We start from the raw sequence: 115,343 nt of genomic DNA, 5'->3' as shown, positions 1-115,343 counted from the left end.
ATAGTCGCAATAGGGCCAAAGATTTCTTCGTGCGCGATATCCATCTCAGCACTGATATCGGTAATGACCGTTGGATTGTAAGTCAGCTCTGAGGCGTCATTGGTGCTGCCGCCAGCGATAAGCGTCGCGCCTTTGTCTAAAGCATCTTTAAGTAGCGCTTGCACTTTTTCTAGCGCCTTTTGATTAATCAAAGGACCAATATCTACGCCTTCATCCATACCGTTACCGACATTTAGCTCAGCGACTTTTTTCACAAACACATCTAAAAATTCATCTTTAATGCTGTCTTGCACATAGACACGGTTGGCACAAACACAAGTTTGACCAGCGTTACGATATTTAGAGGCGATTAAGCCTTCAGCTGCTTTTTCCAGATCAGCGTCATCAAAGACGATAAATGGCGCATTACCGCCCAGCTCTAATGACAGTTTTTTGATGGTTGTCGCACATTGAGCCATCAAGGTACGACCGACTTCGGTAGAGCCTGTGAATGAAAGCTTATGAATGCGTACATCGCCCGTTAGGATATCGCCGATGGTTGATGATTTGCCCGTCACTACTTGGATAACGCCTGCGGGAATACCTGCTTGTTCAGCCAAGGCAGCCAGTGCTAATGCAGAAAATGGCGTTTCAGTCGCAGGTTTGATAATCATCGTACAGCCTGCTGCCAATGCTGGCGCGGCTTTACGAGTAATCATTGCCGCTGGGAAATTCCAAGGCGTGATCGCCGCGCAAACGCCAACGGGCTGCTTTAAGACGACATGGCGCAGTTGTGACTGATTGGCAGGGATAACATCGCCATAAACACGCTTGCCTTCTTCGGCAAACCAGCGGATAAAGCTATTGGCATAGCCCACTTCACCGCGCGACTCGTTTAGAGGTTTGCCTTGCTCAGCGGTCATAATGATAGCCAAGTCTTCTTTATTGGCATCGATGAGGTCTGCCCACTTTTGTAGTAGCTCAGCACGCTCTTTCGGGGTTTTGGCTGCCCAAAGGATCTGGGCTTCATGAGAGGCGGTAACCGCGTCGTTCACATCGTCGGTCGTTAGGCTTGGTACCGTACCGATGATATCGCCGTTGAAAGGATTGCTCACATCAATAGTCGAGTCATCACTAGCGGCATGCCAGCCATCTTTGATGAAACACTGCTGTTTAAGTAGATCTGGGTTCGATAGCTGTAGCGTAGACTGTGACAGTTGTGACATTGTGACGCTCCTTGTCAATTGAGGTTTGCAAATAGGATTCGCAGATTTATAGCGATAAGTGAATAACAATCAATAGAAGGTTATGATTTAAATAATTATTGATAACTTGTTAAGTGTTCAATATACTGAACATCTATTCTATATATGAGACATCATTATAAGAATGATAGCCAGCCATTTGCAACCCCTATTCTCATTTTAATGATGATTTATCGCGTTATTTTTATATTGTCTCAATTCTACTGACTTTTATAGGTTCCTTATGAGCTCAACTGCCGTTCCTGCCTTGGACAAAACCTTTCAGATTTTAGATTTAATTACTGATAGCTCACAGCCTTTAACCGCAGCTCATATTGCTAAAGAGCTCAATCTACCACGTAGCTCAACCCACAATATTTTGCAAAGTCTTTTGACCAAGCATGTCATTTATAAAGACAGCGATAGCCGCTTTCATTTAGGCTCTTATTTGATGTATTGGGCAGGTAAGTATGAGCAGCAGCAAGGCGTCATCCAATTATTTAAAGACCTCATTGTCCAGTATGCGATTCTTCTTCAACATACAGTCACCTTATCTAAGCTTGATTTAGGTGAAGTGGTGTTTTTAGCCTGTCATGAAGCGCCTGCCCCGCTTGGCTTTACCTTTCGCGCTGGTGTTCGCGTACCAGCAGTATTCTCTGCCACGGGCAAAGCCATGCTCTCAACCTTTTCTATGGACAGTATAAAATCTATCTATGCCAGCGGGTTCCCTACGCCTATTACCCAACACGGTGTCGATAACTTTACCGATTTATCCACTGAGCTGGCGGCTATTCAAGACAGTCGTATCTCCCTCGACGATGGGCAACTGCGCGAGGGTATGTATTGCTTAGGCACTTATATTCGCAATGCATCCGGCAATGCCGTTGCCGGTATGGCGGTTAGCTTTTTACAAGGTGAGTATGAATCCAAGCGTGCTGAGGTCAGTGCTGTTCTGATTGAATTGGCCGAGCAAATTGAGCAGCGTTTGGGTTTTATCGATAATAAATCAAGTTAAAACGCTGCTAGTTTCTTGTTTACTTCAAACTCTTTCAGTTATTTTGATGATAACTGTTAATCTTCTGAAATAAGCCCTGATAAAAATGCTTGCAAATTGTCATTGAGCTTTTGCAAGTAATAACCGCCCTCGACTAAAACAATCAGTGGTTTGTTTAGCGCCTTTATCTTTTGTGCCAATATTTTAAATCCTTGCGTACTCACCGCACATCTCGCTTCTGGGTCGTTCTCGTAAACATCAAAACCTAAGACATGCACAATGACATCAGGGTCAAATAGCGTTATCGCTTCAATAGATTTGTCAACATACTCAAAAAACCCAGCTTCATCGGTGCCATGTGGCATCGGGAAGTTAATGTTATAGCCTTCGCCCACGCCTGTGCCCCTTTCAAACGCATGCCCTGTCACTGCGGGATAAAAGTTAACGGGGTCACCGTGAATCGAGGTATAAAGAATATCGCTGCGATCATAAAATATCTCTTGAATACCTTGTCCGTGATGCATATCCGTATCGATAATGGCGATTTTTTCGTATTTTTGCCGAAGATGTTCGGCGATGATGGCGGCGTTATTTAGATAGCAAAATCCGCCAGCGGCGCTTTTGCGAGCATGATGACCAGGCGGCCGTGAGAAGCAAAGCTGTATATGACTTTCGGCACGCTCGGTATCTGATAAATCATCGTTCAGCAATGCTTCAGCCGCATTGAGTGCAGTCTGTGCCGACCAATAAATGGACGTCCAAGAATGCTCGCTGATAGGTGCACTATCATCGGCTTGATACTTCGCCGCTTTTGCCATGATACCGATACCGGAATTGTCATACGGTACAAAAATCCCCGTCTGTACCTGCGCGCCTAGATCTTCTTCAACTGCCATCCATTGATCATAGCCATGCTTGAGAAACTCAACATAACCGAAATCATGAACCGCCAATATAGGCCCAATGCCAATATCTGTAGCTGTCGTCACCTCTAACCCTAAAGCTGCTGGTGCTTTTAAGAACTCAACCATACGCTCTGGTATCTCTAACGGCTCATGCATCTTTCCATAAGAGAAATAAGTTAGTGGTCTGTGCAGGCTTAGGTTTTCATGGCTGTATATCTTCATGCTTAACATTCCTTTGTTTAACATTTTTTCCAATGGCGCTTTTTTTGATGCCTAACTAAACAATCCCATCGGCTTTAAGCTTGTCTATCATGTCGCTGTCATAGCCCAAATCAGCAAGCGTACTATCGGTATGCTCGCTCAATTGTGGTGGTGGCGTACGATAAGTGACGGGTGATGCGGATAACTTGATAGGATTGCCAAGTGCTCTTACCGGACTGCCTTGCGTGGCAAAATCGACAATCATTTCGCGCGCTTTTGCTTGTGGCATCGCCAAGGCCTCAGCGATATTATGAATTGCTCCGCACGGAATACCTGCTTGATCTAAAACTTCTAACCAATAAGTACGAGGTTGCTCGGCAAACTTTTTGCTCAATTCGCCACACAGCAGCTCACGATGAGCAACGCGTTGTGGATTGGTCATAAAGCGCTCATCGGTATGCCAATCAACTGCAAGAACATCACAAAGTTTGGCAAACTGACTATCATTCCCACACGCTAAGATAAAGTGCGCATCCCCCTGACCAGCAAACACTTGATAAGGCACAATGTTTGGATGCTGATTGCCCAATCTGGGCGGGATTTTACCTGATGCCAAATGGTTCATACCCACATTGGCTAGCATTGCCAGCGCACTGTCGAATAGCGCTACGTCTACCTGTTGCCCTAACCTAGTAGTCTCACGAGCAATCAAAGCCGCTTGAATACCAATCGTCAGCTGCAACCCGGCAAACAAATCGACCACTGCGACGCCAACTTTATGCGGTTCACCATCACTCGGACCCGTGATACTCATCAGTCCTGACAACCCTTGAATAATATAATCGTAACCGGGGCGCGCGGCATCTGGCCCTGTCTGACCAAACCCTGTCAATGACGCATAAATCAGGCGCGGATTGTGTTGTTTTAGACTGTCATAATCCAAGCCGTATTTTTTTAAACCACCCACTTTGAAATTTTCTACCAAGATATCACTATCAATGGCCAGTTTCTTAATGATGGCCTGCCCTGCATCAGTGGTGATATCGACAGTGAGGGATTTTTTATTGCGGTTAATGGTGGCGTAATAAGCGGAGGTATCATCGCTGAATACTGGCGGTGCCCAATGGCGTGTTTCATCACCAATATGCGGACGCTCAACCTTGATGACTTCAGCACCCAAATCTGCAAGTACTTGTGTACAAGAAGGACCGGCCAATACTCTCGATAAGTCGAGCACCTTGATACCGTGTAATGCACCATTTGCCATATCCGTCATAACAATCCCTTATTGTGTGGCATATTCTTTGATTTTTTGACAATAAAATTGTCATTTATCATTTATTTTTTTGGCACATAAATGATGGATAACAACTGAAAAAGTACGCTACTGCTTATCACAAAACCAAACAGTAACGTACGTTGATAGCCTAAAAACTGACTCGCACTTATTCACCAGCATTAATTAATAAAACGCTTGAATGCCTGTCTGCGCACGACCTAAGATGAGCGCATGAATATCGTGCGTACCTTCATAGGTATTAACCGCTTCTAGGTTCATCACATGACGGATAATGTGGAACTCATCAGAGATACCGTTACCGCCATGCATATCACGAGCAATACGCGCGATATCCAGCGCCTTACCGCAGTTATTACGCTTAATCAGTGAAATCATCTCAGGTGCGGCATTGTCTTCATCCATCAGACGACCCACACGTAGCGCGGCTTGTAGACCTAACGTGATTTCTGTCTGCATATTAGCAAGCTTCAACTGTACCAGCTGCGTTGCGGCGAGCGGACGACCAAACTGCTTACGATCTAACGTGTATTGACGAGCCGCTTTCCAGCAGAACTCAGCCGCACCCATCGAACCCCATGCGATACCATAACGGGCTTTATTTAAGCAACCAAACGGCCCTTTTAGACCACGGATATCTGGGAAAGCATTGGCTTCAGGGACAAACACCTTGTCCATAACGATTTCACCCGTGACTGAGGCACGCAGTGAAAACTTACCTTCAATTTTCGGTGCTGATAAGCCTTTCATACCTTTGTCTAAAACAAAACCGCGAATTTCGCCAGCATCATCTTTGGCCCACACGACAAACACGTCAGCGATAGGACTGTTGGTAATCCACATTTTATTACCCGTCAACTCATAACCGCCATCCACTGCGCGCGCACGCGTCGACATTGATGAAGGATCTGACCCAGAGTCTGGCTCAGTCAAACCAAAGCATCCTACGTACTCACCCGAAGCAAGCTTAGGCAAATAACGCTCTCTCTGCTCTTCAGTACCGTACGCCCAAATAGGATGCATAACCAAGCTTGACTGTACGCTCATCGCTGAACGGTAGCCCGAATCAACGGCTTCCACTTCCTTGGCAATCAAACCATAGGCAACGCTCGATAAACCAGCACAGCCATAGCCTTCAATCGTGACACCCAGCAAACCCATTTCACCCATTTGACGCATGATATTACGGTCAAAATTCTCATGACGATTGGCTTCAACGATACCCGGCATCAGCTCTTTTTGAAAAAATTGACGAGCGCTGTCCGTGACCATGCGCTCTTCATCAGTCAACTGGTCACGTAATAAAAATGGGTCTTCCCAATCGAAACTTGGACGCGTAGATGTTGCCATGTGGATCTCCTTGATATCAGTCATCCTGACCGACGATTAGTAATTAATGAATAAATTAACTTAATAATTTATTGACTTACTATTTCCGCTGTGCGAAACTTAGTTTCATAATTTAAATCTATTAAAACAAAGTTTTACCGCGCTGTAAACCTTTATCAAGAAAAATGAGCATAAAATGACAAAAAATGTATCGGCAGCTCTGCCATTACTCGATCGAATGAGCACCATTCTTGAACAAAGTAAAGACAATAATGATCGTCAGTTTGTCACTGCATTAGGGCGCGGACTGACTCTGTTAGCGGCCTTTGAGCAGTACGAGCGGCTCAGTCATCAGCAGTTATGTCAGATGACTACCCTACCAAAAGCGACCATCACTCGCCTGATTCACACATTGATAACGCTTGGATTTTTACGCATGACCGAGCACGGGCAGTATCGACTAGGCAGTAGTGCTGTACGTCTAAGTGCTACCGCATGGAGTCGCCACGATATGGTCGCAGCGGCTGAGCCATTACTGCGGCAGTTCGCTAGTGAGAATGAAGTATCAGTGAATTTAGCAACCGAAGTCGAAGGAGAAATGCGCTATCACGCTTGTTGTCGTAGCCCTGCTCGCTTATCAGTCAATTTGCAAGTTGGCTCGGCAGTGCCCGTCGACCGTACTGCGATTGGACGCGCTTTTTATGCGGCTAGCTCGCCAGCAAGACAGGCAGTTATCATTAGCAATCTAAAAGAAAATTTGTCTGCTGAAGAATATCACCATGCGCAAACCGCCCTAGCCAGCGCTGCAGCGCACTATGCAGAGCATGGCTATACGGTATCAGATGGTGAGTTCTCTACTGATATATTGGCAGTGGCCGTTGGTGTCTTTGATGTTGCGACTGGGCAATATGCGTATTCGCTCAATGCCAGTGTGCCAAGTGCCAACTGGGAATCAGAAGAATATGCAGCGATGATTGTGCCAAAATTGCAGGCGTTGGCTGAGCGGATTGGTAGTGGTGTTTAAAAGAGAACAAATGATAAATCTATAGTACGAGCATCTTGGCTTAGTTGATAGGTTTTGTCTTATGAAAGATGCTTCATTTTAACCCATCAAACCTCAGCCCAAACTTCATTAGATACTTACGCAATCTATCGCTATCATTAGGGCTTTTTAGCTTATCGCGTGAGTTGGCATACAGATAGCGCCCCGCCGCCGCTTGGTTTTTGTGGTTAATACAAATCTCAATCACATACGCCAGTTGCACCACATCAAACGGATCAATAGTTGTCAGCATGTCTTCATCGAGATATCTTCTTAAAATATTATGGCTACCCTGCTCAACAGTTTCGCTATCTAAACTAGTATCAGGGTTATTATCGCTTGGGCTATTTTTATTGCCTTTATTGTCATTAATTAAACTATTCGAGCCACTCAAACTGTCAGGCAGCTCCCAAAGATGTGTTAAGCGATCAATCTCCGCTTGCACATCATCATTGCGAATGACTTTACTTTCAGCTAGCGTGGTCAGGCGAATCATACTGGCCGTCAAATCACGAAAGTTCCCTTGCCATGTCGCATCCTGACTCATCGCAAAGCTTTCATAACGCTGCCTTGCCTCTGGGGCAAATCGATAATGCTGCTGCTGTTCACTACCCAAGCGCGCTAGCTCGTAATCGATATTGGCAGGTAAATCTTCCAACCTATCTTTGAGTGATGGCAAAAAGAAAGTCCACGTATTGAGACGCGCAAATAAATCCGCTCGAAACTCACCATTAGCGACCGCTTGCCGCAAGTCTTTATTGGTGCCTGCCATTAGTTGAAACGACACGCTAATCGGTGCATCACTACCGAGCGGATAAAAACGCTGCTCCTCTAGTGCGGTCAATAGCATCGCTTGCTCATCAAGCCCCAGCTCACCGATTTCATCTAAGAATAATAATCCACCATCAGCTGATTTTAGTAGCCCATCACGACTTGTCGCAGCGCCCGTAAATGCGCCTTTGACATGACCGAATAGCACACTCATGGCAGTGTCACCACGCAACGTGGCGCAGTTTACCTCAACAAATTTTTCAAGCGTGTTTTTGCCTTGCGTGCTGTTAGCTTTGGCTTTTTTGAGCGCGTAGATTTGGCCTGCCAGTTGCGACTTTCCTGCCCCTGTTGCGCCCATTAGCAGTATGGGTGCAGTCGAGCGTGTGGCCACCTTTTCGATATCGGAGATGAGCTTTTGATAAGCAGCGTTTTGGGTAACTAGATTAGCTTGCAAGGTTTGCCAATGTTGCTGCTTTTCTGCTTCAAAGCGCGCGCGCAAGCCATCATAGCGTGAGACGTCTAGATCGATTACTTGATAGCGACCTTGCGGATCGGCTTGGTCAGGTCTTGGGCAAGGGGAAGTCTGAATCAAATCTGCGGGAATAAAGCCCGCCTCTACCAACAAAAACCAACAAATTTGCGCCACGTGCGTACCTGTGGTCAAATGCAATAAGTAATCGGTACTATCCTGAAAATCAAACCCTGCGGCAAAATCATACAGCTCAGCATAAACATCGGCAAAATCCCACGGGCTAATCAAAGCCACATGATGACCAATAACGGTAGTGTTCGGACTGACTTTCGCCATGTCATCTTTAATAATTTTAAACAGCCGCTTATCGCGCTTGCTATATAAGATATGCAGCTCATCGACGAGCAACTCATCATGCAGGCCTAAACTGACGGTTGGTCGCCAACGCTGCCAACGCTTGTCATTAAAGCCATTGTCTAAAGTAGTGCCGAGGAAGCCGATGACGGCAGTTTTGTTGTTCGAATCACTGTTCATAATATTACTTATCGCTGATTATCATTAATAAATAGTATATTATTTTCTATCTAGTTAGATATATTTCTATATATTTTTAGCCCATGGTTAAATAAATATTTTTATTCGAAAAAAATACAAAAATTAAACCATTTATTATCAATTACTTATGACTAAATACTGAATATCTTAAAAACTTGGCATGTCCTTAGCATTATATAAAGTAAGAATTATCTTCAATAATAAACAAACTTTGCAACGCTAAGGAATACAACATGCAACCAACCACTCATAACATCATTCAAGACGGTGGAACGCCGATTAGACTCTGGACTAAGGGCGTGCCTGTCGATCCAAAAGCGCACGACCAATTGATCAAAGCATCAAAAATGCCATTTGTATATAAATGGCTTGCGGTGATGCCCGATGTACACGTTGGGATTGGCGCGACTATCGGTACGGTATTGCCAACCAAAGAAGCGATCATTCCGGCTGCCGTTGGTGTCGATATTGGCTGCGGAATGATGGCCGTACAAACCACCCTAACCGCAAACGATTTGCCAGACAGTTTGCTTGGTCTGCGTACGGAGCTTGAAAAAGCCATTCCACATGGTCGTAGTAAAACGCGGGGTCGCGGATCACGCCGTGATGTTGGCGCGTGGGCGAACCCTGACGACACCGTCATGAACGGTTGGGGAACGCTGGTTGATGACTTTAACTATATAACCCAAAAGCATCCTCGCCTAAAAAACACCAATAACCTTAACCATTTGGGTACGCTGGGTACGGGTAACCATTTCGTCGAGGTGTGCCTTGATGAAACCAACCAAGTTTGGATCATGCTGCACTCAGGCTCACGCGGTGTGGGTAATGCCATTGGTCGCTACTTTATTGAGCTGGCACGTGAGGACATGCGCAAGTGGTTTATCAACTTGCCAGATAAAGATTTGGCTTACTTTGCCGAAGGTACAGAGCATTTCGATGATTATTGGTTTGCGGTTGGTTGGGCGCAGCGTTTTGCTTTTAAAAACCGCGAAATCATGATGGAAAAAGCCGTCAAAGCCCTACGCCATATCATACCTAAGCCGTTTGATGCAGCCGTAAAAGCGGTGAACTGTCATCATAACTATGTAGAAAAAGAGCAACATTACGGCGAAGAAGTATTTGTGACCCGCAAAGGTGCGGTACGTGCCCGCGTTGGTGAATACGGAATTATTCCAGGGTCAATGGGTGCCAAATCATTCATCGTGCGCGGTAAAGGGAACGAAGAATCGTTTTGCTCTTGCTCCCATGGTGCAGGTCGTATCATGTCACGTACCGAGGCGAAAAAGGTATTTACAGTCGCCGATCAAATTGCACAGACTGCGGGCGTAGAATGCCGAAAGGACGCGGATGTAATTGATGAGATTCCAGCGGCTTATAAAAATATTGATGACGTAATGCAAGCACAAAGCGATTTGGTAGAAGTGGTGCATACACTGCGTCAGGTGGTTTGTGTTAAGGGGTGAGATGCTTTAATAAAAGGTTTAGGGAATCTTTTTAGCTTCGCAAGAGCCAAGCTGTGCTTGGCTGGAATTAGAAAAAGCAAAAGCTTAAAAAGCATGGCCTCAACATTTGAGTTCTTTAAATACTGCTACATATGCTTTTCATAATTTTGTTTTCATTAAGAACTTAGCTCGGTGCTCGTCCCTCGCACAAAAGAAAATACCTTACGTATTAGTCGTAGGCTACAGCTTTAGCCCAACATCTTGAACTTGCAGATTTATAAAGCTGGGTTAAAACTCAGCCTACTTTCACTACTTATTACACATTCACGGCCAATAATTTTAACAGATAAGTTTACTGCACTATGTGCAACCAACCCATGAGCAAAGCTATAAAAGTTGGAGAGTTATTTATAGAAGTTCTTATTAAGTCTTCTGAAAGAGACTTAAGCATTTCTGCAGGCATTTCACGGATTGCTTCCTGAATCCGTTGTTTTTGATTGCTATCTATATCTTCAGAACTGTTGACTTCTCTTGATAATAGCGCTTTCAAAGTATCTTCCTTAAACTGTACATTGATAGTGTTTAATATTGCTGAAAGCCCACCGTCATTCTCTATAAAATCAATACCTTTATGAGTTATAACAATTAACCTTACATCATCAATTGAAATTGGACAATCTCCAAGCCCAGTTTTAGATTGTTTAAAATTAATAAGCCCATGCTCTCTAAGATAAAAAGTGTTTTTAACAATATCGGACTCTGTAAAAGCTTCAACAATTTCTTTGCCAATTATATCTATCTCCTTCGGATATGTTAAGGCAAGACTTTTAAGAATAATATTTTGAAGACTTCTATTTATCACTGTAGATTTCCAATCTATTAAATTTGTAGGATAGTTGAATTATAGCTAGTCATCAACAAAAGAAAATAGTTATTCAAATTAACAAATACGACAAAGGCAATTTTCTTTCATAGAACATATATATTACGATTATAAAAAATAAGAGAGAACCAAAATGAAACTCGCAGAAGCCCTACTTATCCGTAGCGATATGCAAAAGAAGCTAGCACAAATCAAAGGACGCATTCGTAGCAATGTCAAAGTCCAAGAAGGTGACACGCCAAATGAAGACCCAAACGCCCTAATGGTCGATGCCAGCCAAATCATCACCGAGCTGAGCGTGTTGATCGAGCGTATTCACCGCACCAATGCCATTGCTAAGAACAATGACGGTCAATCGATGCTGACGCTGTTGATTGAGCGCGACACCTTAGAGATGCGCCATAAACTATTGGTCGATGCAATAGCCGCCACGCATACCGAAACGGATCGTTATAGCCATCGTGAGATTAAATACAATGTCATGGTATCGGTGGCTAGTTTACAAAAGCAAGCCGACGATATCGCCATGAAACTGCGGCAAATCAATATTGTGATTCAGTCCAATAACTGGCAAATCGACTTAGTAGAATAGTTAATTTTAGATCACCAACTTTATAGAGAAATGACTATAAAACACCCTTTTGGAACCGACTGGGCGAGTGTTAAGACCCCGCACTCCACAACAGGGGGTTGAACAAATACTGCAGTGGCTACTTGACGTTGCGGGCAAACGTCTTTTTTACTTTTCATGCCCCGTACCTGTCACTTATCACACAGCACTATTTAGACCTTATCACCAGACACTGACAATCGGTTTCAATCTTATTTTTAATGCAACCCAAAATGCATCGGAAGCATTTCATTGAGTCTATTTTAAAAACATCACAAATCAATAGTCGTCCAAACTATAAAGACATTTATCATGACTAAAACAAAACCCAAAACCCTAAAAATCGACGGCAGCACTGGCGAAGGTGGCGGACAAATCATTCGTACCGCTCTATCATTATCGATGTTGACAGGTATACCCATTGAAATGTTTAATATCCGCGCTGGGCGAGCCAAATCAGGATTGATGCGTCAGCACTTGATGTGTGTACAAGCCTCGCAGCAAATATCAAATGCCACCGTGACAGGCGCACATTTGGGCAGTATGGCGTTCGCCTTTACGCCAAGCAAAGTGAAATCGGGCAATTATAATTTTGATATTGGATCAGCAGGCAGCACCAGTCTTGTGCTACAAACGCTTTTACCCGCCCTGCTTTTTTCCAATACTGGTTCAGCATCACCATCTACCGTAACAATAAAAGGGGGCACGCACAATCCACTCGCGCCAACCACGGACTTTTTGCAGCAAGCGTTCGTCCCTGCATTAGCGAAATTGGGTATGCACGTGGGTATCGAATTTGTACAAGCAGGCTTTGCGCCTATTGGTGGCGGCATGATTAAAGCGACGATAACGCCATTTATGCGCCATGCAAGCGCTTCACAATTTAACCTGACTAAACGCGGTAAGCTTATCGGTATAGAGCTGGTCGCGAGCGTGCTCAATCTAGAGTACGACATTTGCAAACGTGAGCTTGCCAGCGCAAAAGCATCATTGGTCGAATCGGGAATTGATGAAACGCTGATAACCACTCATAGTCATAAATTGCAAGGTATAGGTGAAGGCAATAGCTGCTATGCACAAGTCACTCATGAGGTTTCTGACACCCAAAATCATGAAGAATATCACGCCGAGGTGTTCACTTTACTAGGAGAAAAACGCAGCTCAGCGGAAAAGATAGGTTGTCGTTTATCAGGCTTAGTCAAACGTTATGTATTTAACACCGACTCACTGGTCGATGAATACTTAACCGATCAATTACTCTTACCGTTGGCGTTAGCAGGCGGTGGCGAGTTTACCTCGCGTGTCGTTAGTAAGCACACTGAAACCCAAGCATGGCTCATTCAGCAATTTTTGCCCGTTGAGATTCAGCTTACAGTGATCGACGAGCAGAAAACTTTGGTACAAGTTGTCTGTTAAAATCACGCCACTAGCAACATCACCAGTAGCACTCTGTTACCCAATTACTGCTATGCAGTGATATCATATGTGTATGATGTAGGCGATAAATCTGAGCGCTTTGTCAGTGTCTAACAATAATGGTCATAAGGGAGTGGTTTTTTCCCTACTCTCTCTTTAAATCATTGTCACCTTTTTAATATTTATGTATTACTGTTGAGTGTAGCCATGCCCCAATCTCGTACCAATCTAAATCCTGAACCTAAAACCAACTCTCCGTATTTGGTCGGCTTATTGCTGCGTTATAGTACCTTTGGCGCTGCCATCTTGATATTTTTAGCAGGTCTACTACTGCTAAATTGGTGGTTAATTATTCTCGGTGGGTTTGGGGTATGCTTGGGGATTTATGACGTCATACAATCAAAGCATGCTATTTTGAAAAACTATCCCGTTGCCGGACATATTCGTTATGTGCTTGAAGATTTTCGTCCTGAAATTCGTCAATATTTACTAGAAAATGACAAAGAGCAAGTACCGTTTTCACGCCAGCAGCGGGCGCTAATTTACCAACGTGCTAAGAACGTCAGCGACACCAATGCCTTTGGTACGTTAGATAATTTATACACCAATGGTAAAGAATGGTTTTTACAATCAGCGATTAGCCAACCTCTAGAAAACAAAGATTTTCGTATTATGGTTGGCGGTGAGCGTTGTCAACAGCCGCATGATATGTCGGTATTTAATATCTCGGCGATGAGCTTTGGCAGCTTATCGGCTAACGCGATTATGGCGCTCAATCAAGGCGCAAAAATGGGCGGCTTTACTCATGATACGGGTGAAGGGGCTATCAGCCCTTATCATCGCAAGTTCGGTGGTGATTTGATTTGGGAGCTAGGTACAGGGTATTTTGGTTGCCGTGATGATAGTGGCAATTTTGACCCGCAGTCTTTTGCCGAAAAAGCGGTTGATCCACAAGTAAAAATGATTGAAATCAAATTATCTCAAGGCGCAAAACCTGGTAAAGGTGGCGTGCTACCCGCGGAGAAAATCACCCAAGAAATCGCTGATACCCGTCAAGTACCGACAGGTCAAGATTGTGTGTCGCCCTCGTCGCATACCGCCTTTAGTACCCCGCGAGAATTGGTGGCTTTTTGGCAACAACTGCGTGAGTTGTCAGGCGGCAAACCTGTGGGCTTCAAACTTTGTGTTGGTCAGCCTTGGCAGTTTATGGCGATTGTGAAAGCCATGATTGAAACCGATAACTACCCTGATTTCATCGTCATAGATGGCGCAGAAGGCGGTACTGGTGCGGCTCCTGTCGAATTCATGGACAATGTCGGCATGCCAATGGTTGAAGGATTTTTATTAATACACAATACTTTGGTCGGCGCAGGCATTCGCGATAAAATCAAACTTGGAGTGAGCGGTAAAATCGTCTCTGGTTTCGATATTGCCCGTATGATTGCCTTGGGTGCAGACTGGTGTAATTCAGCGCGCGGCTTTATGTTTGCTGTTGGCTGTATTCAGTCACGCTCGTGCCATACCAATACTTGCCCGACGGGCGTTGCCACCCAAGACCCGTATCGTCAAAAAGCGCTGGATGTACCAAGCAAAGCTGAGCGCGTCGCAAGCTTCCATAAAAACACCCTAAAATCCCTAGCCAGTATCGTTGGCGCGGTCGGCTTACAACACCCAAGCCAATTACAACCGTATCATATCGCGCGCCGCCTCGATGATGGGCAGATAAAACTATTATCGAAGTTCTTTTATTTTACAGATAAGGGAGCGCTACTCAATAATAGCGCCCGCGCAGATGTGTTTAATCAGATGTGGGTCATGGCGAACCCGGATAGCTTTTTAGCCAATGATGACGCCCTCATTGCTTATAATAAAGACTCACGGGATAAAGGCAGAGAAACCACCACATCGGTGGAACAGAACCTTGGTAACTTTGCGAGTATCACTGGCGGTGGGCAGTTAATCGGCAACGTCAACAATACTTTTCGCGAATTTCCGCCTAGCAGCGATTAAGAAATAGCGATTAAAAATCCGTGAGCCCTGACTATTTATATCTCACTCCATACTATAAAAGATATATCATTGATGCCAAATTTCGCTCTTTCCTTACCTTTAGGAGCAGTCGCCCTACTCTTGCTAAGTGTCAGTGCTTGCCAACCGATAAGCACTGATGCTGCTGACAGCGAGATACAAAAATGGTCGTGTCAGACTCAGGATGCACCATTTTCTTATAGTGTTTGTAGCATTGATGCTCAAGCCTTAATGAATGGTCGCTACTCATTAAAATTATTTTGGCAGCAGCCTGATAGTACGAAATCGTTACTCACCTTTGATACGTTATTAGCGACATTGCCCTCCAATCAAGCACTTAACTTTGCTATGAATGCAGGTATGTATAACGAAAATTATGCACCGATTGGTTATACCATCATTGATGGTGAAGAGATCAAATCGCTAAATCTTAAAGAAGGCGGTGGCAATTTCCATTTATTGCCCAATGGTGTGCTGTGGTGGGATAAAGTTGGAAAAGTACATATCACAGAAAGCAACGCCTTAAACGAGCAGCTTAACAGCGGCGAAGCGAAGCCTTGGTATGCCACCCAATCAGGTCCTATGTTGGTTATCAATAACGAGATACATCCACAGTTTAATCCTGATAGCACCTCACTCAAGATTCGTAATGGCGCAGGTGTTTGCGATGACGGCCACATAAAATTTGTCAATAGCGATGAGCCAGTGACATTTTATCAATTTGCATCGTTGTTTAACGATGACTTAAACTGTCCGAATGCTCTGTTTTTAGATGGCGGGATTGCGTCGGCATTATATGCGCCCAGCATTGATAAGCATGATAAAAAAGAGATGGGTGTGATGGTTGGATTGGTTGAAAATAAAGATTAGGCGATGTATCCATTTTTAAAATAGTGATAAAAATAAGATAAATTGCACTGAATAAAAAGCACTTGAGACGACTTTGTCATCCAAGTGCTTTTTTATTATTAGCAACAGTTAATGGCTAACAATAGCTAAAATTAACCGCCCAAACTCATCTTGGGACCAAACGGTTCATAATGAACGCTATCAACACCGTGATCTAGCGTCACTAGCCCATCGATCATGCTTTCCATAAATGGCATCGAGCCACAGACATAAATATCAGCAGGCTTAGGTAATTGAGCAAGCCACGCTTCATCTAATAGTTGTCCAGACTCAAAATAGAAAATATGCTTCTCTACAGTCTCAGCCTTTTCTAACAGCGTCTCCACTTCAGTATTGAAAGCGTGATGCGCATCATTTTGGCAAGCATAAACCCAGATAATAGGTCGTTTTGGATTGGCTAATACTTGTGCTTCCAACATAGATAGCACAGGGGTTACACCAACACCCGCACTCATCAATACTAGCGGAATCTCATTTTGCTGTACCAAGTCTTGATTGAGCGCAAAGTCACCTGCTGGTGCTGATAATAAAACCGTGTCACCCACTTCTAATTGGTCGTGCATATAGTTAGAGACCAAACCATGATGCTCATTGCGGTTATCGCGTCTGACCGCAAACTGAATGCCTGCATCGGTACTAGCAGAGTACAAAGAGTAATGACGTAGCGCAACATGGTCACTGTCTTTTGGATCTGTTTTCACTGTGATGTACTGACCTGCGGTTAAAGTCAATTTGCTCAGATCGATCTGTTGATGACTTTCTGCATTATCATTGGCTGGTACAACTGTAAAAGCCGCAATATCCGTAGCAGCTGCTACCTTTTTAGTCACTACAAAAGGCGCAAAACCCTGCCACATCGCCTCCTCATACATGCCATGTTCAATCTGGATAAATACTGAGGCAATCTCATCATAAGCTTCAGTCCAAGCATCGATGATATCGTCATTGGCAGCCTCGCCAAGCACTTCCTTGATTGCACCGATTAAATGCTTACCAACGATAGGATAATGCTCAGGCAAAATCTGTAGAGCACGATGCTTATGGCTGATTTGCGTGACCTGTGGCAATAACGTCGCCAATTTATCCAAGTGTTTAGCAGCAGCTAACACGGTCGTTGCTAGAGCCGTCTGTTGACGACCCAATTTTTGATTGGTTTCGTTAAAGATGTCCAACAGCTCGGGATGCTCTTCAAACATATTTTTATAAAACACCGTGGTGATTGCCGTTCCATGCTCTTCAAGGACGGGAACAGTTGCGGTGACGATTTCTAAAGTCTTTGGTGAAGCCATACTGTCTCTCTTATTAGTACCAATTCCAAAACATATGAGGAGCACCGTCAAACTCGTCTAGTCTACTGAATGTAGTACTTGCACGCGCTTTCTTGCTACTAAAATGGTTGAAGATGGCATAAGTTCATTACATTGATTGGTTGATTAACATATGAAAAATGAAGTGCTTAAATAAGCAACGACGACTGATTTTTACAAACGATTATCAAATTCTTGTCATCAAATTTTTCGCCGAACCAGTCAAAACGCTTCTATAAGATTCATTTAAAATGAATGTTATCATATTTTGCTGCTTATACCAATGCCGTATGACTGCAAAACTGATTATTTTCGATAAAAAAGCAGCCGCTATGCTGTCATAACGGCTGCTTCTATAAAAAAATATGGGGATTAACAGGTTTCTTAAGTTAGGGCGTATCTTTATCCAAACGTCAAAATTAACGTGCTAGATAATTGGTCATCTCTTCTACCCCATGTAAGGTCATCGGATACATTTTATTGTCGAATAGTTTCTTAATTTCAACGATAGTTTGGGTATATTGCCAGTACGCTGGATCTTCAGGATTGAGCCAAGCGACTTTATCGAAATGCGCGAGCACCCGCTTGAGCCAAACAATACCCGCCTCATTGTTCATATATTCAACGCTGCCACCAACTGTCATCAGCTCATATGGCGACATTGACGCATCGCCGACGAAGATAACGCGATATTCACGACCGTATTTATTGAGCAGCTCATACGTTGGCATCGGCGCACTATGGCGACGGTTATTATCCTTCCAAACATAGTCATATAAACAGTTATGAAAGTAAAAAAACTCTAAGGTTTTAAATTCATTTCTAGCCGCTGAAAATAGCTTTTCTAAGGCTTCAACATGGACATCCATACTGCCGCCCACATCGAACAGCATTAGTACTTTGACGCGATTACGGCGCTCAGCTTGCATATGGATATCGAGCACGCCTTTTTTTGCCGTGCGTTTAATAGTCTCATGAATGTCTAGCTCATCGGCGCTACCGGTACGGGCAAACTGGCGCAAGTTTCGTAGTGCCATTTGAATTTGACGGGTACCAAGCTGACTGTCATCATCAAGGTTGCGGTATTTACGCTGCTCCCAGACTTTAGCCGCGCTACGTTTACGCGATTCACCGCCAACGCGCACGCCTTCTGGATGGTCACCATAGGCACCAAATGGCGATGTACCGCCTGTACCAACCCACTTACTACCGCCTTGATGACGCTCTTTTTGCTCTTTAAGTCGTTCTTCAAGCGCTTTCATTAGCTCCTCTAACGAGCCGTATTTTTTGAGCAGTCGGCGCTGCTCTTCGGTTAGGTTTTTTGGATCTAACTTTAAGTCAAGCCACTCTTTAGGAATGTCCGTCAATTTAGCCAATAGCTCATCCATATCCAGGCTGTCGACGCCTTCGAAATAATCTGCCATTGCTCGATCGAATTTATCAAAATGGCGTTCGTCTTTGACCATACAAAGCCGAATCAGCCGGTACATATCCTCACGACTGGCAAAGGTAGACAGCTCTGGATTTTCAAGATGCGGCTGCATCATCAGCCCTTGATCTAACGCGGCATTTAGGTCAAGCAGCTCACGCGTACTGACTGGCACACCATAAGTACGTAAGGTATAGAACAATTTGATAAACATAAGAGTCGCATCGCTTATTGGCTGATATGGTGACGAGTGAAGCCGCTTTATTAGGGCGTGTCGTCATTTTGAAAATAGTCTGTTGTTTAACGGCGCATTATATTAGCAAAGCGTTGCAACAAGCTCACATCGGCTTCATTTTTGAGCAGCGCGCCATATAACGGTGGAATAGACTTCTCACCACGTAAGTTTTCTTCCAACTCTGCTTGCGCCATATCATCAGCCAGTAGCAACGTTAACCAATCGACAAGCTCAGACGTTGATGGTGGCTTTTTAAGCCCTTGGACATTACGCAGCTTATAAAAAATATCCAGCGCATCATTGACCAGTTTTTCTTGGATATTAGGGAAATGAACGTCGATGATTTGACGCATGGTTTCTTCTTCTGGGAAGTCAATATAATGGAAGAAGCAACGACGCAAGAAAGCATCGGGCAACTCTTTTTCATTGTTTGAGGTGATAATAACCACAGGACGCTGTGCAGCAGTGATGGTCTCGCCTGTCTCATAGACATAAAAAGACATTTTATCAAGCTCATGTAGCAAGTCATTTGGGAACTCGATATCGGCTTTATCAATTTCATCAATTAATAATACACTGCGCTCGTTACTGGTAAATGCCTCCCATAGCTTACCGGGCTTGATATAGTTGCCAATCTCATAAACCTTATCATCACCCAGTTGCGAGTCACGCAAGCGCGATACGGCATCGTACTCATACAACCCTTGCTCGGCTTTGGTGGTTGACTTGATGTGCCACGTAATCAGCGGCATCCCTAAGCTTTCAGCGACCTCCTCCGCCAATAATGTCTTACCGGTGCCCGGCTCGCCTTTAATCAATAGTGGTTTTTGTAGCGTCATCGCTGCATTGACTGCCAATTGCAAATCATCAGTGGCAATATAGTTTTGCGTACCAGTAAAGCTTTTTTTCGTTTTATCAGTCGTGGTCATAATCAAGTCTCAGTTATTGTTATAGATTAGGGCTGTCAAGAGCCAGAAAAGGCTTAGAGGCAATTGATGGCAAATAAATAATCATTTAGATTAGCACAGCATGATTGATTGCCAAAATACTCATGCGTTCGCAGTTGTTGAAAAATAATAGATGCCTTGAACGCCTATTGACGGTTGGTCGGCACAGTTATAAAACGTTTTTTCATAAAAAAAGACACGCATGGTGTCTTTTTTTATGGTGCTTTTCATTCACAGTATTTTTATTGATAGCGTCTTTTATGTAGCCACCATAAACCTAAAGCACAGAGCCAGTCATCGCTAGCAAAAATTTAATATCACTTTACTGACGTCACTTTACTGATGGCACTTTATTGATGTTGCTTTACTACTTATCGAGCTTTTCCATATTAGGATTTTTAGCTAAACTGCTGTCTTTTTTTAAGCTAACGTCTGCTTTAGGGTTAGCCGCTAAAGGCGTTTTATTAGACGGTTCAGCAACAGTGGCTTGATCGGTTAAAGTCGTGCCTTCTGTCAAATAATTGCCAGTCGTCAGCTGCATGGTCGCTTGTGTATCTTCTGCAGTACGACTGCGCGCTTTGTCTAGACTTGACTCAAAAGCACCGCGAATAAGCTGCCAAACGAAGCCCACAAACAAGCCGACCACTAACACCACGAGTATCGGCAGCATATTGGTAATCGCGCCAGCCGTGTCCTTCATCATAATCGCATAAACCACGGCGATACTAGCGGGGGCAATTACACTTGGATCGCCAAGGGCAGTACCTGGTGCCAATAACACAGCAAACAATATCATCCAACTCATACCGCCCAACGGCCGCGGCAGCATACGAGCGACCAGCAACCACAATACCAACACAATAACGACACCACCCAGATACGCGTACATCGGTAAGTCTGCGGGTGGCACGTCTTTTACCAGCTGTCCCCACCAAATAGCAATTTCGCCGAGAATATCACTAATGGCTTCCAGCGGTAAGCTGTTTATAATACCTTTTAACCAGTCCATGCGTGTGTAGTTACCTGCGTTTATAAATTGTGCAGCGCGTTTACGCGCTTAACGATAGACAGTGTGCTATTTCAACGAACCATAATATCGAATATATTATCGCCAAAAGCCCTTAAGACATAAGCACTTGAAACATGACCTTTTGTCTTGTCACTCATTTTGTCTTGTCACTCATTTTGTCTTGTCACTCATTTTGTCTTGTCACTCATTTTGTCTTGTCACTCATTTTGTCTTGTCACTCATTTTGTCTTGTCACTCATATAGCCTGCTAGTTTATCACGACTTTCTACCAAAATGCATGAGCGCAAATGTGTCGTAAACTTTTTCTTGCTGGCTGTCATGCAACATAGCCAAAAGAAGCTGATTAAAAACTCGCTTCAAAAATACCCATTAATCATAAATATTGTCTTGTGCTTCACGTGCACGTAATTCCGCTTGGCGGCGCATCACATCTTGCGGAGGCATTTGTACAAAATACCCTTGCGACTGTAATTTTGCCAGTACTTCTGCTTTATCAACGCGCGCAAGCGTCGGCGTATTGGCTAAGTCCAAGTGCATCACAAATTTACTGCGCCCTAAACTGGCACGGAAATCTTTTGGTAATACGCCAAGCCAATCTTTAATCTCGTCGGTATCATCAGGATAATCAGGACGGGCAATATAGACATACATATCGTTATGTTTGGGGAATTTATAAATATCACAATGCATAATAATGACCTATCAGAAACTATCGCCATAGATTAGCATATTTTGGGTGAATATCAGTAGTCGCTTTACGTTTTGCAATAGGCATTCATGCTAAATTGACTACTGCCTACCAACCGTAAAACGCTTTACTTATCGATACGGTATTGATTATTCTCACAAAAAATAATTTTTGCCAAAATTATTCACTTTAATCGCCTAGATGACTTGTAAAAGCGCGGTGAACCTTTCATAATAAAAGCGTTTTTCAGGAGAGAGTCTTGAGCAAAATATCAAGTGCGTTCATATTAATGAGCTGGCGCTGATAATTGCTACTTGACCACCGAAGGCGCATCCACCCTGCCAATCGCTCAGGTAAAAGGACTGAAAAAACACATGTCACGACTGTTTCGCTGTCTACCGTCAATTGCGTAGCACACCCAAACATAAGGCATAACAAATCTGGAGAGCGGTAAGGACGGACGACGCCTTACCCACCGAAGGGGAGAAAATGCGACATCATTTAATTTGGTTTTTTAAGGCTAGTGCTTTTAAAAACGTGCAATGATGGTTCGTGTTGAAAATCTCAGGTTACAGGACAGATAGGGCTTTTGCTTAAACCGACGTTCAGCGTCTGTTTGGCGGATTGCGCTATTTTTCTGTGCTACCCTTGGTTGCAATGTTTGCACCTTGCAATATTGCTTCTCGCTACTATGATAAGGCACATCAGCCCTCATACTTTGATACTTGTTTTTACGACTGGTTATCGAATGCAGCTGATGTCCACATAAGGATTTGTTATGACCACTACTCAAGATAACACTGCTCAAAGCGCCAACACTTCAGCCCCTAAACGCACCCCTCTTTATCAGTCTCACGTTGATAGTGACGGCAAGCTGGTGGATTTTTCTGGTTGGGAATTACCAATCCATTATGGTTCGCAAATCGAAGAGCACGAAGCGGTGCGTACTGATGCTGGTATGTTTGATGTCTCACATATGGTCGTCGCTGATGTCACAGGTAGCGATACCAAAGCATGGCTACAAAAGCTACTGGCCAATGATGTCAATAAACTCAAAACTGTCGGTAAAGCGTTATATTCTGGCATGCTCAACGAGCAAGGTGGCGTCATCGATGACTTAATCGTTTACCTAATGAACGAAGACGCTACTGAATATCGTATCGTCTCAAACGCTGCTACTCGTGATAAAGACATGGCGCAATTTGATAAAGTCGCCGAAGGTTTTGACATCAGCATCACTGAGCGTCCAGAGCTTGCCATGATTGCGGTGCAAGGACCAAACGCTGTTGAAAAACTCGCGCAAACCAAACCTAGCTGGGCAGATACTTTAGCTGGTCTTAAGCCTTTCGTTGGTGCTGATTTAACAGACATCGAAGGCACAGATTGGTTCGTTGCTCGGACTGGCTATACCGGTGAAGATGGCGTCGAAGTCATCATGCATGGTGATGATGCACCAGCGTTTTTTGAGCAATTAAAAGCCAATGGCATAAAACCTGCCGGTCTTGGCGCGCGTGATACCTTGCGTATGGAAGCTGGCATGAACCTCTATGGTCATGACATGGACGACAACGTCAGTCCTTACGAGTGCAACATGGGCTGGACACTTGCGTTAAAAGACGATCGTGATTTTGTCGGTCGTGATGCTTTAGTCAGTAAACGCCAACAGTCAAAAGACAATAGCTCTGCCATGAAGCAAGTTGGCTTGTTGCTAACGACACGCGGCGTATTGCGTGAAGGCATGACAGTCACCATCAATCAAGGCACGGACAATGAGCAAACTGGCATTATCACCAGTGGTACATTCTCCCCTAGTCTAAAAAATTCAATTGCGATTGCCCGTGTGCCTGCCAGCGTATCAGGTGATGATAGCGTTCAGGTCGATCTGCGCGGCAAAGGCAAGTTCGTTGATGTGCGTGTTCTGAAGCTACCGTTTGTCCGTAATGGCAAACAGCAGTTTGACTCGTAGGCATTATAAACCCTATTATTAACGTCCACTATTTTTGTTAACCATCCTCTATCATTTAGGAGAGAGACCATGAGCAATATCCCAGCAGAACTAAAATACATCGCCAGCCACGAGTGGTTACGCTTAGAAGACGACGGTACTATCACTGTTGGTATCACTGACCATGCTCAAGACCTATTGGGTGACGTGGTATTCGTTGAATTGCCAGACGTGGGCGACATCATCGCTGTTGATGACGAAATCTCTGTCGTTGAATCAGTAAAAGCGGCTTCTGATGTTTATGCACCTATCTCAGGTGAAGTCGTTGCGATCAACGAAGCCCTAGAAGACGATCCAGAAATCATCAACTCTGACCCATATGGCGAAGGTTGGTTCTTTAGAATGAAGCCTGACAACATCGCTGACTACGAAGCATTGCTAACCGCTGATGAGTACGAAAACGAGCTGTAATAGCAGCTTCACTCTCTCGCTTAAAAGCGGTATTTTATTTAAATGCCGCTACTTATAACCTTAAAAAACACAACTTGTTATGACAGATATTGGCGTCAGCTGATATCTGTACGTTTTTTCTTAGAATGCTTATCGCTCAATTTATTGCTTCCAATCGCTATCTGATTTATTCATATCAATTACTTGTCAGGCGCTATTAAAGAGACGTACTCAATACTGCCCCAAGTTGATCACTTAATCTCCAGCATGGATTCTCATATGAACCCTGACACTGATAATGAAGCAAACGCTCAAGAAAAATTTGCCACGCCTGATAATACACCGCAGCTGCAAGCGTTTCGCGAAGTGGTTGAATCACGTCGTTCAGTGCGCCGCTTTACCGACACACCGATACCTGATGATGTGTTAGCAGACTGTTTGCGTTTGGCCATGCTTGCGCCAAACTCTAGCAATCTACAGCCGTGGGAATTTTATGTGATTGATGATGCGGACAAGCGCAAACGCGCGGTGAAAAACTGCATGAATCAAAATGCAGCGAAAACCGCCGCTCGTTTAATCGCAGTCGTTGCTCGCACCGATGTGTGGCATGACCATGCCAAGCAAATATTGCGCGAATACCCTGATAAGCCAGTACCCAAAAAGGTCAAAGACTACTATACCAAAGTCGTTGCCATGGACTTCTTACGAGGACCTGCCAATGTGGTATCAGCGGCTAAATGGGGTGCGACTCAAGTGGTCAGACGGGTAAAAGGTCCGATTAAATCACCTTACTATACTTTTGAAGACACCAAAAACTGGGCAACCAACAATACCGCCCTTGCGGCTGAAAACCTAATGCTTGCAATACGCGCGCATGGCTTTGATAGCTGTCCGATGGGTGGCTTTGATGAGCCTGCCATGAAGCGCTTATTAAATTTAAGCGACAATCAACATATCATTATGATGATTGGTGCTGGTGAGCGCGCTGATAATGGCGTTTACAACAGCCAGTTCCGCTTTGACCAAAAGCAATTTGTTCATTACGTATAAAATCTTAAACCGTCATTAGTTACTATTACTAGTTATTTTAGCCATCCCTTTATTACTCCCTTAACCAAGGATTGTCATGACTATCTCGCAAAACCCAACGTTTAATACCTTTAAAGGTTTATTCAACGAAGCTGAATTTGTCTATCGTCATCTAGGCTCTAATGAGACCAAGCAAGCTGACCTGCTCAGTGCCGTTGGTTATCAAGACATGGCGAGCTTCATCAACGATACCGTGCCAGAGCCAGTGCGCTTGCATAAAGAGCTAGATTTGCCAGTGGCGATGAGTGAGCATGCCGCGCTTGCCAAATTGCGTACCATGGCAGATGACATTACTGTTAATAAGAGCTATATCGGACAAGGCTACTCGCCAGTACGTATGCCTGCAGTCATTCAGCGTAACGTCCTTGAAAATCCAGGCTGGTACACCGCTTATACGCCTTATCAGGCAGAGATTGCCCAAGGTCGTTTAGAAGCATTGCTTAACTTTCAACAAGTATGTATTGATTTGACTGGTCTTGAGCTCGCTGGCGCGTCATTGCTTGATGAAGCAACAGCCGCAGCAGAAGCCATGGCAATGTCAAAGCGTGTGAGCAAAAGCAAATCGACGCAGTTTTTTGTTGATGACCGTATCTATCCACAAACCTTAGATGTTATTAATACCCGTGCCAAGTACTTTGGTTGGGAAGTGGTGGTTGGTGATTTTGAACTGGCTAAATCAGGCGATTATTTTGGTGCTCTCTTCCAGTACGTCGGTGTTGAAGGCGATGTTGAAGACTTAACCGACGTCATCGCTGCCGTGAAGAAAAACAAAACTTATGTGAGTGTCGTCAGTGATATCATGAGTTTGGTGCTATTGAAATCACCAGCAGATATGGGCGCAGACGTCGCTTTAGGTAGCACGCAGCGTTTTGGTATTCCAATGGGCTTTGGTGGTCCACATGCCGCCTACTTTGCCTTCTCTGATAAAGCCAAACGCTCAGCACCTGGTCGTATCATCGGCGTCTCTAAAGATTCACAAGGCAATACTGCCCTACGCATGGCACTACAAACTCGTGAGCAGCATATCCGCCGCGAAAAAGCCAACTCAAACATCTGTACCTCGCAAGTATTGCTTGCCAACCTAGCCGGTATGTATGCCGTTTATCATGGTCCAGGTGGCGTGAAGCGTATTGCAACTCGTATTCACGCGTTTGCCACTGCCTTTGCTGATGTCATTAAAAATGCTAATGACAGCAATTTAAACGTGGTACATGATCAGTTCTTTGACAGCGTCGTCGTTGATTGTGGCTCAGAAAAACTGGCCACTCAAATTTTCGAAAATGCTGACAATGTAGGCTATAACTTATGGCGTCTTGGTGAAACCAAATTAAGCGTCGCGTTTAGTGAAACCAGCGATCAGCATGACTTTAATGTATTAACTCAACTGTTTGTCAGTAAAGCACATGACCTACCAGAAGACGCTCGCGTTTCTCTTGATAGTGCGCACTTGCGTACCGATGCTATTTTATCGCATCCAGTATTTAACTCGCATCATACTGAACACGAAATGCTGCGTTATTTAAAATCACTTGAAGACAAAGATTTGGCAATGAACCGCAGCATGATTTCATTGGGTAGCTGTACCATGAAACTGAATGCCACCAGTGAGATGCTACCGATTACTTGGCCCGAATTTGCTAACGTGCATCCTTTTGCACCACGTGACCAAGTCACAGGCTACGTTGCCATGATTGATAGCTTGCAAGACCAGCTGAAAGCCATTACTGGTTTTGATGATGTGTCTATGCAGCCAAACTCTGGCGCTTCAGGTGAGTATGCTGGTCTGCTAGCGATTCGCCGTTATCACGAATCATTGGGTGAAACTGACCGTGATGTTTGTTTAATCCCTCAGTCAGCGCACGGTACCAACCCTGCGACAGCTATGATGATGGGTATGAAAGTAATCGTGGTTAAAACTGATGACAATGGTAACGTTGACATCGATGATCTAACTGCTAAGTGTGAAGAAAACAGCGCCAATCTAGGTGCATTGATGATTACTTATCCATCGACGCATGGCGTGTTTGAAGAAGGCATCCGTAAAATCTGTGATCTTATCCATAAACATGGCGGTCAAGTTTATATGGATGGTGCCAATATGAATGCACAGGTTGGCATGATGCAACCGGCTGACGTTGGCGCTGATGTACTACACATGAACTTGCATAAAACCTTCTGCATCCCGCATGGCGGCGGTGGTCCAGGCATGGGCCCTATCGGTATGAAATCGCATTTAGCACCCTTTATGGCCAACCATACATTGAGCCCTGTGCATAATGCGCAAAAAGACTGCTCGGCCGTATCGGCAGCTCCTTATGGTTCAGCAAGCATTTTACCAATTTCATGGATGTACATTGCCATGATGGGTCGTGATGGTCTACTAAAAGCGACTGAGCTTGCGCTATTAAATGCTAACTATGTCGCTGCTCAATTAAAAGACCACTACCCTGTCCTTTATACGGGCAAAAACGGTCGCGTCGCACACGAATGTATCATCGATATTCGTCCGTTGAAAGAAGAGACTGGCATCAGTGAAAGCGATATCGCTAAGCGCTTGATGGATTACGGTTTCCACTCACCAACGATGAGCTTCCCAGTTGCGGGTACCTTGATGATTGAACCAACTGAGTCTGAATCTAAAGAAGAATTAGATCGTTTCATCAGTGCCCTAAAATCTATCAAAGCCGAAGCAATGAAAGCTAAAGCTGGCGAAGAGGGTTGGACGTTAGAAGACAACCCACTGGTCAACGCACCGCATACCGCTGCGATGGTCACCAACAGCGAATGGACGCACCCATACAGCCGTGACACAGCAGCATTCCCACTGCCTTATATCCGCGCCCATAAGTTCTGGCCGAGTGTAGCACGTGTCGATGACGCTTATGGTGATAAGAATCTCATGTGTTCTTGCCCAAGTATCGAAAACTATATGTAGTTTTCAAATAAGCATGAACAGTTGATATAAAAATAAACCTCCAAGTCAGCAGCTGATTTGGAGGTTTTTATTTTGTATGTACTTTATCTGACTTGTTATGCTCTTAGCATGGTTAACTCTAAATAAAACAAAAGATGATCAGAATAGCCTGCTACTAATACATATTTTCCTTGCTTGCTGTGCGACTTCGTCACTGTAGATGCTACGTAAAACTTATCTCAGCAACACTTAATTCTTTTTAAATTTAATCGACTATAGTTAGTTAAAATCATAATTGTGTCTATAAGCAAACGCTTTATAATGATCTTCTCATTTAATCTTATGTGGAATAGCTAAAATGACTCGTGCAAATAAAAATACGACAGTGTCTAATCACGAGCCCATTCAGCTTGAAGGTGTCATACTCATAGCAGGCATCATGTTTTTTGCTGCTCTAGCCACAGTTATCAGTATCTATTTTAATGACTATAAGTTAAACATCAGCTGTGAAAAAAAACGACCTGATGAAATAGCAATCTGCCAAATTGTTAAAGTAAACCTACTTGATCAGAAGACTGTATTATTTGATGACCAACCTATTACTACTGCTAATATATTAGGAGTAGTAGTTTTTAACAGAAGTCCTAGCGCAGTTAGTAACAACTTCCAAAAAAAGCTGTGCAAAGCTCAATTATATGGTAGTTATGGAGAAGTAATTTGGAAAACTCAGCATTCTAATGAATGGTGGAAACAAAACTGCTTTGGATATGATGATAGTGGCGCTTTTATAGATTACTTAGAAAATCAAGAAATTGCAGAAAACAGAAAGCTGAATCACAACTACCAACTTGTTATCTATAAACATTGGGATAAGTACTTACTAAGCTTTCTAGGTTGGGCAGTGGTTTGCTCAATTATCCTTATTATATATTGCCATATAAGGTTGGGAATAGAACTCCGTAAAATGAGTCAAACTTGAGCTAGATTTAATATACATAGATTATATGAGTTATAAAGACTGGTTCTTCATGTTTTTAGCATTCTTTTTCATATGTTACCAAAACTATTTTTACTTTGTTGGAAAATGCCATGCCACAAAAAAACTGCGTCATTCTCATCCATGGTCTGCACCAAACCGCTTGGATCATGCGACCACTGGCCAAACGCTTGCAAGCAACAGGATTTAACACTCATCAATTTGGCTATCGTAGTATGCGTGACGGTATCAAAACCAATAGTGCCCGCCTAAATAGCTGGCTAGAAAACCATCATCACCCTGACCAACCGATAGATTTGGTCGGTCATAGTTTGGGCGGCCTGATTATTCGTGATTTTGTCACTACATATCCGCAATGGCAGATAGGACGCTGCGTGACACTTGGGACACCGCATGTAGGGAGTGTATGTGCTGACTATATATGGCGCTTGACCCCATCTGTGGTAGGGCGCTCATACATCGATGCCTTAGATGGCACCGTAGCGCCACTACCAAAACATATTACTCTTGGTGTGATTGCGGGTAATCGCCCTTATGGCCTAGGGCAGTTGTTTTTGCAATATCATAATCGCAAACTGCGTAAGACAAATAATATGCCATCAGTAGAACATCTACTACACGATGGCACCGTATATATAGAAGAAACCAAAATAGAGGCTGCCACGGATCATATAGTTTTACCAGTTTCGCATACTGGGATGCTGGTCGATAAAACAGTAGCCGCGCAAACCAAATACTTTTTACAACATGGACAGTTCGAGCATAACAAGCTTACGTCTTGAGAAAAGCATCATCTTTTATCAATGATAGAATCTTATGGCTTATCGAACATTGATACCCATACCCTGCTGCAACTCAGTTTTATGTTTTTTGATGACTGGAATCAGTGTGTTCATGACCCAGTCATTCCGCCAGCCTTTTAAGCCCTCTGGCAGCTCACTTAATTCCTTATCAAAAGCAATTACTTCATACAATTGCCCGAGCCACTTCTTACGCATCAATACATTGTCAGGTACGCCGGTTTTTTCTGCTTGGTCGTCTATTGCTTGTTGCACCGCTTTTGACAGCACTTTGTTTTTTGAGCGATACGGCGGTAATAGGCAATCAGGATATTCAGCAGGGTGCAGGTTTTTTGCTTGATTTATCACTTTTAGCAGCTCTTCGCCGTATAAGCGCAACATACTGCGATGCATCGTGGTTTTGTGCGCAAGCTCTCGCATATTGCTTGGTTTTTCAGTGATGATCTCGCGTACTGCTTGTTTTTTAATCACAAACGTACGTGGCTGATTGGTCGAACGCGCCAGCTCCTCGCGCCACGTCGCAACCGCTTGCAGTATCGCCATCTGCTGTGAAGTATAACGATAATCTGCCATTGTTAGGTACATTGCATTGTCTTCAACATGCTGAGCATCATACAAATCACTGGCATAAAGCTGGCAATCTGCCCATACATAATCGTACAAACCTTGCTTTTTTAACGCATATTCAAGACTTAAATAAAGCGCTGGCAAAAAGCGTACGTCATCAATCGCATACTGCTCTTGCTCGTCTGATAATGGACGTTGTAGCCAGTCCGACTGGCTTTGTTCTTTATCAATGTGCATGTCTAGCTGGTCGTCAAGCGCTTGCTGATAGCCCATTTGCAATTGACCCGTTAAGTAAGACAACGCAATTTGCGTATCAAATATATTGGTCAATGGCGGACAACCAGAGAGTAGATAAAAAATCCCTAAATCCTCACCACAGGCATGCCAAATCGCCACATCAACTTTGGCCAGTGCCTGCCACAGTTCGGTCAGTTGCAACTGAGGGGCATCTAATAAATAAATATGATTGCCAGTATTCAGCTGCACCAATGCCAAGCGCGGATAATAAGTATCACGTTTGATAAACTCAGTATCTAACGCCACCCGACCACAAGTTGCCAATGCATCGATCACTTCAGCCAAACCATTTTGCTCACGCACCCACGTGACAGCAGCTTCGTCGGCACTATCTAGCAGCGCATCAATATCTGGCTCTGACGGTAGATCTGCTGACTCTATTTTAGAACTGATTGATGGTGCTAATAAATCATCAGAAGCAGCAACGTTAATGTTGTCTACAAGGTTTGATTGGATGGCAGCAGTTGAAGCTGTTGGAGCATGGTTGGACACGGGCAGATACCTGCATAAATAGGAAAAAATAAAACGCTAAAAAGCGTCTCAATAAAAGTAGATAACAAGATACTAGTGAATCAATTATAACAATTTCATGAAATAAAATGGACAAGACTTGGTTTTTATAAAGAAGTTATAGAAAAAATGTCAGTGTGCTATAAAAATGAACGATTTTGTATCGCTTGTCCAAGGGTAATGCTATCAAGATATTCAAGCTCGCCGCCCATTGGCACACCTTGTGCCAAACGTGTGACCTTATTAACATGACGACTAACCGCTGCACTGATAAAGTGCGCGGTGGTCTGCCCTTCGACAGTCGTACCAGTCGCCAATATCAACTCTTCAACAGGCTCTTGCTTGACCCGCCAGACCAGTTGTTCAATATTCAAATCATCAGCGCTAATGCCATCAATCGGTGATAAATGACCACCTAACACAAAGTAGCGGCCACGGTAGCCTGCGGTTTGTTCGATAGCCATCACGTCTGCTGCCGTTTCGACCACACATAGCAAGGCATCATCACGGCGCGGATCTTGGCACAGCGGACAGATGTGATCATCACTGAAGCTGTGACAACGCTGGCATTCGACGATATCGCGCATCGCCTCATCAAGTGCTTGGGCGAGTGCCATGCCTTGTGGGCGTTTTTTGGTAAGCAAATGCAGTGCCATACGTTGGGCACTTTTTTGACCCACACCCGGCAAAATACGCAGCTGTTTAACCAGCTGATCAAATTTGGCTGTCAGCAAAGCATCTTCCTTTATTTAACTTAATTTAATTTAATTTATAAATCGTAGCTATAAAAATGGGGTCGTATCGTGTCGATAACAACCCCATTTTTGCCTTCAGTATGAAGTATTTAATGCTTAGAACATACCTTGCATACCAGGTGGTAGACCCATACCTGAGGTCGCGCCAGCCATGGTTTCTTCGTATAGCGCATCTGCTTGACGAACGGCGTCATTGATAGCAGCAGCGATAAGATCTTCAATCATATCTGGCTCATCTTCAAGCAAGCTTGGATCGATGGTTAAACGCTTAACCACATGGCGACCCGTCATGGTAACTTTTACCAGACCACTGCCCGCTTCAGCTTGCACTTCTTTATTCGCCAGCTCTTTTTTAGCGTTTTCAACGTTTGCTTCGACTTTCTTTTGCATCGTTTGTGCTTGTTGCATTAATGCTTGAATATTCATAGTTGCCTCTTTTGTTTTTTAATCATAAATGATTGATATTTTACTAGGGCGTGTCCTCAATTCAATTGATCATATCTAAACGGGCTAAAAATGGCTAAATGTTGCCAAACATCGTTAAATAGCTGGTTAATATCCCGATATTATCTGCGCTATTTTCCTCGTTTGACGGCAATTTATCGCATTTTTATCACCATTTTTGAAATAAGGACACGCCCTAATATAAAGTGCTAACCGCGATTATACCGTTATCTTTACAAACTGTCTAAACCACGCGCCAAATCTTTGATGATATCTTCTACATCTTCTAAACCGACCGACAAACGAATAAGGCCATCTTTGACGCCCGCTTCTGCGCGCTCTTTTGCACTCAAGCGAAAATGGGTCGTTGTTGCAGGATGAGTAATGGTGGTTTTAGCATCACCTAAATTATTAGTAATAGAAACCATTTGAGTGGAATCAATGACATGCCAAGCAGCAGCTCTTGAATCAGTGCTGTCAGAAGCCTTTACCTCAAAACCCATGATAGCACCATAGCCACCTGTCATATGATGTTGACGCGTCGCCAGTTCATGAGCAGGATGATCATTCAAACCTGAGAAATGTACGGCACTAACATTGGGATGATTGACCAAAAACTCTGCCACTTGATTGGCATTTTGACAATGCGCTTGCATACGCAGTTTCAGCGTCTCTAACCCTTTGGTAAAGACCCATGCGTTAAATGGACTCATACTGATACCGCCTGAGCGTACCACGGTAAATGCCTCTTGCATGAGCTTATCGCTGCCGACCAATGCGCCGCCAAGTACTCGACCCTGACCGTCTAAATATTTAGTTGCAGAATGAATCACCACATCGGCACCCAAATCAAGCGGACGCTGCAAAGCTGGAGTGGCAAAGCAATTATCAACGACCAATAAGATATCATTGGCTTTACACAGCTGGCTTAAAAATCCAATATCACAAATCTGTGCCAATGGATTACTAGGGCTTTCGCAATAAATGACTTTGGTGTTTGGTTGAACGGCGTTTGCCCATGCCTCATTATCGAAGCAATCAACGTAGCTGACTTCCACACCGAACTTTGCCATATAATTATTAAATAGACCAATCGATGAGCCAAATAATTGATTGGCAGCAAGCAAATGATCGCCTGCTTTCAGATATGCCAAGCACATAGTCAAAATTGCGCCCATGCCAGAGGCTGTCGCCACTGCACGCTCTCCGTTTTCAAGCGCTGCCAAACGACGCTCAAAGGTACGCACACTCGGATTGGTATGGCGTGAGTACACGTTGCCCGTCTTGTCTCCATTAAAATGTGCCGCGGCATCTGCCGCTGAGGTATAAACGTATGAGCTGGTGGTAAAAATAGCCTCTGAGTGCTCACCCTCATCGGTACGATGTTGCCCTGCCCGTACAGCAATGGTTTGCATACCATAATTGAGATCTAAGTTGAGCGCGTCACTGCGCCAGTTTGGATCTAATTTATCTACATTTTTATCATCATGGGCTTGCGACTGACTCATAAATATTCCGTTGCTTTGATTGGTATTTTGATTGATATAAAATGACTGCTTATTCTTCTGATTATCGACCGAATGCATCAGCGTTATCATATCATGTCAACTTATTCCACACAGCTGGTTTCAAGCGATGGCTAAATATTATTTTTGAATACACATCTATCTCTTTCTTAACAACAGATGAAAGAGAGACGATAAGTAAATAATGACTGGATAAGTCGCTAAATCTAACAAAAATAACGTATTTATAATAGGCATAGATGACGACAGCTGATAAGCTTAGCGGCGATTTAATTTTTGCCTTGGGCGATATTGTTATACGCTTCGTAATCAGTGCTATCATCGGTAAAATAAACGATGCACTAGCGCATGTCCTTCATTCAATTGATAGTCTTTTTAATGGGCTAAAAATGAGGACATGCCCTCTCGCTTACTTTCTAACAAATACTTCTTTATGTAAGGCTCACTAAGGTAATTCATTTATGTCGATGTTCAGTATAGAACCAAGCAACTTATCGTTGAGTCTAACACTCGGACTAACCTTAGGTCTTAGTGGATGTCAGGTTTTGCCAAAACAGCCGCACTTACCTGAAAGCCAAGCATTATCAGCACGAGTACATGACTTATATCAACAAGAAGACAATCAAGAAACTGGACAAAGTGACACAGTAGCAACCAATGACATTGATTTGGTAGCATCGATTAGCGAGCAGAATGATATTCACCCAGATTTATCCGGCTATCACCCCATTGTAACTGGTGCCAATGCTTTTGCTTCTCGCAGTATATTAACGGACATGTCCACACGTAATATCGATGCGCAGTATTATATTTGGCATAATGACCAAGCTGGTCAGCTACTATTGAAAGATCTGTGGGAAGCGGCTGAACGCGGCATCATTGTACGCTTATTATTAGATGATTTTAATAACGATGCCACCTTCGATCAGCATTTATTACGTTTTTCCAGTCATCCGAACATTGCGGTACGAATCATCAATCCGCTGATGCACCGTAAGTTTCAAACATTAAACTACGTCACAGGTCTGCCACGTATCAATCGCCGCATGCACAATAAAAGCATGACTTTTGATAAGCAGATTACCATCATTGGGGGACGTAATATTGGCAATGAATACTTAAGCAATGACCAAAATAGTCAATTTGCGGATTTGGATGTTTTACTCATCGGTAAAGTCGTCGCAGATATTGACAACAGTTTTTCAAGCTATTGGTCGTCGCCTTTGTCATTTGACATTGAAACGCTAGTGAAGCCTGACAACAATACAGCGCCTGATTTCCTAGCGGCACTGGACAAGCTCGGTCAGGATGAAAAAGATAGCGACAATCATTTGACGGTGTATAAAGAAGCGCTAGAAGAGTCAACGATAGACAGTGACTTGGTCAACAAACGCGTGCCTTTTCGCTGGACAGACATGCAGTTTTTGAGTGATGATGTGGGCAAGCTGACCAAAACAGTACCAGCGGATACCAATTTGGTGCATCAATTGCGTACCTTATTAGGCAGTCCAACCAAAAAGCTAACCATCATTTCCTCTTATTTTGTACCCACCAAAGATGGTGTCAATACTTTAGTGCAATTGGCTGAAGCTGGTATCGAGATTAAGATTTTGACCAATTCATTTGATGCGACCGACGTGACTGCTGTGCATTCTGGCTATAGTCAATGGCGACCTAACTTGCTGCGCGCTGGTGTCAAAATCTACGAGCTAAAATCCACCGCCTCTGAGGAAAAACGCGAAAACAAGCTTTGGAAAGCTCGTAGTCAATCCTCAACCAGTTTACATGCAAAAACGTTTGCCGTTGATGACTATCAAGTATTCATTGGCTCCTATAATGTCGACCCTCGCTCTGCCAATATCAATACAGAAATGGGTGTGATCATCAATGATGATGAGCTGGCAAAACAATTGCATGGTGCGCTGAGCGATGACCTGCTAAACCAAGCTTATGAAGTCAAACTATCAGATAATGGTAAGCTACAGTGGCATACTATGGAAGACGATAAAAAAGTAGTTTACGATTCAGAGCCACGCGTCGATATCAGCGATCATGTCTGGCTGACTATCATGTCATGGCTACCTATTGATTGGTTGCTATAGCTGCCATCATCAAAAACACTCTAAAACTTGGTCATATTTACATAATAACAGCGCTATTGAGTGATTCTTTGACCCAATTTTTTTTAGTTTGAATACTTTTTAGTTGGAGTGCTTTTCATTTAAGCACTATTCATTCAAGTGCTCTTAACTCCGATGCTTATTGCTCAATAACTGTTAGCTCAAACGTCTTTATTTTTTCGGCAAATCATTATTTTTCATATTGATTTGTCGTTTTTTATTATAGCCGGTTATCCAGATAATAATCGGCTTAACGAATACTATTATATGTGGATGCGCGACCTATTATGCCTTCTCGTTCTCAATATGCAATGATGTCTTCTAAAGACAGAAACACCGTACTGTTTATCTGCTTTAGCAGCGCAGTCGCGTTTTTTGATTTTTTGATTTATTTATATCTAGCAGATATCATGGCGACCGCTTTTTTCCCTGCTAATATCGACCCAGCTATTACAAAGGTGCAAGGGCTTGGTCTATTTGCAATTGGCTATTTGGCACGCCCACTTGGCGGTATTATCTTTGGTCGTTATGGTGATATCAAAGGCCGAAAACCCATACTATTGATCAGTATATTAGTGACGGCGGTCAGCTTGTTGGCGATGGCATGCTTACCGACCTATGGGCAATGGGGGTTGATTGCACCAACCTTATTTATAGTCTTGAGGCTGATACAAGGCATGGCATTTGGTCTTTATGTGCCACTCGCTTGGGTTTTTGTGGCAGAGCATGTACCGCGCCAATATTCGTCAGTATCTTGTAGCTATGTCACCGCCAGTTTTTATGTAGGCGTGCTGTTTTCTAATGCCTTTTTTCTTTGGTTAACCAATTCTATGACGACTGAGCAATTGGCTAATTACGGCTGGCGCTTGCCATTTTTCATCGCGGCTATTCTGAGTTTATTACCATTACTGGCGTGGCGATGGATAGATGAGTCACCCTTTTTTCTGGAAATGAAAAACTCAAAACCAAGCGATTATGTTGCCAAACCCTTCAATTTACTCTTTAAGCATTGCAAGCATTCGCTATTTATCGGCATGGTTCTCACGCTTATTATTTCTAGCATCACGACCGTTGTTGTGCTATTGCTACCTGATTTGATTGAATTACGTTTTACCTTAGACAGCGATTTATTTGGATTCTCACACAGTCTGGGTATTGTGTTCATGGTTTTTGGTTGTATTTTTTATGGGATAATATCCAACCACCAAAACTTCGGTAAAATTCTGACGGTTGGCTCTATTCTTTTGATCGCTCAGATGTTTGCCTTTTTTTACCATCTGCAAGCCAGCGGTGACTACATCCTTATTATGTATGCGCTTTTAGGCTTTTGTGCTGGCATCGTTGGGATGATACCTGCCATCCTTGTACAGTTATTTCCGACCAATGTACGATTAACAGGAATGGCTTTTTGTTATAATATCGCCTACGGTATTGTCGGAGTGCTTGTGCCTTTTGGACTGGGTTATGCCACTCTGTATGTGAGTTTCTCACCAGCGCTCTACATTGCATTTATCGGTTTTATCGGCATAATAATGGGTATTTATTTTTATAATTTGCCTGAATTCAAAAAAATCGACCACATTATTTAGCTAGTAGGTAGCTGCCTATTGTCTGCATAACAATTGAAATTACAAAATTAAGGTGCAATCGTATGTCTCATACATTGCACCTTGTTCATTTATTTAAGACACCAATATTATAAAATATTAAGGCTCAAAACCATGGTTGATATGACCAACAAACGTCTTTCCGTTGCACCCATGATTGATTGGACAACGACGGATTATCGTTATTTTGCTCGGCTTTTTAATCCACATGTTTATTTGTACACCGAGATGATCAGTACGGGCGCGCTGATACATGGCAATCGAGCACGGCATCTGCGCTTTGATACGCTTGAGCATCCGCTGGTACTACAGCTGGGCGGCGCAGATATTAGCGAGATGACGCAATGTGCTGAATTTGCGCAGCAGCATGGTTATGATGAGGTCAATATCAATGTTGGTTGTCCCTCTGATCGCGTCCAACATAATAAAATAGGTGCGTGTTTGATGGCGGAGCCTAATACGGTCGCTGATTTGGTCAAACACATGCAAGCGGCAGTCGATATCCCAGTAACCGTGAAGCATCGTATTGGTATCGATGATTTTGACAGTTATGAGTTTATGGTGGATTTTGTAGAAAAAGTGGCAGCAGCAGGTTGTACACGCTTTATTGTCCATGCACGTACTGCATGGCTACAAGGGCTTAGCCCCAAGCAAAATCGAGAAATACCACCGCTACGTTATGAGGATGTCTATCGTCTCAAACAAGATTTTCCACAGCTTGATATCGAGATTAATGGCGGCATCGATACCGTTAAAGACATCGAAGCACATTTGCAGCATGTGGATGGCGTGATGATTGGTCGCGCGTTTTATCACAACCCTTACCTATTAGCAGAAACCAATAGCTTATGGAACGAACCAGCACCTAAGCGTTCAGATATTCTAGCGCAGCTGTATCCGTATATGGAGGCGCAGATTGCTAAAGGTGAAGCACTGCCAACGATGACAAGACATTATTTAGGGCTGTTTCAAGGACTGACGGGTGCGCGCAAATGGCGACAAGCGTTAAGTGGCAAACCTCAGCTAACAATCGACGATATCAAACGGGCAGCGGATGAGGTGTTACTACTAAATCCTGATGCTTAAGAAAATTCATTATTATGACGATAGCTATAAAAGTGTAATAATAACGCCGAAATAGCCATTACTTATTTAAGCGGTTTGCGCAATATATTGCCACATCGCCGCCCCATTATTCACGATATGCAATAATATCGGCAGTAACAGCGAGCCTGACTTGATACGCGCGTAGCAAAATATCAATGCCAGTACCACAATGGTACTGATTTCATAAATACCATACTGCACATGGATCACCGCAAATATCAAGCTAGTCACGACACTTGCTACGATCGCCCCTCGATGCTTTGAATAAGTTGACGAGGTAAATTGCTCTGCGATCGCTGACCATAATAGACCACGAAATATCAGCTCTTCATAGATTGGCGCGACAATGACCATTGCAAATATCAACAGCCATACTGAGCTGACAGACTGATATAAAGGGTCGACGAAGAGCAATGGCGATTTATCAAGTAAATAAGTCAATGCCTGACTGCCAATCATAAATACCAATAGCAGCCCAAGCAATCCCATACCCACCGCAAATGAGAACGGCTTTAGCGCTAAATACTGCCGACTATCGCCGCCTCTTACACGGATCACTAAAAGGCTAATAGCAATCAATAGCACGCAGCCTATGATAATAGAGAGGCTAACCACAGTGCCATCGTTACTACCAAAAAAGAAGATATCAGCCATGGTTGAATTTTTAGAAGCCGGTAAGACCAGCTTGCCAGCGATATATACGCCTAGCAGCTGACTGATAAAAAATGCCATCAGCATACCAACAGTCAGTAGAAAGACACCCAACCTTGAAAATAGCGGCGTGCGCTTAGGCGGCGTATTAAGATTGTGCGAACCAGTAGCATTTTTTAGCATAAAGTCATTACTCAAACGGATATTTTGTCAGCTCGCATCTAGGGCGTGTCCTCAATTCAATCGATTATCCTCTAAATGAGTTAAAAATGGCTAAATTTTGCCAAACATCGTTAAATAGCTTATCAATATCTCGATATCTCGATATTATTTGCGCTACTTTCCTTGTTTGACGGCAATTTATCTCATTTTTATGACCATTTTTAAAATGAGGACACGCCCTAGCATAAGCAATAATGAGCAGAAATAGTCATCAGCGATTATGTTGGTAGTTGCTGCTCAATCAATGATAATACTTGCTGAGAGACCGACTCTGGATACTCAAGTGGAAACATATGACCACCGGCATGGGTCTCATAAGGAATATTCAAACGCGACTTTATTTGTTGCGGAAATCGGCGTTTTAAAAAGATACTGTCTTGACCGATAATCAAAGTAACAGGCGGCTTTGGTCCATGATTTGGTGCCAGCCAATACCAAGATGGATTGGTGCGAAAGACAGCGACCTCACTGGCTTTCGGAATCGCCAATGTCACTTTGCCATCCGCACGTTCGTGTAGCCCATGCTCGATATAGCCTTGAAAACTGCGTTCATCAAAGTTTTTAAAAAAGCCTTTGTGCCGCATCTTATCGTACGCATCTGCGCGGCTCTCCCAGACATCACGGCGATGCTTAGACACGCCAGCTGGTGACAATTTATCCATCAGGCGGTTATTCATCATCGGCAATCTATCCGCCGTCTTTGCCAAATGCCATAGCAAGCTCACTTTGCCATAAATCCAAGGTGGATCCATGAGTACCGCTTGGGCAAAGTACTGCGGCGCACGATACAATGCCTGCAAGGTACACATCGCACCCAGCGAATGACCCACTGCCACTACTTGTGTCACGCCATGCTTTTCACATGCATTTTTGACACTATCAATAATCTGCTGTGTAAGGCTACGCCAATGGTCATCGACTGGATAATCAGGCGTTGCACCCAGCATGGCAATATATTCAATGGTAAAAAATTCTGCTAACTTCTCAAAAAATGGTTGATAAACCGCACTTGGCATCCCATTTGCATGAGCAAAATGCAGGACAGGTTTGTTGGTTATTGTAGAGACAGGTAAAGCAGTAAAAGTTGGCAAATTAATTTTATCACTCATGACAAGCTCTCTTCGATTTAAGTCGCTATTTAGGGTATTTTCTATAATCATTGAATCTCATATACAATTAAGGCTGAGCATAATCATACGCTCAGCCTCAACAATCATACACAGTAAATCTCAAACATAAAACGCTTAACGCATCTGCGCATTACCTTCTTCTTGCGGTAAAACATCAAGGCTGACACTAGAGCCAATGCCCGCACCCAATTTAACAGCAAAGCGGTCCATGAATAATTGGAACGGATCTGTTGGGCTATAATTGATGACATTATCCAGCTCTAACTGCTTTTCTAAGCTAGCGATGCTGCCTTTCTTATCGGCTAAGCCAAGTTCAATAGACTGCTCGCCTGTCCAGAATAATCCTGAGAACAGCTTATTTTGTTCAGGATTTTTGAGACGATCGCCGCGACCTTCTTTCACTGCATTAATGAAATGCTTGTGGGTGTTGTCCAATACTTTTTCGACATGTTTTTCTTCATAATCCGTTAACGGACGTGACAAACTTAAGATGTCTTTGTATTCACCAGCAGTAATCGTACGATCTTCTACGCCGACTTTATCCATCAAACCTTTGATGTTATAGCTTGGCATAATCACGCCGATAGAGCCAACCAAACTTGATGGGTTCACATAAATCTCATCCGCCGCAGAAGCAATATAATACGCGCCAGAAGCACCCATATCACCAATCACTGCATAGAGTTTTTTGTCTGGATATTCTTTACGCAAATCCATCATAGTCTGCCAAATCTCATCAGACTGTACTGGTGAGCCACCAGGTGAATTGATATCCAATGCTACCGCCTTTGAATTGCTGTTTTCAAAAGCACGGGTCAATGCCTCATTGACATCATAAGCGTTGGCCACATCGCCACTACTAATGACACCTTGTAGCTCAACCACAGCTAAATGCGGCTTGCTCGTGTCGACACCATCTAAACCCGTTGGTGCGCTGCTGCTGCAACTACGACCAAGCGTTAGAAATATCAGTAAAATATAACCAAAGGTCAATAGTTTAAAAAAGATACTCCAGCGACGGGCGCGGCGTTGCTCGACCACACTAGCCAATAAAGTGTTTTCAAGCAATCGCCATTCTTGTCCACTCGGCTGGCTTGGCGGCGACATCGGTACTGGCTGATTTGCCGAATTGTCAGGACGTTTGTTAGGGTCTGGTGGCCAGTTGGGCATATAACTTCCTAAGTCAGAAACAGTCTAAAGCAATAAAAAGAGAAGATAGAAATACAGTCAGTAATAAGGAGCTGCTTCTCACTCCAAATACGTTCACAGTCATCTATATTCATAGGCTGCTAAGTATGGTGGTATTTCAATCATGGTTCAATAGTATAACTGTGAAATATCACTATATTGTAACATTGATTAGATAAGCGATATTTTTACGGCGTCATATTAGTAGTATCTACTGCCGCATTGAGAGACAACGTTGCTTCTAGCATTTTGTCATCATAAGTGATCATTTCATTGATGATTTGACGATTTATCACATCGGTAGTTATCTGTGATGTGCTATGTCCTAGCCATGTCACATTACGAAAAGTGCGTGGTTGCTCAGGTGGCCCGACTGAACATAACAATGTCCACATTTGCCAAATACGCTGATGAGTATCTGCATTTAATATCAGACGTGCCTGAGGCATATTGGCTTGATGAGTCGATGGATGGCTACTTGATGTGAGTATCTGCGCAGTGGCAGGTGTTGATTTGAGTGGATCAGCCGCATTATACTTTAACACCCTTATGGGCAAGTTGGCATCTATAGCCACCGTACAATCCCAAACACTCGGACTGTCTATTTTGCTCCATCCTGTCAATGCTTGTATGGACAAATCACCATTGCCCAACTGCCACGTTTTGCCTTGTTCACAACGTTGCACACTGATATTCGTCATGTCCTTGGGTTGACTGCTGACTTTATAGGCTTGCTGAAATGCAGACCAACGATCAGAGCGTCCTGCTTGCCAATACTGGCTAATAGGTAAACGCTGATTAAGCTGAAAAACCGTCAAAGGCAACAGCGCAGAAGCATTAGAAGCTAAATACTTCTTATCAGTAGTAAGCGTATCCGTCAATCTAGCACTACTACTCTGCACGACTATACCCTCTAGTGTATCAACTGACAAGCTACCCAGCTGCTGCGCTAATGTCATCGACAGCTTATGCGCCGTTAGATTACTGGGCATCGTTCGTGCGACATTGGGTCTGTGGTCAGATAAAAATAGCCAGCTGATGTTGTTCTTATGCGTATCTGTTGTGGATGACTGCTTATTATTGGTAACAGGATACTGCAACAAAGCAGCGCTTATATAGGGGTCACCCGTTGGTAAGATATACAAGGTCGGTATTGTCGTTAGTGATTGCTGATTGGCATAGACCGTCATCATTAATAAGGTTAGTGGCGGCAGTGCCAGCAAACGACTGATAAATCCTCGTGGTAGTAGCCATGGCAACATACTTAATAGTACCATCAGCAATATGGCGACATTCACAGGGGTATAAAGCCACGCTTCTGACAATGCTGGTAATGAGGTTAACCACGTTATCAGTTCATGCAATTTCGCGACAATGGCGCTAACAAGCAGCCAAATACTATCAGCAATAGCAGGTGATAAAAGATAGCAAAGCCCTGCCAACAGATTAAGCGGCACAATCACCCAACCAAATAAGCCGATAGCAAACAGATTGATGACAAGACCCCAAAGCGACGCCTTGCCAAATAATAACAATGTAATAGGTAATAAAGTAATAAATAGCCAAAATTGTAATTTGAATACACGTTTGACTATTATCCAAACACGCTTGAACGCAGTCTCTACTACACTGGCACTATGAGCAGATGCCGTTTTTGATATGACAGCTGATTGCGTATATGACGTATCATCATATTTAAGGAGTAATGCCACTGCGATAAAAGATAGCCAGTACCCTGCCTGCCATAATACATAGGGATCAAGCCATGCCATCAACACTGCCAAGGCAAACAACACCCGCATCGTACTAACCGGCAATAATGTTAAACGTACCAAACCTATCGCGAATAACATCCATGCGGTACGAGCAGCAGGTACATCAAAACCAGTAAATAACGCATAAATAAAAGCAGCAGCGATCATCACCCACCAGCGCGCTTGCCAACGCGGTACATAACGATAAATCCTTGGCCATAACCGATCAAAAAGCAACACCGCCGCACCCGCCAGCATAATCGCTAAAAACAATACATGAGTGCCAGAGATAGCCAGCAAATGTGAAATACCAGCCAGTTGATATAGATCCTTGGTATCGCGATTGATTAAACTGCGATCACCTGTGAGCAAACTTAAAGTGACTGCTTTTGCCTGTTGCGCTGCTGTGGTCTGTGTTGACCAATCTTGATAAAAATGCTGGCGTAATTGCCAACGTCCTTGGTTGATATAAGTCTGAAAACGCTGCAGATATGAAGAAGAGGCAAACGCTGGCTTTGATAACTCAGTATTGGTGACATTTGATGTGCCAACGGTCAATATATTAGCGACTCCATCAATATGACGACCTCGCAGCCAGCGATAACTGTCAAAACCAGATGGATTGCTCAACGCTTGCTCAGAGGTCGCCAGTGGTGCAAGCGCTAAACTCATAAACAGCTGATCGCCAGGTTGTAAGTAATTTAAGCGGTCAAACGGATTGCTGTCCAAATTTTTCTTGGATGATTGTTTTGATGGTTTTTTTGGATAAGCGTTGAGCAATACACGGTACGTGACATTCTTACCGTTATTGTTATTTGAGTTATTTTCATACAATTTATTATTGCTTAGGCTATTATTTTCATCTATTAGAAAGTTACTGGTCATGGCATCTAAATCTTTAACCGCCAACGCCGACATCAAGGGTGATATATCACTAATGACAGCAACTTGTCGATAGCCACTGTCCGTGGCGACGTCATAAACGCTGTCACTTATTCCTTCGATGGTGACTAATGCTTGTACACGCATTGGCTCAGTGATTTCTGTTAGTTCTGCTTGCTGATGGCTAATCAGGGCTTGCAGCGCACTGCCAATGATTAATCCAATTGCCAATACAGCAACTAAAACATGATTCGAAATACGAAAGAAGAGTTTAGATTTATGTGAAATATTATATGAAGGATTACGTGAAGAGAGACCAGCATTATGTTGCGATAAATGGCTGGGTTTTGCAAAAGGTACATTAAACTGGGCAATAACAATCAGTATAATAGCAAAAATAATGAGCGACAAAGATAAGATAGGAGTATTCAATATATCCATTAACGATGAACTAGTGGGTATCGCCATACTATCTGCGACTGCCAAAACGCCCATCATGGCGATAATAATCAAGCTACCAATCAACCAGTACACCAGCGCTCCTTGCTTGATGAGGTGAATATTAGTTTTTGCCTAAATAAAGCCATTTATGATGATAAATAGCCACTTAATATGACGAAAATGTACCGAAACACCAAAACACAGATTGATACTTAAACCAGCAACAACAACTGATACGTCATGCAATAGCATTTATATAACTATTACCCTATACTAACTGACATATTGCGATGATGATAATCTGACATCATTATCCTATATATCCTCAGCTGTACACTTTATGAATAATATTACTTTATAGCAGACCATCAATGCGATTGAGCGGACTGTAGCTAACGATTACAAAAGGCGATCCTGTGCCCCAAAAACGTCTGAAAGACCTGCTTCCTACGCCAGAGAAAATCTTAGAAAGTCGCACCTTAAAACTGTTCGCACCGCATTTGGCTGATCCACGATTATGGCACTTTAATCGACATAGCTTAAATAAAGCGGTCTATATCGGGGTGCTTAGTGCATTTTTCCCATTGCCAGGGCAAATGCTACTGGCTCTAGTTGGCTCATTAATTTTCCGTGCCAATGTTCCCATGGCACTCGGTTTGACTTGGATTACCAATCCACTCACGAGCTTGCCCATCTTTTATGCAGGCTATTATATCGGTGCCAAAATCCTTGACGTACCGATGATTAGTCTGCGGCTTATCGGCAGGATGATTGCTGATTTTAGCTTATGGGCACTATCAGATGGTGCAAATCCATTTATTACTTATCGCGGCACGGTATCGATTGCTGCTTTTTGCATAGGCTTGACGATTTTAGCGATTGTGACCAGCATCGTTTGTGGACTGGCATTTAAGGCGGTTTGGCGCTACAAAACCGTCGTGAGCTGGCAAAAACGTCAGCAAGAACCTTCTAATAAACCGCCTAAAACCTAATATATGCTGCTGTTACCAAGTCATGGTAACCTTAACCTAGCGCACCACCTTTTACTGCTAACCATTCGCTAACGCCAGCAATCTAGGTTACCATCTACCCTCGATTATTCTATGCTATGTCTCGATATCACCTTCTGGCTATGACCTAAAAACAAAAGCCATTTTCTTTGTTGATACCCATCACTCTGCTTCTTTATTCTTTTCTATGGCAGCAAGGATGTTGTCCGTAAGGCTAGTGTCCATCTCGAAAACTCCAACCACGTTTTCATCTCTAAGCAATGTATAGCGTTTGCCCGTTGCACTGTCTTGAGCTTTTAGATCATAATCAACGCCAGCCAAAGTAATGGCATCAAAAACGGGTGTTAATAGATCTATTTGTGCCTGTTTATCAATTGTCTCGAATAACGTCACATCCATATAGGGTTTTAAAGGTTCATTGCCTTCTTCGGCACTGCCAAAAGCAGCGATTGGGTCGTCATCTCTATCCATAATAATAATCCTTCTTTAATCAATTGGCGGCATTTTTCAGCCCCATTTTGCGTTTATTTTTATTACAAACTTAGTGTCTGTTGAACATAAATCTTGTCGTTCTAGGGTATATCCTCATTTAATAATGATGATAAAAGCAAGACAAATTGCCGTTAAACAAGAGAAATAACACAGATCATAGTGATATTAATCAGCAGTTCAGTTCAACGACGTTTGACAAATTTTAGCCCATGTATAGTCAAGGAATTTTAGAATCGCTACAAGGCGACCGACCGCAGATAGTACACTGAGTACGTCTAGGGCGGGTAACACCGTAGCGGTTTAAAAGTGCTCTGACTATAGATATCCATTGACTTAAATCAGGACACACCCTACTACTTAATAACCATAACCATTTACGCTATTAAAAATAAAGCGTTAAAAAATGCAGTGTTAAAAAACAGTTAATACTGCTCCCAATGACCATTACGTAGCAATAACTGACGATCTGCCAGCGCCGCGAGATTGCGATCATGTGTCACCATTAATAAGGCTGTTTGCATGGTATTTTGCAGCTCTGATAATAATCCAAACACGCTTTGCGCATTGTCATAGTCCAAATTACCAGTTGGCTCGTCTGCCAAAATGAGCGATGGCTTCGTAACCAAAGCACGGGCAATAGCCACACGCTGGCGCTCACCGCCCGATAGCTCACCAGGTCTATGCGCCAGACGATGCTCAAGTCCGACACTTTCTAGTATCGCAATTGCTTGCTCTCTTGCTGAAGTCGTTGAGACTTCTGGTCGCATCAGTAACGGCATCGCAACGTTTTCAATGGCAGTAAATTCGGCTAATAAGTGATGAAACTGATAAATAAATCCCAGATGCTTGTTACGCATGGCACCGCGCTCAGTTTCATTCATGCTATTTAACAATTGACCATGTAGCCAGACCTCACCGCTGGTTGGCGTATCAAGACCACCAAGCAAGTGTAGCAAAGTGCTCTTGCCTGAACCACTGGTGCCAACGATGGCGATGCGCTCGCCAGCATGGACGGTCAAATCCAAGCCAGTCAGTACTTGCGTACTAACCGCCCCTTCATCATATATCTTGTTGATATTTTTCGCCTCTAAAATGGCAGACATGGCTTTTCCTTTATTCTATTTATACTGGTATTGATGCTGTATTCAGCGCTACAAACAATTTATCAGCCTAAACTTGCATTAAAATTAATTTTACCCAACAAGCATTGGTAATAACTTAAACTGTATATAAAAATTTAAGCGGCATATAAAATCATTTATTCATAACGCAACGTCTGTGCTGGCTGAATCTTAGCCGCTCGGCGTGCTGGATAAATGGTTGCCAAAAAGCTCAGTACGAAAGACGCACCTGTAATCAATACCACATCCAGTACACGCAACTCTGATGGCAAATAATTAACAAAATACGCATCAAACAAGTTCAAATTAAAGACTTGATTAATAAAGCCTAAAATATCACTCACTGTAAGCGCAAATATCACGCCCAGTATCGTACCAGCAATCGTACCAATCACACCGATGACCACGCCTTGCACCATAAACACTTGGGTAATCAAACGAGGAGACGCACCAAAAGTTTTTAGAATCGCAATATCCGCTTTTTTGTCGGTAACGAGCATCACTAGACTGGAAACAATATTAAAAGCTGCTACTAGGATAATTAAAAATAGCAGCAAGCCGACCATGGCTTTTTCCATTTGAATCGCACCAAATAGGTTGCCATGTGTTTGTGTCCAATCATTAGGATACAACTGCTGAGGGGCAATAGCGGCGGCTTTTTCTGCTACCATCGGCGCGGTAAAGATGTCATTAAGCTTCATACGCACACCCTGCGCGCCATCTGGCAGACGCAACAGTTTTGCCGCATCACCCATCGGGATAAATGCCATGAGGCTATCCACTTCTGGACTGATGGTAAAAATACCGGTCAAGGTAAAGCGCTTGAATCGTGGTATCACGCCAGCTGGTGAAGGCGATGCCTCTGGCAGCACTAGCGTCACTTTATCACCCAGTTGCAGCCCTAGAGAGTGTACCATCTCTTCACCCAGCACAATATTGAACTCACCACTTTGTAAAGTATCAATGCTGCCTTGAACCATATGTTCATTGATAATAGAGACATCTTTTTCGTATTCAGGATCGACACCAGTGACCATAATCCCTGCAACCTGACCGTTTGACGTCAACATCCCTTGCAGTTGAATAAAGGGCGCTACAGCTGCCACTTCAGGATCTTCTTTAATTTTATCAGCCAATTGCTTCCAATCACTGATAATCTCGGTGGAAACGACCGTTGCTTGCGGGACCATACCCAAAATACGGGTTTTTAACTCCCGATCAAAACCATTCATGACTGATAGCACCGTGATCAATACGGCAACCCCAAGAGTCAAACCAATCATCGAGATAAGCGAGATAAAGGAGATAAAACCATTACTACGCTCTGCTCGGGTGTATCGTAAGCCGATAAACAACGCTAAAGGACGAAACATATTCAAACTCTTTATCTTATCTACGTGCGACTTTATATATACTATAAAACGAGCAACAGCAAATGCATCTCACACCTGCACTTGCCATAGTCACATATAAATCGAACACAAAAACAGGGTTTCAGACGAGCCAAAGACAGCCGTCAAAAGGGAGCTAGTTTGACACAATTTGGCTGATATGTGCCAGTCATTAGCAAAAACTGGGCGTATTTTTTAATAAAAAACTGGCTTTTGTTACTATTTTTTATGAGGGGCTTGCTATTACTTGCGTCAATACCTATATATTGTATGCTAAGGACAATTGTCATTAACCATTCATTGTTGTTTGTTGACCCTTTACTGATGACAACGTTGCCAACTATCATAAATCTATCGTGTCAAATAGAGCCTTATGATAGCCAGCAATAGCCGTTTCAGGTCCAAACCTCACGCTGACTAATTTTGAGTATCTTCATGACCATTAATTATCAATATAAAAACGTCCAATCTCCCACCAAAATCACCATGACTGATGAACAATCTGCAGGTCACGCCGATCATTGGCGTATTCTGACCGATGACATGAGTCATGACGTGCCAGAATGGCTACAAAAAATGATCGAAAAGGCGGCCATGCCTAAAGGCCTCAATAGCAATGTCAGCGCTCAAGACAGCTGCCTATTGCTGTCTGAAAATCAGCCTTGTCATATCAATCAAGTATTGGCCATGAAAAATGGCAAGCCTGAATGCTTTATCAATGCTTATCCTTGTGTCGATAGCCCGTATGGACTCAATTGTAAGATTGAGCGCATCATTGCCAATGACAATTCACACGATGCTGTATTACGCTTGCGTACCGCTGATGGCAGTATTATTTACGCCTTTGACCAGCTCTACACCACCAATCGCCATTTATATCAGCGAGACACGTCTTACTTTGTGAACTTTAGCGCCTGGGCACATGAGATTAAGCTAAGTGAGCAAAACGAAGTTATCATGGTTGAAGATCAAGAAGCGATCCGCTACCACCGTGCATTTAACGACATCGTTGCCGCCAATGATGGAAAAATACCCGATGATCTGCAAGAGCAAATCAAAGAATGGAAACCAGAGACCAAAGCGCAAATGGCGCCAGTTGAGATCAACTTGGGTCACATGTGTGCCTATCTATTCGGTGATACTTTGGGACAAGAAGATGAAGCATGGTGCCAAGGTCAGGTGCTCGGCAAGCAAGAAACAGTGTTTAATGATAAATCCATTATCCTGTTTGATGTCGTGATACTACGCGAACAAGATGCCGATCCTTTCGTGATTCGTATCGGCGCGCTCAACACGCCAGAGACGGCTTCTATTAAAGTACATGACTACGTACAAGCGAACGTTTGGCTACAAGCTGCCATCTATAAAGAAAACCAGCAAAGTACAGCGCAGCAATCAAAAGCCAGTTAACTACTTTACGAGTCATCCGCTACTTTTAATAATGATCATTAAATGTATCATCAAATAAAAAGCCCCTAATAAGCATTAGGGGCTTTTTGTCTTCCTACAATCGTCAGTATAAAACCCTACGAATATAGAATTAAGCCATGGTCGTCATTGATTTGATACGAGTATATAGCTCTTTTTGTTCAGCACTTGGGCGTGCCGTTTGTACTGCCATCAGTTGTGACATATCGCCTTCAACGCGAATTTTACCACCCATAAAGGCACCCATAATTTCATTGGTATCGAAATCAGTGATAATTGATTGCAAGATACTGCGGTCAAGCAACAATGTGGTTGTCGCGGCGTCGTTCAAGCCGCGATGCAATAAACCGTTTGCAAAGTTTGCTTCGATGTCTTGCTCAGTGTCAGAGACTTTTAGATTGACGATCATATTCGCCAGTGCTGGCGGCAAATTTAGCTCGCCTGCCTCATTACCCATTTGCTCAACTTGCTCAAACCACTCATCTGTCAAAAAAACTGCCATGTTATTGTCCTTAATTGATGTTATTTCAGGCTACCGTTGTTTGGCTCACTCGCCTGACTGGATATCAAGTGATAAAATAGTTGCTCATAATAGCAGTACAAAAACTGCTATCATCACTTATATTTAGCCTCATTATAAGGGTCTACTTGATGATAAGTAAAACTTATTTAGAGTGCTCATGCGGCCATTGTTACAAAAATACTGCTGGTCATGATATCTAAGCGTAGTGATTACTGTCCCTCTATCACCAAAATGTATTTCTAGAATCGTGATAAAATTGAGTATAAAATAGACAAATTGCACAGCTATAATAAGTTGCTTGCTAAGATTTTTACCAAAGAGTTTGTATTTTGCCGCATAGTTCTGATGATATTTGATTAGGATTGCGTTACAATACCCTTAAACAGAGTCGGGAGTTTTAACTAAACATTACGCAAACATGTTTTTTTGTCAGCCGCCGCTAGCATACGTCTATGGTCAGTGCGTTTTTATGGCCCTATGGATATTGGTATCTATCTTCATTAGTACAGCATTTTTGGTAATAATTAAGATAAATACTTCACCTCTTTAGATGTTTGATGCTCAAAAACGGCGCATCTTCTTATCCACCTTAATGATTTATTAACAATCCTACTATCGACCAGCTGTGAGTGTCGTGCGGTTAAAACGCCTTTATGCCTCAATACCAGCGGATATAAAGCGAAAGCTTAGATTGATAGTTAATAATATTATGGTGATAAGCGAGACAAAAAACAGCATGTGCCGCGATTCTATTTTTATCTGACTATTACTTTTATGATGCAGATAGCGCGGAGAGTTAGTTAATTCTGTTGATAATTCGGGCTGTAAAGGAATCATCCAATGAGTTTACAAAACACAGCAGTCGCCCCAGTTGACCGTGAGTACGAAATTACTATCGTAAGATTCTTTACGATAATGGCCGTGGTATGGGGCATCGTCGGCATGAGTATTGGTGTGTTCATTGCTTCACAGTTAGCATGGCCATCACTTAACTTTGACATTCCATGGCTGACATTTAGTCGTTTAAGACCGCTACATACCAATGCGGTCATTTTTGCGTTCGGTGGCTCTGCCCTGTTCGCAACGTCTTACTATATTGTTCAGCGTACCTGTAAGACAAGGTTATTTGCGCCTTATTTAGCTTGGTTTACCTTTTGGGGTTGGCAAGCCGTTATCGTATCAGCGGTTATTACCCTACCTTTAGGTTTAACATCGACCAAGGAATACGCTGAGCTTGAGTGGCCAATCGATATTTTGATTGCCTTGGTATGGATCTCTTATGCCATTGTTTTCTTCGGTACGCTCATCAAACGTAAAACCTCACATATTTATGTGGCTAACTGGTTCTTTGCAGCCTTTATTATTACGATTGCATTACTGCATATCGTAAACAGTATGGCGATTCCTGTTAGCGCATTTAAGTCTTACTCGTTATTTGGCGGTGCGACTGATGCGATGGTGCAGTGGTGGTACGGACATAACGCGGTAGGTTTTTATCTAACGGCAGCTTTCTTAGGAATGATGTATTACTTCGTTCCAGTACAGATTGGTCGTCCTATTTATTCTTACCGTTTGTCTATCGTTCACTTTTGGGCATTGATTGCGTCATATATGTGGGCTGGTGGTCACCATTTGCATTATTCAGCGCTTCCAGATTGGACGCAGTCTCTAGCAATGGTATTCTCAATCATCCTATTTGCGCCATCTTGGGGTGGTATGATTAACGGCGTGCTAACACTATCGGGCAGCTGGGATAAATTACGTACCGATCCGATCATTCGCTTTATGATTGTGGCATTGTCGTTCTATGCGATGTCGACGTTCGAAGGCCCAATGATGTCGATTAAGACAGTGAATGCGTTATCTCATAACACAGATTGGACAGTCGGTCACGTACACTCAGGTGCACTTGGTTGGGTAGGTATGATTACCATTGGTTCGCTATATGTACTGTTACCACGTATTTATAACAAACCTAAGATGTATTCTATCAGCTTAATCACCACGCATTTTTGGTTGGCGACAGCGGGTACTATTTTCTATATCGTATCTATGTGGATTTCAGGTATTGGCCAAGGCATGATGTGGCTGGCTACTAATCCAGACGGTACGTTGGTATATAGCTTCGTTGATACAGTTGAGTTCTCACATTTCCCATATATTGGTCGTGCTTTTGGTGGCCTATTGTATGTATCGGGTATGTTTGTGATGGCATATAACGTTTATAAAACACTTAAAATGCCAGAAGGTAAGCCTGTCGATATCGCAGATCCTACTGATCATGAACCTAGTGTTGATAAACCTTCAGCAGCTAACGTATAAGGAGCGATCATGTCTGGTACACCGCATGAAATTATTGAAAAAAATACAGGCTTGTTGGTTATCGGTATCGTTATTGCTATTAGCTTTGCAACGCTAGTTGAAATCGTACCATTGATATATGACAACAAGGGTCCTGAAGAAGGTGGGGTGAATGCTCCCCTGCCCTCCATGGAGCCATGGACTGCACTAGAATTTGAGGGTCGTGACATCTATATTCGTGAAGGTTGTCACGTTTGTCATACTCAGATGATTCGTCCACTACGTGCTGAAGTTGAACGTTATGGACCTTACTCACGTGCTGCTGAATCTACGTGGGATCACCCTTTTCTTTGGGGTTCAAAACGTACTGGACCTGATCTGGCACGTGTTGGCGGTCGTTATTCTGAAGACTGGCAAAAGCAGCATTTAATTGCGCCACGTTCACTAGTACCTGAATCAGTAATGCCTGGTTTCCCGTGGCTTGCTACCAACGAAGTGAATGGTGAAAACGTTCAAACTAAAATGCGTCTATTCCGTGATCGCTTTGGTGTACCTTACACTGAAGAAGATATCGAAGGAGCACCAGATGCTGTACTTGGTGCCACTGAACTTGATGCTTTGGTTGCTTATCTACAGCAACTGGGCACCGCGATGGAAGGACAGCGCTAATGGGTATTGGTGAATTACAAACAATTGCGACCGTTTCTGCCTTTGTTGCCTTCGTAGGTGTTGCATGGTGGGCGTATTCGCCAAAAAACAAAAAACGCTTCGAAGAAGATGCACAACTTGCGCTTGATGACGAGGATATAAAATCTCTGTCTGAAGAGCAGCGCAATAAGGATAAACGATGACATTTTTTTGGAGTTCTTGGATTACCATACTAAGTATCATGTGTTGGGCTGCTATCCTCGGTGTCTTACTAATGGTATTGAAGTACAAGCCAGAACTAGAAGATGACGGTACGACAGGCCACGCTTATGATGGTATCAAAGAGTACGACAAGCCATTACCTAAGTGGTGGCTCGTAATATTTTTTGGCTCTATCGCTTGGGGTGTTGCCTATTGGGTATTTTTCCCAGGTATTTTCCCATCAAAATGGGAAGGTATTGCCACTGTAGAAGTCGATGGCGAAACGGTACCGTGGACCTCTAAGAACGAGCTATATAGCGAGCTTGAGAGTAATAACAAAGTATTTACGGATAACTTTGAGAAAAACATTTTAGCAAAAGCGGATGCTAGTGGTGCAACAGAGACCTTAGCGGCACTTGCTGAGTTACAGGCAACGATGCGCCGCAGTGAAACACCACCAGCAGATCTGCAAGCTCAAATTGATGAGAAAACTGCAGAACTATCACCTTATGTAGAAAAGCTTTCAGAAAACCCGAATGCTTTAAAAGTTGGTAGTCGTTTGTTCTTACAGAACTGTGCGGTCTGTCATGGCTCTAACGCCAAAGGGGCGGTAGGCTATCCAAATCTAACTGACAATGACTGGTTATATGGCGGAGAAGCGTCAAACATTTTGACCACGCTACATAAAGGTCGAGTTGGTGGTATGGCTGCATGGCGTGATCAAATCGGTGAAGATGGGGTACGTGCGGTATCTGAATACGTGCTGTCAATATCTGGCAACCAACCTGGTTACGAGCTTGATAAAGCTCAAGTCGCTCAAGGTGAGGCAATCTTTAATGAGCCAACTAACTGTGTACTTTGTCATGGTGCAGATGCAAAAGGTATGACTTCTACTGGCGCGCCAAACTTGACAGATAACATTTGGTTATATGGTGGTGATCGTGAGACCATCCGCGAAACCTTACGTTATGGTCGTGCTGGTGTGATGCCTGAGTGGGAAACCAAACTGGGTAATGAGCGTATTATGCTGCTTGCAGCTTATGTTTACTCATTATCAGACAAAACCCCTCAACCTGCTGCTAAAGCACCAACCGCTACTCAAGTAGCAACCACTGTAGAAACGACGGCTAATTAATATTTAAAGATGGTTGTCATAGCATCAGTGGATAAGATTTGATAAAGGGAGAACTGTTATTGCAGTTCTCCTTTTTTTATAAACTCTTTGATGAGAGTTTATTAACTGCTACCGCATTGTCAAAATTTGAGTAGCAAATGAAATGCAGTTTAATACTGCTTAGAGCACGACCAATATATCGATCATTATGCTGATATATTGATTGGTTTTTAAGATTATTATCCCATTTATGATAGGGAGAATGCTAAAATGACACTACCTAAAAACCACTTATTAGTGGCGAATTTAGAAGATAGTCACCCATTCTCATTAAGCTAATTGCAATCGATCATTTGGTAGATGGGTTAAAATATTTTTCTGTTCAATATTTTATCCGCTACTTACTGACATTGATAACATCACACACTCATACATCTGATGATTAAAGATGTTTGTTCATCATGCCAGCAAACTGATTCTTTTTTAAAAGAGGCACGTTTATGTCAGCACCACAACCCAATAAAATTCCTGTACAGCAAATTGACCTTGATGCGACCAAGCATCGAGTTCACCCTAGGTTTGTCACCGGTTTTTATCAAAACATTCGTGTCGTCACGATGTATGCGCTTTTAGCCGCTTTTCTGCTTTTGCCGTGGTTACGTTATAATGGTAGGCAAGCAATATGGCTTGATGTTCCGTCGCAGCATTACTATATTTTTGGCATGACTTTTTTGACCCAAGATTTTTACTTCATTGCCGCCTTTGCGATTATTGCCGCATTCACTTTATTCATGGTGACTGTGTATGCAGGGCGTGTTTGGTGTGGCTATGCCTGCCCTCAGACGATTTGGACACATCTTTATCAATATGTTGAAAAGTGGGTCATTGGTGATCGTAATAAGCGTATTAAGTTTGATAAAGAACCGATGAGTGCAAAAAAAGCCTTTAAACGTTCTTTGATATATTTTATTTGGTTAGTATTTTCAGTGATTACCGCGGCAACCTTTGTCAGTTACGTCGCTGGCACAGATTATTTATATCAAAGCTGGCAAACCATTGGTTTTATTCCTATTCCTGATTGGCCAACATGGGTATGGGTATCAATGTTTATCTTTACCTTTGCCACTTATGCCAATGCGGGCTACATGCGCGAGCAGATGTGCGTACAGATCTGTCCTTATGGTCGTTTTCAGAGCGTTATGTTTGATAAAGATACGTTGGTTGTGTCTTATGATTATGAACGTGGCGAACCTCGCGGGGCACGTAAAAAAGGCACCCATCCTGAACATTTAGGGGATTGTATCGAATGTACCATGTGCGTACAGGTTTGTCCGACTGGGATTGATATTCGAGATGGCTTGCAAGTTGGTTGCATCCAATGTGCTGCTTGTATTGACGCTTGTAATGAAATTATGGATAAAGTCGGCTATCCACGTGGGCTTATCCGCTATACAACAGAACGACAGTTGTCAGAAAAAGAAAATACCCGCGTCATCAGTCCACGTCTATTTGCTTATTTAGCCGTTATTACTATTTTATGTGGTGGCGTTATTTATGCATTGACGGACCGTGTACCGTTAGAGATTGATATTCGCCGTGACCGTAATCAGTTGTCTTCAGTGAATAATCAAGGCATGATTGAAAACAGCTATATTGTCAAGCTGACTAATAAGACACAAGAGCCGCATACCTATACAATAACCCTTGCTCCACAAGAAGGTTTGAGCTTGGCGCTGCGATTCAACGATGTACCATTAGAAGCAGGTGAAAGCTTTGATATGCCTGTGAGTATTTATGGCGATCCTAAGGTCATCGATTTTGAACAAACATCAGTGACCCTAAATGTGACCAGTGAAGATGGTCAGTATAAAGTCAGTAAACAAAACGTATTTACTACTCAAGGGCAGTAGGTTTTTATAAGTGCTTGATAGCTTAGCTAGGGCGCGTCCTCATTTTAAAAATGGTAATAGAAATGCAATAAATGGCAGCTAAACTGGGAAAATAGTGCAGATAACATCTGTATATTAACCAGTAGTTTGGCAAAATTTAACCATTTTTAATCCATTTAGGTGCTTTCATTCAGACTTAGGATGCGCCCTAGTATATAATTCTATATTTCACCTGTGAGTCAGTGGCTAGTAGGTGGACGATTTATCATTAAACTGGCAGCTGTTTCGTTGTCAGCTTATCCATTGATACAGTTTATAGATATCTGATAAACAGATATCTGATTAATAGGTATTTTATGTCTACTCCAGCATCAAATTTTAAGCATCAAGATACTCAGCCATGGTATAAGAATTACATGGTGGTTATTTTTGTTATTGGCATGCCAGCATTTGTCGTAGTGGCCTGTATCTTTTTTGTTTATTACTCTTATCAAATTCGGGATAGCGTGGTACGTGACGACTGGTATATGGATGGTAAGACGCTTTATCATGATGTGTCACGTGACAAACTGACTTATGACTTAGATTTGCACGGCGAAATGCAGTTTGCAGATAATGGTGATGTTGTATTCTATCTAAATTATCCTGAACAGAGTCTGCAATCAGGTAAACTGCTGAATGGCAATCCTCTGGCTTATCCTGAAAAACTAGATCTGTCTATCTCGCATGCAACCGACATTAAAAAAGATCATGATGTCGTACTTCAATATGTCGAAGGCAATAAATACAGTGCGCAGGTAGATATAGATCCTTTAAAAGCAAAATATTATCTACAAGTAAGTAGTGATGGTAAAGATGACTGGCGCATGCAAGATGTGGCGAAATTACCACGTTCAAAAGTTAGCTTTGACCCATTACCTGTTTTTGCAGAAAGTTGATTTTATAGAAACTACTTTTATAGACATTGTTAATATTCAATTTATTAACACATAAAAAACCAGCCATTTATCAATAATGAGCTGGTTTTTTATACTAACGGTTTACGCTATTTTTTATAAATGTCATTTAACGATATCGAATAAGCGAATCATTAAATAACAGGATTTATTGTTGGAATCTTCTGATTCGTATGCTTGTTTTCTGCTGAATTATCAGACTCTGTCGAAAGCAGCTTACTATCGAACTTCGGATTGAACGCTTGAGTTTTTGGCGATACAGGTAAGCCAATTTCAGCCAAGCTCTCGGTTTGCCCTGCTTGGATATTATCCCCTTCAAACAAACGCTCATTGTCATCACGATCAAGACTTAACTGCTCAAAATCAAACAATTCACGGTCTGCTAGTTGCGACGGTGCCACGTTTTGCATGGCTTTAAAAATAGAGGCCAAACGCTGCGGATGAGCATCATCCCATTCCCGCAACATATCGTTGATAATGGCCCTTTGTAAGTTGGTTTGGCTGCCACATAAGTTGCATGGAATAATTGGAAATTCTTTTAAGCGAGCATATTCAATGATGTCTTTTTCTTCGACATAAGCCAATGGACGAATAAGTAGGTTTTGCTTGTCATCACTGAGCAATTTCGGTGGCATCGATTTAAGAGTGCCGCCATGAAATAAATTCAAAAAGAAAGTCGCCAACATATCATCGCGATGATGACCCAGCGCAATTTTGGTTGCGCCAATCTGCTTAGCAAAACCGTATAACGAGCCGCGGCGCAGACGTGAACACGCCGAGCAATAAGTTTTGCCTTCTGGCACCACGCTCTTAACGATACTATAAGTGTCTTTTTCTAAGATATAGTGAGCAATGCCCTGCTCGTTCAAATACGCTGGCAAAATATCCTCAGGGTAACCGGGCTGCTTTTGATCGAGATTGACCGCGACGATATCAAAGTTAATCGGGGCGATACGCTTGAGTAATAGTAAAATATCCAGCAAGGTATAGCTGTCTTTACCACCTGAAACACAGACCATGACCAAATCGCCGTCTTCGATCATATTAAAATCACGAATCGCCCAAGAGACTTGTCTACGCAGCTTCTTTTGTAGTTTACGGAACTCTGCTGATTCAGTAGACGTTGACGGTGCAGCGGCGATACTGTTTTCATTTGTATGATCGTCAGCAACATCCTCATATTCCATGCTATCACCATCAGTGTCCCAAGCATGATTATCCAAACCTGTATCAGCTGACATATCATCGATTTCAGGCGTAATTTGTGGCGTAAACAAGGTTGCTGCGGTCATAAGTTACTCAATATCTTTACAAGGGAATTTTGCTAAAAAATGGAAGGATAAAGCCTTTAGCAAGGAAGTAATAGCACAGTGGCTCTAAAAGCAGCGATTATAACAAAATTTGCTAACAGATTGAAAAGATGAGATTAAACTATCAGATTAAATATTCAGTCTTTTTTATGGCTTAGCTTAGGGCATGATGAACATTCGACCATAGCACTGCTGATAGCTCCACACTTTTATGAATAAATTTCTCTTTTGAGCTGATTAAGGTTTCATATCGTATTTATAATGGCTCCGTGGTTCTGTAATGCGCGTATTTTTGCTAAAATAGGCATTTTTCGCAAACCAATAATAGATACCACTATGACTAATGTTACTTCGCAAAGCGCCTCTAATAATCAAGCCTTCGATACTGACTTAAATGCTCTGCATAAAAGCCAAAATGCCGTTGTGCTACTGTCAGGCGGGCTTGATTCGGTGACTTGTTTGTATTGGGCCAAGGCACGTTATGCGTCGGTGACTGCGGTCAGTTTTAATTATGGTCAACGCCACAATAGTGAGCTGGTCGCGGCAAAAGCCATCGCTGAGACTGCCGAGGTCAATCATAGAATCATTGATATTGATATCGCTCAGCTTGGTGGCTCTTCGCTGACAGATCACAGTATGATTGTTCCCGATGGCGATACGGATAAATTCCCTAATAAAAAGCGTGATGAGATCGATAACGACGCTATTCCTAACACCTATGTGCCTGCGCGTAATACGATATTTTTGTCTTATGCGCTAGCCGTTGCTGAAGTGACCGATGCCAATCATATCGTCATTGGCGTCAGCTCAGTCGATTACTCAGGCTACCCTGACTGTCGTCCAGAGTATATTGCCGCCTTCGAGCATATGGCCAATCTTGCCACCAAAGCGGGCGTTACCGGTCATCACTTATCCATTCAAACGCCCTTACAGCAACTGTCAAAAGCAAAAACTATTGAGCTTGGATTGTCATTGGGCGTCGATTATGGGCAAACCATATCTTGCTACCAAGCCGATGCACAAGGTCTTGCTTGCGGTGTATGTGACAGCTGTGCCCTACGCCGTCAAGGCTTTGCTCAGGCAGGCATCACTGACCCAACCCATTATCAATCTTAATGAATGATGGGATTGCACTTGCATGAAAGCGTGATAGCAATCAACATTAGCGAAACATTCGCTTGCATTAACACAGCACGCCGCCGTTGTATTTTAACTCACATACTTGTTATGGTATGAGCGATTGCATTTATCACAAGATATAAGTAACCACATTAATCAACGAACTATGAGTACTTTTGCTTGACTTTGAGTACAAAATTTAGAAAATTGATGTTACCCGTAAGAGGATATTTATGAAGTTGTTGCCATTATTACCCCTAGCTTTAGCTGCCATTTTTGTGATGCCACAAGCAAACGCTGCCGATATTAAGCAAAATAACATCAATACCTGCGTTAATGGTGCGGTCAAATATAAAGTCGCTGACAAAGGCGATGCGACCAAACTATGCAATTGCACTATTGGTGTGCGTAGCAACATGACCATCGGTCAGATGTGGGAAATTGAGAGCTATGCCCAAGACAAAAAAGATCCGTCTGGACTGCCTTACGTCAAAAAAATGCAAAAAGATTTGCAGCAATGCACCGTTGGCTTAGATTTAAAACAGCCACAAAAACCAGCGTAATACACATCTCGTTCGATATACAAAAGACTGGCTATTGCCAGTCTTTTGTATATACCTAAACCATTGTTTTTATTGCATATATATTAAATACTATATCTATTGGTAGCCATTTTTATAGTTACCTGTAGCTTTCTCTCCTTTTATAGCACTCCGAAAAACTCCCCTTATTTCATTCTCTTAACACTAGTAACCCCATCAAACTTAGTTAAGCAGCTCATATAATAATCTTCTATATCGTGATATTCAGTGAATAGCCGCTTGTAGGTTTCATAGTGCATGCCTTTAGGTTTTCGATAAGGGTTTTCATGCCACTTCAAACGCTTTCTTATTGCTTGCATACTTGCATCAGGTCGCTAGCACCGCTGCATAAGCTGTCGCTCAATGTGTTCTTAATTCCTTCAGCTCAATCCTCTTGAATGATACCTCCCTATCTGCTTTTGCTTCTGCACTGGACTGTGCCCAAGCTGCGTGTGCTTTTGCGTCCGCTTCTGCCCTAGCTGCTTCTACTTTTACCCTAGCTGCTTTTTCTTCTGTCCTAGCTATTTCTGCTTTTGCAATGGCTGCGTTTGCTTTTGCAATGGCTGCGTCTGCTTTCGCGTATGCTTCTGCCCTAGCTACTTTTCCTGCTGCTTGTGCTTTTGCGTATGCTTCTGCACTAGATGGTTCGGCTGCAACCATGGCATATTCATTATTGGCACTTGCTATTCCCAAAGAACAAACTGTTAAAACTATAATGCCTGATATGAATGTGAATAAGTGGTTTAATGCTTTCATTGTATTGTTTACTCTCAGCTTCATTCAAATAAATCTACAATACACGATATCTAAATCATTAGGCAAGTTTGCTTCTTCCTGCCTCCTCATTGCTTGCATCGTTATTATGAGAAAACTATCTTTCATTCGAGACATATACTCCTTTGCGCGTACTGTTCCATAAACTCCCCTTAACGTTCTTTACTTTCACTATGAGCGGCTCTAACTAGTAGCTCGCAATGGTTATTATGTATCTGTTGGTCGCTGATATCACGATTGATCCAGTCGTAGTAGCTTGACGGCTTAATACTTAGTACACGGCACATAGAGACGATACTAAAAACCTGTCTATTAGTTTTTATAAAGGCATACCTTACTAGCTGTGCTTGGCGAAGTACGCCGTCGCCTCATTCGAGCATAGCTCTCATCTTGCATCGGGGCGAAACAGTGCTTCGCTTTATCCTTCCTCATTTAGTATCTCTCGTTCCTCTTCAGCCACTTTAAGCTGTCGTTTGAGGCGCTTGTTCTCTTCCATCACGGCCATAAGCTGTGTATCGTACTGCTCAGTCCCTTCAAGCTTGCCTTGAGTGGCTTTGTTATGCCAGTTAGATAAAGTCTGCATGGCGATACCAAGCTGCTTTGCAGTCGCTGAAATATTCCCATCGTTGTCCGCTATCTTCTTGACGGCTTCAGCTTTGAATTCTGTGCTGTAAGTTCTGATTTTCTTAGTCATGGTAAACTCCTCATCGAGTCGTTAGTTTACCAAGTTTAGGTGTACGGTTTCTTCAGCATAGCTCAGAATAAATAGAAGTGAAAGATACTGGCTATTGCCAGTCTTTTTTGTTGTCAATACAGGCGCAAAGTGTAAAACTGATTATGAATCGCTGCTAATCTGCTTATAATAAGCACACAGCATAGATTACCAATCGACATAAGCACTGACATAAGTACTGATATAAACAAAAATGAATAAGGATTTTATAATGGCAAAACCAACCACAGAAAACCTAACCTTACCTGACTTTCCAGTGACGATAGTACGAAAGCTTGCCGGCAACTTTATCCATGATGAAATCAATCTCCAAGAGATGATTGCCAATACTGATAAAGGGCTTATTCTGTACTTTTATCCAAAAGACAGTACGCCAGGCTGTACCACTCAAGCAACCGAATTTACTGCTCATCTCCATGAGTTTGATGATTTAGGCTATGACATTATCGGCGTCTCACGTGATAGTGTTGAATCTCATGAGAAATTCATCACCAAATATGATTTAAACATTGCCCTTATCAGCGATACTGACGAAAAATTATGCCAATACTTTGATGTTATTAAAGAAAAAAATATGTATGGAAAAATCAGCTTAGGTCTTGTACGTTCAGCCTTTGTCTTTAACAAAGATAGCGAGCTGACTCATGCTCAGCGAAATTTACGTGCCAAAGGCTACACTGAACGTTTGCTTGAAACCTTAGCGCCTTAACCAATAAAGCCAAGAATCATAAAAAAGCATTTTAAAATAGACGCTAATAATCATTACGATAAACGCTGGATATCAGAGGCTGAAAGTCGTTTTTTAATAATTTTTTAGAGCAATCTCTTATCAGAGGAATCTCTTAAAAAAATCATCTAAAAAACAGCCCTGAATAACAAACATCTTATAACTTGAGAATCATATGAATAAACAATCCGATACTGCAGCGGATAACACAGCATCCAAAGCTACTCGCCAAGTATCTGTTGCCGTTATCGGTGCAGGTACTGCTGGGCAAAATGCTTTTCGTCAAGCCAGTAAAACCCATGATGATGTTGTTATTATTAACGACGGATTCTGGACGACCACTTGTATTGCGGTCGGCTGTATGCCAAGCAAACTATTGATTGCCGCCGCTGATCGCGCGTATGAAGCCAATCACTCTGCTGAATTTGGCGTCCATGCCACTGTCCAGATAGATGGCAAGCAAGTCATGCAACGCGTTCGGGACGAGCGTGCTCATTTTGCTAGCTACATCAAAGCTCAAGTAGATAGCTGGCCTGATCACAAAAAAATCTCAGGACGCGCTCATATCAATAACCGAGGATTCATTGAAGTCAATGATGAGCTGATTGCCGCTGACAAAATCATTATCGCCACGGGCAGCTCTCCATTTATCCCAGATGGCTGGGCAGATAAGCTTGGTGACACCATGCTCACCTCTGATACGATCTTTGAGCTCACAAATTTACCAAAAACAATGGCCGTCGTCGGTACAGGTGCTATCGGATTAGAGCTAGCGCAAGCCTTTAAACGCTTAGGCGTAGAAGTAACTTTGTTTAATCGTGTCAAACGTGTTGCAGGTCTCAAAGACGATGATATCAATAACAAAGCTATCGATTGCTTAAGCCGCGAATTGACCATGCATTTGGGCAGCAAAATCAGTGATGTCGGCGTGCAAACAGCCACGGATAATGACCATTCAGCCGCGTTCATTGATTATGAAGACAGTGCTGGAGAGTCGCAACAATGGCAAGGTGAGTATGTACTGGTTGCCACTGGTCGCCGCAATAATATCAAACCGCTGGGAGTCGAACACTTAGACGTTGAACTTGACGACAAAAATCGTCCAAAGCACTTGAATAAAAAAACAGGTCAGATTGGTGATTTAGATATCTATATCGTTGGTGATGCCAACGCCAACCTTCCACTATTGCATGTGGCCAGCGATGAAGGCTATAGCGCTGGAAGTATGGTCTGCGAGAATGAAGACGCCGCTCATATTCGCCCGCCCGCCACGCCCTTCTCGATTGTGTTTTGCTCACCACAAATCGTTAACGTCGGCATGTCTCTACCAGACATTCAACAGGATACAAGCTTAGAATATGTCATCGGTAGCGTCAGCTTCGACAATCAAGGACGTAGTCGCGTGATGGGCGTCAACTGTGGTCTACTACATATCTATGGCTGTAAAAAAACTGATAGAATCTTAGGCGCTAGTATGGTGGGTCCTGATGCCGAGTATATTGGACATATTTTAGCGGCAGCGATTACCAATGATTTGAGTGTTAAGGCCATGCTCGATACGCCTTTTTATCATCCTACGATATTAGAGGGCTTACGTACCGCGTTACGCAATGTTCAACACAAAATGGCAATACCTTATCAGTACCAAGACACACAGGAAGATAGCTTTTAAGCATCAGCTCAGCTACACTTTCAAAACAAGGATGTGCCGTATTAATCATCACTCATGTTGTGTTTGGTAGCACTAACGACTTGAGGTACTTTAAAAACTCTGCATGGACCAAAAAATGGCAATCGCTAGTATTACTGATTTTTTTAAAGAGATTGTTCGTGACCTGCATACTAGCCTCTACCTTGCGCTTGGCGGCTCTGTCGATGAAGAGTCACTTGATTGGTCGTCTCAAGCGGTAGAGCTCGCTAGTACTGCCATCAAAATCCTAATACTGCTGGCAGTGTTGGGATTTTTTTATTGGCTTGCCATTTATATCCTTAAGCAAAGTAGGACAAAAATCCGCCTGAATGAGCGCCGTACTAAGATTGTCCGTTCAGTCTTGCGTTATATCTGGATAGTTGCCAGCCTGATTGCCATTATGAGCCAGATTTATTTTGAACCAGAGACTATCAAAGCCACTGCAAAAGCCAGTACATGGGCGGGGATTTATTATGTACTTTGGGCGTCATCTGGACAGATTATCCATAAGGTTTTACAGCATTATGGTCTCAATGCCTCTATAGAACAGCTACTTCAAAACATCTTGTCAGTGCTGCTATTGGTACTCGGACTTGCCAGCGTCATGGCGCAATTTGGTTTCGATATCGTCTCATTGGTCGCAGGTTTAGGGATTGTGGGCTTAGCAGTCGGTTTTGCTGCCCAATCAACGCTTGCTAATTTCATTGCAGGTATTACCATTTTACTCGAACAATCTTTTCAGGTTGGCGACTGGATTCATATCAATGACAACGAGGGTCGCGTCGTACTCATTGCGTTACGCACCACCCATATTTTGACGCGAGACAACATCACCGTCATTATTCCCAACTCTAACGTTGCCTCCTCTGAGGTGACCAATTTAACCTCCAAGAACTTCATACGTTTCGATATTCGTGTGCGTATCGCCTTTGAAGATGATGTCGATACTGCTCGCAAGGAAATTTTGCAGGTGCTTACTGATACCGATGTAGTACTCAGCCGTCCTGAAACCTCGGCCACCGTGGATGAAATTGGTGAATACGGAGTGTTTTTTATTGTGCGTTTTTGGGTCAAGCCTGCTGCTGTCGCGCGCATGCCCAAAATTAAAGAAGGTCTAAAAGAAGACATCAAGCGTGCCTTTGATGCCGCTAATATTTCTACTCCTTATCCTCATATGCGTCTGCTTATGCCAAAGGATGTGGATTATCCTATTGCCACTAAACCTTTTGCAACTACAACGCAGGTCGTGTCAGAAACACCACCACTGAGCAAAGCAGATAAATAAGCTCATTATATTATTTATCCCTTGGACAATTTATCCCACAATTTTTAGTCTCAAGGTTGTCATCTTTAGTATGATAAGCATGATTTTGTGAAAGATGACATTGCTGAATCTCTCTTTGATAAACACCACCACTTTAAACCATCCTGCCCTGAATTATGGTAAAATTGGCGGTTAAACATCTTATTTTATGATGTGCATTACTTATCAATTTAGCCCACAGGTATCCGTATGATCGAAACAACCGCGCCCGCACCTCTAACAGCAGCTTCACCAGAATTGTCGCTTGACCTTATTATCACCTGTGCCGATGGGCTTGAGGCACCACTCCAAACTGAGCTGACAAGTTTTGGTATTGCAAGCGAAATCAAAAGTACAGGCCGTCTGGCAGTTACTGGTACTTTGCGTGACTTATATAGCATTTGTTTGTGGTCACGTGTCGCCTCGCGGGTACTAATGCTCATCAAACGCAAAAACATCAATGCTGAATACGATGTGGCTGAGCAACTTTATGGCTTGGCAAAATCGGTCAATTGGATTGAGCAGTTTAGTTTAGAGCAAACTTTTGCCATTCGTCTGTCGGTCGACAAGCGTGTCGCCGTCAGTCAACAGTTTGCGATGCTACGTATCAAAGATGCGATTGCAGATACGTTCAATGAAGTTTACGACAGCCGTCCTAACGTCGATAGTAAAAATCCAGACTTTTCTATATTTGCAACCGTGAATGATAAGCAAGCTGAGCTGTATTTAGATTTATCAGGTACCAGTTTGCATCGTCGTGGGTATCGTGTGGCAATGACTGAAGCGCCACTCAAAGAAAACTTGGCAGCGGCTCTACTATATAGTGCAGGCTGGCACAAGAAAAATGAAGCTGGTAATGCACCTTTTTATAATGCGCTAATTGACCCAATGTGTGGGTCTGGCACCTTTATTATTGAAGCACTACTCATGCATTGCGATTATGCTGTGGGTATCGATAAAGCCGCCAATCAATTTGGTTTTTACCAATGGCAGCATCATGACGATGCCTTATGGCAACAGATGATCGATGATGCCCAGACACGTTTTCGCGAAGCCTTAGCAATTGCTAATGAGCAACCAGATACATTACCGCTGATTTTGGGTTTTGATGCCGATAGCGGCGCGATTTTAGCGACAGAAAAAAACCTGATTGCCGCAGGTTTGCAAGATTTACTACCATTACTTGATCTTGAGACGCGTGCGCTTGACCAGCTGAGCACTATTTTGAAGCCATTGGTCGATGACGGTCGATTGAGCAATCCTCTAATCATCACCAATCCACCTTATGGTGAGCGTTTGGGTGACGAAGAGATGATTAAGCCATTGTACCAAGCGATTGGGCTTATTTTGCAAGACAGCTTTGCTGGTAGCGGCATTGATCCGATGCTTGGTATATTGGCATCTAATGTTGAGCAAGTTGATATCTTACCTATCAAAGAACCAAAAACCTTACGCTGTCATAATGGTGCTATCACCGTTTATTTCCGCTATGGCACGTTGATTGCGGGACAAACGGGCAATCTCGTTAGTCGCTTCGAAAAACGTGAGATTGAAGTGGAAGAGGGACAAGACTTTATCAACCGCTTGCAAAAAAACCTGTCCAAGCTGAAGAAGTTGGCTAAAAAAGATAAGGTTAGTAATTTGCGCGTTTACAATGCTGACTTGCCCGACTTCAAAGTCGCCGTCGACTTATATGGCGACTATGTACACGTGCAAGAATATGCACCACCAAAAACCATTCCACCTGAGACGGCTAAAAAACGCTTCAACTTGGCATTAATGGGTATTCGTGAAGTTTTTGGTATTAACCGTGAACAAATATTTATCAAGACCCGTGCACGCCAGTCTGGTAATGACCAATATAGCAAACAGAACACCACAGAAAAGCGTGGTAAATTTCATGTTGCACGTGAAGATGGTGCTTATTTTTACGTCAACTTTACGGACTATTTAGATACGGGTTTGTTCATTGATCACCGTAATATGCGTGCCCGTATCAAAGACAACAGTCGTAATAAATCCGTACTGAACTTATTTGCTTATACCTGTACGGCAAGTGTGCATGCGGCGCTTGCTGGCGCGAAAAAAGTCACCAGCGTTGACTTGTCACAGAACTATCTAGACTGGGGCAAGCAAAACTTTGTATTGAATGGTCTGGACGTTAGCCGCAATAAGTATCAATTCGTCGCAGCCGATATCTTTGAGTGGATTAAAGACAATACTGAACAATTTGATGTCATCTTTATCGATCCACCGACTTTTTCGAATTCGAAAAAGTTCCAAGGTACCTTTGATGTGCAGCGCGACCACTCTGCCCTCATTAATCGTGCGATGAATCGCTTGACCTCTGACGGGATTTTGTATTTTTCAAATAACTTTACCCGCTTTGAGCTCGATGAGCAGTTAACCGAGCGTTATGATATTGTCGATATCACGCAAAAAACCATTGGTTTTGATTTTGATATTAAAAAGCCCATTCATCAAAGTTTTGAGATTCGTCATCGTCAGGGATGATAATTTAGGTTTATGGATGGATATGAAGGTTGACCACCGCATTTAGACGCCATCTTTTATAGTCAGTCTGGTCGTACACATAACAATGACCCAATCAGCTTTGATTGGGTCATTTTTTGTTGCTATGATAGAGCGTCACTAAATACTAGCTAAGTAATAGCTAAGCAACCGTGAAGCGTATATTTACGAGCGCTTTAATCCCACTATTGCGATTGTTTTTATTTATATAACTTAACTATCAAACCCTTAATCACTCTAATAACAAGGATAACCCCATGGCATTATCACTTAATAAAGGCGGTAACTTATCGCTCACCAAGACTGACCCAAATTTAACGAAGTTACTTATCGGTCTAGGTTGGGATGAACGCGCAACTTCTGGTGCTGAGTTTGATCTTGATGCCAGTGTGTTTTTACTGAATACGGCAGGTAAAGTACGCGGCGACCATGACTTCATTTTCTATAACCAGCTTAAGTCTGATAATGGCGCGGTTGAGCATACTGGTGATAACCGCACTGGCGAAGGTGATGGCGATGATGAAGTCGTCAAAGTAAACCTCACCCAAGTCCCAGCTGATGTGGATAAAATTGTCGTCACTGTTACTATTCATGATGCGGCGGCTCGTAGTCAAAACTTTGGTCAAGTTGCCAATGCCTTTATTCGTGTCGTGAATGAAGAGACAGGTACTGAAGTGGTACGTTTTGATTTGGCAGAAGATTACTCTGTTGAAACAGCAATGGTATTCGGCGAAGTCTATCGTCACAACGGTGAATGGAAATTCCGCGCCGTTGGTCAAGGCTATTCAGGCGGCTTGCAAGCCATGTGTCAACAGTATGGCGTTGTTATCTAATGTGATAACTTATTCATGCTTAGACTACTATATGACCATTAAACTCAAAATATAAAGCAAGTATTAGCCCTCTATTTGTACTCACCATTAGCAATGATAATGGCTGTAAAATATGGTTGCAAAATAGTCACAATTATTCATAGCTAAATGACTAGTAATGCTTTATGTTTCGTTTAGAATTATGCAAAAAAAGTGGTTAGCGATAACCGCTTTTTTTGTGGTTTGCGCCTATAGTAGGCCGACCTTAGCTTTATGCAACCAGACAGGATGTGTCATGAGACATTTTTATTTAGACTTTATTTTCACAGCCATCGCCCTAGCGGTCGCGGCATGGTGGGGATATTCACATGGCGGTATGGGCGGTATGATAACCACCCTATCTATTACCGCTATTTTGGCCGTCATGGAGATTTCATTATCGTTTGATAATGCGGTGGTCAACGCCTCAGTCCTTAAGGGCTGGGACGAGTTTTGGAAAAAGATATTTTTAACGGTAGGTATTTTAATCGCCGTCTTTGGTATGCGTTTGGTATTCCCTATTGTCATCGTCGCGGTTACCGCTGATCTTGGTATGATGCAAGTTATAGATTTGGCATTGAACGATCCTAAAGAATACTCAGCCAGACTATTGGCGCATCATGCCGAAATCTCAGCATTTGGTGGTATTTTCTTGTTGCTCGTCTTCTTAAACTTCATCTTTGATGAAAAAGAAGTACACTGGTTCGATTGGCTTGAGAGCCGTCTGGCAAAATTAGGCAAAGTCGATGCCATGAGCGTGTTTGTCGCGCTTATCGTCTTGATGATTGCCGTATCATTTGCCAAGCCTGAGCAATCAGCTGCGGTTCTAATCGCTGGCGTATGGGGTATCTTAGTTTACCTTGGCGTACAAGTGGTCTCTGGTATGTTAGAGGGTGACCTTGAAGAAGAATTAGATGCTCAAGGTAATAGTACTGGTGCTGCAACTAGCGCGATTATGAAAGGTGGTATTATCGGTTTCTTATATCTAGAAGTCCTTGATGCCTCATTCAGTTTCGATGGCGTGATTGGCGCATTTGCGATTACTAATGACGTAATCGTAATCATGCTAGGTCTGGCTATTGGTGCGATGTTCGTACGTTCGATGACTATCTTCTTGGTCGACAAAGGCACCCTTGATGAATATGTCTATCTTGAGCATGGCGCGCATTATGCTATCGGTGCTTTAGCTATCATCATGTTGCTATCAGTGAAATTCCATGTGCCAGAGCTTATCACTGGTCTGATTGGTATTACCTTTATTGGTTGGGCGTTTGTCGCTTCACTCAATTATCGTAAGCGAGAAACTAAATCAATTACTTGATGCTCGTTCGATGTTAAAAACCCAAGCAAAAATTTTTAATATCAAACAGTATAAAGTGGATAGATAAAGTTAGTTTAAAAATAGACGGGTTGTACCAAAGCAGTTGGTATGACCCGTTTTTGCTTTAAAGCACTTATTTGACACCCGTTGAATAAGTGCTTTTTTATGTTGCACTGCCTGACGATCTAATTTACTTTTTGATAACAACACCTTAACGACTGTTGCTCGGACGGTTAAAAAGTATCAGACTTGCAGCATTGATATGTCCCTTAGTAATCATATCGTAATCACACAAAATACGCCTTGCTTAGTAAGCAATCGCTTAGTATAGTAAATCGTAATGATATGCAGGGCGTGGCATACGAGTAAATTTATTCATTGTTTGCATTTATATATCGACCACTGCACTATTTTAGTTTATTTTTTTTATCATTCAATCCACTCAATTATTAATCAAAAGGATATTTATATGGCTATTAGCTTAACAAAAGGCGGCAACGTAAACTTATCAAAAGAAGCGCCGGGTTTAACCAATATTACAGTCGGTCTTGGCTGGGATCCACGTGCTACTGACGGTCAAGAGTTTGACTTAGATGCGATTGGCTTTTTGGTCAATGAAGCAGGCAAAGTACGTAATGACCAAGATTTCATCTTTTTTAACAACTTAAAGTCAGACAATGGCGCGGTTGAGCACACAGGTGATAACCGTACTGGTGAAGGCGACGGCGATGATGAAAAAATCAAAATCAATCTTGCTAGCATTCCAGCTGACGTAAGCAAAGTCGCTATCTGTGCGATTATTTATGAAGGTCAAAGCCGCAATCAAAACTTTGGTCAAGTGGGTGACGCTTACATCCGTGTCATTAACGACAATGGCGATGCTGAAATCGCACGTTATGACTTATCAGAAGACGGTAGCACCGAAACCGCGATGATTTTTGGTGAATTATATCGCCATAGTGGCGACTGGAAATTCCGTGCCGTTGGTCAAGGCTTCAGCGGTGGTCTTGGACCATTAGCGGCTTCTTATGGCGTTAATGTTTAAGAGCTGACTAACATTTAGCGCTCATAATATAAGCCCGAAAAGCCATCAAGTGTGCCTTACTATCGCATTTGATGGCTTTAAAAGTAATAGGCTAGCGAAAATCTATGGTTGAGCCGACTTACAGACATAACTTACGAACATATAGAATACTGATATAAGGATTCGCACCCTATGACCGCCACGTTTAGCTTGATCGGTACCATTGAACCATTTCTTCATTGCAACCTCAAAAAAGGCGACTCCATCTATTGTGAAGCCAATGCAATGGTGATGATGGAATCAAACCTTGAGCTAAAAGGCAAGCTGCAAGGCGGTCTGATGCAATCACTTATGCGCCGTTTTGCCAACGACGAGTCACTATTTCAACAGCAAATCGAAGCAGTCAATGGTGAAGGCGATTGTTTACTTGCGCCAACGCTCGACGGTGATATGCAAATCATTGATTGCGGTGCACAGCAATATACGCTCAGTGACGGCGCATTTGTCGCGGCGCAAACGGGTGTCGATGTGAAGGCTAAGATTCAACGTAATCTAGGTGGCGCCGTCTTCGGTGATACTGGTGGCTTTATGGTGATGCAGACGCAAGGTCAAGGTCAGGTAGTGGTATCAGGTTTCGGCTCACTATTTGAGATTGATGTTGAACCTGGTAAAGACGTCATCATTGATAACGGTCATGTGGTCTGTTGGGACTCGCGTTTGGAATACAAACTCTCAGTCGCCACCAGTAAGAAAAAAGGCTTCATGGGCAATATTATCAATTCGGTCACCAGTGGCGAAGGTATGGTTTTAAACTTCTCAGGCTCAGGCAAAGTCATTATCTGCTCTCGTAATCGTGATAGTTACCAAGGCTGGCTACAAAGCGTCTTAGGGACTAGCTCCGGCGGTCGAGGCGGCAATAGCGGCTTACTTGGCAATATTTTATAGCGCTTTTAAAACAACTATGATTTTTACCCAACTATAATTTTCAAATAACTATTATAAGGATAATCAAATGGCAGTTAGCTTACAAAAAGGTCAGAAAATCTCCCTAAGCAAAGAAGCGGGCGGCGAGCTTACCCAAGTAAAACTGGGTCTAGGCTGGGACGTGGCGCAAGGACCACAAGAGAAAAAAGGTGGGTTCTTGGGTAAATTATTTGGTGGCGGTAGCGGCGGCGACTCGATTGACTTAGATGCCTCGTGCATCATGTTTGATACCAATAAACAAGCCATCGATGCGATTTGGTTCAGTCAGCTGAAATCAAAAGATGGCAGTATCGTCCATACTGGTGATAACCGCACTGGCGACGGCGATGGTGACGACGAAGTTATCAATGTCGATCTTTCAAAAATCCCTGCCAATGTCGTCTCTCTAGTATTTACGGTCAATAGTTTCACTGGTCAAACGTTTGAAACGGTAGAAAATGCATTTTGTCGTATCGTCAATGCCAATAACAATCAGGAAGTCGCGCGCTACAATTTATCAGCGCAAGGTGGTCATACCGCGATGATTATGGCAAAAGTATATCGTCATAATAATGAGTGGAAAATGCATGCGATTGGTGAAACGGCTTCTGGTCGCACCTTTCATGATTTGATGCCTGCCATCACGCCGCATGCGTAAAGGATTCAAAGCTTTAGTTGGATTAGTGTTCATCCGTTAAAATGAGCTCTTGAAGCAACGTTATTGATAAAAAACAGCCCATCTATAATTAGACGGGCTGTTTTTTTACGTGTGCTAAAGAATATTTTTAAAGCTGTTATTTACTACCACGCTTCCAACTAAAGCCCCAATTAAAGGCTTTATCCATCTCTTGATGTCCTTTAAAATATTGGTTAATACGTTCAACGTTGATACTACCTTGCTGATTGACCAGACGCGCAATCGCACACATTGGTAGATTACCTGTACCTTCCGTTAAACGCGTTTCAATTGGCGGCTGTTCTGGTACATGAATGGTCACGACGCCATCGGTTTGCGCCCAGTTTGGTGCGCCTTCATAAATAAAAGCAAAAATAAAGACCTCTTCAATCTGCGACCACTGTTGCCCATTGATATCGAGCCACTCACCGCCGCTGACTTGTCCAGTTCTATCATCGGCACGCAACAATACATAGGGCGCTGATTGTAAGTTACCAAAGCGATTGCCCAAGGCTTGAATCAGTGTTTTTTCACCATTTTTAAGATGAATCATCGCCCCAACATCAAGGTCAATACCGCCCGCTTTATGTTGTTTGAAAAGATCTCCTAGCAAGCCTTTTTTAGGAGCTTGCTGATTGGAAGTCGAATTTTGGTTCCAGTTTAAGTTAACAGAAATTTTACCAAAATCATCGCGTTTTTTTAGGTTGATACTAGATTGGTTTTTGGTTAAGGTGATTTTACTTAGGTTAATTGACGGATTTTGAGAAGCTGTAGGAATTGGCGGCGGCGTTGTTTGAGGCGCACTACCCGCTTTTTGCGTATTGATAGGTCTTTGCGTATTGATAGATTGAGATTGGCTTTGCGCTTGATTTTGTGACTGGCTTTGAGCTGGGGCTTCATCGGCAATTTCAACACCGAAATGTTCAGACAAAGGCTTTAAGCCACCTTCAAAACCTTGGGCGATAAAACGGAACTTCCAGCTACCTTGGCGGCGATAACATTCGGCTAAAATAATGGCTTTTTCATTACGTCCGGCAGCACTTAGTTGGCAAGTCATCAGCACTTGGCTGCCTTGCAATACTTGAATATCGACATCGCCAACTTGCGCAAGCGTCTGCGCACTAGAAAATGCTAATGCTATCTTCTCGATATTTGCAGGCTGCGCAGGTAAATTAATATCAAAAAATCCATCGCTATCATGACCACGGAAACTCACACTGCCATCATCGCTACGTGTCTGCCCATAAAATATCATGTCGCCATCGCCACGTACTTTACCGTCAGTTGTCAGGCGATATGCCGCGCAATCGACCGCACTTTGGCTTAAAATACGAATGCTAATATGATCTGTTGGCAGTGGCGCATTGGCACCAGCAATCAGTTGTTGAGGTTGGATTTGGCTCATCATACATCCTTTGAATTATTTATTATGTGCGTGTGTTTGTTATGCTAATAATTGTCATATAGTAGCATGGATGGCCGCTGATTTTTAAAGCGTACGACCGTTCAATAACATGCCAATGACCCTAAAAAATATTTTTACAAATCCTTCATGCTATTTTGTCAGCAGCATTTATAACGCTTAGCATTTGTATATAATAGCCCCTACTATTAGCAATATTACGGCTTGTTTTTTGATTGCTGTTTGAGGCTCGCTTATATTCCTGATGGTGTTGCGATGACGATAGTGAATTATTCAATTATATCTAAAACCTACGATAATGCTGAGAGAATTATGAAAACCCCTGCTAACGATAACGATCATAAAACATCAACTGCCGCGTCACCTGCCGTTTGGTTAGCTGAAGGTCAGTCAAGCCAGCGTGATATGTTAGCCAGCCTGCAAACCCTAAAAAATCACGCTGATACTCCGTTTAACATTATCGCTTCACACCGCGACAATAGACCTGAGATTTTTGAATTTGCTGACAGCGTTTACCGCGAGCCTTCTACTAGCACCGCAGATAACGATGAGCAAGTAGTGCTGGAATCTGTTGAGCCATTGATGCCGCGGTGGCAGTTTGTGTTAGAACAAGCGCAGAAAAACAATGTAAAAGTGTTGCTCACTGGACGCAATGGTATTGATTACGAAGACAAGCGTGAGGCGTTTAACGCGGCTGGCATTCGTTTATTGACGGGTGCAACGAGTGTGGCAGCGTTAGAAGTGATAGATGATAAGTTTGCCTTTATGCAACAGTGTCATGAGCATGATATTCCCGTTGCCGAGGCATGGCGCTTTGATAACGTCGCAGAGCTTGAGGCGTTACTTGACATATATGGTGATCAACCCTTATGTGTCAAACCGGTCACGGGTATCTTTGCACAAGGGTTTTGGCGATTAGGCAAAGTTAAAGAAATGGGCAAAGAAGTAGATGAGCAATATGATAGCTTTGAGCATTTATACTTTACCGAAGAGAAAAAAATCAATACCACGCAATTTATTAATGCCTATGCAAACAGTGTCATGGTGCAGGAACGCCCAATTCCCATGCTGCTAATGCCTTATTTGTCAGGGCAAGAGTACTCTATCGATGTCGTCTGTGAATATGGCGAAGTATTGGCTGCTGTCACCCGCTATAAAACAGGAAAAATCCAGCATATCGGCTACGAGCAAGCGGTCATGGATGTCGTCATTCCACTCATAAAAGCCTTTGGCTGCGATGGCATCGTCAGTGTCCAAACCAAAGCTGATGATGACGGTCAGCACCGTGTGCTTGAGATTAATAGCCGCCCTTCTGGTGGCATCGACTACACCACCCATAGCGGTGTGGATTTAACCCAAGTTGGATTTGCTTATTGGCTAGGCTTAACCGATAAACCGATATTGGCTGATATCGCGCAACAAATAACCCCCTGCCAAGTACGCTCTATTATGGTCGGTGTAAAGGTTGAAGAAGACATCACTAAATAAGTCAAAATAATAATATAAAAAGCTGACGGCAATGAATCGACAATAATAAATCCATGGCAACCGAATATATTCAATAAGAGGCAAACGATGACAGCACAAACCACGTTAGTGTTAGGGGCAAATACGGTCATCGCGACAGCGAATTGTTCGGTCGCCTTTGCAACGACAGATCAGTCAAAGTTTGGCGAGCAGCTTGGGCTACTATGGCTGCCTTTGGATGAGCATCGAAAAGCCGCTTGTAGTCCTGCTTATCTTCATGAACCGAAGGAATGGGCGCAGCTCAATAGCAAAGATGATCCAAATGCATGGCAATTGGATTTGCCTGCATTATTTGATAAACAAGGTGCAAGTTTTTTACAACTGATTGCTTATGTTTATCATGAGCCAAGCCTAAACTTACCTGCCGTTGAATTGAGCCAGGTAAACTTAACCCTCAATGAGGGCGATATTCGTTATGAATTTACCGCAAGCGAGCGCCATGTCAAGGCGGCGATCATATTAGAGATATACCGACGCAATGGAAAATTTAAATGCCGTGCCCTTGGTGAAAGCTCCACCCAAGGACTGGCAAGTCTTGAGCATCATGTACAAGTGAGCCTTGATATGCGTCCGCCAGATACGCATGCCCTTATCCAAGATGCCCAGCGCGCACAGCAGCAAGGTTATCCTAACAGTGACGCACGTCCGCCCAGACAAGTTCAGTCTGGTGAAACTTGGACAGGGACAGCGTTTGCTATCGATCCCTATCATTTACTGACTTGTTATCATGTCATTGAATCGGCGGCGATGATTGGTGTGCGTCAGCAAGGGCAGCCCGATCGTGAAGCGCAAGTGGTACTCAGCGATATCGGTAGTGATTCAGCAATTATTAGAGTAAGCGAGCCGCTGCCAAGTTATTTACCCTTAGCACAGCGTTGCAGTGATAATTTAGGTGAAACCATCACCACCTTGGGATTTCCATTATCAGGATTGAGTAGCCAATTACAAGTAACGCAAGGCTGCATCTCAGGACTGACAGGGTTTGGCGATGATATTCGCTATCTGCAATTTACTGCGCCTATTCAGCCAGGCTCTAGTGGCAGCCCTTTATTACTGCCGACTGGCGAAGTTATCGGCATGGTAACATCCAGCCTCGTCCATGAACATGCACAAAATATGAACTATGCGGTGAAATTTCAGTTATTATCCGCCCTACTCGCGAGCGCTGGAATCAGTCTAGACAACTTATCTGACTCATCTGGCATGTCACGCACGACAGCTACGCCGTTGACCACGCCGCAATTAAGCAAACAAAGTCGCGGTGCTTTGTGGTTAGTAGGTTGTCAGGGTTAATGATTCACTATAGTGTCGACAAACCTTAAATAAATACATCTAAACACTTGATTTATTTAGTAGTTGATTATTTCGATACGCGCTATCATAATAACCCGGCTTAGAAATAACAAGTGTTGAGCTACACCCTATTTTTAAGATTTTAACCTTGATGAAATCTAACTTAAATAATTAGAAAGTTATAATTACCCAACTCTTAAAAGCATACACTGCTACTCAAATGAGTTTTTAGCAATTTCTATCTGCGTAGGTACAGCAAGCACAGAGCATCAATTCTAGTAGCATGTGATAATACTTGCACCTTTTTTATTTCAAACTATATATACAAAGCAAAAATCTTAGTACAAATGTAAGAAAAAATTCCAATAAAAATTAATAACTAAAGTAAGCCAATAGATATGATTTATATAATAATTTTAGTTGCTGTTTTTTTCATAATAGGTGCTTTGTCAAATGATGATGAAAGTGTTTCAGATAATACTGCCACTAGAAACTATTCCTACACTACGAAGCTAGAGGGCAAGTATCTACACTTAAGTATGGATACTATTCCTTATGGAACAGAAGTTGTTATTCTTGAACTTGCTTATCAGGGACAAAATGTAAAAAGTTATTATGATATTTTTAATGATGAAGAAGGCAATTTTATAACTGGTGCTCGCAATAACGATAATAATGGTCCTTACTCAATAAGTGTGCCTATCAATGCTTTAATTTTGCCTAGAAATAAAGATATCACCTTAGAGTTTAATATTACGCTTTTAAAGGATGGCGTTATTCTCGATAAACTCAAATCTCAAGAGGAAATTCGTATAAGCTCTAGCTCTTTTTTACTTATGGAATGGTTCATTCCTACAATAAAAATTTTGGCTTACTACTCCATAAAAAAAGGTGATTCTAATGATTCAAAATCTTGGTCCAAAGACAATATCAAAGTTATCAAAAATGTTTTTTCAAATCACATAGAAAGCAATCCAGAAGAACGAGATTTTTTAAAAAATCAAATGAAAATCTTATCAGGTACTTCAATAGATTTGAGAGAATGTGTTAAGGATTTCAATAATAGAGCAAATACTACTAATGACAAGAATACTGTTTTCTATGCATCAGCTCGGATAATAATCAATAACCTAGAGTCAGGAAAATGGTTGCATATAGAAAAAGGTCTAGCAGAGATTAAAAATCTGAGCAAATTAATGGGCATTAGCAATGAAATATTAGAGGATGTTTACTCTGGTTTTGAAACCCTTGAAAACCAAGACAAACCTACAGAAGCTTCTGATAATCTAAAAGCATTAAAGGTTCTTGGTTTGTTAGAAGGAGCTACTATCGACGAAATGCGTAGAGCTTATAGGTTAAAGATCAAAGACTTTCATCCTGACAAATACACTCACTTACCTGAATCTGTAAAACTGGTACTTCAAGAAAAAGCTCAAGAACTAAACCTTGCAAAAGAAACACTACGATTTTAGCACTCAATAACGTTGAAACCTTTATATGACTACAAACAGTATTTCCATGAAAAAAAGCTATGTCTGCACCATTACCCTACCACGCGGCAATCTTGATTTAACCTATCAAACCAATTCAGCCACTACGAGAAATGGGGCAGAACCAAGTGACGATTATCAATTAGAAGACTTACTTGGCTTTGCACAACGCATTAACCCAAAACGTGCCTTTTTGTTTGTCTCAAAAGTATTAGGTCGCCATATTCCAGTGGCTCCTAGCATCATGCGTCATGCTTTTACTGACTTGGCGAATTTGGTTCCTAGCGATTTGCCTGAGCCGATTTTAGTCATCGGTATGGCAGAGACGGCGGTTGGCTTATCTGCCGGTGTGCACCAAGCGCTGCAAACGCGTTACCCCAATGCCTTACTATTGAACTCTACGCGGCATGCGCAACATGATGACATTCATGACAGTAGCAGCGACTCTTTATTAACCACTTTCAGCGAAGACCACAGTCATGCCAGCCAGCATCTCATTTATCAAAGTGCAGATACAGTGACCCAAGCGCAGCTGCTAGCCAGCAAGACCTTGATTATGGTGGATGATGAAGCATCGACGGGCAATACTTGCGTCAATGTCGTCACTGCCCTTCGTAACGCAGGACTTGACCAACTAGAGCAAGTACATCTTACCACTTTGGTTGATTGGTCTTTAAACCAGAATCAGAATGCAGCCGATGCAAATGAAGCTGTGTCTGACCAAATCGCAAAACGCCTGCCCAATATCCACTTTCAACGTCATCATCTACTGTCTGGTGCATGGACTTGGACAGATGCGCCCAATCCTGAACCGATAACGATGCCGTCGGTTGATACAACTGAAGCAGGCAGTCAAGCGCTAGGTAATACTGGCAATTGGGGGCGTTTCCCGACCCTAGATAGTACAGATGGTTTTGATGATTATCTTTTGAAGTTTCAAACTGCCTTTAACATTTTTAACAAGCAAGCGCAGTTTGAAACAGAGCAATTACCACAGCGAATTCTAGTATTGGGCAGTAATGAGTTTGTTTGGTTGCCGTTCTTATTGGCAGAATGGCTTGCGCAACATACGCATATAGAGAATAGTAAGAATACGGTTAATTTTAGTGCGTTAACCCGTTCACCGATTGCGCTTGGTGGCGCAATTACCTCGATGCTAAGTTTTAATGATAATTATGGGCTTGGTATGACCAACTTTGCGTATAACGTTACACCTAGCGATTGGGATTTGATTGTCTTGTGTGTGGAAACGTCCGCTGATAGCGTCGATGCTATGTGGCAAGGTTTGGAGAATGTATTAGTGGTGGGTCCGACGCTGTAAATTATTTTATAAGAACTGTCTTCTTACAACTATCCTCTAAATCCCGCTCTGCTTTTCACATTCAACCCTTACGGACACCTTTATGACCAGCCCATTCTTTCAAGCCAATCCTGATATCGTTAAGCCTTACGCGCTAATGGATTTGGACGATACGCTTTTTCAAACTCAGCGTAAAATTGACGCATGGGACTTACCCACCACTGAAGCTGAAAACTTAGTTTGCGCAACCGTTAACAAACAAGGCGAGCCATTAAGTTTTATGAGTCAGCGCCAAGCGGCGTTTTTTAACTGGCTACTTGCTAGCACTGATCTAATCGTAGTGACGGCACGTGACCGTAGTGAAATCCAGCGTGTTAAACTGCCTTTTGATAGCTGGCAAGTTTTGACTCATGGCGCGCTTATTCTTGACAAAGACGGTGCGTTACAAGCCCAGTGGCAACAGCATATGTATAGTAAGCTTGCGCCATTACAAGAAAAATTACAGCAGCTGAGCCAGCTATTCGCGAATCACAGCAAAAATGACAGTAGCCAGCTGGTCTTTACACCGCATATCGATAGCTTTAACAATGGCGCTAATGATAGAGAATTAACCATTTATCTGGCTATCAAACATGCGCAAAAAGACCATCAAGCATTAGTAGATCTCTCTGCAAAACTGCCAACGTTAATACGAGACTTTGAGCAGGATTTTTATGTGCACGTGAATGCGAATAATCTAGCGATATTGCCGCACCCAGTTCATAAGCGCCATGCGGTACAGTTCTTGTTAGATAATCATTTAGACAGTCAACGACCAAGCTTTGGCTTTGGTGACAGTCTGGCTGATTTACCATTTTTACAGCTGCTTGACTGGTATGGTATGCCCAATCATGGTCAGTTACATGAACGACTTAGCGCTCAATCATTCTAAACACTTAATCTCTCCTAAATAAAAACAATAATCGCCGCCGTTTATAGAAGTAGAAATTATTTTATGACCCATCATATAACAAACCCTAATATTCAAAAATTAGAAGCATATGGCTCAGGCAGCTATCTTGCCAGTGATGTGACCGTACTGCTCGATATCGTCGCTAAAAACGCGGTCGCCGATGTGCCAGTCAGTCAAAAAGAAGCGCTCATCCAAAGTGGGCAACGTCATTATTCTGATATGTTGACCTTGGAGCAAGCGCCTACTGCTATGCATGAGCAGCTATATACGCAAGCATTAGAGCAAGGAGCTGAGAGGACTGCCGCTGATATTGCTAATTTGGCTTATACGCTACATCATCTTTTTCAAAAATCTCGAAATGAGCATACCGTTAGTAATGAGCGCCCGCTAGTCTTAGTCAGTTTGGTGCGCGCAGGTTTGCCAGTTGGCGTTTTGTTGCAGCGTGCATTAGCAGACGTTAATAGCAGCTCTGCTTTGCCGAGCGTGCATTATGGTATCAGCATCATTCGCGACCGCGGACTTGATCCAGTTGCGTTACAAATGATATTGAATGCTCATCCAGACAGTCCTATCGTATTTGTTGACGGCTGGACGGGCAAAGGCGCGATTTATCAAGAGCTTGCTAATAGTTTAGAAAAATTTAGCGATCCTAACCATGCAAACTTTGCCAATATCTTTCATCAAGGCGTAGGTGTTATTCCCTTATTAACGCTGGCTGATCCAGCTGGTGTTGCTTGGCTCACAGCTAGCATCGATGACTGGCTAATTCCTTCTGGGCTATTAAATAGTACGGTATCAGGACTGATTTCGCGAAGCTTATATACCGAGCCAGCATTGGGGCTACACCGCAGCGTGTTTTATGATAACTTAATTGAGGTCGACCATAGCTTAGCTTTCATCGCTCATATCGATGCAGCGCGCCGTGCATTAGCCCCATCTTTGCAATGCTTGCCGACGTTTCAGCAGCCGCGCTATCAGACAGCTGCTTTAATCGACAAGCTGGCAGCAGACTACGCTATCACCAATCGTAACCGCATTAAGCCAACGATTGCAGAGGCAACACGGGCGATATTGCGCCGTGACCCTGAACGCATACTGTTAGCCAGCGCTGATCATCCTGATACCATACTGCTAAGACATTTATGTGCCCAGCGAAATATCATTGTTAGTGTATTAGGTGATAAAATATATCCCTATCAAGCCATCACGCTTATCAAGCAACGTAGCGAAGACCATTAATCATTGCTACACTCGCGGTTTTTATAAACCAGACCCATCTCAAAATCAAAGCAGCGAAAGAAAAAGGTAAAACTACTCCTTCTTGTCGGCTAAACGAATTTGACATTACCAAACGTATTTTTGGGTTTGCGGTCATTGCTGCTGAGCCATGCCACTTGATGATACTTCTTAGGTTTTATACCCATTCACTTATCACTATTGATGATGCCAATTATGTCAGATATGCAAAACAACGAGTCTACTCTTTATCAAAATACCCAGTCTTACGCTCACCTTATTACTGAGCGTCATGCGATGCTCAAACCACATGCGCATCACCCGTATCAGTTGGGGGCTAGCCTATACATGCCAGCAACTCGCCAAGATATTTGGCAAGTCATTAAGCGCGATAAATTACCAACGATTAATAGTATTATCATCTGCCTAGAAGATGCGGTCAGCCATAATGATGTTGAGCTGGCACTTGAGCGCTTGCAAACGTTGCTGCATACATGGGCGACACATGTCGATAGCATCAATGACCCATCAAAACATGCTGACATTCAGATTGAGCAACCAACACGCCCGCTGGTATTTATACGTCCGCGTCATCCAGCGATGTTAGAGCAGCTATCAGGTTTTGCCCATATCGATTTGATTGATGGCTTTGTCATGCCAAAAGTCGATATGTATAGTCTGTCTAATTGGCGTATGGCCTGTCAAAATCTGAGTACTGAGCAACTATTGATGCCGACGCTTGAAACCGCAGCGCTATTTAATCCGCATCATAATCAGGAATTGGCCATTGGTTTTAAAGAAGCCTTTAGCCAGCCAGTTTTTGCCTTGCGTATCGGTGGCAATGATTTATTTGCAGCATTGCGTTTGCGCCGTCCCAAAAACAGCATCGTTTATGATACTCCTATCGGCACCCTTGCCTATCAGCTGCTCGGCTGCTTTGTGCCGCATGGCTTTTATTTGACAGCGCCTGTCTTTGAATATTTGGATCAGCCAACGCTATTTATGCAAGAGCTAACCCGCGATGTTAGCTTAGGATTGGTCGGCAAAACGGTCATTCATCCAAGCCAAATTGCGCTGGTGCAACAAGCCTATTGTGTACCATTGAGCATTTTAGATGAGGCGCAAGCAATCTTGCATAGCGAGGCAAAAGCGGTGTTTAAATATAATAATACTATGCTAGAGCCTGCTACCCATCGCGCGTGGGCAACAGAAATCGTCAATCGTGCCGAGGCATGTGGCACCCTTGATGACGGTAATAATGACTATACGGCGCGGTTATAAATAGAAATTTTAATATTACCGCTCTTTAATTAATGTTTTAAATGCACTCTCTTACATGCGCTCAATAAAAAAGCCGTTATCACATTCAAGATAGCGGCTTTTTTAGCACAAAGGTTCCATCACTCTATTACTATTAAAACGATGCCTTATTTAAGGCTATTTCAAGACCAACTCAAAATTAGACGCAGTCCGCTAAAAAGGTGTTAATCACTCGATTGACCTGCTCAGGCTCTTCTACGGTGGCGGTATGACCAGCGCCCTTGATCACTGCCAATTTAGACCCTGCAATCGCGAAATGCATACGTTCAGCCTTTGAATAAGGGGTTGCTGTGTCCTCATCACCGACCACAATTAATGTCGGCACCGTAATACTCCCTAGCTGATCGTAGGTGCCTGACCGCTCAATGACGCCCATCGTTGCCTTAATGACTCCACCTTTGCGATTGCCTTGTAGCATCGTTAACCACTGCTTACGATCAGACTTACGTAACTTATCTGTCAAAAAAGTATTGCCAAACATAATAGGCATGACCTTGTTACTCACGCGTTTGAGACCCAGCCAACGAATGGCTTTGACCAGCTTACGATACTGCGGCACGTTTTTGGGATCTTCAGGATCAGCAGAAGTCTCTAACAGGGTAAGCGACAGCAATAGCTCAGGGCGTTTGAGTGCGACACGCTGGGCGACAAATCCGCCCATCGACAACCCTAACAAATGGCACTTATGAATATCTAGTGCCTCTAATAATGCCAATGTATCCTCGGTTAAGGTTTCCATATCATAGCCAGACTTGGTTATTTCAGACTGCCCTTGTCCCCGAAAATCAAACGTAATACAGCGATAACCGGCTTTAAAATACTCAACTTGCTTGTCAAATAGGTGTGTATTCCACAGCAGGCCATGGGCAAATACCATGACGGGTTTTTGCTTATCGTTTGGCGCGCTGTCTTCGTAATAAAGTTCAACATTATTGACATGAATAATTGGCATAACCACTTCCTTGTTGGTTTAATAAATAAAAAATCAGTCTTTTAAAACCTGCATTCTAGGGCGTGTCTTCATTTTAAAAATGGTGAAAAAAATGAGATAAATTGCCGCCAAACAAGGAAAATAGCACAAATAATATCGAGATATTCATCAGCTATTTGACACAGTTTGGCAAAATTTAGCCATTTTCAGCCCATTTAGAGAATGCTCGATTGAATTGAGGACATGCCTTAGCATAATTCAACCTTTCTACAGATAGTAGCCTTATTTTTGAATGGTAGGTTTAATAACTTTAGCAATATGATAGCAGAAAAAAACGCCATACCTGAATCATGTCTTAAGCGCGCACAGATCCTGCTTTTATAATAAGCTCAAACTGCTATAGTATTTGGCATTGCACTATTTGTCACATTTACTGCCAATAGCTAGTGTTACCAAAAACGTTTTATAGAAAACTCAATTAAGGATATCAACCATGTCACACCCTCTCGTCGAATATCAAGTAGAAAACCATATCGCAACCATCACGATGAACGATCCCAAAACACTGAATGCCTTTAGCACAGTGCTCAAAGATGCCATGATGAATGCATTGACGAACGCAGATGAAGATAAAGACGTCAGAGTCATCATCCTGCAAGGCGCAGGCAATAACTTTTCAAGTGGCGGGCATATCGGTGAGATGTTAGAAAACGGCATGGAAAGCGAGGCACTGTCGAATAAGCTAAACTTTATGGTTGGCGAAGTCGCTGAGATTAGCTTAAAGTTGCGTAATATTCATAAGCCTATTATCGCCAAATTAGAAGGCGCAGTGGCAGGTGCTGGCATGAACTTGGCACTGACTTGTGATTTTCGCATAGCCGCTGATAATGCCAAATTCGTGCAAGCCTTTGTCAATATCGGTCTAATACCAGATGCTGGCGGCATTTATTTACTGAATCAATTGATCGGTGTGGCAAAAACCACTGAGATGGTCATGCTTGGAGATAAACTCAAAGCGGAAGATATGGCACGCTTAAACTTGGTTAATGATGTGGTCAGTAGCGACGAGCTGGATGCTAGCGTATTGGCATTGGCAACGCGCCTGAGCAATCTGCCCGGAAAAGCATTGGCATCAATGAAGCATATGATTAATACGCACGCTTATATGGGTCTCAATGAAGCGCTCGATATGGAAGTGGATCAACAGACCATGCTTGCTAAAACGGATGATTTTAAAGAAGGTATTACCGCCTTTATGGAAAAACGTAAGCCGGTTTATCAAGGTAAATAATAACCTGATCACACTCTGTTTTGCGCTATCATCAAAAAGGCTGCCTAATGGCAGCCTTTTTTTTAGGTCATACGATATCAAGAAAATTCCGTATTAAACATATCTTTAACTGACACTTTTAACTCTTAAGAATCAGAGGCTGTCTTATAGTGATGCGGTAAGGTAAACATCTTGTCAAAACCCAAGGTAAAGATAAAGGTATAAACCAAAAAAAATAGCAGTAACGCTGCTTCCATCATAAAGGCTTTGATTAAACCAACATCATACCAAATCATATAAAGTGGTAAGCAAATCAATACCAATCCGCCTTCAAATCCTAAAGCATGCGCACTGCGAATGAGTAAGGTACGCTTTGCCACCTGCTTGCGACGTTCCCACGCTTCAAAAGCTGTATTGTATAAGAAGTTCCAAATCACCGCTGCCAATGACACCATCACAGCAACTGGTAAGGATTCTGCCGCGTCGCTACCGCTCAGCTTCATCAATACAAAAGTAGAAGAAATGATAGCGATAAGCTCGAAAATAGTCACATAGACGATACGACGTTTGAGTGGGGATAAAGTAATCAACCAAAACTCCAAAGCACTTAAGCGTAAATAAAAAAGTGCCTATCAAAGTATCGGTCCGTCCCGAGATAGAAAAGATAGATTCATTACAGAGCCACGGTTTCCGCCTGCCCTTATATTATACAGAAGATAGGTTAAAAAATCAGTTATCACATTTGTAAACAGGTATAAGCAATTCTATTAACGATTGGCACCTGTTTTCAAACGGATTATTTTGCTGGCGGGCCCCATTGATTGATTTCAGGCTTGGTATCACTTGCTAAAAATACCAGTAGTATAATGGAGCCTATCAGTGGGACAACGCCTATCAAAAACCACCATCCTGAGCGGCTCGTGTCATGTAAGCGGCGGATAGTCACGGCAAGCCCAGGCAGAAATAAACCCAGCGCTGCGACTATATAAAATAAACCTGTCTCTGAGCTGAATATGATGGCATCTAGTATCATAGCAATGATGACCACTCCCATCTGTACTAGAAAAAAATACCAATACTCTTTGCGCCTTGCGCGACCGGAGAAATTGGTATAATTTCTCAAGCCTTTTTTGAACCAGTCGATGATGCCATAGTTTGCTTCAGCGCTATGATTATTATTCATTACAGAGTTATTCAAAGGTGGCGGCGTCGCTTTATCAAGCATACTTCTACTTTCTATCGGATTTGTCATTTTTAGTCTCTAAAGGTGAAAGTCGCTGATTAAGAATTAATGAGCAGCTTACATTATAATTACTCAATAAAAGTTTGCAAAGACTTATTGATATTTTTGAACTTGTAACATAACAAAAAACCCCGCATCATGACGATACAGGGTTTTTCTTTAAAACTTAAAAACGTTTAACTTAAATTTGAACCAAGATTAGGTCAATTGAGCAACGTTAATTTTGTCGGCTTCTTCAGTATAAGAATCCATACGATCGAAGTTCATGTACTGATACACTTCCTCGCCCATGCTATCAAGCATACCAGCGTACTGCTGATATTCTTCGTTGGTTGGCAATTTACCAAGTACCGCTGCGACCGCTGCAAGCTCTGCAGAAGCTAGATATACGTTAGCGCCTTGACCTAGACGGTTCGGAAAGTTACGAGTTGAGGTTGATACCGCAGTAGATTTCGGTGCGATACGTGCTTGGTTACCCATACATAGTGAACAACCTGGCATCTCAGTACGAGCGCCGGCTTGAGCGTAGATGTTGTAGTAACCTTCTTCCATCAACTGACGCGCATCCATCTTAGTCGGCGGCGCAATCCATAGACGAGTTTTCAAACTACCTGCTGGTACGTCTTGTAGCAGTTTACCCGCAGCGCGGAAATGACCGATGTTAGTCATACATGAACCAATGAACACTTCATCAATGGTATCGCCGGCGACATCAGCCAACGTTTTTGCATCGTCTGGATCGTTCGGGCAGCAAAGGATAGGCTCTTTGATGGTGCTCATATCGATCGTCATATCGATGGCGTATTCAGCATCAGCATCAGCGCGCAATAGGCTTGGGTTCGCTAGCCATTCTTGCATCTGCTCGATACGACGGCTGATAGTACGCGCATCGCCATAGCCTTCTGAGATCATCCATTTTAGAAGGGTAATGTTTGAGTTTAAGTACTCAGTCACTGACGCTTCAGACAAAGTGATGGTACAACCAGCAGCACTACGCTCAGCTGAGGCATCAGATAGCTCAAATGCTTGCTCAGCGGTCAAGTCTTCTAGACCTTCGATCTCTAAGATACGACCGTTAAACTCGTTGATTTTGCCTTTCTTATCAACGGTCAATAGACCTTCTTTGATCGCCTGATAAGGAATCGCATGTACTAGGTCACGTAGCGTGATACCAGCCTGACGTTCGCCAACGAAGCGTACACGGACAGATTCAGGCATATCAAGTGGCATCACACCAGTTGCTGCTGCGAATGCTACTAGACCAGAACCTGCTGGGAATGAGATACCCATTGGGAAACGAGTATGCGAGTCACCACCAGTACCAACGGTATCTGGAAGTAGCATACGGTTCAACCAGCTATGAATGATACCATCGCCTGGACGTAAGCTTACGCCGCCACGGTTCATGATAAAGTCAGGTAGTGTGTGCTGAGTTTCAACGTCAACTGGCTTTGGATAAGCGGCAGTGTGACAGAATGACTGCATTACTAAGTCTGCTTGGAAACCTAGGCAAGCCAAATCTTTTAGCTCATCACGAGTCATCGGACCAGTCGTATCCTGCGATCCTACAGTCGTCATTTTAGGCTCACAGTACATGCCCGGACGTACGCCTTCTAGACCACAAGCTTTACCAACCATTTTCTGTGCAAGGGTAAAGCCTTTACCCGTATCAACTGGCTCTTCTGGCTTAGCAAAGATATCTGAATGTCCAAGACCCATGTAAGCGCGAGCACGATTGGTCAAACCACGACCAACGATCAGTGGGATACGACCACCAGCACGAACTTCGTCTAGCAACGTTGGTGAGTTTAGCTTGAACGTAGACAATACTTCATCAGAATCATGCTTAGTGATTTTGCCTTCATACGGATAGATGTCAAACACATCACCCATGTTTAGGTTATCAACCGCTACTTTTTCGATTGGTAATGCGCCAGAATCTTCCATAGTATTAAAGAAGATAGGAGCGATATTGTTACCTAATACGAGACCGCCGCCACGTTTGTTTGGCACGTTAGGGATATCATCGCCCATGAGCCACAATACAGAGTTGGTCGCAGATTTACGGCTAGAGCCTGTACCTACCACGTCACCAACATAAGCTAATGGATGGCCTTTTTCTTTTAGCGCTTCGATTTGCTTCATTGGACCAACAACGCCCTCTTCGTCAGCAGTAATGCCGTCGCGAGAGTTTTTGTGCATGGCTAATGAATGCAATGGGATATCAGGACGGCTCCACGCATCTTGCGCAGGCGACAAGTCATCGGTGTTGGTTTCGCCAGTCACTTTAAACGTCGTGTAAGTCGTCTTTTCTGGTACAGCAGCACGGTTCAAGAACCATTCAGCATCAGCCCAAGATTGAACCACTTCTTTAGCGATAGTATTGCCCGCTTCTGCTTTTTCAGTCACGTCATTGAACGCGTCAAACACCAGCAATGTCTTTTTCAATGCTTCAGCAGCGTCTTGTGCAACATCGGCGTCATCCAGTGCAGCAACCAATGGCTGAACGTTATAGCCACCTTGCATTGTGCCTAGTATTTGAACGGCTTTTTGCTTGCTGATAAGTGGTGAAGAGGTTTCACCCTTAAGGATCGCTGCTAAAAATGCCGCTTTAACATAAGCCGCTTGGTCAACGCCAGCAGGAATACGGTTTTCTAGCAGATTCATTAAGAATGCGTCTTCGCCTGCTGGTGGGTTCTTTAGTAATTCAACCAACTCTGCTACTTGTTTTTCATTCAATGGTAGCGGAACCGTTCCTAGCTCAGCACGTTCTTCGACATGTTTACGATAAGCTTCTAACACAATAGTCGTCCTCGTCAGTTGGGAGTATTAGTACATTACGTGGGTAGTCAGCATGACCGCCTGCGTCTATATACTAGATGGAATAATTATTGGTGCAATCATAGCTTAAAACGCCCTAAATGTTAATGGCTCAGCCTTTAAAAGGCTCATAAAGCGGTTATAAAGGGCTCATATTGAACATTTATTATATAAATAGTACCATCAACAATATGATTGAGCAGCCTTACACAATCGATATACAGCTTGTCATTTTAATCAAGCACCGCTCGATTTATGATTAAATAAATACGCTGTGACTGCTAGACGCTTTGTAGGATATTATTTGATAAAATATCATCTTGATACGATAGCTTAGAGAAAATATCACTTAGAAAAATAACGCTTGAAAAAACAGCTTTTATTAACCATATATTAAATGAATAAACATTAAGGATGATGATATGGATAGTAGTGCAATGGAAAACAAAAGTAGAGAAAACAGCGACATGGAAAACAGCGATATAAAGAGTAACGCTAATTATCAAAACGGTCTAAAAGTTCGCACCGAAGTAATGGGTAAGGCACATGTCAAACGCTCGCTTGACAGCACGACTGGATTTACCCAACCATTACAAGACTGGATTATCGAACACGCTTGGGGCAGCACATGGCAAGATGACTCAGTATTGCCACGCAAATACCGCTCATTAATCACCATTGCTTTTTTAATTGCACAAAAAAGCCCCACTGAGCTAAAAGGGCACATTCGAGGTGCCATCAATAATGGCGTAAGTGTCGCTGAGATTCGAGAAGTATTAATGCACAGCTTGCCTTATTGCGGGGCACCTGCCACCCAAGAAGCGTTTCGTGCTGCCATAGAAACCCTGAATGAGTTGAATATTGATATAGATATTTAAAACTATGGTTGCGAGACAAACCATAGTAGCCTTAATGATCCACCTCAAAATGATCAGTTAAACATTATTCATTGAAAATTAGCCCCTAAGTTTCTGCTATAATGTCCTCACTCACAACACATTCTAATAATTCCATAAACCCTTATACTATAAAGGGTTAAGAGATACTTTATTATGACAACTGCCGTACAAACACATGTGCCTGCTGCCAAGGTCAAACCTAAAAAAGCCATTCAAGGCGAAAAACTACGTGGCTATGATAAAGTTGCCCGTATCCCAATTAAAGTGATTCCGACCATCGAGGCCAAGAAAAAGCCAGATTGGATTCGGGTTAAAATGTCCTCGCCTGCTGAAGTGGCTCGTATCAAAGCCACCTTGCGTGAGCAAAAGCTCTATACCGTCTGTGAGGAAGCGGCCTGCCCTAACCTACCGCAGTGCTTCGCTGATGGCACCGCGACCTTTATGATTATGGGTGATATCTGTACCCGTCGCTGTCCGTTCTGTGACGTCGGTCATGGTCGTCCTAATGAGCTAGATGCAGATGAGCCGCGTCACACTGCCGAGACTATTTTAGGTTTGCAGCTTAAGTATGCGGTAATCACCTCTGTGGATCGTGACGATCTAAAAGATGGCGGCGCGATGCATTTCGTTGAAGTGCTCAATGAATCTCGCGCACTTAGCCCGAATTGCCTCATTGAAATATTGGTGCCTGATTTCCGTGGTCGTATGGATATCGCGCTAGACTTGTTAACTGAAACACCGCCAGATGTCTTTAACCATAACATCGAAACCGTGCCTCGTTTATATAAAGCCTTCCGCCCAGGTTCTGACTATCAGCATTCGTTAGATTTGCTCAAACTCTATAAAGAGCGTCGCCCTGATATCGCGACCAAGTGCGGTTTTATGGTTGGCCTTGGTGAAACTGAAGAAGAAATTTATGCATTGCTTGATGACCTAAAAGCACATAACGTGGATATGATTACGGTTGGTCAGTATCTGCAACCCAGTAAAAACCACGCGCCTGTCGATCGTTACGTCCATCCAGACGAGTTCCAGCGTTATATGGATTATGGTAAAAAAATTGGCTTCTTTAACATTTGGGCAGGCCCAATGGTACGCTCAAGCTACTTTGCCGATCGTCAATATTACGGTGAAGACTGCCCTGCACCGATTCGTAGCAAAAAAGCATTGGCAGCAGAAGGCAAACTTGGCTGCTAAGTGTCGGGGTTTAATGAGCTAATACTTAAAAATTAGGTTGAGCATGTAAAAAGGGTGAATAACAGTTTATGTTATTCACCCTTTTTTATGAATCTAATGAATTATTAAAACCTACAACCGCAACGTCTTAAATGGTTAAAGTGGGCGTTGGCTCGCCACTGTTTCTAGTATTAAGGATGGCGATAGCAATAACGATCACGCCACCCACTAGACCAGTCGTTATTCCAGGATAGATTAACAGCAAAGCTCCGATTGCCAAAATAACGCGTGTTACTGGGCTCATATCGCTTTTAAAATAACCCTCTAATGCTGCACTAAGTGCGAGAACACCTGTAATTGACGTCAATACTACCGTGATAATATCGATAATAGGTGGTAGCGGGAAGTCCTTAGCAGTTACCGCAAGCCCAGTAGGATCAATCATTAGCATCGCTGGACTATAGATAAACATAAACGGCACGATGAATCCGGCGAGTGCCAGTTTGAGCGATAAAAATCCTGTCTTCATCGGATCGCCACCAGATATACCCGCACCAGCAAAGGCGGCTAGACACACAGGCGGTGTAATATTGGCAAAAATACCAAAATAGAAAACAAACATATGCGCCGACAAAATTGGAATATCAAAACCGGCTAATGCTGGTGCTGCCATCGTTGCCGTAATAATATAGGCAGGAATAGACGGTAGTCCCATGCCCAATACCATCGAGGCAAGCATGGTCAAAATGAGCGTGAAAAATAACGACCCTGCACCAAGTGTGACAATTGATGAGGTCATCACCGTTCCAAAGCTGGTTAGACTCACGACTCCGATGATAATACCGACGACTGCACAGGCAGCCATTACCGCGAGCGACTGGCGTGCGCCATCTTCTAATGCCCCCAAAATATCAGAGAAACCCATTCTAGTTTCTTTACGCAGCATACTAACTACGACGGTAAAACCAATGGTATAAGCCGCTGCATATCCGACGGGCACGTTTCTGATTAATAAGAAAATCAAAAATACGATCGGTAGCAGCATATGACCGCGGGCTTTTAACACTTCTTTGACAGCTGGTAAGCTTTCTTTAGCGATACCTTTTAGATCACGACGACCAGCGCGAAAATGCACCTGCGCAATGACGCCCAGATAATACAATATCGCTGGCAATAAGGCCGCCAACGCAATTGTGCTATACGGCAAGCCTGTTGTCTCCGCCATGATAAAGGCACTCGCGCCCATAATTGGCGGTAATATTTGCCCGCCAACAGAGGCACTCGCTTCAACGGCACCGGCAAAATCTTTGTGGTAACCGACTTTTTTCATTAGCGGAATCGTAAATGCACCCGTACTGACCACGTTTGATAACGCGGAGCCATTGATACTGCCCATAAAGCCACTAGAGATGACCGCTACTTTTGCAGGGCCGCCTTTTTTGTGACCCGCGATAGCCAGTGCCAAATCATTGAACAGCTGCCCCATTCCCGAGCGTGCTAAGAACGCGCCAAAGAGAATAAATAGGAAAATGAACGTGACCGATGCGCCAATCGCAACAGAGTATAAGCCTTCGGTTTTTAGGAATAATTGACCAAAGATATCGCCCATGTCATAAGGACGCGTCAGTAATCTATCGGGCATAAATTCCAAGTGACTAACAAACGGATATGCCAAGAATATCCCTGCCAATATCGGCAAAATCCAACCCGTGATACGGCGGCTGCCCTCTAACACGCAGACAACCGTAATCAATGAAAATATCACATCGACTTGATTGGCCATACCGCCACGTGAGGTCACAATATCTTGATATTCATAGATCAGATAGCCCATGCCCGATAACGACAGCGCAAACCAAATCCAGTCATACCATGCCACGCGCTGACGGCTGCTTTTTTTACTTGCGGGGAAAATCAAAAAAATCAGCGCAAAACCAATGCCCACGTGTACAGAGCGCTGTAGCAGCGCTGGCATGGGATTAAAGGTGATATATAAATGAAACAGTGAATATAAAATGCAAAGTCCAGCGATAAAATACTTCACTGGTCCTTGCGTGATGTGCCTTGTGATGGATTCTCTATCATACTTCTCTAATATGGCTTTATTGTGGGCTTGCGCCTCAAGTTCAGCGTCGACCTGAGTATCAGCATCCGTGTTGGAATGTATAGGCAAGTCGTTATTGATATGGTTATCTGACATCGTTGTCACATTATTGTGATCCATCACTTGGGAGTTCATGACACAAATCCTTGTTAAATCTATCAATGAAACCATACGTTTTCGGCATGATCGTTACTTCAGAATAGTCTGGCACCCAGCGATGAATGAGCATCTGGTAGTTACCATAGTCAATCTCACCTTTGGTAAGCCGTGAGACCACCCAATTGAGATTAGGCAATTTCTCATTGATTTGATAACCCAGATAGCCAGGTTTTTGTATGGGAGCAAGCGCTTCAGTTGAGGGTGTACCCGCCCCAAAAGCTTCAAAATAAGTGGTGGTCAGCAGCAATTCAGCGTCTTCTGTACTGCTGCCGTCTATACGTTGGTATTGCTCTTCCCACCATTGTTTTTCTACAGAGTGTATCCAGCGCAGTTGAAAATTTGGCTCGACAAAGTAGCACACTTTATCGTTAGCACCGTCAACGCCTGCAACACGCACTTCCACCACAGGCTGACGAACAAAGAGATGCCATAGCGTAAAAAAAACCAGCGCGGCAATGCCTGCCACGCCAATTAATAACCCTAATCGCTTATTTAGCTGCTTGCTCATCATAGTACTTTTTAGCGCCAGGATGGATAGGTGCGACCATACCTTCACGAGCGGTTGCTAAGCCAATATCATTGGCCGCTTGGTGCGCTGTTTTTAGACCGTCTAAATTGTCAAATAACGCTTTGGTCAGCTTGTAACCATCTGCTTCAGACAGCTCAGAGCTAACCAATAGAGCATTCATGATTGCTGCGGTTGGAATCGCGGCGTCATTGCCATAAGTGCCAGCAGGAATCTCAAAGGTCTTAAAGTAAGGCTTAGTCGCAATGATTTCTTTTAGCTTGTCTTGATTGATGGTGATTAACTGTAAGTCTAGACCCTGCTCTAGCTCCATCAATGAAGAGTTTGGCAGGCCACTACTAAAGAAAGCCGCTTCAATTTTACCCGCTTTCATACCGTCCGCTGCTTCCGCAAAGCCTAAATAATCAACGGTAACATCATCATACGTGATACCAAACCCTTCTAATAGCGTCCGAGCATTTACTTCTGTGCCAGAGCCTTGATCGCCCACAGCGATGCGCTTACCACGTAAGTCTTCAATATTTTTGATGCCAGATTTTTTGGTGGTGACAATTTGCACCACATTAGGGTACAAAACCGCAATTTGTTGGATGTTGGTTATCGGCTTATCAAAGTTGTTTTTGCCTTCGATCGCGTCGGTGACGACATCACTAAGCGCCAACACCATATCGACCTTGCCTTGGGTCAATAGATTGACGTTTTCGACTGATGCGCCAGTGGTTTGCGTTTTTGAGTTGACCCCAAAGGTTTTGACATAGACTTCTGATAAGGAAGTGCCGATGATGTTATAAGGGCCAGATGCTCCGCCAGTAGCGATGGTAAGAAACTTGGTGTCAAGCTTGTCGGCGGCAGTGTCAGTAGCAGCGCTATCTGTTGCCGTACTGTCAGTACTTTCTGAACTTGGTGATGAGCATGCCGTCAGACCTAAAGTAGCGCTTAACATTGCTGATAAAAGTAACGGGGATTTTAGAGAGTTGAGCATTGAATTCATCCTTGAAATAATCGAGTTAATACACTTAACGACATCAATATGTCAATAGTGATGCGTTACAGACCTGTAATAATATAGCAATTCTTGCTATAAATAAACTGCCATCCAGATTCCCTCTACACTCACACTTTGTATGCGAAGCTATTTAAGTAAAGGAGCAGCAGTTCTTGTAATGAATCAATAGCCAAATAAAGTTTTGCTATGCGGAACAATGTTTCATAATACAATTCATTTAACCAAAGTCTGTGTCTATTGTAAACCTTTATAATCATCTAAATACAAACAAGACTATTTGTTATTTGACCAAAAAATACTGACACAAAATGACTAAACGGTCGTTCTTAATGCATTTTTATCATACTGTAGGCTTAATTATATTTAATATATAAACCCTAAGTGGTTGTCTTGTAAGGCAGCTGACTTAAAGTAGATCCCGTCTAAATTTATAAATTCGTCACCACATATCTTGGCAACGTTATCTGTTACTCTAAAAATAGGGAAAACCTTTATGACAATATCTAGTGTAGAAAAGTCAGCGGCAGTATCGGTATCCGCTGATATCGCCATCATTGGCGGTAGCGGTCTTTATCAGATGCAAGATTTAACCAATAAACGTAGTGTCAGCATATCGACGCCTTACGGCAAACCCTCTGATGATATTGTCTTAGGTGAATTAAATGGCGTGACGGTCGCCTTTCTAACTCGTCATGGTCAAGGTCACAAACTCACCCCTTCCAAAGTGCCTTATCGAGCTAATATTTATGCGCTAAAAACTTTGGGCGTACGCTACGTCATTTCGGTATCGGCAGTGGGGTCGCTAAGAGAAGCGCTTAAGCCTTTAGATATGGTCATTCCCGATCAAATGATCGACATGACTAAGCATCGAAACAGCAGTTTCTTTGGGGAAGGTGCAGTGGCACACGTCGCGATGGCTGATCCTTTATGTCCTAAAGTCGCGGATATTCTAACGCGTGCTTATACTCAGGCGCAGATAGCCGAAGGTCAATGTCATGCAAAAGCCACGTATGTCTGTATCGAAGGGCCGCAGTTTTCCACTCGTGCAGAGTCACACTGGTATCGGCAGATGCAAGCGGACATCATCGGTATGACCAATATGCCAGAGGCTAAGCTTGCTCGTGAAGCAAGTATGGCTTACGCAACGCTAGCATTGGTCACAGACTTTGATAGTTGGCATCCTACCGCAGAGGATGTCAGCGCCGATTATGCCATAAGAAATCTAATGAAAAATGCGGGTAATGCGCAGCAGGTCATCAAAGAAGCGGTTGCTTTGTTAGCTGCTGAACAACCTAAATCAATTGCCCATACAGCTTTAGCTCAAGCGTTAGTCACGCCAGTAGAGGCGATGAGTGAAGAGACTAAAACCAGACTTTCAGCATTATTGCCTTAGCCATACCAGTTTATGATTACCAAAAAGCCATCGAACTATAATCAACCTAATAGGGTCAACAAAATAGCTCGATGACTTTTTCATACCTAAAAACCCTAAATGATAAGGCGTTCTCAATTCTCAATAACCATCAAGCCAGCCTGCAGGTAAATACGGTAAATCTTTAGGCTCATCGATATCAGGCAAAGGCGCTAACAACACTACAGACCAGCTCAATTCTGCCAAGCGCTGTTGAGTAACCTTTGCTACGCTCGCCGTACTCCATTCGATATTACTAAATAAACCAGCAGCAACTTGCTTAAAACCAAAAAGCACATAACCACCATCAAAAGCGGGAATCATGACGCTATCTTGTGTTTCTAACTGCTGGGCAGCCTGTCGCATACAAATGGTTGTAAGACTCGGACAGTCCGTACCTATCAAGATAACGTGCTCGAAACATGTTAATGCTTGCTGACTGGCGGTTAACATACGCAAACCCAAATCACCATCTGCTTGTGCTGACCATTGCAGCGAGTCAGGCAAACCAAGCGCTTGCCAGCATGGATCTGTTGGCGCAGGACTGACGCATAACTCAACCGTGAAGCCAGTGGGCTTGTTCTATACTATGCAATAGTAGTTTATGCGCCATTTGCGCCGCACCTTCAATACCAAGAGCCGGCTGCAAGCGCGTTTTTGCCATACCCTGTGCGGGGAATTTGGCGAAAAGGATAATACAAGTTTGTTGGTTTTGATTCATGGTAAGAGCTTATTCTTTGTAAGAGCTTATTCTTTTATTTATAATAACGCGCTTTGATATTATCAGTTGATACGCCGCGCCAGTAATCAAAACGTAGATGCCACATCAAAATAATCGTCCGCCAAGTGCCATGCTGTTGCCAGCGTCTTGCTGATGTGATGACTTTACTTTTTAAACAAGCAGGTTTAGCAATACCTTTTAACTGTTTACAAAGCTCGACATCTTCCATCAACGCTTGGTTAGGATAGCCACCGATTTGCTTAAATAAAGACTGGCTAATAAAAATAGCTTGGTCGCCTGTCGCGATTCCGCTCAACCGTGAGCGCCAATTAATCATTTGACTGACCAATCGCAGTGTCGGTTGACGACTGGCTATTTGCACATCAAAACGTCCCCACTCTGCCCGTTTCATCGCTTTAGAAACGCTATCGATAGCGTGCAGTGGCAATTGCGTATCGGCATGCAAAAAAAGTAATACCTCACCAGTTGCTAACGCTGCACCTGTATTCATTTGCAGCGCGCGTCCTGCTTTAGACTCAGTCATTTGCCAATCAATTTTACGATCATTATCAGGCATTAACTCATTAATAAAACTTCGGATCATGGCAATAGAATCATCGTTTGAGCCACCATCAACCAATATTACTTGCTGCGGTTTTGGATTTAACCTATTGATATTATCAAACAATAAAGGCAAATTATCTGCTTCATTGAGTACTGGAATAATTATCGAAACCTTAGCCATCACAATTAGCAGCGCTCGCTTTTATTTTTTATTACCATTATTTCTTATTAAGGTTCCAATTATAATTGGTATAGCCAATCTTCGTTTTACCCGCTTTTAGATCAGTGGTTTGCGACTTATTAAGCCCTAAAGACGAGCTGTAACGAGCCAAAAACCCTTCTATATTATTCGTACCGCGCCAGTTGGTTTCAAAGTCTTCTTTATACCATTTAAAAATTGGCGATATCTCTAACGTATTACCTTTGAGACGGTTGCGACTGCTATCCGCAAGGAATTTACTCGTCACTTGCTCTAATTGTTTATCTAATTTACTCCCTGTAAAAGCATCATTTAATAGCGCAGGACAGCCGATGCTCGCACAGTTCACCGCAAAGTGAATACGCGGTTCGTTGTAGCGTTTGGAGCCACGGATTAGATTGTGCTCGATATCATCAAGCGAGCGCTTCTTGCCTAATAGCGTGATAAAATCTTGTTTCCATGGCGAACCAAATATTCCACCAATATCTTTAATCGACTTGATGTTAGGATATTTAGTCAAGACTAGCTCTACAGTGCCAGCGTTATAGACGTTGATCAAAAATGCCAATTGCTCATCTTTACTCCAAGCGTTAAATTCCGACTGGCTGATTTTACCAGTCGCCGCCATGTAGCTATCAAGCTTGCTCTTATCGGCTTTCATACCGTTATAATTAACGACTGAGGCTTTGCCACCATTGGTCATAGTAACGTTTTTATTCAGTAAACTATCCCAAGTGCTGTGATTAAAATCCGCATAACTTGCCATACTGGCTAACAGGATAGAAGTGGTCACTGCCGTTTTGATTAATAAACCACTACTTAAAAAAAGGCTTTTACTATTAAGTCTTGTACTATTAAATACTGACATGATTGACTCCGGTTAAATCGAGGATATTTCTTCTATCGTCTGATCTGTTGTCTCTTCTTCTAGCGCACCACCGCAGCTACTTCCTTGCCCTGCCGTACAGCCATAGCAATGATCTGCAATGGCAATGTCATCGCTAGCAGGATTTTGCGTTAACAAATCGCTTAGATGCCGACGGGACTTGTTGGGCACTGGAATCTCTAATTGCTGGTTAAAGTCACAATCAAACAACTCTCCTAACCAATTAACGCTGATAGTCGATCGGCACATGACTTCGGTTAAATTGGCGGCCACGTAATTGGCTTTGAGCAAATCCATATAGGGATGAAATTGGTTTTTAGCCAATAGCACCGCACCAAAACGCTGAATCGGCATATTAGTCAAGGCAAATAACTGATGAAATTCGATATCAAAATGCGCTTTTAACTCGCGCTTATAATCTGCTTCAAGCTGCTGTTGATTGGGCGGCAGCGTCGCACCTTGCGGGTTATAGACAAGGTTCAGCGTGAGTTCTGACCCTTTCTTGCCGTAGCCAAGCGCATTGAGTTTATGCAGTCCCAATATACTGTCATCAAATGCGCCCTTGCCGCGCTGCTTATCGACATTTTCTAATGAATAACAGGGCATTGAAGCCACCACTTCGACCGCATTGTCTGCCAAAAACTGCGCCATGTCCTCATACCCTTCTTCCATCAGGATAGTCAGATTACAGCGATCAATTACTTTTACACCCAAGGCGCGCGCGGCTGTGACCAAATACTTAAAGTCTTCGTGCATCTCAGGCGCACCGCCCGTTAAATCAAGCGTCTCGATATTTTGTGCTTGCAAGACTTCTAGAATCAACTCAACAAGCTCACGCGACATCATCTCTGTGCGGTAAGGACTGGCAGCCACATGACAATGCACACAAGACATATTGCATAAGTAACCCATATTGACCTGTAGCGTGGTTAACTCACGACGTTTGATCGCTGGGAAATCCGTATGCTCGAGTAATTCGATAGTTGATTTCATAATGGTATAAAATCCTGTTAGTAGCACCTCTAAAGCAAGAAGAATAACGCAAAAATAAAAGGTTAAAAAAGACAAATTCATACGCAAGCAATTGCTTCTTATGACTATTTAATAAAACGATCATCTCGTTTTTAGCCTTATCACTTTACGATTTATCTAATTAATCATACCTGATTGTGAAACAATATTGACAACTAATATCGTAATTTTCACCTTTTATGCCAAATGAGCATGACGTCTCGTAGGATGTCATACAGCACTTGTCAATTTGGCTTTTAAGATATTATATTCAGCAGATTTATAGATCGATCTTCTCCTCTAGTTGGCAATGCCACAGTTGTCAGTGCAAAACTCTTAAATAGCATTGACCGCACAAGGCTTTATCGCTAAATTGGTTGCAACATTCCTATCTTTTAAAACAATATTCACTGATAAAATATAAATACTTTTAGAATATAGAAAACCCACCATGTACCAATGCTTATGACACACGGATGTAAGCATCAAATCACCTTTAAGGATAACGTAATGAATATGAGCACATTACTAAAACCAACTGTACTGAGCATTGGATTAATGAGTGTCATAGGTTGCACTACCATGCAGACCGCGCCCAAGGATATGAGCAACTCAGCAACTGTCTATTACAATGGCAACATCATCACGATGGAGGGCGATCAGCCACAAATGGCTGAAGCCTTAGTCACCCAAGCGGGCAAGATTGCCTATGTGGGCAATTTACAAGAGGCGCAATCGAAATATAAAAATGCCGCGCAGATTAATCTACAAGATAAAACCTTATTACCCAGCTTTATCGATCCGCACAGTCATTTTGATATGGTGTCAAACACCATGGGTCAGGTCAATCTCAACCCGCCGCCCATCGGTCAAGTCGATAGTATTCCAAAAATGATGCAAACGCTAAAAGAGTATAAAGTGGACAATAACATTGCTGATGGCGACTGGATCTTTGGTTGGGGTTATGATGAAACTCAGCTCGCCGAGGGGCGTCATCCGACCAAAAGCGAGATTGATAAAGTACTGCCAAACAATCCAGTGTATTTACAACACACAAGTGGTCACATGGGCGTCGCAAACAGCAAGGCGCTTGCCATGATGAACATCACTGCTAACAGTAAAAATCCAGCAGGCGGTAATATTGCTCGAATTAAAGGCTCTAATGAACCAAACGGTCTCGTACAAGAAACGGCGATGTATCCGTTCGTGCGCAATATGCTAGAAGTGTTAGCGCCGAATCAAGGCAAATTCTTTGAGCAGACGCAAGAGTATTATGCAAAGAATGGCATAACGACGGCGCATAACGGTTCGACAGCTCGAAACACTATTCAGTTTTTTCAAAAACAAGCCGATGCAGGTAAACTTAAAATTGACTTGGTCGCACTGGCAGGAGTGAGTGACTTAGATGAGAATTTGGCTGATAAAAACTTCGTATGGAAAACCTATCAAAATGGTTTTAAAGTACAGGGTACCAAAATCGTCGCAGATGGCTCGCCACAAGGCAAGACCGCCTATTTTAGCCAACCTTATCTCACACCAGTTCCAGATTGTGAAAAGGACTGCCGTGGTCTACCAAGTGTCAGCCAAGATGAGCTGAACGAGATGTTTGTCAAAGCCTATGCTCGTGACAATCAGCTCTTTATTCATAATAATGGTGATGGCGCAACCGATATGCTCATCAAGGCACACGAGTATGCCGTCAAAAAGACTGGTCAAGCAGCTGATAAAGATCGCCGTACTGTGCCCATCCATGCTCAATTTGCCCGACCTGATCAGCTAGCAGCATTCAAAAAATACAATATGGTGCCGTCCTTCTTTACCAACCATACTTACTTTTGGGGAGATGTACACGTTAAAAACTTAGGTAAAAAACGTGCCGACTTTTCAAGCCCGATTGCCACTGCTGATAGAATGGGACTTAGATACACCAATCACTCTGATGACACAGTGACACCTGTTGACCCATTATTTTCAGTCTGGTCAGCAGTCAATCGCACTTCGCGCTCAGGTAAAATCATTGGTAAAAATGAGCGAGCGACGCCGTATCAAGCGTTAAAAGCCATTACCAGCAATGCCGCTTATGAGTATTTTGAAGAAGACAGCAAAGGCACCTTGACGCCAGGAAAACTGGCTGATTTGGTTATCTTGGATGCCAACCCATTAACCATAGAGGCAAGCAAGCTCAAAGACATCAAAGTCATCACAACCATTAAAGAAGGTCAAACAATTTACCAACGTCCAGTACAATAGTTCATGGTAAGCGCCGTATAATAAGCCAAATTTTAGCAGGCGATTTCAAATCATCATGCCTGCTATTCATTAAGATGATGAACCATTAAAGCTATTTATTAAAAACATTCATTAAAACTGTTTAAGGAACCCTATATGAGTACCAACACCGATACAGGTAACGACCACATTCTCTCCTCCGATAATATTCATTACTTGCATCATAATTTTTTTGAACCAAGCCATGAAAACACAGCGGTAAAAGCCACGTTACTGATTGTCCACGGTATGGCAGAGCATAGCGGACGTTACGCAGACTTCGCTCAGTTTTTAGCGGATCATGGTATCGCAGTGGCAACTTATGACCATTTGGGACATGGAAAGACCGTCAAAACATCAGCAGATTTAGGTTTTTTTGGTGAAGAGCATCCAGTACAGTCCCTGTTAAAAGACGTCATTGTCATGGCAGATAGCTTAAAAAACCGCCATCCTGACGTGCCACACTTTGTAATGGGTCACTCTATGGGCTCGTTTATTGTGCGTAATGTCCTAAAGCACCATGCACACAATTTTACAGGTGCTATTTTGATGGGTACAGCAGATGCCAACCCCTTGACTAAAGTACTACTCCCAGTCAATAAAATACTGGCAAAAGTAGCACCCAAAAAACCAAATGCAATGTTTGCCAAGGTGATGAATAAAGTCTTGAATAGTAAGCTTGAAGATCGCATCTCTTCATCAGAATTTGCATGGTTAACTGAAAATCCTGCCGCCATTGAAGCCTATGAAGCAGATCCCTTAACGGGCTTTGATTTCACCAATAATGGCTTTATGACATTATTCTTTCTGATGGAAACTGGCTTGAACAAAGGCTGGGCAATGACTATTCCAAAAAACTTCCCGATGCTATTTATCAGCGGCGAAGATGATCCTATCGGAGATATGGGCAACGGCATCCGCAAAATTGTCACGCGCTTAAACAAGCAAAACTTCAGTCAAGTAGATATCCAACTCTACCCAAACATGCGTCATGAGCCTTTGCATGAAAAAGACCACCAAACCGTTTATGAAGATATCTTAGAATGGATAGAAAGCCATAGCTCAGACAATTAACCGCAGCGCTCATCTTGGCGGTTAACTCGTTTGCTAAAAGTCGCCAAATTAGCGACAATACGGCAAGCAAGTTTTTACGCCAAGTCATGCGAGTTATTTAACGATAATATATGCTTTACCTTCCACTAACTTTAGGAACCTTTATGTCATTACAACAAACCATCGAACAAGCCTTTGAAAAACGCAACGAATACAGCCCAAGCACGATGCCACAGGACGTGCGTGATGCTATTAATCAAGTGCTTGAGCAACTAGATAACGGCACATTGCGCGTTGCAGAAAAAAAGGATGGCGAATGGGTCGTGAACCAGTGGGCAAAAAAAGCCGTTTTGCTCTCTTTTCGCTTAAACGACAACTATGTTCAGGCAGCGGGCGAACATGTGCAATTCTATGACAAAGTGCCGACTAAGTTTGCCAACTGGACCGAAGCACAGTTCAAAGAATCAGGCGTACGTGTTGTCCCACCCGCTGTTGCTCGTAAAGGCTCGTTCATCGCAGCAGGTGCGGTATTAATGCCATCGTATGTCAACATCGGCGCGTATGTCGATCAAGGCGCGATGGTAGATACGTGGGCGACCGTGGGTTCATGTGCCCAAATTGGTAAAAATGTGCATTTATCAGGTGGCGTTGGTATCGGCGGCGTATTAGAGCCATTGCAAGCCAACCCGACCATCATCGAAGACAATTGCTTCATCGGTGCACGTTCTGAAATCGTTGAAGGCGTAATCGTCGAAGAAGGCGCTGTTATCTCGATGGGTGTATTTATTGGTCAATCAACGCGCATTTATGATCGCGAAACGGGTGAGATTCATCGTGGCCGTGTACCAGCAGGCTCTGTTGTCGTACCGGGTAGCTTGCCATCAGAAGATGGTACGCATAGCTTATATGCTGCTATCATCGTCAAAAAAGTCGATGCACAAACCCGCGCTAAAACATCAGTCAATGAGCTATTGCGTTTAGCCTAGTATTTCCAATACTTATAGTCTCGTACCCAAACCGTACGGACAGCGACAGATCCTCCTTATTAAAGACGCTGAAGAAAACTTCAGCGTCTTTTTTGCAGCTTAATAGAGGGTGGTGCGTTATAATCCCTTTTTTTGGTTTGGCTTTATCCAAACGCAAAACGCCCATACCAGAACTTGCCTTTTTATTACCATTGATAAATGCCTCATCCCATTAGCAATCTTTAACTGTATTTGACATATTATGAGTGAATCACTATTACGCACCGCCGCCATTCCTGTCACTGATCCTGAAGCGGGTCTACGTTTGACAGAAATCTTTTATTCTTTACAAGGTGAAGCGCTGACCTCAGGCTTGCCAACGATATTTGTACGCTTGACCGGCTGTCCACTTCGCTGTGTCTATTGCGATACTGAATACGCCTTTACTGGCGGCGAGCGGCAGTCGCTAGAAACCATTATAGAGACCATCAAAAGCTATCCTTGCAAGCGTATTTGTCTGACTGGCGGCGAGCCTTTAGCTCAGCCGAACGCCATTGAACTAATGAAGCGCTTACTGAGCGATAGCTATGAAATCTCGCTTGAAACCGCAGGCGCGCTCACGGTAGCAAACGTGCCAAAAGCGGTCAGTAAAGTCATGGATCTCAAAACGCCAAGCTCAGGTGAAGTCGATAAGAATCTATGGTCAAATCTCGACCACCTCACTCAGCATGACCAAATTAAATTTGTCATTATGAATCGTGAAGATTACGACTGGGCGAAAGCCAAGTTGTCTGAGCATAAATTAAATGAATTGGTGGGTACAGTTTGGTTTTCGCCGATGTTTAATGTCGCAGAGGATATCGACGACGAAGTCAGCCCCGATGTACCTGTGTTGGCGCGCGAACTTGCAGAATGGATGTTGGCTGACGCGCTGCCCGTACGCTTCCAATTGCAACTGCATAAAATCATCTGGGCAGATGCTAAAGGCAAATAATAGTCCAATCATCTAAATGGATATTCAACATAAATAGCGACCCAAGGATAGGAATATAGGTATGGTCAAACTCATTTTATTGGGCTTATTATCGGGAGCATTTTTTAGCTCGACGTTTGTGTTAAACGAAGTTATGAGTGCGGCTGGTGGACATTGGTTTTGGTCAGCTAGCCTTCGCTATGCATTTATGTGGCTAATACTCACGGCTATTATAATTATGCAGCATGGTTTTGGGCGTATTACAGAGCTGATGACTATATTCCGTCAACATTGGGGCTTTTGGTGTATTACGGGCAGTATTGGTTTTGGAATTTTTTATACAGGAATATGCTACGCGGCTGATCATGTCGCAGGCTGGGTAGTCGCCGCGACCTTTATGTTTACAGTGGTTGCAAGCCTACTCGTTTTGCTAGCATTCGGACAACGTTTTGATAAAAAATTCATTGCATATGCGTTATTAGTATTTGCTGGTGTGCTACTGGTCAATATCAGTGAAGGACTGCATGCCGCTTCTTTGCTAGATGCTAATGCAGTGCCTATGAAAGATATGCTGCTTTATGGTGCCGTGCCTGCTCTAATAGCCGCCTTTAGCTATCCCATTGGTAACCAGTTGGTTTGGCAGGTATCTTACAACGCTCGCAAGCGTAGTGCCGAGCCTACTAGCACTCAAAAAAGTGATATCCAAGCCAACGAGATTAGTAAAAAAACCACCTCATTTATTACAGAAGCACCTGCTTTGTCAGCCGATATGAGTTATACGGCGGACGCGGTCGATTCCTTAAACCTTAACCACCCCACTCAAACCTTGCCGAGCTCTTTGCTGCAAACTTTAATCGCACGTATACCTGCTATCAAAACCACCCTCCTACAAAATGCCTTTAACAAAGTATGGTTAATGACCTTGGGCAGTCTGCCATTTTGGTTGGTTTTGGGTCTTGTCGTTCATCCGGATTTGCCTGATACTAAGCAGGTATTCAATACCTTACTTGTGGCTCTATTGGCAGGCGTGGCGGCAACCAGTATCTTTTTATATGCCCGTGAAAAAGCGGAAACTTCAAGCGAAGTGGCTGGGGTTGATGCCACTCAGGCAAGTGAAGTGATATTTGCCTTAATTGGCGGTATGCTATTGCTCAATAATACTTTGCCATCAGCGATGGGTTTAATAGGTATTGCTCTGATTATCGTTGGGCTTATTCTATTTGCAAAAGATGGCTAAACTACTACCTAAAGTTAGGTTAACTCTATTTAAATTATTGATATAAGCAACTTCAAAACTAACCTAATCTAACCCAGCCCAGCCCAGCCCAGCCAATCTATTTTGATGGCCATTATATTGGTAATATAATCATGGTTAATGATTTAATTTTTCCTGATATTTTATTATATTTATTAGATATGGTTGGTGTGATTGCTTGTGCGATCGCAGGTACACTGCTGGCACAGCACAAAGGCTTTGATATTGCTGGCTGTATCTTGGTTGCGATGGTCAATGCTATCGGCGGCGGTACACTACGTGATATGGCGCTAGACCGTCATCCGCTCTTTTGGATGACTGACCTCAATTATGTGATCGTCATCACAGTCACATCGCTTATTTTACAAATATTCTTTCATCTGTATCATAAGATTGATAAGGCATTGAAGCTGTTCGATGCCATTGGGTTGGCGGCTTTTAGCGTGATTGGTTTTAAGATAGCATTGACACAAGATATGTCAGCTATTATCGCTATTATGATGGGGGTTTGGACGGCTATTATTGGTGGTCTGCTACGCGATATCATCTGTAATGAGATACCACTGTTACTTCAACGCGAGATTTATATCTCTGCTAGTATTGTAGGTTCGATCACTTATCTGCTGCTTGATCGTTTGGGTGTAAATACTGGGTTGAACGAGTTTGTTATGCTGGGCGTTATCTTTGCTGTACGGATGCTAGCATTACGTTTTGATTGGCACCTGCCTTCTATACGTTTGGTGAAATAAGACTGATATATATGGTTTAAACACTAGGGCGTGTCCTCAATTCAATCGTTTACTTTCTAAATGGCCTAAAAATAGCTAAATTTTGCCAAACATCGTCAAATAGCTTCTTAATATCTCGATATTATTTGCGCTACTTTCCTTGTTTGAAGGTAATTTATCTCATTTTTATCACCATTTTTAAAATGAGGACACGCCCTAAGCTCTACTGCATTGGCTTATAATAATCAGACAATCATCATACAAACTTAGTGAGACTTGCTCATGCTGGCTATCGCATTGAATCCTTCAGCACTAATCACTACGTTTGACCCACGCTCTCTCATTTATCTTTTTGATATGATTGGTATTATCGCTTGTAGTATTTCAGGCACGATACTGGCAAAACACAAAAATTTCGATGTTTTTGGTTGTTTACTGGTGTCTATTGTCACCGCTATCGGTGGCGGTACTGTGCGTGATGTCATTTTAGATCGCCATCCCCTATTTTGGATGGTGGATATGAGCTACCTGACTGTTATCACCATCTCTTCATTAGTGATGCAAATATTCTTTCATCCCAACTCTAAACGCGTTAATAAGTTCCTCAAACTCTCAGATACTATTGGACTGTCAGTTTTTACCTTAATCGGTATCAAGGTTGCCGATAGTATGGGTGCAAATGTGCCCGTGGCATTATTACTTGGGGTGATTACCATTATTGTCGGCGGTATCATCCGCGATATGATCTGCAATGAGATTCCGCTGGTGTTGCAGCAAGAGATTTATATTTCGGCAGCTTTGGCTGGCGGCATCCTCTATTTTGCACTACACAATCTGGGTGTGACAGCTTGGATTGCTGACATCGCTACTATGGGTACGATTTTTACCTTACGCATGCTCGCCATTCGTTATGACTGGCAATTTCCAACCATCGAATGGAAATACTAAAAAAGCGTCAACCTTAAACAAAGTCGACGCTATATTTGCTACTGGTTGAGTATCTTATAATAAGATAATGCCATCATTCCTATATGACTGCTAAATCCCTTACCATCAACTGTAGACTTTGTTTGCCGTTCCACTCGTTGATGTCTAGCTGAAATAATACATGCACTTTTTCTGCACGATAATCCCATATCTCGCTATCAAAGTTAAAATAAATTGCTTCAATCGGATATTGCACATCAGGGTAACGCAGCGACAGTTTAAGGTGCTTGTCTTTTAATATCCTAAAGCTTAACACTTCAAAGACCCCATCAAATATTGGCGGTGCAAAGCCATGACCCCAAATATTGGCATCAGCTAAGTGTTCAGCGAACCACAAGCTAAAGTCACTCGCCTGCAACGCGCCATCAGTGAATTTTTGCTCAGCAAACACTTCATTATCCATCTGTGCCATGACGTCATTAAAAGCCATAACAAACCCATCAAAGTTACGGCGTTTGATCGTTAAGCCTGCTGCCATCGCATGACCACCAAAATGACTGATTAAATCAGGATGGCGCTCGGCAACCTGCTCAATCGCATCACGAATGTGCACGCCAGCGATAGAACGCGCCGAGCCTTTGATAAGGTCATCGTCACTGGTACGCTCTGTATTCGCGGGTGCAAAAACGATACTTGGCAAATAATGACTTTCTTTTAACCGTCCAGCGACGATGCCGATGACGCCTTGATGCCAATCATCTTGATATAAAACGATACTGCGTTTATGATTATTATTCCTCTTTTTCTCAGATCTATTTTGAATAATAACATCCCCGCTTTCATGGTTATTCGCCGTAGCCTCATCGTCCATGTCTGTATCCGCAGCGGCTAATGTCTGTACGATGCTATCCGCTTGCGCGCGCATCTCGCCTTCTACCTGCCGACGCGTCCGGTTTAACTGCTCAAGCTCTTGCGCCAAACGCTGCGCCGTACTCCAGTCATCCGTCAACAAACACTCAATACCGATGCGCATATTGTCCATACGACCAGCGGCATTGATACGAGGTCCTAAGACAAACCCAAAATCTTGTGCCTGCAACTGCTTAGAATCTCGCCCTGCTTGTTCAAGGAGTGCCAAGATACCGAGCGAGCAGCGCCCTTGGCGGATAGCCGCCAGTCCATGATGCACTAAAATGCGATTGTTTTTATCAAGCACCCCAACGTCAGCAATCGTCCCCAATGCCACCAAATCCAAATATTGACTCACTTGCACGGTAGATTTACCGGCTTCGCGGCGCAGCTTGGCTAAGCGTCCAAGCACATAAAATGCCACACCCACCCCTACGAGCGCTTTACTGCTAAAGTGGCAATCGAGCTGATTGGGATTAACCACAGCCTCCGCAGGCGGTGTTTCTTTAGTCGTCAAATGATGATCAGTAATAATCACAGTGATACCATCGGCTTGCGCACGTGCCACGCCTTCATGGCTTGAGATACCGTTATCGACGGTCACTATCACCTCAGGATGATACTTCTCAATACCCAATTCAACAATTTCTGGTGTCAAACCATAGCCGTACTTAAAACGGTCGGGCACTAAAAAGTCAACGACTGCGCCCATTTTTGTAAGCGCACGCATCATTAATGCGGTACTGGTCGCACCATCACAGTCAAAATCACCCACGATAAGGATGCGCTGACCGTCATCGATGGCGACGTCTAATAGACGCACTGCTTCGGTGACACCATGTAGCATTTCGGCTGGCAATAGCGCAGAGAGTTGCGTCTCTAGCTCATCAGGTCGAGTAATGCCGCGACCTGCGTATAAGCGGGCAAGCGTCAATGATTGGGCGGCAAGTGGTTGCAGCGCGGCGGGCAACTCGTCGATGCGAGTGCTGGTATAACGGGGGGTTAAATTTAGCATGTGCATATTCTACTGGCTTTAGCAGAGGGTCACAATGACAATTTTTGGCGGCTTGGTTTATCGTTTTTTGTTGCAGTACATTGTGATAAACCATAGTTTAATACTAGCATAGAGCAAATAATTCATACTCTGTGCATATAATATACATAATATTTCATTTACAAAAACGGTGCAGAGCGACTGCATTTTTCTGCATTTTGCTACAAAGCAATGATTGTATGCCGCTCAGAAATCCATAAAATAGTAAGCAACTGAGATAATTGCTATGTATTGAGATTTTTTATTTTAACCATTTATAAGGATGCTTTATGAAAACCACACCACTGGCTGAAAAACTACCAAATACCATTGACCCTAGCTTGGATCTTGAACAAGTAAAAAAAGAATGTCAAAAGTTGGTAAAAAAACGTGCCAAATATTCTGCTGGTGTTGCCATCGTTCCTGTACCATTTTTTGATGTCGCAGTAGATGCAGGTATGCTTACTCAACTATTACCTGACATTAGCGAGCGATTTGGCTTACTTGAAGATCGTAAGGCGGCAGTTGATTTAGAATCACGAGCCATTCATTGGGGTGCATTAAAAGATCGTACTGTCGATTTTGCAGGGTTGATGGCGACACGTGGTATTGTTAAAAAGACCGTACAAGGCTTTGGTGGTCGTATCGCTGCCAAACAAGTAACGAAATTTATCCCATTAGGGGGTCAAATGGTTGCTGCTACAATGGGCTATATGATTTTCAAAAAAATCGCCAATGACCACATCAATGAGTGCTACAAGCTCGCAAAAGATATTCAGCAAAAGCAACACGGTAAAAATGTCTAAAACAGTTAAAAAACTGACATCAACTTTATAAAATAAAACCAGCTAAGAGCCATTGCCTTAGCTGGTTTTTTTGTGCTGAGTTACGTATATATGGGTTTGAATCGGCTGCTTTGCGCAGAATGCTATTAAGCTAAATAGTATTTACAGTAGAAAATAATAAATACGCTACCCAAATATAGCAATACTTCATGAACAATTCACCTGCCTTATTGATTAAAATCGTTAAAGTAAGATGAATTTTATTCTTGGATTATGGTATGCCAAACTTTAGCGTAGATAGTTATGAGCTCACCTCAACACTGATACTGCTACTAGGTTGCCTCATTCTTTTCATCGCCAGTATTTCGGCGGCGTTTAATGACCATCTTGATGATTGTTCGTGGGAACACCTCACCACTTGGTTATTTATCGTCGGTGGTTTATTGATGATTATCGGCTATATTGGTTATAAAGCCTATGCATATTATCACCCCTATGCGTGGCTGGATTAATAACGTCAAGCTTTGATAAAAAAAAGCTTTATTCAATACTAATAATAGTTGGTGGTGTTATTGATAAGTTTTGCTGATAATATACGACCTGCTTGGAAAAAATACATGTCAACTAGCAAACATCAACTCGTACCAAATGCCAGTTTTTATTAAGCATAAACCTTCAAACCAATAAAAATCTTAAAGGATCAGACCCATGAAAAAAATCTTAATATCAACGGCTATGCTCGCTACCCTCGCTCTATCTGGATGCACAACGACTGATGGCATGAATAATAATGCAGGTACTGCTATCGGTACTGCCAATGAGATTGGTATGAATGTCTTTAAATCAGCGATTGATAACCAATGCCGCAGTCAGATTGAAAAGCAAACTGCTTGGCGTGTGGCTAGCGTGGCTATGACCGACACACAACAAGAAGCTGTAAAAAGTAATGTTTGTGGCTGCGTCAGTGAGCAAGCGCCGCAGCAAGTGACACTCGTTGAATTGGGCAATGCTGCTATCGATTCACAATATCGCACACAGCTGGTCACGAAAGTCGTCGCAAAATCTCTACAAAATTGCTATACCAGTTTTATGAAATAAAATATGATATATCTACTGATGTGTAGTAGATATGGTTGCACAACATTTAAGTTTTAAGACAATAAAATAAGACCTTAAAAAGGGTGCGTTATAAATAACGCACCCTTTTTATTGCTAAGTCTTCGTACCATCTACTTATCTTATTAACTTGGCTTAGAACTTGTTTTTGTCAACTGGATTCTGTGACAAAGCTGCTGTAAAAGGCAGTATTTTACTGCGGCTAAAATACTTAGAAGAGCTATCAATAATCTTATCTACTTCTTTGATCAAATCATTAATAACGTCATCATAAACGCCATGATATAGTTCAGTTTCGAATGCCGTAAAGGGATGCTTACGTGATGCCGAGCCGACCTCTGTCACGCCTTGCTTACTATAAAAAATATCGACTCGACCATCACTGTTGAGTACACAATTTAATACTCCGCCCTCCAGCTCCATCTCTACTCGCTCAGGCATAAAAATATAATCATCTACATTGATGAGTTTTTTTTCTACTTCTCTCTTAAAAAATGATTTGATATCAAACATGGATATATTCCTGACCTTAAAATTATAATATACGTTAGCACGCCTGATTTTACAGCCACTGTCCAACATGTAATCTGCTGCCTGCTCGTTCGTGCTTTATGAATCAATACTATAAGATGACGTGATATTTTTTAAGACAGGATATGTAAAACTGCGTTTGATGTTGGTAAAAATAGAATGTTAGCTGTGGCTTATTTATCCTATTGCAATAAAAAAGGGAAGCTGTGCACTAGGGCGTGTCCCCTTTTTTAATAATGAAACTACTCTATCTGGCTTAATCACACCCAGCCTTTCTCACGAAACGATTTCAACACCTCAACAAACACTGCCATCTCATCAGGTCTGCCAAGCGTCAAGCGATTAAAGCCAGTGATAGGCGCAAACTCGCGACCGACAGCGATGCCATGGTCGCACATTCTATCGATATAGGTTTGTACATCGCCTTTGATTTCGTGAAATATAAAGCTGGCTTGTGATGGTAAGTAGCGTAGTCCAAGCTCATCCAACGTCTGCTCAACCAGCTGACGCGATTGATTGGCAGTATGCAAACTCAACGCCAAAAACGCCTCATCATCCAAAGTTGCTATCGCGGCGACAGCACCAGACAGATTGGTATTATCCACTGAGATAAACGCCTCTAGCTCAGTGATCATTTGCGGACTGGCAATTGCATAGCCGACACGCATACCCGCTAGCGCACACAGTTTAGAGAAAGTCCGAACCACGATAATATTGTCTGAGCGCTGCTCTCTTATCCACGCAATCCCACTCTCAAAACTTGGGTCAGTGACATATTCTGAGTAGGCTTCATCTAGCAAGAAATAATGATGGTCTGGTGCCGTTCCTACCCACGCTTTTAACTCATCTGTGTCAGTAATCGTCGCTGTAGGATTGTTGGGATTGCAGAGATAAAATAAGCTTATACCATCAAAATCATCAGCCACTTTTTGCATATTTTGTAAATCAAAAGAATAGCTTTCAGGCATCAGTGCTACTTTTACCACGGGCACATTGATAGAGGTTGCATATAGTTCCGCATAAGCAAAGGTTGGGTGCGGCACAATTACTTGAAAATTCCTGCCTTCCCTTAACGCTTTGTTTTGCAGCATTTGTACGACCGTGCGGATATTCTCACTGGAGCCGCTGCCTAGAGATATTTGATTTTCAGTCACGTCATTAATTTTCGCAACTTTAATAATTAAGGCTGCACGCTGGTCATCTGGATAACGAAAGCCGATGTCTAAAGCATCGATAACCGCTTTTTTGGCAGAGTTTGCCATGCCTAGTGAGTTTTCGTTAGAGTTTAATTCTATTAATGGATTGGTAAGCACAATAGTAATACGCCTAATTGATACCCATACCAAATATGCAATTAGCAATGTCAAGCTCGCTCAGCCAGCGGATGTAGCACTTGCACTCGTCTTTTTTGCTACTCTGATTATTAGACCTCTTGCAAAAGTCATAAACCAAGCTCGAAATTCACAACAGCGGCGAATAGCTTCATTCTAAGATCATAGCGCTGACGACGGTTGCGATATTTATGAGCAACAATTTTGAACAA

The 115,343-nt window shown here is 42.9% G+C and carries 96 protein-coding genes, 1 pseudogene and 2 riboswitches (1 of these 99 running past the window's edge); of the genes and pseudogenes, 56 read left to right on the top strand and 41 right to left on the bottom strand.

The window, feature by feature from the left end:
* Positions 1–1,205: the 5' portion of an NAD-dependent succinate-semialdehyde dehydrogenase gene (locus ACP69U_RS07900; protein WP_314884712.1), read on the bottom strand. Its footprint begins 271 nt before the window's first position; the window shows 1,205 of its 1,476 coding nt (coding positions 1–1,205); its start codon is at positions 1,203–1,205; the stop codon falls past the left edge of the window.
* 262 nt (positions 1,206–1,467) lie between these two features.
* Between ACP69U_RS07900 and ACP69U_RS07895 the strand changes: the two genes are divergently transcribed.
* Positions 1,468–2,238 (top strand): IclR family transcriptional regulator, encoded by a 771-nt coding sequence (locus ACP69U_RS07895; protein ID WP_426138251.1) that lies wholly within the window; start codon positions 1,468–1,470, stop codon positions 2,236–2,238.
* 56 nt (positions 2,239–2,294) lie between these two features.
* Here the strand turns inward: ACP69U_RS07895 and ACP69U_RS07890 are convergent, their stop codons facing one another.
* The 3 genes from ACP69U_RS07890 to ACP69U_RS07880 all read right to left on the bottom strand — a co-directional run bounded on the left by ACP69U_RS07890 (position 2,295) and on the right by ACP69U_RS07880 (position 5,970).
* Entirely contained in the window at positions 2,295–3,344 is a 1,050-nt protein-coding gene (locus ACP69U_RS07890; RefSeq protein WP_426138250.1) for a histone deacetylase family protein, read from the bottom strand.
* A gap of 55 nt (positions 3,345–3,399) precedes the next feature.
* Entirely contained in the window at positions 3,400–4,599 is a 1,200-nt protein-coding gene (locus tag ACP69U_RS07885; RefSeq protein ID WP_314884716.1) for a CaiB/BaiF CoA-transferase family protein, read from the bottom strand.
* Between the two features lie 186 nt (positions 4,600–4,785).
* Positions 4,786–5,970, bottom strand: coding sequence for an acyl-CoA dehydrogenase (locus tag ACP69U_RS07880; protein WP_314884717.1), 1,185 nt, complete (start codon positions 5,968–5,970; stop codon positions 4,786–4,788).
* Positions 5,971–6,145: 175 nt separating this feature from the next.
* Between ACP69U_RS07880 and ACP69U_RS07875 the strand changes: the two genes are divergently transcribed.
* Positions 6,146–6,973, top strand: coding sequence for an IclR family transcriptional regulator (locus ACP69U_RS07875; RefSeq protein WP_314884718.1), 828 nt, complete (start codon positions 6,146–6,148; stop codon positions 6,971–6,973).
* Positions 6,974–7,046: 73 nt separating this feature from the next.
* Here ACP69U_RS07875 and rtcR read toward each other — a convergent pair whose 3' ends face one another.
* Positions 7,047–8,768 carry an RNA repair transcriptional activator RtcR gene (gene rtcR, locus ACP69U_RS07870; protein WP_314884719.1) on the bottom strand — a complete coding sequence of 574 codons (1,722 nt, stop codon included), beginning with the start codon at positions 8,766–8,768 and terminating at the stop codon, positions 7,047–7,049.
* Between the two features lie 254 nt (positions 8,769–9,022).
* Here rtcR and ACP69U_RS07865 point away from each other — a divergent pair, with 254 nt between their 5' ends.
* Positions 9,023–10,255 (top strand): RtcB family protein, encoded by a 1,233-nt coding sequence (locus tag ACP69U_RS07865; RefSeq protein WP_109590863.1) that lies wholly within the window; start codon positions 9,023–9,025, stop codon positions 10,253–10,255.
* Positions 10,256–10,586: 331 nt separating this feature from the next.
* On the opposite strand, the gene ACP69U_RS07860 is transcribed toward ACP69U_RS07865, so the two are convergent.
* On the bottom strand, positions 10,587–11,096 hold the full coding sequence (locus tag ACP69U_RS07860) for a hypothetical protein (protein WP_087813741.1): 510 nt from the start codon (positions 11,094–11,096) through the stop codon (positions 10,587–10,589).
* A gap of 154 nt (positions 11,097–11,250) precedes the next feature.
* On the opposite strand from ACP69U_RS07860, the gene ACP69U_RS07855 reads away from it, so the two are divergent.
* From ACP69U_RS07855 to ACP69U_RS07840, 4 genes are all read left to right on the top strand, one after another.
* A complete protein-coding gene (locus ACP69U_RS07855) occupies positions 11,251–11,709 on the top strand; it encodes a DIP1984 family protein (protein WP_087813740.1) in 459 nt (152 codons plus the stop codon).
* A gap of 330 nt (positions 11,710–12,039) precedes the next feature.
* Positions 12,040–13,143: an RNA 3'-terminal phosphate cyclase gene (rtcA, locus tag ACP69U_RS07850; RefSeq protein ID WP_314884721.1), complete on the top strand. Its 1,104-nt coding sequence runs from the start codon at positions 12,040–12,042 to the stop codon at positions 13,141–13,143.
* Positions 13,144–13,350: 207 nt separating this feature from the next.
* Positions 13,351–15,153, top strand: coding sequence for an FMN-binding glutamate synthase family protein (locus ACP69U_RS07845; protein WP_314884722.1), 1,803 nt, complete (start codon positions 13,351–13,353; stop codon positions 15,151–15,153).
* 72 nt (positions 15,154–15,225) lie between these two features.
* On the top strand, positions 15,226–16,041 hold the full coding sequence (locus ACP69U_RS07840) for a phosphodiester glycosidase family protein (RefSeq protein ID WP_426138249.1): 816 nt from the start codon (positions 15,226–15,228) through the stop codon (positions 16,039–16,041).
* A gap of 131 nt (positions 16,042–16,172) precedes the next feature.
* On the opposite strand, the gene ACP69U_RS07835 is transcribed toward ACP69U_RS07840, so the two are convergent.
* The 5 genes from ACP69U_RS07835 to ACP69U_RS07815 all read right to left on the bottom strand — a co-directional run bounded on the left by ACP69U_RS07835 (position 16,173) and on the right by ACP69U_RS07815 (position 21,718).
* The gene (locus ACP69U_RS07835) at positions 16,173–17,369 is read right to left on the bottom strand and encodes a globin domain-containing protein (RefSeq protein WP_314884724.1); all 1,197 of its coding nucleotides are present in this window, start codon (positions 17,367–17,369) and stop codon (positions 16,173–16,175) included.
* A gap of 437 nt (positions 17,370–17,806) precedes the next feature.
* Positions 17,807–19,030: a vWA domain-containing protein gene (locus tag ACP69U_RS07830; RefSeq protein WP_314884725.1), complete on the bottom strand. Its 1,224-nt coding sequence runs from the start codon at positions 19,028–19,030 to the stop codon at positions 17,807–17,809.
* A gap of 86 nt (positions 19,031–19,116) precedes the next feature.
* Complete coding sequence (locus tag ACP69U_RS07825; RefSeq protein WP_270896942.1) at positions 19,117–19,980, bottom strand: AAA family ATPase; 864 nt, start codon at positions 19,978–19,980, stop codon at positions 19,117–19,119.
* A 385-nt stretch (positions 19,981–20,365) separates the two neighbouring features.
* Positions 20,366–21,007 (bottom strand): hypothetical protein, encoded by a 642-nt coding sequence (locus ACP69U_RS07820; RefSeq protein ID WP_201581610.1) that lies wholly within the window; start codon positions 21,005–21,007, stop codon positions 20,366–20,368.
* Positions 21,008–21,397: 390 nt separating this feature from the next.
* On the bottom strand, positions 21,398–21,718 hold the full coding sequence (locus ACP69U_RS07815; protein WP_045451381.1) for a YcgL domain-containing protein: 321 nt from the start codon (positions 21,716–21,718) through the stop codon (positions 21,398–21,400).
* Positions 21,719–21,953: 235 nt separating this feature from the next.
* Positions 21,954–22,091: riboswitch (glycine riboswitch) on the top strand.
* Positions 22,092–22,146: 55 nt separating this feature from the next.
* A riboswitch (glycine riboswitch) is annotated at positions 22,147–22,306 on the top strand.
* Between the two features lie 188 nt (positions 22,307–22,494).
* On the opposite strand from ACP69U_RS07815, the gene gcvT reads away from it, so the two are divergent.
* The 6 genes from gcvT to ACP69U_RS07785 all read left to right on the top strand — a co-directional run bounded on the left by gcvT (position 22,495) and on the right by ACP69U_RS07785 (position 29,893).
* Positions 22,495–23,682, top strand: coding sequence for a glycine cleavage system aminomethyltransferase GcvT (gcvT, locus tag ACP69U_RS07810; protein ID WP_314884732.1), 1,188 nt, complete (start codon positions 22,495–22,497; stop codon positions 23,680–23,682).
* Positions 23,683–23,751: 69 nt separating this feature from the next.
* Positions 23,752–24,132, top strand: coding sequence for a glycine cleavage system protein GcvH (gcvH, locus tag ACP69U_RS07805; RefSeq protein WP_011280078.1), 381 nt, complete (start codon positions 23,752–23,754; stop codon positions 24,130–24,132).
* 258 nt (positions 24,133–24,390) lie between these two features.
* A complete protein-coding gene (locus ACP69U_RS07800) occupies positions 24,391–25,161 on the top strand; it encodes a nitroreductase family protein (RefSeq protein WP_314884735.1) in 771 nt (256 codons plus the stop codon).
* A 76-nt stretch (positions 25,162–25,237) separates the two neighbouring features.
* The gene (gene gcvP / locus ACP69U_RS07795) at positions 25,238–28,135 is read left to right on the top strand and encodes an aminomethyl-transferring glycine dehydrogenase (protein WP_314884736.1); all 2,898 of its coding nucleotides are present in this window, start codon (positions 25,238–25,240) and stop codon (positions 28,133–28,135) included.
* 337 nt (positions 28,136–28,472) lie between these two features.
* Positions 28,473–29,093: a hypothetical protein gene (locus ACP69U_RS07790; protein ID WP_045451377.1), complete on the top strand. Its 621-nt coding sequence runs from the start codon at positions 28,473–28,475 to the stop codon at positions 29,091–29,093.
* A 110-nt stretch (positions 29,094–29,203) separates the two neighbouring features.
* Positions 29,204–29,893, top strand: coding sequence for an esterase/lipase family protein (locus tag ACP69U_RS07785; RefSeq protein ID WP_314884737.1), 690 nt, complete (start codon positions 29,204–29,206; stop codon positions 29,891–29,893).
* Between the two features lie 39 nt (positions 29,894–29,932).
* Here ACP69U_RS07785 and ACP69U_RS07780 read toward each other — a convergent pair whose 3' ends face one another.
* The 4 genes from ACP69U_RS07780 to ACP69U_RS07765 all read right to left on the bottom strand — a co-directional run bounded on the left by ACP69U_RS07780 (position 29,933) and on the right by ACP69U_RS07765 (position 33,992).
* A complete protein-coding gene (locus tag ACP69U_RS07780) occupies positions 29,933–31,267 on the bottom strand; it encodes a ribonuclease D (RefSeq protein WP_426138248.1) in 1,335 nt (444 codons plus the stop codon).
* Between the two features lie 158 nt (positions 31,268–31,425).
* The gene (gene recR, locus ACP69U_RS07775) at positions 31,426–32,019 is read right to left on the bottom strand and encodes a recombination mediator RecR (RefSeq protein ID WP_426138247.1); all 594 of its coding nucleotides are present in this window, start codon (positions 32,017–32,019) and stop codon (positions 31,426–31,428) included.
* A gap of 117 nt (positions 32,020–32,136) precedes the next feature.
* Positions 32,137–32,466 carry a YbaB/EbfC family nucleoid-associated protein gene (locus ACP69U_RS07770; RefSeq protein WP_045445429.1) on the bottom strand — a complete coding sequence of 110 codons (330 nt, stop codon included), beginning with the start codon at positions 32,464–32,466 and terminating at the stop codon, positions 32,137–32,139.
* 251 nt (positions 32,467–32,717) lie between these two features.
* Positions 32,718–33,992, bottom strand: a complete 1,275-nt coding sequence (locus ACP69U_RS07765) for an O-succinylhomoserine sulfhydrylase (RefSeq protein WP_426138246.1) — start codon at positions 33,990–33,992, stop codon at positions 32,718–32,720.
* Positions 33,993–34,471: 479 nt separating this feature from the next.
* Here ACP69U_RS07765 and ACP69U_RS07760 point away from each other — a divergent pair, with 479 nt between their 5' ends.
* The 3 genes from ACP69U_RS07760 (at position 34,472) to dusA (ending at position 38,823) form a co-directional block, all read left to right on the top strand.
* Positions 34,472–36,112 (top strand): phospholipase D family protein, encoded by a 1,641-nt coding sequence (locus tag ACP69U_RS07760; protein WP_426138245.1) that lies wholly within the window; start codon positions 34,472–34,474, stop codon positions 36,110–36,112.
* 305 nt (positions 36,113–36,417) lie between these two features.
* Positions 36,418–37,719 (top strand): MFS transporter, encoded by a 1,302-nt coding sequence (locus tag ACP69U_RS07755; protein WP_201539914.1) that lies wholly within the window; start codon positions 36,418–36,420, stop codon positions 37,717–37,719.
* A 132-nt stretch (positions 37,720–37,851) separates the two neighbouring features.
* Positions 37,852–38,823, top strand: a complete 972-nt coding sequence (gene dusA, locus ACP69U_RS07750) for a tRNA dihydrouridine(20/20a) synthase DusA (protein WP_314884746.1) — start codon at positions 37,852–37,854, stop codon at positions 38,821–38,823.
* Positions 38,824–38,889: 66 nt separating this feature from the next.
* On the opposite strand, the gene ACP69U_RS07745 is transcribed toward dusA, so the two are convergent.
* The 4 genes from ACP69U_RS07745 to ACP69U_RS07730 form a co-directional block, all read right to left on the bottom strand.
* Positions 38,890–39,678 carry a CPBP family intramembrane glutamic endopeptidase gene (locus ACP69U_RS07745; protein ID WP_314884748.1) on the bottom strand — a complete coding sequence of 263 codons (789 nt, stop codon included), beginning with the start codon at positions 39,676–39,678 and terminating at the stop codon, positions 38,890–38,892.
* Positions 39,679–39,935: 257 nt separating this feature from the next.
* Positions 39,936–40,826 (bottom strand): alpha/beta hydrolase, encoded by an 891-nt coding sequence (locus ACP69U_RS07740; protein WP_314884750.1) that lies wholly within the window; start codon positions 40,824–40,826, stop codon positions 39,936–39,938.
* A 135-nt stretch (positions 40,827–40,961) separates the two neighbouring features.
* Entirely contained in the window at positions 40,962–42,017 is a 1,056-nt protein-coding gene (sppA, locus tag ACP69U_RS07735) for a signal peptide peptidase SppA (RefSeq protein WP_045451362.1), read from the bottom strand.
* Positions 42,018–42,223: 206 nt separating this feature from the next.
* Positions 42,224–45,205, bottom strand: coding sequence for a ComEC/Rec2 family competence protein (locus tag ACP69U_RS07730; protein WP_426138244.1), 2,982 nt, complete (start codon positions 45,203–45,205; stop codon positions 42,224–42,226).
* 323 nt (positions 45,206–45,528) lie between these two features.
* Between ACP69U_RS07730 and ACP69U_RS07725 the strand changes: the two genes are divergently transcribed.
* Positions 45,529–46,104 carry a DUF2062 domain-containing protein gene (locus ACP69U_RS07725; protein ID WP_426138243.1) on the top strand — a complete coding sequence of 192 codons (576 nt, stop codon included), beginning with the start codon at positions 45,529–45,531 and terminating at the stop codon, positions 46,102–46,104.
* 180 nt (positions 46,105–46,284) lie between these two features.
* Here the strand turns inward: ACP69U_RS07725 and ACP69U_RS07720 are convergent, their stop codons facing one another.
* The 3 genes from ACP69U_RS07720 to ACP69U_RS07710 all read right to left on the bottom strand — a co-directional run bounded on the left by ACP69U_RS07720 (position 46,285) and on the right by ACP69U_RS07710 (position 49,108).
* Positions 46,285–46,593 (bottom strand): hypothetical protein, encoded by a 309-nt coding sequence (locus ACP69U_RS07720; protein ID WP_426138242.1) that lies wholly within the window; start codon positions 46,591–46,593, stop codon positions 46,285–46,287.
* 443 nt (positions 46,594–47,036) lie between these two features.
* Complete coding sequence (gene lolD / locus ACP69U_RS07715; RefSeq protein ID WP_045451357.1) at positions 47,037–47,717, bottom strand: lipoprotein-releasing ABC transporter ATP-binding protein LolD; 681 nt, start codon at positions 47,715–47,717, stop codon at positions 47,037–47,039.
* A gap of 155 nt (positions 47,718–47,872) precedes the next feature.
* A complete protein-coding gene (locus ACP69U_RS07710; protein WP_087813722.1) occupies positions 47,873–49,108 on the bottom strand; it encodes a lipoprotein-releasing ABC transporter permease subunit in 1,236 nt (411 codons plus the stop codon).
* A 453-nt stretch (positions 49,109–49,561) separates the two neighbouring features.
* Between ACP69U_RS07710 and ACP69U_RS07705 the strand changes: the two genes are divergently transcribed.
* Positions 49,562–50,536: a hypothetical protein gene (locus tag ACP69U_RS07705; RefSeq protein WP_426138241.1), complete on the top strand. Its 975-nt coding sequence runs from the start codon at positions 49,562–49,564 to the stop codon at positions 50,534–50,536.
* Between the two features lie 130 nt (positions 50,537–50,666).
* Here the strand turns inward: ACP69U_RS07705 and ACP69U_RS07700 are convergent, their stop codons facing one another.
* Positions 50,667–51,056 (bottom strand): hypothetical protein, encoded by a 390-nt coding sequence (locus tag ACP69U_RS07700; RefSeq protein ID WP_055123882.1) that lies wholly within the window; start codon positions 51,054–51,056, stop codon positions 50,667–50,669.
* Positions 51,057–51,917: 861 nt separating this feature from the next.
* Between ACP69U_RS07700 and ccoN the strand changes: the two genes are divergently transcribed.
* From ccoN to ACP69U_RS07670, 6 genes are all read left to right on the top strand, one after another.
* On the top strand, positions 51,918–53,399 hold the full coding sequence (ccoN, locus tag ACP69U_RS07695; RefSeq protein WP_045445398.1) for a cytochrome-c oxidase, cbb3-type subunit I: 1,482 nt from the start codon (positions 51,918–51,920) through the stop codon (positions 53,397–53,399).
* 9 nt (positions 53,400–53,408) lie between these two features.
* Positions 53,409–54,047, top strand: coding sequence for a cytochrome-c oxidase, cbb3-type subunit II (ccoO, locus tag ACP69U_RS07690; RefSeq protein WP_045445396.1), 639 nt, complete (start codon positions 53,409–53,411; stop codon positions 54,045–54,047).
* Complete coding sequence (locus ACP69U_RS07685; RefSeq protein WP_010199605.1) at positions 54,047–54,229, top strand: CcoQ/FixQ family Cbb3-type cytochrome c oxidase assembly chaperone; 183 nt, start codon at positions 54,047–54,049, stop codon at positions 54,227–54,229. Before ccoO ends, ACP69U_RS07685 begins: the two co-directional genes overlap by 1 nt.
* Positions 54,226–55,362: a cytochrome-c oxidase, cbb3-type subunit III gene (gene ccoP / locus ACP69U_RS07680; RefSeq protein ID WP_087813720.1), complete on the top strand. Its 1,137-nt coding sequence runs from the start codon at positions 54,226–54,228 to the stop codon at positions 55,360–55,362. The genes ACP69U_RS07685 and ccoP overlap by 4 nt, the downstream gene beginning before the upstream one ends.
* Positions 55,363–55,841: 479 nt before the next feature.
* Complete coding sequence (gene ccoG / locus ACP69U_RS07675; RefSeq protein WP_201502321.1) at positions 55,842–57,251, top strand: cytochrome c oxidase accessory protein CcoG; 1,410 nt, start codon at positions 55,842–55,844, stop codon at positions 57,249–57,251.
* Positions 57,252–57,586: 335 nt separating this feature from the next.
* Entirely contained in the window at positions 57,587–58,168 is a 582-nt protein-coding gene (locus tag ACP69U_RS07670; protein WP_193007549.1) for a FixH family protein, read from the top strand.
* A 152-nt stretch (positions 58,169–58,320) separates the two neighbouring features.
* Here ACP69U_RS07670 and ttcA read toward each other — a convergent pair whose 3' ends face one another.
* Positions 58,321–59,478, bottom strand: coding sequence for a tRNA 2-thiocytidine(32) synthetase TtcA (ttcA, locus tag ACP69U_RS07665; RefSeq protein ID WP_314885620.1), 1,158 nt, complete (start codon positions 59,476–59,478; stop codon positions 58,321–58,323).
* 417 nt (positions 59,479–59,895) lie between these two features.
* Between ttcA and queC the strand changes: the two genes are divergently transcribed.
* Complete coding sequence (gene queC / locus ACP69U_RS07660) at positions 59,896–60,612, top strand: 7-cyano-7-deazaguanine synthase QueC (RefSeq protein ID WP_167541684.1); 717 nt, start codon at positions 59,896–59,898, stop codon at positions 60,610–60,612.
* A gap of 236 nt (positions 60,613–60,848) precedes the next feature.
* A complete protein-coding gene (locus tag ACP69U_RS07655) occupies positions 60,849–61,178 on the top strand; it encodes a hypothetical protein (RefSeq protein WP_045445384.1) in 330 nt (109 codons plus the stop codon).
* Between the two features lie 378 nt (positions 61,179–61,556).
* On the opposite strand, the gene ACP69U_RS07650 is transcribed toward ACP69U_RS07655, so the two are convergent.
* The gene (locus tag ACP69U_RS07650) at positions 61,557–61,976 is read right to left on the bottom strand and encodes a hypothetical protein (protein WP_426138240.1); all 420 of its coding nucleotides are present in this window, start codon (positions 61,974–61,976) and stop codon (positions 61,557–61,559) included.
* 152 nt (positions 61,977–62,128) lie between these two features.
* A pseudogene (locus ACP69U_RS07645) lies at positions 62,129–62,664 on the bottom strand (transposase); the annotation flags it as partial.
* 250 nt (positions 62,665–62,914) lie between these two features.
* Here ACP69U_RS07645 and ACP69U_RS07640 point away from each other — a divergent pair.
* The 9 genes from ACP69U_RS07640 to ACP69U_RS07600 all read left to right on the top strand — a co-directional run bounded on the left by ACP69U_RS07640 (position 62,915) and on the right by ACP69U_RS07600 (position 73,772).
* The gene (locus tag ACP69U_RS07640) at positions 62,915–63,412 is read left to right on the top strand and encodes a peroxiredoxin (RefSeq protein WP_201581628.1); all 498 of its coding nucleotides are present in this window, start codon (positions 62,915–62,917) and stop codon (positions 63,410–63,412) included.
* A gap of 193 nt (positions 63,413–63,605) precedes the next feature.
* Positions 63,606–65,102, top strand: coding sequence for a dihydrolipoyl dehydrogenase (locus ACP69U_RS07635; protein ID WP_314885625.1), 1,497 nt, complete (start codon positions 63,606–63,608; stop codon positions 65,100–65,102).
* A 115-nt stretch (positions 65,103–65,217) separates the two neighbouring features.
* A complete protein-coding gene (locus tag ACP69U_RS07630; protein ID WP_226950312.1) occupies positions 65,218–66,405 on the top strand; it encodes a mechanosensitive ion channel family protein in 1,188 nt (395 codons plus the stop codon).
* 228 nt (positions 66,406–66,633) lie between these two features.
* A complete protein-coding gene (gene rlmKL / locus ACP69U_RS07625) occupies positions 66,634–68,937 on the top strand; it encodes a bifunctional 23S rRNA (guanine(2069)-N(7))-methyltransferase RlmK/23S rRNA (guanine(2445)-N(2))-methyltransferase RlmL (RefSeq protein WP_314885628.1) in 2,304 nt (767 codons plus the stop codon).
* Positions 68,938–69,212: 275 nt separating this feature from the next.
* Positions 69,213–69,788, top strand: coding sequence for a TerD family protein (locus tag ACP69U_RS07620; RefSeq protein WP_055123872.1), 576 nt, complete (start codon positions 69,213–69,215; stop codon positions 69,786–69,788).
* Positions 69,789–70,062: 274 nt separating this feature from the next.
* On the top strand, positions 70,063–71,127 hold the full coding sequence (locus tag ACP69U_RS07615; protein WP_314885630.1) for a DUF475 domain-containing protein: 1,065 nt from the start codon (positions 70,063–70,065) through the stop codon (positions 71,125–71,127).
* A 469-nt stretch (positions 71,128–71,596) separates the two neighbouring features.
* The gene (locus tag ACP69U_RS07610; protein ID WP_087813710.1) at positions 71,597–72,172 is read left to right on the top strand and encodes a TerD family protein; all 576 of its coding nucleotides are present in this window, start codon (positions 71,597–71,599) and stop codon (positions 72,170–72,172) included.
* A gap of 171 nt (positions 72,173–72,343) precedes the next feature.
* Positions 72,344–73,096, top strand: coding sequence for a TIGR00266 family protein (locus tag ACP69U_RS07605; RefSeq protein WP_055123871.1), 753 nt, complete (start codon positions 72,344–72,346; stop codon positions 73,094–73,096).
* Positions 73,097–73,163: 67 nt separating this feature from the next.
* The gene (locus ACP69U_RS07600) at positions 73,164–73,772 is read left to right on the top strand and encodes a TerD family protein (protein WP_193007557.1); all 609 of its coding nucleotides are present in this window, start codon (positions 73,164–73,166) and stop codon (positions 73,770–73,772) included.
* Between the two features lie 136 nt (positions 73,773–73,908).
* Here the strand turns inward: ACP69U_RS07600 and ACP69U_RS07595 are convergent, their stop codons facing one another.
* On the bottom strand, positions 73,909–75,195 hold the full coding sequence (locus ACP69U_RS07595) for a TerD family protein (RefSeq protein ID WP_087813708.1): 1,287 nt from the start codon (positions 75,193–75,195) through the stop codon (positions 73,909–73,911).
* Between the two features lie 330 nt (positions 75,196–75,525).
* Between ACP69U_RS07595 and ACP69U_RS07590 the strand changes: the two genes are divergently transcribed.
* The 7 genes from ACP69U_RS07590 to ACP69U_RS07560 all read left to right on the top strand — a co-directional run bounded on the left by ACP69U_RS07590 (position 75,526) and on the right by ACP69U_RS07560 (position 84,292).
* Positions 75,526–76,701 (top strand): ATP-grasp domain-containing protein, encoded by a 1,176-nt coding sequence (locus tag ACP69U_RS07590; protein WP_314885634.1) that lies wholly within the window; start codon positions 75,526–75,528, stop codon positions 76,699–76,701.
* 87 nt (positions 76,702–76,788) lie between these two features.
* Positions 76,789–78,033 carry a trypsin-like peptidase domain-containing protein gene (locus ACP69U_RS07585; RefSeq protein WP_314885636.1) on the top strand — a complete coding sequence of 415 codons (1,245 nt, stop codon included), beginning with the start codon at positions 76,789–76,791 and terminating at the stop codon, positions 78,031–78,033.
* A gap of 398 nt (positions 78,034–78,431) precedes the next feature.
* Entirely contained in the window at positions 78,432–79,505 is a 1,074-nt protein-coding gene (locus ACP69U_RS07580) for a J domain-containing protein (RefSeq protein ID WP_087813706.1), read from the top strand.
* A gap of 46 nt (positions 79,506–79,551) precedes the next feature.
* A complete protein-coding gene (locus ACP69U_RS07575; RefSeq protein ID WP_087813705.1) occupies positions 79,552–80,844 on the top strand; it encodes a phosphoribosyltransferase domain-containing protein in 1,293 nt (430 codons plus the stop codon).
* Between the two features lie 82 nt (positions 80,845–80,926).
* Positions 80,927–81,754, top strand: a complete 828-nt coding sequence (locus ACP69U_RS07570; protein ID WP_087813704.1) for an HAD hydrolase family protein — start codon at positions 80,927–80,929, stop codon at positions 81,752–81,754.
* Positions 81,755–81,817: 63 nt separating this feature from the next.
* Positions 81,818–83,014 (top strand): cysteine protease StiP family protein, encoded by a 1,197-nt coding sequence (locus tag ACP69U_RS07565; protein ID WP_087813703.1) that lies wholly within the window; start codon positions 81,818–81,820, stop codon positions 83,012–83,014.
* A 213-nt stretch (positions 83,015–83,227) separates the two neighbouring features.
* On the top strand, positions 83,228–84,292 hold the full coding sequence (locus ACP69U_RS07560) for an HpcH/HpaI aldolase/citrate lyase family protein (RefSeq protein WP_083475641.1): 1,065 nt from the start codon (positions 83,228–83,230) through the stop codon (positions 84,290–84,292).
* Positions 84,293–84,470: 178 nt separating this feature from the next.
* Here ACP69U_RS07560 and ACP69U_RS07555 read toward each other — a convergent pair whose 3' ends face one another.
* Entirely contained in the window at positions 84,471–85,283 is an 813-nt protein-coding gene (locus ACP69U_RS07555) for an alpha/beta fold hydrolase (protein WP_045451322.1), read from the bottom strand.
* Between the two features lie 472 nt (positions 85,284–85,755).
* Here ACP69U_RS07555 and ACP69U_RS07550 point away from each other — a divergent pair, with 472 nt between their 5' ends.
* Complete coding sequence (locus ACP69U_RS07550; RefSeq protein WP_055123862.1) at positions 85,756–86,553, top strand: enoyl-CoA hydratase/isomerase family protein; 798 nt, start codon at positions 85,756–85,758, stop codon at positions 86,551–86,553.
* A 125-nt stretch (positions 86,554–86,678) separates the two neighbouring features.
* Here the strand turns inward: ACP69U_RS07550 and ACP69U_RS07545 are convergent, their stop codons facing one another.
* From ACP69U_RS07545 to acnB, 3 genes are all read right to left on the bottom strand, one after another.
* On the bottom strand, positions 86,679–87,122 hold the full coding sequence (locus ACP69U_RS07545) for a PACE efflux transporter (RefSeq protein ID WP_173936690.1): 444 nt from the start codon (positions 87,120–87,122) through the stop codon (positions 86,679–86,681).
* 206 nt (positions 87,123–87,328) lie between these two features.
* Positions 87,329–87,784: a DUF805 domain-containing protein gene (locus tag ACP69U_RS07540; protein ID WP_296242177.1), complete on the bottom strand. Its 456-nt coding sequence runs from the start codon at positions 87,782–87,784 to the stop codon at positions 87,329–87,331.
* 189 nt (positions 87,785–87,973) lie between these two features.
* Positions 87,974–90,577 carry a bifunctional aconitate hydratase 2/2-methylisocitrate dehydratase gene (gene acnB, locus ACP69U_RS07535; protein WP_087813918.1) on the bottom strand — a complete coding sequence of 868 codons (2,604 nt, stop codon included), beginning with the start codon at positions 90,575–90,577 and terminating at the stop codon, positions 87,974–87,976.
* 485 nt (positions 90,578–91,062) lie between these two features.
* Here acnB and ACP69U_RS07530 point away from each other — a divergent pair, with 485 nt between their 5' ends.
* Positions 91,063–91,473 (top strand): carboxymuconolactone decarboxylase family protein, encoded by a 411-nt coding sequence (locus ACP69U_RS07530; RefSeq protein ID WP_314885735.1) that lies wholly within the window; start codon positions 91,063–91,065, stop codon positions 91,471–91,473.
* Positions 91,474–91,647: 174 nt separating this feature from the next.
* On the top strand, positions 91,648–92,691 hold the full coding sequence (gene lipA, locus ACP69U_RS07525; RefSeq protein WP_055123860.1) for a lipoyl synthase: 1,044 nt from the start codon (positions 91,648–91,650) through the stop codon (positions 92,689–92,691).
* 127 nt (positions 92,692–92,818) lie between these two features.
* On the opposite strand, the gene ACP69U_RS07520 is transcribed toward lipA, so the two are convergent.
* From ACP69U_RS07520 to ACP69U_RS07510, 3 genes are read right to left on the bottom strand one after another with little or no spacing between them, the layout of a single operon-like run.
* Entirely contained in the window at positions 92,819–94,909 is a 2,091-nt protein-coding gene (locus tag ACP69U_RS07520; RefSeq protein WP_314885722.1) for a TRAP transporter permease, read from the bottom strand.
* Positions 94,881–95,441: a DUF1850 domain-containing protein gene (locus ACP69U_RS07515; protein WP_314885724.1), complete on the bottom strand. Its 561-nt coding sequence runs from the start codon at positions 95,439–95,441 to the stop codon at positions 94,881–94,883. Before ACP69U_RS07515 ends, ACP69U_RS07520 begins: the two co-directional genes overlap by 29 nt.
* The gene (locus ACP69U_RS07510) at positions 95,422–96,441 is read right to left on the bottom strand and encodes a TAXI family TRAP transporter solute-binding subunit (protein ID WP_087813915.1); all 1,020 of its coding nucleotides are present in this window, start codon (positions 96,439–96,441) and stop codon (positions 95,422–95,424) included. The genes ACP69U_RS07515 and ACP69U_RS07510 overlap by 20 nt, the downstream gene beginning before the upstream one ends.
* Before the next feature lie 517 nt (positions 96,442–96,958).
* On the opposite strand from ACP69U_RS07510, the gene mtnP reads away from it, so the two are divergent.
* Positions 96,959–97,858, top strand: a complete 900-nt coding sequence (gene mtnP, locus ACP69U_RS07505; protein WP_314885725.1) for an S-methyl-5'-thioadenosine phosphorylase — start codon at positions 96,959–96,961, stop codon at positions 97,856–97,858.
* 120 nt (positions 97,859–97,978) lie between these two features.
* On the opposite strand, the gene ACP69U_RS07500 is transcribed toward mtnP, so the two are convergent.
* The 4 genes from ACP69U_RS07500 to arsS form a co-directional block, all read right to left on the bottom strand.
* A complete protein-coding gene (locus tag ACP69U_RS07500; protein ID WP_426138239.1) occupies positions 97,979–98,383 on the bottom strand; it encodes a TIGR04282 family arsenosugar biosynthesis glycosyltransferase in 405 nt (134 codons plus the stop codon).
* A gap of 248 nt (positions 98,384–98,631) precedes the next feature.
* Positions 98,632–99,342 (bottom strand): TIGR04283 family arsenosugar biosynthesis glycosyltransferase, encoded by a 711-nt coding sequence (locus ACP69U_RS07495; RefSeq protein WP_314885736.1) that lies wholly within the window; start codon positions 99,340–99,342, stop codon positions 98,632–98,634.
* Between the two features lie 37 nt (positions 99,343–99,379).
* On the bottom strand, positions 99,380–100,228 hold the full coding sequence (locus ACP69U_RS07490; RefSeq protein ID WP_087813912.1) for a DUF547 domain-containing protein: 849 nt from the start codon (positions 100,226–100,228) through the stop codon (positions 99,380–99,382).
* Positions 100,229–100,240: 12 nt separating this feature from the next.
* Entirely contained in the window at positions 100,241–101,239 is a 999-nt protein-coding gene (arsS, locus tag ACP69U_RS07485; RefSeq protein WP_087813911.1) for an arsenosugar biosynthesis radical SAM (seleno)protein ArsS, read from the bottom strand.
* A gap of 528 nt (positions 101,240–101,767) precedes the next feature.
* Between arsS and ACP69U_RS07480 the strand changes: the two genes are divergently transcribed.
* The 7 genes from ACP69U_RS07480 (at position 101,768) to ACP69U_RS07450 (ending at position 109,447) form a co-directional block, all read left to right on the top strand.
* On the top strand, positions 101,768–103,507 hold the full coding sequence (locus tag ACP69U_RS07480) for an amidohydrolase (RefSeq protein WP_426138238.1): 1,740 nt from the start codon (positions 101,768–101,770) through the stop codon (positions 103,505–103,507).
* Positions 103,508–103,642: 135 nt separating this feature from the next.
* Positions 103,643–104,599 carry an alpha/beta hydrolase gene (locus tag ACP69U_RS07475; RefSeq protein WP_087813910.1) on the top strand — a complete coding sequence of 319 codons (957 nt, stop codon included), beginning with the start codon at positions 103,643–103,645 and terminating at the stop codon, positions 104,597–104,599.
* Positions 104,600–104,742: 143 nt separating this feature from the next.
* Complete coding sequence (gene dapD / locus ACP69U_RS07470; protein ID WP_060491477.1) at positions 104,743–105,564, top strand: 2,3,4,5-tetrahydropyridine-2,6-dicarboxylate N-succinyltransferase; 822 nt, start codon at positions 104,743–104,745, stop codon at positions 105,562–105,564.
* A 241-nt stretch (positions 105,565–105,805) separates the two neighbouring features.
* Positions 105,806–106,537 carry a 7-carboxy-7-deazaguanine synthase QueE gene (gene queE, locus ACP69U_RS07465; protein WP_087813909.1) on the top strand — a complete coding sequence of 244 codons (732 nt, stop codon included), beginning with the start codon at positions 105,806–105,808 and terminating at the stop codon, positions 106,535–106,537.
* Between the two features lie 61 nt (positions 106,538–106,598).
* Entirely contained in the window at positions 106,599–107,753 is a 1,155-nt protein-coding gene (locus ACP69U_RS07460; protein ID WP_087813908.1) for a DMT family transporter, read from the top strand.
* Between the two features lie 131 nt (positions 107,754–107,884).
* Complete coding sequence (locus ACP69U_RS07455; protein WP_087815794.1) at positions 107,885–108,520, top strand: trimeric intracellular cation channel family protein; 636 nt, start codon at positions 107,885–107,887, stop codon at positions 108,518–108,520.
* 261 nt (positions 108,521–108,781) lie between these two features.
* Positions 108,782–109,447, top strand: coding sequence for a trimeric intracellular cation channel family protein (locus tag ACP69U_RS07450; RefSeq protein ID WP_087815759.1), 666 nt, complete (start codon positions 108,782–108,784; stop codon positions 109,445–109,447).
* A gap of 79 nt (positions 109,448–109,526) precedes the next feature.
* On the opposite strand, the gene recJ is transcribed toward ACP69U_RS07450, so the two are convergent.
* The gene (gene recJ, locus ACP69U_RS07445; RefSeq protein WP_087815796.1) at positions 109,527–111,350 is read right to left on the bottom strand and encodes a single-stranded-DNA-specific exonuclease RecJ; all 1,824 of its coding nucleotides are present in this window, start codon (positions 111,348–111,350) and stop codon (positions 109,527–109,529) included.
* Positions 111,351–111,658: 308 nt separating this feature from the next.
* On the opposite strand from recJ, the gene ACP69U_RS07440 reads away from it, so the two are divergent.
* The 3 genes from ACP69U_RS07440 to ACP69U_RS07430 all read left to right on the top strand — a co-directional run bounded on the left by ACP69U_RS07440 (position 111,659) and on the right by ACP69U_RS07430 (position 113,251).
* Positions 111,659–112,174 (top strand): hypothetical protein, encoded by a 516-nt coding sequence (locus ACP69U_RS07440; RefSeq protein WP_055123847.1) that lies wholly within the window; start codon positions 111,659–111,661, stop codon positions 112,172–112,174.
* A 257-nt stretch (positions 112,175–112,431) separates the two neighbouring features.
* Positions 112,432–112,665, top strand: coding sequence for a hypothetical protein (locus ACP69U_RS07435; RefSeq protein ID WP_087815761.1), 234 nt, complete (start codon positions 112,432–112,434; stop codon positions 112,663–112,665).
* Between the two features lie 196 nt (positions 112,666–112,861).
* Positions 112,862–113,251, top strand: a complete 390-nt coding sequence (locus ACP69U_RS07430) for a hypothetical protein (RefSeq protein ID WP_087815763.1) — start codon at positions 112,862–112,864, stop codon at positions 113,249–113,251.
* Positions 113,252–113,404: 153 nt separating this feature from the next.
* Here ACP69U_RS07430 and ACP69U_RS07425 read toward each other — a convergent pair whose 3' ends face one another.
* Both ACP69U_RS07425 and ACP69U_RS07420 read right to left on the bottom strand, forming a co-directional pair.
* Positions 113,405–113,782: a hypothetical protein gene (locus tag ACP69U_RS07425; RefSeq protein WP_087815765.1), complete on the bottom strand. Its 378-nt coding sequence runs from the start codon at positions 113,780–113,782 to the stop codon at positions 113,405–113,407.
* Positions 113,783–114,060: 278 nt separating this feature from the next.
* Positions 114,061–115,113, bottom strand: coding sequence for a pyridoxal phosphate-dependent aminotransferase (locus ACP69U_RS07420; protein WP_250162794.1), 1,053 nt, complete (start codon positions 115,111–115,113; stop codon positions 114,061–114,063).
* Positions 115,114–115,343: the final 230 nt, after the last annotated feature.

It is taken from the genome of Psychrobacter sp. TWR1-1-1 (assembly GCF_049895865.1).
GTDB classification, from domain to species: Bacteria; Pseudomonadota; Gammaproteobacteria; order Pseudomonadales; family Moraxellaceae; genus Psychrobacter; species Psychrobacter immobilis_A.
The sequence above is the reverse complement of the archived record's forward strand: the minus strand, read 5'-3'. Positions and strand labels throughout refer to the sequence as shown.

Bases quoted from the DNA above. Each gene is read 5' to 3' on its own strand.
- ACP69U_RS07520 (WP_314885722.1), bottom strand. From the start codon at position 94,909: ATGAACTCCCAAGTGATGGATCACAATAATGTGACAACGATGTCAGAT.
- ACP69U_RS07845 (WP_314884722.1), top strand. From the start codon at position 13,351: ATGCCCCAATCTCGTACCAATCTAAATCCTGAACCTAAAACCAACTCT.
- ACP69U_RS07790 (WP_045451377.1), top strand. From the start codon at position 28,473: ATGACTCGTGCAAATAAAAATACGACAGTGTCTAATCACGAGCCCATT.
- ACP69U_RS07600 (WP_193007557.1), top strand. From the start codon at position 73,164: ATGGCAGTTAGCTTACAAAAAGGTCAGAAAATCTCCCTAAGCAAAGAA.
- ACP69U_RS07630 (WP_226950312.1), top strand. From the start codon at position 65,218: ATGGCAATCGCTAGTATTACTGATTTTTTTAAAGAGATTGTTCGTGAC.
- ACP69U_RS07745 (WP_314884748.1), bottom strand. From the start codon at position 39,678: ATGCTAAAAAATGCTACTGGTTCGCACAATCTTAATACGCCGCCTAAG.
- ACP69U_RS07655 (WP_045445384.1), top strand. From the start codon at position 60,849: ATGAAGTTGTTGCCATTATTACCCCTAGCTTTAGCTGCCATTTTTGTG.
- ACP69U_RS07825 (WP_270896942.1), bottom strand. From the start codon at position 19,980: ATGACCACGACTGATAAAACGAAAAAAAGCTTTACTGGTACGCAAAAC.
- ccoP (WP_087813720.1), top strand. From the start codon at position 54,226: ATGACATTTTTTTGGAGTTCTTGGATTACCATACTAAGTATCATGTGT.
- lolD (WP_045451357.1), bottom strand. From the start codon at position 47,717: ATGTCTGCCATTTTAGAGGCGAAAAATATCAACAAGATATATGATGAA.
- ACP69U_RS07440 (WP_055123847.1), top strand. From the start codon at position 111,659: ATGAAAACCACACCACTGGCTGAAAAACTACCAAATACCATTGACCCT.
- recJ (WP_087815796.1), bottom strand. From the start codon at position 111,350: ATGCTAAATTTAACCCCCCGTTATACCAGCACTCGCATCGACGAGTTG.
- dapD (WP_060491477.1), top strand. From the start codon at position 104,743: ATGTCATTACAACAAACCATCGAACAAGCCTTTGAAAAACGCAACGAA.
- ACP69U_RS07700 (WP_055123882.1), bottom strand. From the start codon at position 51,056: ATGGCAGTTTTTTTGACAGATGAGTGGTTTGAGCAAGTTGAGCAAATG.
- ACP69U_RS07455 (WP_087815794.1), top strand. From the start codon at position 107,885: ATGGTTAATGATTTAATTTTTCCTGATATTTTATTATATTTATTAGAT.
- ACP69U_RS07575 (WP_087813705.1), top strand. From the start codon at position 79,552: ATGAAAAAAAGCTATGTCTGCACCATTACCCTACCACGCGGCAATCTT.
- rtcR (WP_314884719.1), bottom strand. From the start codon at position 8,768: ATGAACAGTGATTCGAACAACAAAACTGCCGTCATCGGCTTCCTCGGC.
- ACP69U_RS07605 (WP_055123871.1), top strand. From the start codon at position 72,344: ATGACCGCCACGTTTAGCTTGATCGGTACCATTGAACCATTTCTTCAT.
- ACP69U_RS07650 (WP_426138240.1), bottom strand. From the start codon at position 61,976: ATGAAGCTGAGAGTAAACAATACAATGAAAGCATTAAACCACTTATTC.
- ACP69U_RS07475 (WP_087813910.1), top strand. From the start codon at position 103,643: ATGAGTACCAACACCGATACAGGTAACGACCACATTCTCTCCTCCGAT.
- ACP69U_RS07530 (WP_314885735.1), top strand. From the start codon at position 91,063: ATGGAAAACAGCGATATAAAGAGTAACGCTAATTATCAAAACGGTCTA.
- ACP69U_RS07770 (WP_045445429.1), bottom strand. From the start codon at position 32,466: ATGAATATTCAAGCATTAATGCAACAAGCACAAACGATGCAAAAGAAA.
- ACP69U_RS07840 (WP_426138249.1), top strand. From the start codon at position 15,226: ATGCCAAATTTCGCTCTTTCCTTACCTTTAGGAGCAGTCGCCCTACTC.
- rlmKL (WP_314885628.1), top strand. From the start codon at position 66,634: ATGATCGAAACAACCGCGCCCGCACCTCTAACAGCAGCTTCACCAGAA.
- ACP69U_RS07820 (WP_201581610.1), bottom strand. From the start codon at position 21,007: ATGGACTGGTTAAAAGGTATTATAAACAGCTTACCGCTGGAAGCCATT.
- sppA (WP_045451362.1), bottom strand. From the start codon at position 42,017: ATGCCCAACTGGCCACCAGACCCTAACAAACGTCCTGACAATTCGGCA.
- ACP69U_RS07815 (WP_045451381.1), bottom strand. From the start codon at position 21,718: ATGCATTGTGATATTTATAAATTCCCCAAACATAACGATATGTATGTC.
- ACP69U_RS07785 (WP_314884737.1), top strand. From the start codon at position 29,204: ATGCCACAAAAAAACTGCGTCATTCTCATCCATGGTCTGCACCAAACC.
- ACP69U_RS07490 (WP_087813912.1), bottom strand. From the start codon at position 100,228: ATGTCAGTATTTAATAGTACAAGACTTAATAGTAAAAGCCTTTTTTTA.
- ACP69U_RS07565 (WP_087813703.1), top strand. From the start codon at position 81,818: ATGACCCATCATATAACAAACCCTAATATTCAAAAATTAGAAGCATAT.
- ACP69U_RS07740 (WP_314884750.1), bottom strand. From the start codon at position 40,826: ATGAGTGATAAAATTAATTTGCCAACTTTTACTGCTTTACCTGTCTCT.
- ACP69U_RS07685 (WP_010199605.1), top strand. From the start codon at position 54,047: ATGGGTATTGGTGAATTACAAACAATTGCGACCGTTTCTGCCTTTGTT.
- ACP69U_RS07450 (WP_087815759.1), top strand. From the start codon at position 108,782: ATGCTGGCTATCGCATTGAATCCTTCAGCACTAATCACTACGTTTGAC.
- ACP69U_RS07705 (WP_426138241.1), top strand. From the start codon at position 49,562: ATGACCATTAATTATCAATATAAAAACGTCCAATCTCCCACCAAAATC.
- ACP69U_RS07755 (WP_201539914.1), top strand. From the start codon at position 36,418: ATGCCTTCTCGTTCTCAATATGCAATGATGTCTTCTAAAGACAGAAAC.
- ACP69U_RS07620 (WP_055123872.1), top strand. From the start codon at position 69,213: ATGGCATTATCACTTAATAAAGGCGGTAACTTATCGCTCACCAAGACT.
- ACP69U_RS07510 (WP_087813915.1), bottom strand. From the start codon at position 96,441: ATGCTCAACTCTCTAAAATCCCCGTTACTTTTATCAGCAATGTTAAGC.
- ACP69U_RS07580 (WP_087813706.1), top strand. From the start codon at position 78,432: ATGATTTATATAATAATTTTAGTTGCTGTTTTTTTCATAATAGGTGCT.
- ACP69U_RS07635 (WP_314885625.1), top strand. From the start codon at position 63,606: ATGAATAAACAATCCGATACTGCAGCGGATAACACAGCATCCAAAGCT.
- ACP69U_RS07480 (WP_426138238.1), top strand. From the start codon at position 101,768: ATGAATATGAGCACATTACTAAAACCAACTGTACTGAGCATTGGATTA.
- ACP69U_RS07710 (WP_087813722.1), bottom strand. From the start codon at position 49,108: ATGTTTCGTCCTTTAGCGTTGTTTATCGGCTTACGATACACCCGAGCA.
- ACP69U_RS07540 (WP_296242177.1), bottom strand. From the start codon at position 87,784: ATGACAAATCCGATAGAAAGTAGAAGTATGCTTGATAAAGCGACGCCG.
- ACP69U_RS07880 (WP_314884717.1), bottom strand. From the start codon at position 5,970: ATGGCAACATCTACGCGTCCAAGTTTCGATTGGGAAGACCCATTTTTA.
- rtcA (WP_314884721.1), top strand. From the start codon at position 12,040: ATGACTAAAACAAAACCCAAAACCCTAAAAATCGACGGCAGCACTGGC.
- gcvP (WP_314884736.1), top strand. From the start codon at position 25,238: ATGACTATCTCGCAAAACCCAACGTTTAATACCTTTAAAGGTTTATTC.
- ACP69U_RS07550 (WP_055123862.1), top strand. From the start codon at position 85,756: ATGTCACACCCTCTCGTCGAATATCAAGTAGAAAACCATATCGCAACC.
- mtnP (WP_314885725.1), top strand. From the start codon at position 96,959: ATGACAATATCTAGTGTAGAAAAGTCAGCGGCAGTATCGGTATCCGCT.
- ACP69U_RS07430 (WP_087815763.1), top strand. From the start codon at position 112,862: ATGAAAAAAATCTTAATATCAACGGCTATGCTCGCTACCCTCGCTCTA.
- ACP69U_RS07555 (WP_045451322.1), bottom strand. From the start codon at position 85,283: ATGCCAATTATTCATGTCAATAATGTTGAACTTTATTACGAAGACAGC.
- ACP69U_RS07570 (WP_087813704.1), top strand. From the start codon at position 80,927: ATGACCAGCCCATTCTTTCAAGCCAATCCTGATATCGTTAAGCCTTAC.
- arsS (WP_087813911.1), bottom strand. From the start codon at position 101,239: ATGAAATCAACTATCGAATTACTCGAGCATACGGATTTCCCAGCGATC.
- ACP69U_RS07610 (WP_087813710.1), top strand. From the start codon at position 71,597: ATGGCTATTAGCTTAACAAAAGGCGGCAACGTAAACTTATCAAAAGAA.
- ACP69U_RS07720 (WP_426138242.1), bottom strand. From the start codon at position 46,593: ATGGATAGAGATGACGACCCAATCGCTGCTTTTGGCAGTGCCGAAGAA.
- ACP69U_RS07830 (WP_314884725.1), bottom strand. From the start codon at position 19,030: ATGTTTATCAAATTGTTCTATACCTTACGTACTTATGGTGTGCCAGTC.
- ACP69U_RS07640 (WP_201581628.1), top strand. From the start codon at position 62,915: ATGGCAAAACCAACCACAGAAAACCTAACCTTACCTGACTTTCCAGTG.
- ACP69U_RS07885 (WP_314884716.1), bottom strand. From the start codon at position 4,599: ATGACGGATATGGCAAATGGTGCATTACACGGTATCAAGGTGCTCGAC.
- ccoO (WP_045445396.1), top strand. From the start codon at position 53,409: ATGTCTGGTACACCGCATGAAATTATTGAAAAAAATACAGGCTTGTTG.
- ACP69U_RS07800 (WP_314884735.1), top strand. From the start codon at position 24,391: ATGAACCCTGACACTGATAATGAAGCAAACGCTCAAGAAAAATTTGCC.
- ACP69U_RS07515 (WP_314885724.1), bottom strand. From the start codon at position 95,441: ATGAGCAAGCAGCTAAATAAGCGATTAGGGTTATTAATTGGCGTGGCA.
- lipA (WP_055123860.1), top strand. From the start codon at position 91,648: ATGACAACTGCCGTACAAACACATGTGCCTGCTGCCAAGGTCAAACCT.
- ACP69U_RS07590 (WP_314885634.1), top strand. From the start codon at position 75,526: ATGAAAACCCCTGCTAACGATAACGATCATAAAACATCAACTGCCGCG.
- ttcA (WP_314885620.1), bottom strand. From the start codon at position 59,478: ATGACCGCAGCAACCTTGTTTACGCCACAAATTACGCCTGAAATCGAT.
- ACP69U_RS07890 (WP_426138250.1), bottom strand. From the start codon at position 3,344: ATGAAGATATACAGCCATGAAAACCTAAGCCTGCACAGACCACTAACT.
- ACP69U_RS07865 (WP_109590863.1), top strand. From the start codon at position 9,023: ATGCAACCAACCACTCATAACATCATTCAAGACGGTGGAACGCCGATT.
- ACP69U_RS07585 (WP_314885636.1), top strand. From the start codon at position 76,789: ATGACAGCACAAACCACGTTAGTGTTAGGGGCAAATACGGTCATCGCG.
- ACP69U_RS07595 (WP_087813708.1), bottom strand. From the start codon at position 75,195: ATGAGCCAAATCCAACCTCAACAACTGATTGCTGGTGCCAATGCGCCA.
- ACP69U_RS07855 (WP_087813740.1), top strand. From the start codon at position 11,251: ATGAAACTCGCAGAAGCCCTACTTATCCGTAGCGATATGCAAAAGAAG.
- ACP69U_RS07460 (WP_087813908.1), top strand. From the start codon at position 106,599: ATGGTCAAACTCATTTTATTGGGCTTATTATCGGGAGCATTTTTTAGC.
- gcvH (WP_011280078.1), top strand. From the start codon at position 23,752: ATGAGCAATATCCCAGCAGAACTAAAATACATCGCCAGCCACGAGTGG.
- ACP69U_RS07670 (WP_193007549.1), top strand. From the start codon at position 57,587: ATGTCTACTCCAGCATCAAATTTTAAGCATCAAGATACTCAGCCATGG.
- ACP69U_RS07495 (WP_314885736.1), bottom strand. From the start codon at position 99,342: ATGGCTAAGGTTTCGATAATTATTCCAGTACTCAATGAAGCAGATAAT.
- gcvT (WP_314884732.1), top strand. From the start codon at position 22,495: ATGACCACTACTCAAGATAACACTGCTCAAAGCGCCAACACTTCAGCC.
- ACP69U_RS07895 (WP_426138251.1), top strand. From the start codon at position 1,468: ATGAGCTCAACTGCCGTTCCTGCCTTGGACAAAACCTTTCAGATTTTA.
- ACP69U_RS07875 (WP_314884718.1), top strand. From the start codon at position 6,146: ATGACAAAAAATGTATCGGCAGCTCTGCCATTACTCGATCGAATGAGC.
- ACP69U_RS07560 (WP_083475641.1), top strand. From the start codon at position 83,228: ATGTCAGATATGCAAAACAACGAGTCTACTCTTTATCAAAATACCCAG.
- ACP69U_RS07835 (WP_314884724.1), bottom strand. From the start codon at position 17,369: ATGGCTTCACCAAAGACTTTAGAAATCGTCACCGCAACTGTTCCCGTC.
- ACP69U_RS07425 (WP_087815765.1), bottom strand. From the start codon at position 113,782: ATGTTTGATATCAAATCATTTTTTAAGAGAGAAGTAGAAAAAAAACTC.
- ACP69U_RS07765 (WP_426138246.1), bottom strand. From the start codon at position 33,992: ATGAGTCAGTCGCAAGCCCATGATGATAAAAATGTAGATAAATTAGAT.
- ACP69U_RS07615 (WP_314885630.1), top strand. From the start codon at position 70,063: ATGAGACATTTTTATTTAGACTTTATTTTCACAGCCATCGCCCTAGCG.
- ccoN (WP_045445398.1), top strand. From the start codon at position 51,918: ATGAGTTTACAAAACACAGCAGTCGCCCCAGTTGACCGTGAGTACGAA.
- dusA (WP_314884746.1), top strand. From the start codon at position 37,852: ATGGTTGATATGACCAACAAACGTCTTTCCGTTGCACCCATGATTGAT.
- ACP69U_RS07760 (WP_426138245.1), top strand. From the start codon at position 34,472: ATGTCGATGTTCAGTATAGAACCAAGCAACTTATCGTTGAGTCTAACA.
- queE (WP_087813909.1), top strand. From the start codon at position 105,806: ATGAGTGAATCACTATTACGCACCGCCGCCATTCCTGTCACTGATCCT.
- ccoG (WP_201502321.1), top strand. From the start codon at position 55,842: ATGTCAGCACCACAACCCAATAAAATTCCTGTACAGCAAATTGACCTT.
- ACP69U_RS07435 (WP_087815761.1), top strand. From the start codon at position 112,432: ATGCCAAACTTTAGCGTAGATAGTTATGAGCTCACCTCAACACTGATA.